Genomic DNA, 113,731 nt, shown 5'->3' with positions numbered 1-113,731 from the left:
GGCCGTACTTGAGCTCGAGGGTCAGGGTCTTACCGACCTTGGCGTCCTCGACCTTGTAATCAGCAATGTAGCCCTCCTGCTTGAGGATCTCGGCGATGTTCGCCTTGATCTTCGAGGACGGCATCGCGACGACATCATGGTGCGCATGGTTCGCGTTGCGAACTCGCGCCAGCATGTCGGCGATAGGATCTGTCATGGTCATTGGATGACCCTTGCCTTTCTCGCTGCGGTTCCCATTCCCACCTCAACGTTCTCCGGGTGCTTCTCGGGGGCCACTTCACGCTCCCCGGGTTCAGTAACCCGGGGCGCTCGCTGCCCACTCACCACCCGGTCCGCTATCAATGGCGGGGGGCCTACAACAAAGTTGGTTGTGAAATTCTTGGATCGGACGTAGGGCATGCCCGTATAACGGGCACAAGTCCGACCGGCTACGTTACGTCATGACCTCGCGAAACCCCAAATCTGCCCGGCGCTCCTACGATGGTGCCCATTCATCGTCACCCAAGGAGTTGCCCATGAGCATCAGTCACCAGTCCGTCCGGGCGATCCTCAGCGGCCTCGACGCCTCCCGCGAATCCCGGGAAGAGCTCTACCGGCACTTTCACCGCAACCCGGAACTGTCCCTGCAGGAGCACGAGACCAGCGCACGCATCAGAAAAGAGCTTGTCGACGCCGGCATCGACGTCACCGCCGTCGGGGACACCGGCCTGGTGGCGGTCATCGAGAACGGGGAGGGCCCGGTGGTGGCCATGCGCGCCGACATCGACGGCCTGCCCATCCGGGAGGATTCCGGCAAGGACTACTCCTCCACGGCGACCCAGACCGACCCACGCTCGGGCGAGCAGTCCCCCGTCTCCCATACCTGCGGCCACGACTTCCACATCATGAACCTCCTCGGTGCCCTGCAGGCCTTCTCCTCCCACCGCGATGCCTGGTCCGGCACCTACGTCGGGGTCTTCCAGCCCGCCGAGGAGACGGCCGAGGGCGCCCGCGACATGGTGGACAAGGGTGTCGATACGCTCATGCCGAAACCGGACGTCTATCTGGGCCAGCACGTGCTGGCGAGCCTGCCCGGCGGCGTGCTAGGCACCCGTGTCGGGCCGACGCTGAGCACCGCCGCGTCGATCCGCGTGGTGCTGCACGGCAACGGCAGCCACGGGTCGATGCCGCACCTGGGCGTGGACCCGGTGGTGCTCGCCTCCTCGATCGTCGTGCGGCTGCAGTCCATCGTCTCCCGCGAGATCGCCCCGGGCGAGACGGCCGTGGTCACGGTCGGCTCCATCAGGTCCGGCTCCAAGTCCAACGTCATCCCGTCCACGGCGGAGCTGCTCATCAATACCCGCGCTTTCGACGCGGACGTCTCCGAGCACCTGCACGAGGCCATCGAACGCATCATCCGCGCGGAGTGCGACGCCGCCCGCTGCCCGAAGGAACCCGAGTTCACCTACTACGACCGCTACCCGCTCACCGACAACGACGAGGAACCCACCCTCGCCGTGCGCGCGGCCTTCGAGGACTACTTCGGGGCGGACTGCGTCACCGACCTCGCCCAGGTTCCCGCCTCCGAGGACTTCTCCGTCATCCCCGATGAGCTCGGCGTCCCGTACACCTACTGGGGCCTCGGCGGTTTCGCAGACCGGGAGAACGCGCCCGGCAACCACAACCCCGGTTTCGCCCCGGACCTGCAGCCCACGCTCGACCGCGGCCTCGAGGGCGCCGTGGTGGCGGCGGCCGCATGGCTGGCGACGGAGAAGTAATGGCCACCGACGATCCCCGCGAAATGGAGACGGCCCACCAGTGGCTGACTTCGGTCGCCCGCGAGTTCGACCTCGACGAGCAGCTGGTGCGGCGCCTGGCCGGGCCACTCCTGGGACTCACCCGCGAGGTAGCCCACGGCCGCTCCCGCCCCGCGGCGCCGCTGACGGCCTTCCTCGTCGGGCTGGCCGCGGAGGGCCGGGGTGAGACGGATCAGGTGGTCAGGGACGTCGAGAAGCGTATCGACGCCCTGCTGGACCGAATCGCGGAGAGTGACAACCCATGAGCCGGATAACCCCCAGCGTGCGGGTCACCAAGGTCACCGTCGACGGCGGACGCGTGAGCACCGACACGCGCGGCGACAACGTCATCGCCGAGGAGCCGCTGGAGATCCGCGTGGGCGGGCCCACGCTGACCACGACCATGCGCACGCCCGGACACGACATTGAACTCGCCCACGGATTCCTCCACGGCGAGGGCCTGATCACCTCGGCGACGCAGGTCACCGAGGCACGCTACTGCGCCGGAGCCACGGGGCCCGACGGGCGGAACACCTACAACGTGCTGGAGCTGGATCTGCTGTCCAGCGTGCGCGCGCCCGGCCTGGAGAACATCCGGCTCACCACCACGTCCTCGGCGTGCGGGGTGTGCGGGTCGACGTCGATCGATCAGATCATGCGCAAGAGCAGCCACCCCATCACCCCGGTCGCCCTCAACCCCGAGGTGGTGGTCACGCTCCCCGACCGGCTGCGCGAGCACCAGAAGCAGTTCACCCGCACCGGCGGGGTGCACGCGGCGGGCGCCTTCACGCTCGACGGCGAGGCTATCGTCGTGCGCGAGGACATCGGACGGCACAATGCGGCGGACAAGGTGGTCGGCAACCTGCTCATGTCGGGCATGCTGCCCGCCGAGGAGATGCTGCTGGTGATGAGCTCACGCGCCTCCTTCGAGCTGGTGCAGAAGGCCGTGATGGCCGGATTCTCCGGGCTGATCGCCGTATCCGCGGCCTCCTCGCTGGCGGTGGAGCTGGCCAGGGAGTTCGGGTTGGCGCTCACCGGGTTCACCCGGCCGGGGCGATTCAACCTCTATTCGGGGGAGCTTCGCTAGTCTCAAGTGCGTGACTACGACGTGGACAGCATCCCGTGTAGAGGAGCTGGCGCCCGACGCCTCATCGTGGAAGGCCGCCCAGAAGCTGGTCTCCCCCGCCAGCCTGAAGTCCTGGTCTCCCGTGGGAACCGACGGGGTATCCGTGTGGAGCTCCTTCCAGGGCAGTGGCTCCAAACCCTACGAGGTGTCGGTGGACACCGCCGAGGTCCGTTACAAGTGCTCCTGCCCGTCCCGGAAGTTTCCCTGTAAACACGTTCTGGCGCTGCTCCTGCTGTGGGTCGACGACAAAGCCACCGAAGCCCCGCCCCCAGAGGCCGTGGCCGAGTGGGTGAGCAAGTCCCCCACCGCCCGTTCCGCGCAGAAGGACACCCCACAGACCCCGGAGCAGCGCGAGCAGGCCGCGAAGAGACTGGCAGAACGAGAAGCCCGGGTAGATGACGGCGTCGCCGAGCTTTTCCTGTGGCTGGATGACACCTTCCATTCCGGCCTGCGCGCCCTTGACTGCTCCGGCTACGGGCCCTTCCCTGATCTCTCCCGGCACATGGTCGACGCCCAGGCCCCCGGCCTCGCTCGTGGCCTCGACGAGTGTGGATCTATCCTCGCCGCCCGACGGCCCGACTGGGTGGAGCGGCTCTCCGCGCGCCTGGCCCAGCTGCATTCGCTGGCCCGGGCCTGGGAGGCGCGCGGGAGCCTCCCTTCCGAGCTCAACGACGCGGTGCGCAACCACCTCGGGTTCACACGCCGAAGCGCCGAGGTCACCACGTCCGGCGCAATCGGAGACTCATGGGCGGTGCTCGGCGTGGTGGAACAGCAGGAGGCCACCTCCGGGCGTCCCGTCCAGGCACGTCGCATCTGGACCTACGGCACGACCACCGGACGCCTGGTCGCCGTGCACCAGTACGACGGCGACAACCCCCTGCTCACGGACACGCTTATCGACGCGGATCTCCACCTCTACCCCGGCTCCGCCGAACTTCGCGCCGCGACAGGAACCGTCCGCGACTCCACGAGCCTGCGCGCGGTGGACACGCCGCCGGGACCACACACGGTGGCCGCGGCCATGGAGAGGTTCAGCGCCGTCCGCGCCCGGGATCCGTGGGCGGGCTACGCACCGGTTCTCCTCACGGGATCGATGCTGCACGCCGAGGGTGAGTGGTATCTCATCACCGAGGAGGCGGTCCTCACCGTCACCGGCCCGGACGATTACCTGTGGAACGAGTATCTGCTCAGCGGCGGGGAATCGGCCTGCTGGTGGGGAGAATGGTCCACGACGGGCTTCGCCCCCTTCTACCGGACGGAGGCCTGACCGCCATGAAACCCTTGGTGCCGACCCTCATCATGGGACACGACCGGGCCCCAGCCCCGCTGCCCTATCTGAGCGGGTTGCTGGACACCGATCTTGATCGACCCGCCGGCGCCAATGACCTCTGGACGGCAGTGCATGTCGCCGCCCAGGCCGGGGAACTGGGAGGGGCGGTCGTCGATAGGCAGCTCTCCCCGCGCCCCCTGAGCCTCGCGTCCGACCCTGAACCCGAGGCGAGCCCCGAGTGGGCGGAACAGTTTGATCTGGCTCTGCGTCTTGATCTGAGGTGGGTCGTTGCCGGGGCAATCAGGGACCTGGCCGACGCTGGCCAGCGGCTTCCCCATCGGTTGATCACCCGGACCCTGTCCTATCTACGGGCGCAGAGCGCTACCCGATCCGTCTCGGTCGCAGACGTGATCCGCCCTCCCTTGGCCCGGGTACTCGGTGGGCGTGGCAAGGCAGTTCTCGAGCAGCACAAGGACTGGCGCGACCACCTTTCTCTCCCCGAAGAGTTCGATGCAGCTGCTCTTGCTGCGCGCTGGGAACGGGCTTCGTCGTGGCAGTACAAACGTGACCTGCTCACCGCGCACCGGGCAGCGCATCCGGAATGGGCGCAGTCCCTGCTCCCCGAGATCGCCGCGCAGGGTTCTGCGGTGGCCAGGGAGGGCCTGCTGGGTGCCTACCAGGGAAGTTCCGACGCCACCGGGCTCGACGTCTTCCGCGAGGATCGTTCGGAGAAGGTCCGCAAGATGGCCGATTCTCTCCTTCGGCGAATACCGGGGACGCCGGAGAACGACCGGGCCGTCGAACTTCTCAAGAAGGATTACGCGCACGGTGACCTCACCGCGCTGGCTCGCCATCTGGAAATCGTGCACCCGCACCAGCTTCGGGACTTATTCGGGGAGAACGTGGCGGACCTGGCCCGGCGCGATCCGAGGTTGAAATGGGCGCTGTGGACCATGGCACGCAACCACGGTGATGTCGATCTGATGATTGACCTGGCGGGCATCGTCACGGGCAAGGAAGGCCTCGACTTCAACCTGGGGCTCACGGCCGCCGACCTGGGCCGGCTGCTCCCGGAATTGAGCGACCTCGCCCAGCTCCGAGCGTTGGCCGAGAACGTCGACTGGCCGGCCACCGCGGCGGAGCTTCTGAACCGCCGGCTACGCGAGTTCCAGAACGATCCCCGGGCGCAGAACGACCCCAGAATTGCCCCCTGAAAGATGCCGCCACCATGGCTGCCGCCCTGCTCGACGCGGAACTCCTGGGCAGCTTCGTCGACGAACTCGAATCCCTGGCCGACCAAGCCGATGACGCGATTCGTCCCGCCGTCGCCGACGGCATCCGGTCTACCCGTGCCCGGCATCTCCTACATCAACTACTCCACTGACTACTCCACTGACACACCCACAGATGAGGACACCTTCACCATGACTGACACCACCGCCGAGCAGCTGCTGCGCCCCCACGCGGAGCAGATCTACCGCTCGGAGCTCGATGCCCTCGCCGAGCACGACACCCGCACCCGGCCTCCCCACTGGAAGCTCTCGCCCTGGGCGGTGGTCGATTTCCTCATGGGCACGACTCTTCCCGATGGCACCGAGATCACGCCCAAGTACATCGGCAACCGCCGGCTCATCGAGATCGCCACGGCGACGCTGGCCACCGACCGAGCCCTCCTGCTCCTCGGCGTGCCCGGAACCGCCAAGTCCTGGGTGTCGGAGAACCTCGCGGCGGCGATCAGCGGAGACTCCACCCTTCTGGTCCAGGGCACCGCAGGAACCACCGAGGATGCGGTGCGTTACGGCTGGAACTACGCCCGACTGATCTCCGAGGGCCCCTCGCGGGAGGCCCTCGTCGCCTCCCCCGTCATGTCGGCCATGGAGGCGGGCACCATCGCGCGCATCGAGGAGCTCACCCGCGTTCCCTCGGAGGTCCAGGACGGGTTGATCACCACACTTTCCGAGAAGACATTGCCCGTGCCCGAGCTCAATACCGAGATCCAGGCCCAGCGCGGTTTCAACGTCATTGCCACCGCCAACGACCGGGACCGTGGGGTCAACGAGTTGTCCTCGGCCCTTCGCCGCTGGTTCAACACGGTCGTTCTGCCTCTGCCGGATTCCCTCGATCAGGAGGTGGAGATCGTCACCAGCCGGCTCGCCTCCCTCGGGGCCGCCCTCGAGCTGCCGGAGATCAACGCCGCCGACGAGATCACCCGGGTGGTCACCGTGTTCCGGGAGCTGCGCGCCGGCAAGAGCCTCGACGGCGAGCACACCCTGAAGTCGCCCTCGGGCACGCTCTCCACCGCGGAGGCGATCAGCGTTCTCGCCGGCGGCCTGGCACTAAGCGCCCACTTCTCCGATGGCCGGCTCACCCCGGCCGACGTGGCCGCAGGCATCACCGGCGCGGTGGTGATGAGACCGGTCGAGGACAAGGCGGTGTGGGCGGAGTATCTCGAAACCACCGTCCGGGAACGCGATGGCTGGCAGGAGTTCTACCGCGCCTGCCGCGAGGTTCTCTAGGTGCCCGCCGAGATCCGGTGTCTGGGCATCCGGCACCACGGCCCAGGTTCGGCCCTGGCGACGGTCCGTGCCCTCGACGCCTTCGACCCCGACCTCATCCTGCTCGAGGCACCTGCGGATGCTGACCCGCTGGTGGGTTTCGTCGCCGAGGAAGATTTTCGCCCGCCCGTCGCCCTGATCTCCTACGTCCAGGACGATCCCGCGGTCGCCACGTTCTACCCTTTCGCGGAGTTCTCCCCCGAACTGCAGACCATGCGTTGGGCCACCTCGCGTGGTGTCACCGTCACGGCGATGGATCTGCCGTCGACGCTGCGCCTCGCGCAGTCGAGAGACGAGTCGAATCTCCCCGGGGAGCGCATCGACCCCATCGGAGCGCTGGCTTCCGCTGCCGGTTACTCGGATCCCGAAAGCTGGTGGGAGGACCTGGTCGAACATAGCCGCAGTGGAGATCCCTTCGATGCGATCTCCGACGCGATGACTGCGGTGCGTGCCGACGCAACCGTTGACCACGTCGATGCCGTCCGCGAGGCACATATGCGCAAGGTGCTGCGAGCGGCACTCAAGTCCGACGCAGAGCGCATCGCCGTCGTCTGTGGTGCCTGGCATGTTCCGGCACTCATGGCTCCGCTGCCCAAGGTCAGCGAGGACAACGCCCTGCTCAAGGGCCTGCCCAAGGTGAAGACCGCCATGACGTGGGTGCCCTGGTCCAACGCGCGCCTCGCCTCCGGCACAGGCTACCGCGCCGGTATCACCGCCCCCGGCTGGTACGCCCATCTCTTCGCCACCCCGGACAACACCATCGCGTCCTGGTTCACCCGCGTGGCGCAGGAACTGCGCAAACATGGATTCCCCGCCTCCTCCGCGCAGGTCATTGACGCCACCCGGCTGACAGGCGCTCTCGCAGCCCTGCGCTCACGTCCCGCGCCAGGGATCTGGGAGGTCCGAGACGCCGCCGACACGAGCCTCTTCGAGTTCTCCGATGCTCGGAGGAAACTTATCGACGACGCCCTCTACCTTGGTGCCGAGCTCGGCTCAGTCCCCGCTGACGTGCCGACTCTCCCCCTCGAGAAGGACGTCCTCGCCACCGCAAAAAGCCTCCGTCTGAAGGTCGAGGGCACGCCGAAGGAGGTTACGCTCGATCTCCGCTCCGACAATGACCGCCAGAAGTCCGCCCTCTTTCACCGACTCCGCATCCTCGGGATTGCCTGGGCCGTCCCCCGTGCGGAGTCGGGCGCGGGATCTTTCAAAGAGGGGTGGACCCTGGCCTGGGAGCCGGACTTCGCCGTGAATCTCGCCGTCGCCAGCCTGTGGGGAACCACCGTCGCCTCCGCTGCCCACGCTCGTCTTCTCAGCGGGTTGGACTCTCTGGCCACCGTCACCGCGGCGTTGAACTCTGCGGTTCAGGCTGACCTTTCCGGGGCTCTGGACGATCTCCTCGCCGAGCTTGATCGGTTCGCGGCGCTGCAGCATGACGTATCCGCCCTGCTCGAGGCCGTACCCGCCATCATCGGTGCCGCACGCTACGGCACCGTTCGCGGCACCGACACCGCGATCTTCACCGGCATCGCCTCCGGGATGCTCACCCGCATCCGCACCGGCCTTCTTCCTGCAGTCCTCGGCCTGGGTTCAGAGCCCGCCCACGAGATCGGCGACCTCATTGACAGGGTCAATGACAGCATCTCCCTCACCCCGCACGAGGTGGACGCCTGGCGAACGGCCCTGGCCCGCATTGCTTCTCGACGGGACGTGGACGCCCGGCTACGCGGGCACCTCACCCGCCTACTCACCGACGCCGGGCACATCGATGACGAACAGTCACGCAGGGAGATCTCCGCAAACCTGTCCGCCGGCGTCGGGCCGATCGACCAGGCAGCGTGGATCGAGGGTTATCTCGGTGGCGGCGCGCTCATTCTGCTCAACGACCGCGACCTGCTCAGTGTCCTCAACACCTGGCTGATGTCGCTTTCCGACGATCACTTCGTCGAGATACTGCCCTTTGTCCGCCGGAGCTTCGGCGGATTCACCGACACCGAGCGGGAAGACGTCCACCGGCAGGTTCGTCACCTTGCTGAGGCTGGCGGGCAGGGAGAGGACCCGGCGGACTCCCTGCAGCTCGACGGCCCGGTTCTGCCTGCGCTGCAGACCATCCGGGCAATCTACCTTGCCACCCAGAAGGAGAGCTCAAGATGAGCGAGACGTCGAAACGCGACAGGCGTTGGGCGCTGGTCCTCGGCACCGAGGGCCGCGAATTGACCGCGGAAGAGAAGGGCATGAGCGACGCCCTCGGCAAGCTCTACGACCACGGGCGAGGCCAGCGAAAGCTCGGCGGCGGGAACGGGGCACCACGGGTGTCGACCTGGCTCAGCGATATTCGCACCTTCTTCCCTGCCTCCGTGGTCGAAGTGGTGCAGGCCGATGCCCTCAACAAGCTCGGCCTGCGGGCCATGCTCAACGAGCCGGGCATCCTGGACAACCTGGAACCCGACCTGGAACTGGTGACCACACTGGCGGAGATGTCCTCGCTGATCCCGGAGGATCTCAAGGCCAAGGCCAGACAGGTGGTGCAGACGGTCGTCGACGACATCGAAAAACGCATCCGCCAGTCCACAGAGGCCTCCGTCCGCGGCGCCCTCGACCGGGCCGCGCGGACCCGGCGCCCCCGGCACGTGTCCGACATCGATTTCGACCGCACCATCCGCGCCAACCTGGGTAACTACTCCCCAGAGCTCGGCACGGTGATCCCCGAGAAATTGGTGGGCTACCGGCGTCGAAACACGGGGATCGAAAAGGAGGTGGTCCTCGCCATCGACCAGTCGGGATCGATGGCGGAATCGATCATCTACTCCTCGGTTTTCGCCGCGGTGCTGGGCAGCATCCGGAGCCTGAAGACGTCACTCGTCGCCTTCGACACCGAGATCGCCGACCTCACAGACCGGCTCGCGGACCCCGTCGACGTCATCTTCGGCACCCAGCTGGGAGGAGGAACCGACATCAACCGGGCGGTCGCCTACTGCTCCGGGTTGATCACCTCGCCCACGGATTCCGTGTTCATCCTCATCAGCGACCTGTACGAGAACGGTGTCCGCAGCGAACTTCTCAGCCGGATGCACGAGCTGAAGGAACGGGGAGTTATCGCCATTGTCTTGCTCGCGCTCTCCGATTCCGGCGCACCCGCCTACGACAAGGACCTCGCCGCCGAGCTACGGGCCATGGATATACCCGCCTTCGCCTGCACGCCGGATCTCTTCCCGGAGCTCTTCGCTGCCGCCGTCGCCGGGGACGACCTGGCTGCCTTCGTGGATCACAGCCGGGAGGAGGACTAACACCGAAAATCGTCCAGACGTCTGGACTAGTCCCGGTAGACCTCGTCGCCCTTGTTCAGCCAGGCGTAGACGCCGCCGATGAGCAGGCCGCCGCCGATGACATTGCCGATCCACACCATCACCCAGTTGAGCGCGATCGCGCCGATGCTCCAGCTCTCCAGATAGACACCGCCATTGAACAGGCCGGCGAATCCGGTGATGGACATCAGCGAGAAGTTGGCGATGACGTGCTCGAGGCCGAGGCCGACAAAGATCGCGATGATGGGCACGATGACGAAGAACTTGGACACGAAGTCCTTGGCGAACAGCGCACCAACAATCGCCATGTTGACCACGAAGTTAGCGGCAATGCCCTCGATTAGCGCATCCCACCAGCTCTTGTTGAGCTTGCCCTCGGTCAGTGTCGCCGCCAGGTGAGTGGTGTCAAAACCGTGGAACTTGGCGGAGACGCCGATGATTGCGGCGATGAGCAGCGCGCCAACGAGGTTGAAGACGGTGGTGACAAACATGAACCACAGCGCCTTGCCCCAGCCGATCTGACCGGTCGCGGCGCCGTAGCTGCCGAACATCATGTTTCCCGTGGCCAGCTCGGAATTGAGAATGACAATGGAGAACAGGCCCAGGCCGAACAGGAACGCAAAGACGAGCGCCCCCAGGCCGTGCCCGGGTGCCGTTTTCTCCACGGCCTGGCCCGCGACGACGGCGAAAGCGGTGCCCAGCGTGAGATAGACACCGGCGAGAATGGACCGCACGGCAAACCTCGGGAGATCCTTCTCCATGAGGAAGAGCTTTTTGTTCACCGCGCCGTGGGCGATGTCATTGAGGGCCATGGGGCAGTCCTGCTTTCAAAGTGAAGATCGGGGCCGGGATTGAATTCCGAGGTCAAAAATACCCTGGCATTTCACCACAGGTGAATGTGATTGGCTAACTGGACAGCTTCTACTTCTGAATAGCTTCCGAATCGGCCTCAGGCCCGCTGCCCTCGGCGCTTTCCCCGCCTGCCTCAGGAGCGCCCGCGGGCACGTCCCAGCTGTCGTCGAACTCATCGATCGTCCATTCCTGCGCGCGGGCCACGGGCGCAGCCGAGGACACCACCCGCACCTCCCCGGGGAGCAGCTTGCGGTAGCGGGAGTCCGCCCAGACCCCCTCCCGGTCGATGTCGTCATCAACGTCGAGCTCCCCGATGCCGTAGTCGGTCACGTCATCCCGCAGGTCGTCCGCCGGCACGGACGCGTCACGCGCGACCTGGACCAGCTCCGCGTAGTCGTCCTGAGAGAACTCCTCCTCGGGGTCGAGCTTGCGGGAGACGAGCTCCTCCACCCGTGCGCGCCGGCGGGACTCCTCGTTGATCCTTCCGCGCCAGCGCAGGAGCCAGGTCGCCACCAGCACGAGGATGAGCAGCACGCCGAGCCAGCCCAGCACCGGGAAGACGTTGTTCACCAGGACCGCAAAGTCGAAGAACGACAGGGCAAATCCGGCGAGGGTGATCACCGTGAAGGTGATCCGGTATTTTTTGTTCGACGCGGGCTGCCCGTCGTCCGGGGCGAGGCGTTTGCCACTGGCGTAGAAGACACCGAGGGTGGTGGTGAAGATCGTGAGGTAGATGACCACCGCCGAGAAGGTGCCGAAGACCGGGTTGATCTCGTTGACCAGGGCGAGTGTCGGCAGATCGGCGGAGGCGACGTCCTCGACGCGGAACAGCAGACCTTACGGCCCAGCGCACAGGCCCGCAAAGCGAAGCGCCCGCATAACCCAGCCTCCGCACGCCCCCAGGAAGGTTACGGTGGGGCTCATGACGTTCTCCCTTCCAGACATCGGTTTCGGCACCTACAGCCTTGTGGGCTCGGACGGGGCAGAGTCCATCGCCTCCGCCATCGGAGCCGGCTACCGCCTCATCGACACTGCCTACAACTACGAAAACGAGGGCACGGTCGGCGAGGGTGTCCGCCGGGCCGTCGACAACGGCGTCGCCCGCGACTCCCTCATCATCACCAGCAAGTTGCCCGGCAGGTACCAGAAAAGCGGCCTGGCCCGCGAACGCATCGAGGAGAGCATCTTCCGCCTCGGTGTCGACTACATCGACCTGCTGCTCATTCACTGGCCCAACCCGCAGCAGGGCCATTACGTCGAGGCGTGGCAGCAGCTCATCGAGGCGCGTAACGACGGCCTCGTCCACCACATCGGTGTCTCCAACTTCCTTCCCGAGCACATCGAACGCCTCGAGACCGAGACCGGGGAACTTCCGGAGGTCAACCAGATCGAGCTGCACCCCTACTTCCCGCAGGTGGAACAGGTGGGCTATCACCGGGAGAAGGGGATCCTCACCGAGGCGTGGAGCCCCCTGGGCCGGGGCAAGGACATCCTCGAGGACCCGGTGATCACGAAGATCGCCGAGTCCCACGGCATCGGCGCCGGCGAGGTCGTCCTCTCCTGGCATCACGCGCGGGGCGTGACCCCCATCCCCCGCTCCGCCAACCCGCAGCGCCAGCGCAGCAATCTCGCCGCCGTCGGGCTAGAGCTTTCCGAGGATGAGATCCAGGCCATCACCGGGCTCGGTCGAGCGGACGGTCGGATCAACGACCAGGACCCCGCCACCTACGAGGAGTTCTAGGCCGGAAAACGCCAAAGGGCGCCCTCCCCGCTGTGGGGAAGGCGCCCTTTGAGTGGCAGTGCGCCACGCAGGTCAGACTGAAGCGGAGAGCTTAGTTGCTCTGCTCAGCCTGCTTGAACGGGAAGCCGAGCTCACGCAGGAGCGAGCGGCCCTCGTCGTTGTTCGTGGCGGTGGTGACCACGGTGATGTCCATACCGCGCGGACGGTCGATCTTGTCCACGTCGATCTCGTAGAACATCGTCTGCTCGGTGAGGCCGAAGGTGTAGTTGCCGTGGCCGTCGAACTGCTGGTCCGACAGGCCGCGGAAGTCGCGGATACGCGGCAGGGCCACGGTCAGCAGGCGGTCCAGGAACTCCCACATGCGGTCGCCACGGAGGGTGACCTTGGCGCCGATGGGCATGCCCTCGCGGAGCTTGAAGTTCGCGATGGAGGTCTTGGCGCGGCGGAGCTGCGGCTTCTGACCGGTGATCAGCGTGAGGTCCTCGATGGCACCGTTGATGATCTTGGAGTCACGGGCGGCGTCGCCGACACCCATGTTGACGACAACCTTGACCACGCCGGGGATCTGCATGACGTTGTCGTAATTGAACTCTTCGTTCAGGGAGGTGCGGATTTCCTCGCGGTAGCGCGTCTTCAGGCGCGGGGTGTAGTTCTCAGCCATGATTAGATGTCCTTCCCGTTGCGCTTGGAGACACGGACTTTCTTGCCGTTCTCATCGAAGCGGTAGCCAACGCGGGTGGCGTTGCCGTCCGCGTCCACGACCATCACGTTGGACACGTGGATCGGGGCTTCCTGGGTGACGATTCCGCCGGAAGAGGCGCCACGCTCACGAGCGGAGTCGGCGACGTGCTTCTTGATGCGGTTGACACCCTCGACGAGGACCTTGTCACGCGTCGGGTAGGCCTCGATGACCTTGCCCTGGGCTCCCTTGTCCGGGCCAGAGATGACGACGACAGTGTCGCCCTTATGGATCTTCATAAGTTAAATCACCTCCGGTGCGAGAGAAACGATCTTCATGAACTTCTTGTCGCGGAGCTCACGGGCAACGGGGCCGAAGATGCGCGTACCGCGCGGCTCGTTGTCGTTCTTGATGAGCACGGCTGCGTTCTCGTCGAAACGGATGTAGGAGCCGTCTGCACGACGGGTCTCCTTCTTCGTACGGACGATGACAGCCTTGACGACCTCACCGGACTTGACGTTGCCGCCCGGGGTCGCTTCCTTGACGGTGGCGACAATGGTGTCGCCGATACCGGCGAAGCGTCGAACAGATCCACCGAGAACGCGGATGCACAGGATTTCCCTGGCACCGGTGTTATCGGCGATCTTGAGACGCGATTCCTGCTGAATCACTGTGGGTCTCCTGACCTGGATTGATGCGAGCCAAATTTCCGTCCTGGACACGCGTGGTCTTTGTCTTTATTTGCCTGATGCTTATCGACGTCTCACCTCAAGGTGATCCGAAGGGTCTCGGGCGGTCGGCTCGGAAAACGCACCGAACGCACCCGACCAGCACAGGCAACCTGGATATTGAACCACAAGGGGCTGGTGGAGGCCAAATTCCTGGGTTAGTGTTTTTGGATGGGAACCTATAGCAGGCCGCTGTTCATCACCGCCGTGCTCGTGAACGTCCTCATGACGGTGGGGTTCTTTACCGGGGCCTTCCGTTTTGTCCCCCTCCCCGACCCCTGGATTGCCGTCGGCATCGTCGGCGTGGTCGTCTCGGTGGCCCAGCTCGCAGGTGCGGTAAGGGCCGGTAACACGGCAGCCGGATGGCTCGCCGGCATCGGCGCCGTCATCTCAGGCATCGGCTGGGGTAGCTGGCTGGTCGTCGGTCTCACCGCCGATCCGGGGGACCCTGTCATCAACGTTACGGGCCTGCTCATCGTCCCGGGCGCGCTGTTCAGCCTGATCGCGCTGGTGGTGCTGCTCGTCGGTACCCGGATGGACAGGTTCACCTCCACCGGCAGGACCTACGCCGGAGCTTTTGCCTCCGTCGCCGTACTGCTGCTGCTCGCCAAGGCTGCGGTCCGTCTTTACTCCATCCGAGCAATGGATCAGTTTGGCCCCCAGATCTACAGCGAAGAGGTCACCACCCCGGATCCCTTCGCCGTCCTCATGTGGGCGGGCCTTGGCCTGACTGTCATCGCTGTCGCCGTCGGGATCATCCAGATCATCACCGCGATACGCAGCGGAGCGCCAGAGCAGGCACGGATGACTTCCGGGATCGCGGGTGTCCTCGTCATTGTGGGCTCGTTGCTGCTGGCCATGTTCCTGTGGCCGCTCAGCGTTGTCCTCAGCGTGGCAGCCGTGGTGGTCGAGCGCCGCGCGGGAAAGACGCAGTGAGTGCCGCCCGTACGGATCTGACACAATGGCACCGTGAATCCTGTCACCGTACCCAGCGTCACCCGGCTGCGAGACGCCGTCGCCGACGCCCGCTTCGACTCCCACGCCGAGGCCCAGAACGAAGCCCGAGACATTGTCGCCCAGCTGGATGACTACATCCTCCCGCGGTTGAGCAACGTCGATGCTCCCCTGCTCGCGGTCGTGGGCGGGTCGACGGGCTCGGGCAAGTCGACCCTGGTCAACGCCATCGTCGGCCGCGAGGTCACCGTGCCCGGAGTCATCCGCCCCACCACGCGGCGGCCCGTATTGGTGACCCACCCGGATGACGAGGCCTGGTTCCGTTCCGACAACGTGCTCGCCGGGCTGACCAGCGACATCCAGGTCACCGCCACCGATGCCGTGCACCCGGGCCTCGCGCTGGTCGACGCCCCGGACTTCGACTCCATCGAGGAGCGCAACCGCGAGGTGGCCTCGCAGCTGCTGGCCGCCGCCGACCTGTGGGTCTTTGCCACCACCCCGACCCGCTACGCCGACCAGCTGGTGTGGAACTTCCTCCACGACGCCGCCGGCCGTGACCTCGAGGTAGTGGTGATCCTCAACCGCATGGACACCGACGCCGCCGCCTCGGTTCCTGACGATCTCCGCCGGATGATGGCCGAGGCCGGGCTCACCGATGCGACCCTGTTCACCGTCGCCGACGCCGGGCATATCGACGGCCGCCTCGCCACCGATGCCGTCTCCGACATCCGCGGCTACCTGGAGCACCTCGCCGTGGACGCGGCCTCCCGCCGGGAGGTCGCGGCACGCACGGTGGCGGGCGCCGTCGGCAAGCTGACGTCCCGTGTGGAGGCCCTGGCCGCCGAGCGCGACCGCCTGGAGGAGCTAGAATCCCAGCTCAGCGCCGGCCTGGACGCCATCTACGACGACGCCGCGCGCCATGTCATCGACGCCACGAGCGACGGCAAGCTGCTGCGCCACGAGGTGCTGCAGCGCTGGCAGGACATCGTGGGCACCTCGGACTTCTCCAAGACGATCGAATGTTGGTACGCCCAGGCCACGAGCCGGATCGGCAGTTTCCTCACCGGAAAGCCCGCCCCGATGCGCGAGGTGGAGGTGGAGATCGAGGACGGCCTGCACGCCGTGCTCATCGACTCCGCCGAGTCCGCCGCCGCCCGCTCCTGGTCCTACCTCGGCGGCAGTGCTCCCCTGCTGCGCGCCGCAGCCGACCCAACGCTCGCACAGGCCGCCCCAGGGGTGTCCGAGCGTGCGTCCCAGGTCGTGCGCGAGTGGCAGGCCCAGCTGGTGGAGACCATCCAGAACACCGCGGGCGACAAACGCAAACAGGCCCGGATCATCTCGCTCGGCCTCAACGTCGTCACCGTCGCGCTCATGCTCGTCGTCTTCGCCTCCACGGCCGGTCTCACCGGTGGTGAGCTCGCCATCGCCGGCGGCTCTGCCGTGCTCGCCCAGCGCCTGCTGGAGACCGTCTTCGGCGAGGAGAACGTGCGCCGCATGGCCGCACAGGCCCGGGAGGACCTCGCCGCCCGCACCGAGGCATTCCTGGAGTCCGAAAGGACACGTTTCGACGCCGTCACCGAACCCCTCGTCGCAGGCACCCGGGCCGCCGAGCTGCGCGACGCCGTGGAGTCGATCTGATGTCGCGCGCAGACACGTCGCTGTCCAAGCGGCTCAGCGCCCTGGGCCGGGCCGCTGACCTCGGGGAGCAGTACCTCTCCGAGGCGGAGATCGCACCGCTGCGCCGGGTCCTCGCGGACGCCTCCGAGCGCCGCCGCCTCTCCGCGGAACACACCGTGGTGGGATTCTTCGGTGCCACCGGCTCGGGCAAGACGTCCCTGTTCAACGCCGTCGTCGGCGAGGACCTCGGCGCCAGCTCCCCGCGCCGGCCTACCACCTCGTCCCCGTTGGCCGCGATCTGGAACGAGGCGGGCTCGGAGGAGCTGCTCGACTGGCTGCAGGTCGCCGATCGGCGCGTGCGCCCCGGCGAGTTCACCCGCAAGTCGGGGCCGCTCATTCTTCTCGATCTCCCCGACTTCGACTCCGTCGAGGCCTCCAACCGGGAGATCGCCACGCGGCTGGCCGGGCAGGTCGACGTGCTGGTCTGGGTCACTGATCCGGAGAAGTACGCCGACGCCGTCATTCATGAGCAGTTCATCCGCCCGCACGCCGGGCACGCCGCCGTGACCCTCGGTGTGCTCAACAAGTCCGACCGGCTCTCCGAGACGGAGCAGCGCACGGTCGCGGGCAACTTCGCAGACCTACTGCGCGCAGACGGTCTGTCCAACATCAAGGTCGTCCCCACCTCGGCGCGTACCGGAGCGGGCATCCCGGAGCTCCGCGACGCCATCGCCAGCGTCGCCGCCAAGAACAACGCGCAGCAGCGCCGGATCAGCGCCGACCTCGACGCCCTGGCAAGAAACTGGGCCGCGGCCCCTTCCCCGGAGTTGCCGCGCTCGGCGAAGAAGCAGCTCGATGCGCACCTGGCGGACGCCGCCGGTGCCCAGTCCCTCGCCGGCGCCACCGCAGCCGCCTACCGCAAGAGACTGCAGCAGCGCACCGGCTGGTTGCTGACCTCGTGGGTACTGCGCATGCGCACCGATCCCCTGCGCCGGCTCGGGCTCACCGAGAAGCGCGACGAGCTCGGCGTGCACCGCTCCTCCCTGCCCGAACTCGAGGCATCCGGTAAGGCCAAGGCCAACCGCGGCGTGCGTGATTACGCCCGGACTGCCGCAGAAGGCCTCCCTCCGGCCTGGTCCAACGAGATCGGCCTGCGCACGGAGGGCATCGTCGATACGCTCCCGGACGATCTCGACCGTGCGGCGGGCAGGACCCGCCTACCAGCCGAGCCCTCGCGGGCGTGGTCGCTGATGACCGTGGTCCAGTGGCTCGCACTGCTCACCGCCCTGGTCGGGGTGGCGTGGTTCCTGCTGGCGGCGTTCCTGCCCGGCGCCCTGACCCCGTTCCTGGACGACATCATCCCGGACATCGAGGGCTGGCCGCTGCCGACTCTGCTCATCATCGGCGGCCTGCTCCTGGGGCTGGTCCTCGGACTGGCCACGGCGGTCTTCGGCTCCGTTATCGGCTCGGGCGTGCGCCGACGCACCCGTCGGGCGCTGCAGCGGGAGATCGCGCAGATGTCGGCCGAGCGGGTCGAGCAACCACTCATCGACGTGCGCCGCGACTACCGCTCCTTCGCCGAGGCCATGCGCGGGGTAGCGGGCTAGGAGCAAAGAAAACACCCCGCCCACCATGTCTGGTGTGCGGGGGTGTTTAGCGTCGATACGCGATTAACTACTTCGCGCGCTCGACGATGTCGAGGAGACGGTGGTACTTGTCCTTGGAAAGCGGACGGGTCTCTTCGATGCGGACGCGGTCGCCGATGCCGGCGGTGCCGTTCTCGTCGTGTGCCTTGACCTTCTTGTTGCGGCGCATGATCTTGCCGTACAGCGCGTGCTGCTTGCGGTCCTCAACCTCGACGACGATGGTCTTGTCCATCTTGTCGGAGATGACGACGCCGGTGCGGATCTTGCGTGCGCCCTGCTCCTTGACGGTGCTTTCGTTCACGTTAGCCTCGCTCATTACTGATCAGCTCCCGGAACTGCGGACAGACCGAGCTCGCGCTCACGCAGAATCGTGAGGATGCGGGCGATGTCGCGCTTGACGGTGCCGATGCGGCGGTTGTTGGTCAGCTGTCCCGTGGCCAGCTGGAAGCGAAGGTTGAACAGCTCCTCCTTGGCATCTGCCAGGCGGGTGGTCAGCTCTTCGCTGCCGAGCTCGCGGAACTCAGCTGCGGGGGTACCGGTTGCCATTAGAACTGGTCCTCCTTCTTGACGATACGGACCTTGCACGGAAGCTTCTGGCCGGCGCGGCGCAGGGCTTCGAGTGCAGTGGCTTCGTTGGGGTAGGACATCTCGAAGAGGATGCGGCCGGGCTTGACGTTGGCCACCCACTTCTCGACCGGGCCCTTACCCGAACCCATACGCACGCCGAGCGGCTTCTGGGTCAGGGGACGGTCCGGGAAGATGTTGATCCAGACCTTGCCACCACGCTTGACGTGGCGGTTGATGGCAATACGTGCCGACTCGATCTGACGGTTGGTGATGTACGCGGGCTCGAGAGCCTGAAGGCCGTAATCACCGTAGGTGACGCGGTTGCCACCCTTGGAGATGCCGCTACGCTTCGGGCGGTGCTGGCGCCGGTACTTGACGCGCTTCGGGATAAGCATGTGTCTTAACCCTCCTGGTTCTGCTCAGTGCGCGGGCGACGCTGGCCACCAGCGGCACGGCGCGGACGCTTGTCGCGGTCGCCTCCGCGGCCGCCACGGCCACCTCGCTCGGACGGTGCGTTGAGGTCAGACTCGCGGACGCCGCCGACGACGTCGCCCTTGTAGATCCAGACCTTGATGCCGATACGACCAAAGGTCGTGGCGGCCTCAGCGGTGCCGTAGTCGATCTCCGCACGCAGGGTGTGCAGCGGGACGCGACCTTCGTGGTAACGCTCAACGCGGGACATGTCGGCGCCACCGAGGCGACCGGACGTGACGATCTTGATGCCCTTGACCTGCGGCTGGCGCATGGAGGACTGGATCGCCTTACGCATCGCGCGGCGGAAGGCCACGCGGTTGACGAGCTGCTCGGCGACGGACTGCGCCACGAGAGCGGCGTTGGCGTCGATGCTCTTGACCTCAAGGATGTTGAGGGCGACCATCTTGCCGGTCAGCTTCTCCAGGCCACGACGGATGCGATCAGCCTCGGCGCCGCGGCGACCGATGACGATGCCCGGACGGGCGGTGTGGATGTCGACACGAACGCGGTCGCGGGTGCGCTCGATGACCACGTCGGCGATGCCGGCGCGCTCGAGACCCTTGGACAGGTACTCGCGGATCTTGATGTCCTCAGCGACGTACTCCGCGTAGTTCTTGTCGGCGAACCAGTGGGTCTTCCAGTCGGCGGTGATGCCCAGTCGGAGACCGTGGGGATGGATTTTCTGGCCCATTACTTGGCCCCTTCCTTGGCTTCGACAACCACGGTGATGTGGCTCGTGCGCTTGCGGATCTGGAATGCACGACCCTGAGCACGGGGCTGGAAACGCTTCATCGTCGGGCCCTCGTTGGCGTATGCCTCGGAGATGACCAGCGTGCGGGGATCCAGGCCGTAGTTGTTCTCTGCGTTGGCCGCTGCGGAAGCGACGACCTTGGCGACCGGCTTGGCCGCACCCTGGGGTGCGTACTTGAGGATCGCGAGAGCCTCCGCGACGGTCTTGCCGCGGACGATGTCGATGACGCGGCGTGCCTTCATCGGGGTGACGCGGACGAAACGAGCCGTCGCGCTTGCGGAGGTGATGGTGTCACTCATCGCTTATCGACGTCCCTTCTGGTCCTTGATGTGACCCTTGAAGGTCTTGGTGGGTGCGAACTCGCCCAGCTTGTGACCGACCATGGCCTCATCGACGAACACCGGGACATGCTTACGACCGTCATGGACGGCGAAGGTGTGACCGATGAAATCGGGGAGAATGGTGGACCGGCGGGACCAAGTCTTGATGACCTGCTTGGTGTTGGCCTCGTTCTGAGCATCTACCTTGTTGAGGAGGTGCTCGTCAACGAACGGGCCCTTTTTCAGGCTGCGTGGCATAGTGTTACCTCCTCTTAGCGCTTCTTGTTCGGGCGACGACGGCGCACGACCATGTTGTTGGAGTAGCGGTTCGGGTTGCGGGTGCGGCCTTCCTTCTTGCCCCACGGCGAGACCGGGTGACGACCACCGGAGGTCTTGCCCTCGCCACCACCGTGCGGGTGGTCGACCGGGTTCATGACGACACCACGGACAGACGGGCGCCAGCCCTTCCAGCGCATACGGCCGGCCTTGCCCCAGCGGATGTTGATCTGGTCGGCGTTGCCGACCTCACCCACGGTGGCGCGGCAACGGATGTCCACGCGGCGGATCTCGGTGGAGGGCATACGCAGGACTGCGTAGGCGCCTTCCTTACCGAGGAGCTGGATGGACGAACCTGCGGAGCGGGCGAGCTTGGCGCCAGCGCCAGGCTTGAGCTCCACGTTGTGGATCGTCGTACCGGTCGGGATGTTGCGCAGCGGCAGGTTGTTACCCACCTTGATGTCGGCGTTGGGGCCGGACTCGACGACGGTGCCCTGGGTCAGGCCCTTCGGAGCTACGATGTAACGCTTTTCGCCGTCGTAGTAGTGAAGGAGCGCGATGTTGGCGGTGCGGTTGGGGTCGTACTCGATGTGAGCGACCTTGGCCAGCACTCCGTCTTTGTCGTTGCGCTTGAAATCGATGACGCGGTAACGACGCTTGTGTCCACCGCCGCGGTGACGGACGGTGATGTGACCGTGAACGTTACGGCCGCCGGACTTCGGCAGGGGACGCAGCAGGCTCTTCTCCGGAGTGGAGCGGGTGATCTCCGAGAATTCGGAGACAGAGCTGTTGCGGCGACCCGGAGTTGTCGGCTTGTACTTACGAATAGCCATAGTATTTCCTTACCTTTCGACGTCTTTGGTCGACCCTAAACGGCCGAGCCGCCGAAGATGTCGATGGAATCGCTGCCCTCGCGGAGCGTCACGTAGGCGCGCTTGGTGTCTTTCCGCTTGCCGTAACCGGTGCGGGTGCGCTTGCGCTTGCCCTCGCGGTTGGCGGTGTTCACGGAAGACACCTTGACGCCGAAGATCTGCTCGATGGCAATCTTGATCTGGGTCTTGTTGGAGTCCGGGGAGACGAAGAACGTGTACACGTTCTGCTCCATCAGCCCGTAGGACTTCTCAGAGACAACCGGCGCGATGATGATGTCGCGCGGGTTAGCGGTCTGTGCCATTAGTTCTCCTCCTGGGCTTCCGTGTCAGCCGAGCCGGTGACGCGGTTGACGAAGGTGTGCAGCGCGCCGACCGAGAACACGACGTCGTCGGAGTTGAGAACGTCATAGGCGTTCAGCTGCGACGAATCGATGACGTGAACGCCGGGCAGGTTGTTGGCGCTGCGGCGTGCGTTGACATCTGCGCGGTCGATGACCAGGAGCACGGACTTGCGCTCGGTCAGACGCTGGATGAAGGTGCGTGCGGACTTGGTGGAGGGCTGCTGGCCCGGCACCAGTTCGTCGATGACGTGGATACGCTCACCGGCTGCACGGTTGGTCAGTGCGCCGTAGAGGGCGGCACGGATCATCTTCTTGGGGGTCCGCTGGGAGTAGTCGCGCGGCTTGGGGCCGTGGACAACGCCGCCACCGGTGTAGTGCGGTGCGCGGATGGAGCCCTGGCGTGCGCGGCCGGTGCCCTTCTGACGAAACGGCTTGCGTCCACCACCGCGGACTTCGCCGCGGGTCTTGGTGGAGTGCGTGCCCTGACGGGCAGAGGCGAGCTGTGCGTTGACGACCTGGTGCATCAGAGCAACAGATGCCTCGCGCTCGAAGATTTCGCCCGGCAGTTCAACGGAACCGTTGGTCTTGCCGTCGGCGGTCTGGACGTCGAGTTTCAGACTCATGCGTGTGCACCGCCCTTCACTGCGGTCTTGACCGTGACGACTCCACCGTTGGCGCCGGGGACGGCACCCTTGATGAGCAGGATGTTGGAGTCGGCGTCGATCTTCTCGATCTTCAGGTTCTGCGTGGTCACGCGGTCGTGGCCCATGCGGCCAGCCATGCGCTGACCCTTGAACACACGACCCGGGGTCGAGGCGTTACCGATGGAACCGACGCGACGGTGCGACGCCTGGTTACCGTGGGAGGCGCCCTGGCCCTTGAAGCCGTGACGCTTCATGCCGCCGGCGAAGCCGTGGCCCTTGGTGATGCCGGTGACGTCGACGAAGGTCTCACCCTCGAAGATGTCAGCCTTGATCTCCTGGCCGAGCTCGTAGCCCGAGACGTCGTCCATACGGATTTCAGCCACGTGACGACGCGGCGTGGTGCCGGCCTTCTCGAAGTGGCCGGCGCGGGGCTTGTTGGCCTTGCGGGGATCAATTTCCCCGAAGGCGATCTGGATGGCGTTGTAGCCATCGATGTCTGTGGTGCGAATCTGGGTAACTACGCACGGCCCGGCTTCGACGACGGTGACCGGGACAACCCGGTTGTTCTCGTCGAAGACCTGGGTCATGCCGAGCTTGGTGCCCAGAATGCCCTTGATCTCGTTTTCACTCATGTCTTTTGTTCTCCGGTACGAAGCTTTACTGGATGTTCACGTCGACGCTGGCCGGAAGATCGATGCGCATCAGCGCGTCGACCGTCTTCGGCGTCGGATCGAGGATGTCAATGAGACGCTTATGCGTGCGCATCTCGAAGTGCTCGCGAGAATCCTTGTACTTGTGGGGAGAACGAATAACGGCGTACACGTTCTTCTCAGTGGGCAACGGCACCGGGCCGACAACACGCGCACCCGTACGGGTGACAGTTTCGACGATCTTCTTTGCAGAAGCGTCGATCGCTTCGTGGTCGTAGGCCTTGAGCCTGATGCGGATCTTTTGTCCCGCCACGCTAATCCTCTTCCTCGCTTCCCCACATCCACGAAGGGAGTGGTGGGGATCGCTTCTCGATGTTCTCTATAACGTTGTCCGGAGCTCGGGGCTGTTCGGCACAACGCCAGTGTCGTTGTCTTCTTTGTCCATGACTTCCCCAGGAGATGGCTCACGGCAAACAACCGTGCGCACAGTGCTTCCAGGACGGGGTACAAGACCCGAACGTCGTGGCGGAAGGGACCAGTAAATGGTGCGTGGCCCTACGTATACTGCCGCTGTTGATTTGCCATGCCCCTTCTCCGGCCTCCGCGCTCGGGCTGCCACTCTGATCCTGAACGAGTGACCTTCCCCGATAGCGGAGTCCTTCTGTGGTCGGTGGTCGAATCTGATTCGAAGCCGTCCACGCGAAGTTGTCATGTTCGCCTCACCATGGTCGCGTCCGTCCGGCCAAAGCCGGACCCCGCGCCGTGTTAAGGCAACCCGAGTATTTAATCACCTGCTCCCCTGCCTTGGCAAATTTCTTTCCCTCCCCACCAGCGCCGTCGCCCCGCCGCGGACGGGCTGCCCCGCGGTTATGCTGGTGTGTCACTAGCCCGCCGCACCATAGTTCCTGCCAAGGAAGAGGAGTCACCCGTGAGTGAGACCATCATCGACCCCGCCGTCTCGGCGTCGACCGCCGCCACCTCCGCCAGTACCGGCGGTTCCGGCGTTGGCATCGGCCGCACCGTGATCGAGAACGTCGTCGTGGGCAAGATCGCCGGCATCGCCGCCCGTGAGGTGTCCGGCGTCTACGCCCTCGGTGGCGGCGCGGCCCGTGTGATGGGTTCGATCCGGGACACCTTCGGCGGTTCCACCGTTCAGCAGGGCATCACGGTCGAGGTGGGCGAGCGTCAGGCCGCGGTGGATCTCTCGGTGGTCGCCGAGTACGGCGTGGCCATCCACGAGCTCGCCGAGGCCATCCGGCGCAACATCATCCGGGCCATCGAGGCGATGACCGGCCTGGAGGTCACCGAGGTCAACATCACGGTCTCCGACGTTCACCTCCCCATCGACGATCAGTCTCCCCGCGTGGAAGCCGCCGAAGGGGCCGTCGTGGACGCCTCGGAGCTGCAGACTCCCCGGGTGCAGTAATGCAGGACCCGGTCCCACTCTCCGTTGCGGACGCGGTGGCTGCGGCCGTCGTTTCCCTCCCCGGCGTATCGACGCTCCATGCCGGCCAGTACGGAGAGCTCGCGCTGCTCTATCCCGGTCGGCGGATCCCGGGCCTGCGCCTGGCCGACGGCCACCTCGAGGTTCACGTGGTGCTCGACCTCCATATCCTGGGCACCGACACCCCGCTCACTACCCTGGCCGAATCCATCCGCTCGGCCGCCCAGCCCCACTCGCCGTTCCCCGTCGACGTCATCTTCGCCGACGCGCTCAGTTCCCACCCCTTCCCCACCGACGAACCGAGGACCCACCCATGAAGAACTTCACTCTCATCGGCACTGCGCTGGGCCTGGCCTTCGCCTTCGCGGTCATCCTCGGCGGCCTCAGCGGTTTCCTCTGGGCCCTGTTCTTCTCCGTCCTCGGGGGCGTGCTCGGGGCGCAGCTTGACGGACGCATCGACCTCCGGGCCCTGAAAGACAACTTCTCCTCCGTCCGCGTCGGGCGAGGGGGCCGCGGGTGACCGGCAGCACCACCTTTTCCGAGCGGGCACTCACCCGACTCGCCGTGGCCGCGGCCTCGGAGGTTCCGGGGGTCGAGGTCGTATCCAGCTCGTGGGCCGGCCTGGGCGCGCGCAGTTACCCGCGCGCCGAGGTCACTCTCGACCGGCTCCAGCAGCGGGCCCAGTTCACCTGCGCGCTGGCGGTCTCCTGGCCGGCGGCCGTCACCGACATCGCCGCCCGGGTCCAGCACAACATCCGCACCTGGGTGCCCGCCATGACCGGGCTCGAGGTGGTCAAGGTCGACGTCTCCGTGGAACAGACACTCGCCGGTGCCCACCGGGTGTCCGCGGCCGAGGTCGCGGCCTCCACGGAGGCTCCGGAACTCGCCGCCGTGTCCGCCCCGGGCGGGATTCGGGTGCGCAGGCCGTCGATACGCGAGCCGCGACCGCTGCGGCCGATCCGGACCACGCCGCTGTTCGCGGAGGTGCGCCGTGTCCGCTAGCGCCCCCGCCCCCGCCGATTCGCCCCGCGCCCGCTGGCTCGCCGTTCTCGTCGGCGTCGCCCTCCTCGCCGCATCGGGGGTGGCCGTGCGTGAGTTTGTCGTCTGGTACTGGAAACCGGCGGGCTGGAACTCCTGGCTGGCCCCGCTTCCCGACCTCATCTCCCACGCCTCCCCCCAGGCCACGGCCATCGCCGGCATCGGCGCGGTGGCCCTCGGCCTGATCCTCATGGTGTCCGCGCTGCGGCCACGCAATCGCCGTTACGTGCGTATCGACGGCCCCGCAGCCGACATCTGGCTCCGACCCGTTGACCTCGCCCGCTTCTCCACCGCCTCGGCCAAGACGCTCCCCGGGGTGGTCACCGCCTCGACGCTGGCGAGGAAGGACCGGGTCATCGTCGACGTGGCCGGCCGGGAGTTGTCCCACGACGCCGTGTTCACCCACATCGAGTCCGCGGTCCACCGCGCGTTCGGTCCCGACATGCTCGTCAATGTCTCGCTCCGCGAGGCCACCGAGGAGGACGAACTATGAGCCACCTCCTCTCCGCCCTCGACCGGATCATCGTCTTTGTCACCGGGCTGGCGCTGCTCGCGGCCGGCGGCTGGGCACTCTCCTGGCTGTTTGAGGTAGAACAGGTCCGCGATCTTGCGCGCTACTACGACCCGCACATCTACCGCGACTTCCTCGCCTCGCAGTGGTACCCCGTCGCGCTCGTCGGTGCGGCCGCCGCGGCGCTGGTGTGCGGTCTGGGGCTGGCGAGCGCAAACCTCCGGCGGCGTCGCTTCGACCGTCTGCTCGCCGCGGAAACACCCGCCGTCGGGGGGATTTCGGTCTCCACCACCCGAATGGCCAGGGCCGTGGGCGAGACCCTCACCAGTGTGCCCGGGGTGGAGTCCGCCCCGAGTGTCGCGACGATCGACCGCGGACGCAAGGTCCTCCAGTGGGTCATCACCGCCCAGCCGGACGTGGACGTGCCCACGCTGACCTCCGCGATCGACGAGGCCAGGGACGACATCGAAATGGCCCTCCCCAGGGTTGACGTACACACCCGCTTCCTCGTGCACCTGCGCCCGGTCGACGGGGCCTAGGCGTCTAGCGGGAACAACTCCTCTACGACCCCGAGTTCCCGTCGCCGGCCACCGCGCTCGGTGACCGCCATTGCCTCACCCACCCGACAGGTGACAAGGCGTTCGAACCGGATCTTCTGCGTATCGACGGCCCGCAACCCCACCGTCTGGATCTCCAGGCTGTGTCCCACGACGATCAGATCCGGCCGCTCACCTCCGTCGCGGGAGACACTCGCGCCGTACAGCCGGTCGCCCAGGTCGCGGCGCTCCACGCCGCTGAGGTCGATGCTCTCCGGCCGCGGGTGCACGGTGATCTCACGAGTCACTCCGAGGCGGTGATCGATTCCCGAGGCGTCGCGCAGCACGAGCGGTGACCCCGCCACCAGCCGGACGATTTCGCCGCCGCACCAGGTGGTGGTCCTGATCTGGTCGCTCTGCGCGCGCACGGTGACCCGCCCTCCCACCGGGTCCAGGGTCACGATCCGGCGCGGCGATTCCGTCACCACCACGGCAAACGAATCACTCAGGTCCCCCGGGCGCACGGAAACGGGATGCCGGGCGGCTTCCTCCCGCAGCAGGCGCAAAAGGTCCTCGTCGCTGGTGGCCCACCCGAGGCCGCGATTCTCCAGCGATCCCCAGAGTTCGGCGAGTGCCCGGTCCGGCTGTGCCTCCCACGCTGTGTGCAGCGCGGCGATGATCTCGGGGATACGGGTGGGATCTTTCATGACGGCTGCCCAGTATAACGAGCAGCCCGAAACACAAAACTGCCCGCCCCGCCAGAAGGCGGAGCGGGCAGTCAGGTGCTGCGGGTCAGATCAACGAATTAGTCGAGGATCTTGGTGACGCGGCCAGCACCGACGGTGCGGGAGCCCTCGCGGATAGCGAAGCGCAGGCCCTCGTCCATGGCGACCGGCTGGATCAGCTCGACGGAGATGTCGACGTTGTCGCCGGGCATGACCATCTCGGTGCCTTCCGGCAGCTTGACGACGCCGGTGACGTCGGTGGTGCGGAAGTAGAACTGCGGGCGGTAGTTGTCAAAGAACGGCGTGTGGCGGCCGCCCTCGTCCTTGGACAGGACGTAGACGGAACCCTCGAAGTTCTTGTGGGGGGTGTAAGCGCCCGGCTTGACAACAACCTGGCCACGCTCGACGTCTTCACGGCCAATGCCGCGGAGCAGCAGGCCACAGTTGTCGCCAGCCTCGGTGTAGTCGAGCAGCTTGCGGAACATCTCGATACCGGTGACGGTGGTCTTCTGGGCCTTCTCCTGGATGCCGATGATCTCGACTTCCTCGTTGACCTTCAGCTGGCCACGCTCGACACGACCGGTGACGACGGTGCCACGGCCGGTGATGGTGAAGATGTCCTCGATGGGCATGAGGAACGGCTGATCGGTGGCGCGCTCCGGGTCCGGGATGGACTCGTCGCAGGCAGCCATGAGCTCGACGATGGAGTCGACCCACTTCTGCTCGCCGTTGAGGGCGCCCAGAGCGGAGATGTGGATGATCGGGGCATCCTCGTCGTAGTCCTGCTCAGCGAGAAGCTCGCGGACCTCCATCTCGACGAGCTCGATGATCTCTTCGTCGTCGACCATGTCGCACTTGTTCAGGGCGACGAGGATGTAGGGGACGCCAACCTGGCGAGCGAGGAGAACGTGCTCGCGGGTCTGGGGCATCGGGCCGTCGGTGGCGGCGACGACGAGGATCGCACCGTCCATCTGAGCGGCGCCGGTAATCATGTTCTTGATGTAGTCGGCGTGGCCCGGGGCGTCGACGTGCGCGTAGTGGCGCTTGGGGGTGTTGTACTCAACGTGGGAGATGTTGATCGTGATGCCACGCTCCTTCTCCTCCGGCGCCTTGTCGATGGCGTCGAATGCGAAGGCCTCGTTCTCATCCGGGTACTGGTCAGCCAGCACCTTGGTGATCGCGGCGGTGGTGGTGGTCTTGCCGTGGTCGACGTGACCGATGGTGCCGATGTTGACGTGCGGTTTGACGCGCTCGAATTTCGCCTTTGCCACTGTATGTCCTCCTGGACTTCATTGTGGCTACGTCTCTCGCAGCCACGGGTTTGACTTCATCCGTGTTCCAGCCCCGCCCTTGCGGACGAGACCCGGTATCACGGCCTCTTATTCATTATGTGCCAGTTACACGATCCTAGATTTACACCGGCCGATTTTCAAACCGCTTTAGCCTTGACCGTGCAAGGCGTGCGGGCGTGTCGGTCGGCTCGAATCGCGGACCTTCCTCACAGGGTAACGGCCAGCTCAGCATCACCGGAACTCGGGGTGATGTTCAGCAGGCCGCTACCCCGGTGAAGGAGTACTGCTGTGCGGTTCGGAACCCCAGCGGGCGTGACCGGGCACTCGGTCACGCCCGCGTGGAGAAGGGCTCCTACCCCGCGAGCGTCAGCGGCTGACGCTTAGGCGTTGCCGTTGCGCTCGTCGATGATCGTCTGCGACACGTTGGTGGGAACCTCGGCGTAGGAGTCGAAGATCATCGTGAAGTTCGCGCGGCCGGCAGTGCGCGAGCGCAGGTCACCGATGTAGCCAAACATCTCGGACAGCGGGACCTTGGCCTTGACGACCTTGGCGCCGGCGCGGTCGTCCATGGAGGACATCTGGCCACGGCGGGAGTTGATGTCGCCGATGACGTCGCCCATGTACTCCTCCGGGGTGGTCACCTCGACGGCCATGAGCGGCTCGAGCAGGACCGGCTTGGCCTTGCTCAGGGCCTCCTTGAGCGCCTGCGAACCGGCGAGCTTGAACGCCATCTCCGAGGAGTCGACGTCGTGGTACGCGCCGTCCTCGAGGGTGGCCTTGATGTTCACCAGCGGGTAGCCGGCGAGGTAGCCGTACTGCATCGCATCCTGCATACCGGCATCCACGGACGGGATGTACTCGCGCGGGATACGGCCGCCGGAGACGGCATTGACGAACTTGTAGTTCGCGTTCTCGCCCTCTTCCAGCTCCTCCGGGGTCGGTGCGTAGGGCTCGATGGAGATGATGACCTTTGCGAACTGGCCGGAACCACCGGTCTGCTTCTTGTGGGTGTAGCTGACGCTCTCCACAGCCTTGCGGATGGTCTCGCGGTAGGCGACCTGCGGGTTACCGATGTTCGCCTCGACCTTGTACTCGCGACGCATGCGGTCGACCAGGACGTCGAGGTGGAGCTCACCCATGCCGCCGATGACGGTCTGGCCGGACTCCTCGTCCAGGCGGACGGTGAAGGTCGGGTCCTCTTCGGAGAGCTTCTGGATAGCGGTACCCAGCTTCTCCTGGTCGGACTTCGTCTTCGGCTCGATGGCCACCTGGATAACCGGATCCGGGAAGTCCATGGACTCCAGGATGATCGGGTTGGCCGGGTCACACAGGGTGTCACCGGTGGAGGTGTCCTTCAGACCGATGAAGGCGTAAATGTTGCCGGCCACGGCCTCTTCGACCGGGTTCTCCTTGTTGGCGTGCATCTGGAACAGCTTGCCGATGCGCTCCTTCTTGCCCTTGGTCGAGTTCTGGACCTGCTGGCCCGGCTCGCAACGGCCCGAATAGACACGCACGTAGATCAGCTTGCCGAAGAACGGGTGAACGGCGATCTTGAACGCCAGGGCGGAGAAGGGCTCGTCGACGGAGGGCTTGCGGACCAGGTCCTCGTCCTCGCTGCCGACTGCGGTGCCGTGCACCTCGCCCACGTCGAGCGGGGTCGGGAGGTAATCGACCACGGCGTCGAGCAGCGGCTGGACACCCTTGTTGCGGTACGCGGTACCACAGAAGACGGGGTAGATCTCGGAGTTGACCGTCATCTTGCGCACGGCGGTCTTGATCTCCTCGATGGACAGCTCCTCGCCACCGAAGAACTTCTCCATGAGGGACTCGTCGGACTCGGCGACGGCCTCGAGCAGCTTCTCGCGGTACTCGGCAGCCTTCTCCTGGAGCTCGGCGGGGATCTCCTGGATCTGCGGCTCGGCTCCGACGTCGACCTTGCCCGGCCAGACGTAGGCCTTCATCTGGACGAGATCGACGACGCCGTCGAAGTCATCCTCAGCGCCGATGGGCAGCTGCATGACGAGGGGGCGGGCACCGAGGCGGTCCTCGATGGTGCCGACGGTGAAGTAGAAGTCCGCGCCGAGCTTGTCCATCTTGTTGACGAAGCAGATACGGGGGACGTCGTACTTGGCGGCCTGACGCCACACCTGCTCGGACTGGGGCTCAACGCCCTCCTTGCCGTCGAAGACGGCGACGGCGCCGTCGAGCACGCGAAGGGAGCGCTCGACCTCGACCGTGAAGTCCACGTGACCCGGGGTGTCGATGATGTTGATCTGGTTGCCCTCCCAGAAACAGGTGACGGCGGCGGAGGTGATGGTGATGCCACGCTCCTGCTCCTGCTCCATCCAGTCGGTGGTGGAGGCGCCGTCGTGGGTCTCGCCGACCTTGCGGTTGATACCCGTGTAGAACAGGATGCGCTCGGTGGTCGTCGTCTTACCGGCATCGATGTGGGCCATGATGCCGATGTTGCGAACCTTTTTCAGGTCCTTAAGCACTTCTTGTGCCACTGTGTTACCCCAACTTGTTTGTTGTTGCCGGTGTCGCGAATGCTTCTCGACGAACACCGTCTACGGACATTTCTGTTCAATTCTGCCACTAAATGCGTCTCACGGCAGCACTCGGATTTTCCAGCTACGTGGAAGGTGCCGTCGATACGCGCAAAGGGCCCGACCTGTGAACCTGGTCGCCCGGGTGGGCGACGCTGCTGCTCAGGTCGGGCCTGCGAGGTTCACATCTGTGAGGAACTACCAGCGGTAGTGGGCGAAGGCGCGGTTGGCCTCTGCCATCTTGTGGGTGTCCTCGCGACGCTTCACGGATGCGCCGAGGCCGTTGGAGGCATCGAGGATCTCGTTGGCGAGGCGGTCCATCATGGAGTTCTCACGACGCTGACGGGTGAAGGTCACCAGCCAACGCAGTGCGAGGGTGTTGGAACGCTCGGGGCGAACCTCGATGGGCACCTGGTAGGTGGCGCCACCGACACGGCGGGAGCGGACCTCGAGGTCGGGGCGGATGTTGCCCAGAGCCTTCTCCAGGGTGCCGACCGGTTCGGTGCCGGTCTTCTCGCGGCACTTCTCCAGCGCGCCGTAGACGATGCGCTCGGCGGTGGACTTCTTGCCGTCCAGGAGGATCTTGTTGACGAGCTGGGTGACCAGCTCAGACTGGTAGACTGGGTCCTTGACTACGGGACGCTTTGGTGCAGCATTCTTACGCATTGGTTATTACTGTCCCTTCTTCGCGCCGTAACGCGAACGAGCCTGCTTGCGGTCCTTGACACCCTGGGTGTCGAGTGCGCCACGGACGATCTTGTAACGGACACCCGGAAGGTCCTTCACACGACCACCGCGAACGAGCACCATGGAGTGCTCCTGCAGGTTGTGGCCCTCGCCCGGAATGTAGGCGGAAACCTCGATGCCGGAGGTCAGACGAACACGGGCGACCTTACGGAGCGCGGAGTTCGGCTTCTTCGGGGTGGTGGTGTACACGCGGGTGCAGACGCCACGACGCTGCGGGGAGCCCTTCAGGGCCGCGGTCGAGTCAAGGGACCTCTTGTCGTGGCGACCCTTGCGGACCAGCTGCTGGATAGTCGGCATGCTTCTCCTTCTTGATTGACGAATGTTCTTACTGGCGGGAATCAGCGGATTGTCCTGCAGACACAAAAATAACGGGGCTCTTTTCCAGGGCCCATCCGGTTGACGCCACAACACCATCTTGCGAAGGTGCGGGATTCCCACCAATAACGATGTGGGACTACCGTCGAGTCTAGCTGCCGCGCACGGTGCACACCAAATCACCTGCGGCGTCGCCGTCGCCGAGTTCCCACCCAGATACCGGCAACCTCCCAGCCTTTTGCGCTCCCCGCTCCGCGCGCGTGGACTTAATATTGCTCCATTCCGGCCCGGACAGTGGTCCGTGGAATCCACAGAATAGGACGAGCCATGAGTACTGCCCACGACAGCGTCACCAAGTATGTGCCCCACGCTGACCCGGAGGTGGTCGATGCGATGCCGCCACTGTCTCTGCATCCGACCCCGCCGAGCTGGTGACGGTCTAGGAGAACTTCCTCAAGAAGAAGCTGGGCCTCACGGATTCCGACGAGGTGCGGGACAAGGCGATCAAGGAAGTCCTCACGTCGATGAAGGACGGCTCATCGAATCCCCGCCTCGTCGTCTACTACCTTCTCGCGGAGAAGTTCAACAAGCTCGGCGTATTCCGCGGATGGGGTGCCGGGCGACGCTAATCGACGGCCGTCGCCCGCCCCAACCCACATCTCCCGGTCGCCTCGTTCCGCCGGGGAGAAACCCCCGCACCACCCGGGTGAGACCGCGTTTTGCCTGGTATATTTCCCGGAATGAAGCCCCTCTCGGAATCCGCAGGCACGCTGCGTTTCCTCGCATCCTCGGCCGGCCTGACCCCTCCCTCCGGCGGCGATCCTCTTGAGATCAGCTCCTCCGTACTCTCCCAGGTGTTCCCCGCGGGTCTGGGCAGTCCCACTCTCCCCCAGGAGATCCGTGACCTCGAGCTGACCGCTCACGCCGCCCAGCTGAAGGGCCGGGCCCTGCTGCACACCAGTGCGGACCCGTCCGAGGGACTCCGGTGGCTCGAGCTGGCCACGGAGGCCGCGTTCGTCTCTGGGGCGGACACGAACCGCGCCGAGGACCACCTCATCATGGCGGCGGCGCGTCATCGCCGCGGAGATTTCACCGGGGCCGCGCTGGATTTCTCGGCCGCGCACAGTGCTCTGCGCTCCCAGGGTCGTAGTTCCGTGTGGTCGGAGTACTCCGACAGTACGGACGACAACCATCGCAACGACCTGGCCTCTCGGGCGACCGATTTCCCCTTCTACACGTCGCGCCCGGAGGACAGCACTTCTACCCCGGCACGTGCTGAGACGCCCGCGGAGTCTCGGTCAAACACGAATGACCAGATGGGGTCCGCCTTCCGGGCCACCGTGAGCAAGGGCGCCCAGGCGATCAACGCCCTTCAGGAGAAGATCGACGAGTACAGCAGCGGTGAGCTCGGGCAGAACAACGTCGAGCGATTCAATCAGCGCTTCAACACTGCCCCGGAAGCCCCAGCGACCGATGCCACCGAAGCCACCGTCGATGACAAGCCCGCTCCGCTGAACGCGGCGATGAAATCTCTGCTGGAGCACCCCAACGAGTACCCCAGCGAAAAGGCGCGACGTTCTGTGTCGGAGATCCTCAACGACACCCCGCCCGACGATGCGCTCGCCACCGTGCAGGCCGCGCAGATCCTCCTCGAGGGAAACGGCCACTTCCCCCTGATGGCGCGCTACCTCGCCGGCCTCGAATACGAACTTGCTACGCGCCTCGACGACTCGTCGTCCATCGTGTCGGCACTATCGCGCATGGCACTGCTTTTGCGCAACGCGGCCCAGAGCAACGAAGAAAAGTCGGCCGCGTTTGAGATGGCCAGCTCCGCCAAGACCCAGGCCGCCGGGCTCCCCGTCTTCCCCGATCAAGCGCGCCCCGCGGCGGTCCTGTCACTGCTGTTCCTCACCGCCGGGATACTCGACGAGGCACTGGCTGAGCTCGCCCCGCCGATCGAAGCCGGCCAGATTGCACAGTCGAGCGATGCTCAGGAGCAGATTCTGCTGGGAGACCTCTATGCGGTTCTCTCCCGGATCCATCACGAAAGGTGGACAATCCAGAAGCAGGAGAGCGACCTGGAAGCAGTTTCCCGGAATCACCGGCAGGCGCTCGCGTTGTACAACGCCGCGGGCCAGCCCGATGGTTTCGAGCGCGCTCGGGTCCGTTATCAGCTCTAGCCCGCGCGGCCTATCGGTTCAGCGCACCGGTCTGGCCCGGCAGGGTGACGTCGACAAGCATCCGACCGAGCCGGCCAGTTCTCAGTAGTCGGTCCACCGTCGGCTCGCGGGGAGCCACGCGAGCACGGCTCCCATCGCGGCGATGATCGGCACGGGCCACAGGGTCGAGTGAAGCAGCAGGATCAGCGAGAGCACTGCCCACACCGTGAGCACGATCCGCCCGGCCGGGTAGGTGCGCAGAGAAAGGATCGCCCCGGTGACGGGGGCGAGGACGCCGAAGGCGAGAATCAGGAATTCGACGTTCTCGAAATACGGCGCGTTCAACCACCGGTCCGTGACGTAGAAGACCATGAACACGCTGGTGATGATCGCCGTCAGCGCCGCCCCCAGGAGTGGCCACGGGGCGCGGAAGATAGAGACCTCGAGCCCCCGGTTCGAGGGCCCGGCAGAAGACACGGGCGCTCCCACTCCGGTTGAGCCGCTCGGTGGCGCCGAGTGGTGGGCTGGCTGCGACCCGCCGCCGAAGGGGCTCGACGGTGACCCGAAGGGGCTGTTGTTTCCGCCGGTCACAGCCACTGCTCCCCTCGCTGCTGATGGTTCTCGGTCGTCGGCCAGAAGATGCCTGCGTCGTAGAGAAGCCACAGCACCGGATCCAGCACCCGGAAGGGCGCGATGCCGGTGCGATCCAACCGCGAACCCTGGGGCTGGCTGCCCAGCGAGGAGTTCACGAAGTACCTGACATCCATGCCGTAGATCTCGGCTTCCTGGCGGACGGTGTTGAGTAGAGTCCGGGCGTCCAGGCGCAGGAGCATTGACCGGATCTCCTCGTTGAGCAGCTCGGGGTCAGATCCCCAGTAAGACGGTTCGAGCTGCCTGTTGAAGGCCGCCCCGCGGTTTCCCATGATCTCCGCCCACCCCTCGTTGGCGCTGTTGGCCAGGCTGCGCAGGGTGTCGAACTTGGACAGGGCCACCGCGAGGCGCGGCCTCGGCCGCCCTTCCTGCGCGAGCGCGCCCGGCCGGATCACCTGCAGAAGGTTGTTGAGCACGTCGGTGGCATCGGCGCCGAGGGATTCCGCGGACACGGTGCCCTCCAGCAGCAGCCGGATCTCGCTGACCTTGAGCGGATCGAAGAGGTAGATCACCTCGTGGGCCCACTGGAAGAAGTCCAGCACGGACTGATCCTCGGGCAGTGATTCCAGGTCCTCGCCCGCCACATCGCGGAGCACGAGGAACACTTTTCGCTGCTCGCCCCCGTTGATGACGTGGAAGCCCAGGTCGTAGATGAGCGGGTCGCGCTGGTACGCCTCGGCAGATGAAACCGGCGGTGTCGAGGAGAGTAGGCCCATCTCCTCAAAGAACGGGTTTTCGTAATTGACGGCGTAGCTGTCCTTCGTCTGCCGGTTCGCGGGTTTCATCACCACGCCGTGCTCGTCCGCCAGCTGGCGGAGCAGCTTCACCAGCACGGCGACGTACAGGCTTTTTCCCGACGCACGGGCGCCCGCGAGCGCCACGCAGACCGTCAGCGAGCCAGGCCAGCCGTCGGGCAGTTCCCGGTTCGCCGACGGCGACATCGTGACTGTCGGGTCCATGGGCTGGAAGGTGTAGGGATCTCGCGTCAATCCGGGACTGTCGTCCATGGGCTGGTTCATCGGTAGATTCCTTCCCCGGTGCGGGCGTCTCCGGCACACGATTCGACGATGTGGGAGTAGACCTCATCCAGCCTCGGCGAGTTCTCCCGGATCTCCTGGGCCAGCTCTTCGGTGACACGCAGCACGCCAGGGGTGTCCGTCGCCGATCGCGAACCTTCCCGCGCACCCTTTCCGATGACGATGGTCAATCCGTGGGGTTCCACGCCGTAGGGTTCTTCGTCGCTGATGGCGAAGGAGGGCCGTCCAGGGACTCCCGCTTCTCGACGAACCCCCGAGCCAACCCGGTGAGCCCCCGCAGTGAGCGCGCGCAGGGCCGCGGCCTTCAGGTCCTCCCGGCTGTCAATCAGGTCAGGGCGGGAGGAATTTTCCGTGCTCACCTCGAATGGAGCGTCGGGGTTGAGGGCTCCGGCGATGCCGATGAGGATGTCGGCGGCCAGGGACATGTCTTCTTCGGTAGCCAGTGAAGAGAGGGAGGCGCTGGAGTCCAGAGCCAGGACGGTGGGAGTGCCGGGGGTGACGACGCCAGTGAGGTTCCGACGCCCGAGGTTCGCCCGCAGACCGGCCCGCAGGGTCGCGGCGGCTCCATCAAACGGGGTTTCCCCGCGGCCGGTGCCGGAGACGGACTCGATGACGAGCCTGTCCCCCTCATAGGAAAGGGTCCCGATCACCGTGTCGGAGCGCCCGTCCAGCGTCACGGGTTCAAACTCGACCCCCGTCGCCTGCGGGGTGCCCGGGCGGCCTCGCACCGCGGACACCCTGACCGTGGTCTCGGGCCCGAATTCGTCTCCTCGAAGCGGCTTGACTACGATCTTGATGAGCCCGGTCCCGGTCAACAGGCGGACTGCGGAGGCGCCGGCGTCGTTTGCCCGGGCGTCGCCCTGCAGTTCGAGGCGGACATTGGTCGAGTAACCCGGCGCGGGAGCTGCCTCGATGTGGATGGGGGAATGCGCCTCGACGGTCTCAGAGGCGTTCTCGGTGAGAGTGATGATCGGCATCGTGGTATCTCCTTAACGAATAGTCGGTCGTGGGTAGTCGGGCTGTCTCGGCTGGGTGCCCAGGGATTCCAGCAGGTCCCGCAGCGCCCGTTGCAGCGGCTGCTGCCGCAGCATCTCGAAGGCCTCGTTGAAGTTCCTGACCGGAACCTCCCACATCTCCTGTTGCGCCAGGCCCTTGGCTCCGGCGCGCAGTTCGAAGTCGTCCTCCAGCCGCCACCAGGGGAGCCAACCCACCTCGACCCACCTGTCCGGTGCCTGCACAAGGGCCACCACGGCGTATCCGAACGCCCGGACCTGCAGCCGCCTGAGCTCTCCCCGATTGTCGGTCGTGGCCAGCAGAACCTCGATGAGCCCCGGCCACCCGCGCTCTTCCGACTCTCGAACCCACATGGACCGCGAGCGGTGCCGATCCAGGAGAGCATGCAGGTAGGCGATGCGCTCGGGGCTAATCTCCCGGATCTCCGCCGCCTGCGTGCGCACCCGCGGCGGTAGGCTCTGCTTAAAGGGACGCTTTTCGACGACCGTCCCACCCTCCGCGGATTTATCGAAAGGATTCTTCCTCGGTTCCGCCACGGGCGGACCGGGCTGGGACTCCTGGGCCACGGCCGGCTGCTGCGCCGTCGGGGGCGTCACCCGCTCGGAGATCCTCGGACTGGTGGCCAGGGTCTCTGCTGCGCTCGGTGAGGTGACTTCCGAGACAAAGAGCTCCGACAGCTCGGTGACGGGGATCTCCTGCCCGGTCTCCACCACGAGGGAGGGGCGCTGCTCCTGCAGACTTCCCCGGGTGACACCCGAAAGAACATCAATGACATCGACGTTGCTGAAATTCTCGGCCACCTTGGCCGCGTCGTCGCGGGGAATCACCCAGATGCCGTACTTCGGGGGCCCTTCCCCGTCAATGGTGTGTGCGCGCTCGTACGTGGAGAACTGCACGTTCCGGGCGGTCCCTTCGTCGAGCGCCGACGTGATCAGCGTGAGCCACGCCCAGGCGTTTTTCGGATCATCCGCCAGGACCACCCTGGGTGCCTGCGTCTGAATCGTGTCCAGGACCGTGGCGGCGATACTGCGGACGTGATCCAGGCTGCGCCTGGTCTCCGCGATGAGGTGCTCCAGGGCCAGCCGCGGGGTCACAGAGGGATCAACCGCCAGCTCCCGTGACTCGATCCGCCTGTGGTTGACCTCCTTGTTGAAGGGCCTGAGCAGCGAGGGCGAATTCACCAGTGCCACCGGGTGGCAGTCGATCTGAGCCCCCTCGCCGAACACGTACACCGAGGTGAAGACATTGGAGGGACGCCCCGAGGCATCGGTGCCCGCCGGGGTCGAATGAATGAACAGCATCGTCTCCTGGTCAACCGGACTTCGACGCCACACCGCACGGTGGACGAGCTGTTTGAGCTCCTCCTCCCCCGCATAACGCGGCACCGGTGCCTCACCGGCCAGGTAGCTGGGTATCTGGCCCAGCAGCTGCTGCGCATCCTCCCGGGAGATCCCGTCGAGCTGCCCCACCCGCCAACCCGCAGGCTGACCATCCGCCGCGGCGAAGGCGGCGTACGTGAAAAACCCCGAGCATCTGGCGGACCCTGAATCCGTCATGGCTGCCTTCCTACCCTCTGCCGAAGAAGCCACGGCGCCTGGTGCCTGAGTTGTCTGGTTGCTGCGGTTCGACCTGCGGGCTGCGTCTCATCCAGTCGATCTGGTGCTGCCGGAGGATCCCACCGTTCGTGCACTCATCGGTGATGATCTGACGGATCTGGTCCCCGTACGGGTCCTCGTCCATGACCAGCAGAACGCGGAGAAAACCCTGCCCGGGGATCTGCTCCACGGGGATGAACCACCGCTGAGCCGTCTCTTCACTGCTGCCGATGTCACCGTTGGCAATGAGCACGGTGCCCGCGGGCGCGTCGAACGCCGGCCCTCCCAGGGCTGCACCGATGGTCCGGTCGCCATGGGACAGTGCCGTGCCCGCCAGCGGTTTCCTGGTGGGGTTGAAGACCACAGAGAAGTTGGGCGGGTTCATGATCTCCCGGCCGTCGCTCCAGATGCGCAGGCTGATCCCACCCGCCTGTGTAGCTGTCGGAACCTCGATGCACATGGAGTAGAGAAACTTCCACAGACCCGGATAGGAGACGATGGTCTCCTCCGCCCGGGTGGGCTTGTTTTCGTAGTACTTCTGCGGAGTAAGCACGACATCTTCGCCGCCGTTGTCGAGGAAAAGTTTCACCCCGCCCTGTTCCCGGTACTCCTCCTCGGTGAACTCCCGGACGATCTCCCGGTCCTCAGCGGTGGAGCCTTGAGGCTGCCGCTGCACCCTGACCAGGCTCGCGCCGCGTGGCCAACCGAATGTGACCAGCTGGTATCCGACAAACTCGCGGATCTCCGCGTCGTCGATGGTGTCCACGTGCTGCATGGCCACCGAGGGCCCCACCCGGGCGTAGTTGCCCAGCTTGACAACTGGGGTGACAAACACCTCGTCCCAGTCCTGGGGCCAGTAGACCTTCTGCGCGAGTTCCTCGTTGTGGCCGATGACGCCGAAGGGATGAGAAATGTTTCCTCCGTCGTCCATCCCCTCCTGCGACAGGGCCTCAGCTGGAATATCGTCCACCGTCAGATCAGGGCTGGGCCTGGTCTGCGTGAGGTACACGTGGAAGTCACCGACCGGCGGACCGTAGACGGAGAACGCGACCATCGGCCCGTTCTCGGTCTCGACGCGGTAGACGTCGTTGAACTCCACCTGCGCCAGTTCTCCCTTGATGTCGACCGTGTGCACGGGCGAAATCTGGCCGACAAGAACCGTGCCATCCGGGTGTTTGATCTCCGGCTGCAGCACAACCCGCTTGGTCACTCCCCGCTCGGGCGTGATGTATTCGAAGCGCATCGGCTGGACAAAATCCTCGCGCAGCTGGAACTCCGAGCTGTCGGGACGCGCGTTTGCCTTGACATCGGACACAAACACCCGCATGTGGTGATGACCCGGCAGGGCGGTCCATGTTCCCGCAATCACTCCCTCGCCCGCCGTCAGTTTGATCCCGCGCACAGGGAAGATCACCAGCACGCGCCCGACCAGCTCCGGCTGAGAGACCAGCGCTGAGGCATCGTCCGCACCCCGGTACACCCACACCTGATACTCGCGGAATGCCTCGTTCGACGGGACCGGGTCCTCGAAGTACACCCCCTCCGTGAACGCCAGCTGCTCGTTGATCTCCGGGTTCGGGGTGGCACCGATGTTCGTGGTGGCCACGATCCGGTAGAACACCACCGGGTCATCCGAGTACCTGCTCCAGGCCAGCTCGACACGCGGCGCCTGGTCGGTGTCTGTCCCGGCGAGGTTCAGGAACTGGTACTCCACGCCGGGGGCTTCGGCTTCGTCCGCTCCCCACTGGTACGGGGAAAGCAGGCTGGGGTCGAGTTCGAAGACCTGGTCCGGATTGAACCGTCTTTTCGCCGCAACAGTGGCAGCGAGCTTGAACCGCTCCCCCAAGTTCGACTTCGATGCGGGGGCCTGCTCCGGTTCGGGGGCGGCTTCCTCCCGGGGGGTCGGTTCAGGTGTCGGCTCTGATTCAGGCTCAGCAGTCAACAGCGATTCGTCCTCGAGAAGCAGATCGAGAATGGGTTGTGCCAGGTAGCGCAGATCCTCCGGAAGTAGGGCGTCCACCGAGTCGTACGTGAGGTGGGTGAGCCCCATGATGGAGCGAAGGACATCCCGGGGCACCTGAGCGATCTGCTCCCGTTGTTCAACGGTGACCATGTAGTCGTTTTCCTTGTCATTCTAGATCAAGCCGTCGAAGCCGGCTGGCGGCTGCGTCTGCGGATTCTCGGTCGCCGGGCTGAACGGGTTGAATGTGCCCTGCGGCGCAGGTGTCTCCGGCCGGGCGGGCTGGCCGAAGGTGGGCAGAGAGATGCCCGTCGGCTCGTTGTAGCCGCCCTGCGCAGCATCGGTACCGAAGCCGGTGATGCTCACGCTGCGCCCGTACTCGACTACGGTGAAGGCCTCGGACAGTGACTCTTCGGAGCGGTTTTCCTCCGCGTACCGGACTTCGTCGTCGACGTCGCCTGCCCCGGCATTCGTGCCCTGCGGCGTGAGCGCGCGGGTGGAGAAGGACTGGGACCCGGTGGAACCAGCATCGATGCGTTGCATCGCCGAGCGCAGATCGCCGACGGAGCTACCCCGGTCAATGATGTCGCCGGTGGTGCGGAGCGCCGCGAGGTTGTCGTCCCACAGCTGGTCCGCGTGATCAAAATTATCGAATTCCGTGCCGTCAAGGCACGCCCGAGAGATCTCGGCCAGCTGCGAGTTCTCGCCCGGCTGCCCATAGAGTTTGTGGAACTCATCGGGGCCGACCTGCTTCGCCTGCGCGACCTCCATGCCCCGCTCGAGGTGCCTCTCCAGGGCCTGACCCGCCCATCCCCGGCCGAAGATGCCCCTCCGCATCGCATCCGCCTGCGTGGCGAGCTGGTCGGCGGGGAAGTCCATGACGGTGACCACGGTGTTGCGCGGCAGCCCTTCCTCGGGATGCCTGCTCGTGGCGTCGTCCAGCGCGACTTTGCCGAAGGGGTGTGCGAGCGCTCTACCCAGAATCCTCGACCATGCGCTGAACTGCTGGTAAGCCACGGCACACTGCTGCACCTCATTCGAAGCGGCCTGGACATCCTTCACCAGAATCCCCAGGTTGGCCGTGAGGACCCGTCGCTTCTCCCCCACTTCATAGATCACACGATGCGCACGCGCGAAGATGACCATCTGCCAGATCAGGATCACCACTGAGATGACGATCCCCACGAACAGGGTGCGCTGCCAGGTGAAGAAGTCCCACTGCACCACGGACCAGTAACGATCCGGGTTAGCGAACGCCGCCCACAGGTAGACCAGTACCAGCATGAGGACGAACCAGAGGCCCATCAGCACCCGCATCTTTGCCACCATGGCGCGGCGCTGAGCCTCGGTGTCCGGCAATGCCCCCAGCTCGTCCTCGACCCGGTGGGCGTCGTTCCGGATGGCAGTCAACTTCTCCTGCGCTTCATTGAGTTTGTACTTGACGCGCTGGCCGACCTTCCATCCGAAGGTCGTCTGTGAATCCTCGGCCCAACTCATGAACCGGTCCTTCAGCTCATGGATCTGCTTGTTCGTCGTGTTCCTGGAGGCGCGTTCAATGTTGCGGTAGTAGTCCTCGGCACCGCTGGCATCCCACGCCTGGATCCGGGACTCGCTCATGTTTCGACCGACCAGCTCCCTCAGCCTGCGGTTCTCGCTGTCGAAGGCGGCGTCATCAGACGGGACGGAACGTTTCGTCGACGACACGATTGCGGGAGTGTTATCGATGTGCGGTCCGGCAACCTCGTCAGAGGCGACCCCGTGACGACCGCCGTCGACAAGCGTCATTGCCGCACCGCTGTACGCCTGCCAGAACAGCGAAAGTCGCTGCTGCTGCGCCATATTGAGGCTCTCACCGTAGACCTCGCGGTTGACCTGCTCCGCGGCCTGCGCAATCTGACGGATCGAGTGGGTCTCCTTGCCCGACTGCCCACCGAGCATCACCTCGATGTGGCTGTCTTCGCCGAACAACATCTTCTGGGCAGCACCCGCGAGGGATCGCCGACCCGCCACCGCAGCCTCGTTGAGAAGCTGACGGGGGGTGCCGAAGACATTGGTAAAGAAGAACACAAAGAAGCGTTTGACGGTCTCGAAGAAACCGACGTGGCGGGAAACAGTTCCCTCGAGCGGCCGCCGCGAAGAAACAAATTCGTTTCCGTAACGCTCCATGATCGCATCGGCGTAACGCGTGGTCGCGGCGTCATCGTCGCCGATGTCCAACACGCGACGTTCGCCCTCGAGGACCGGGTGCGGGAGCCTGGTCTCGATGTCAAACACCTGGCGGTAAAGCTCGGACTCGGCCTTTGATGCGTCGCGGTAATGGTGAAAGCTGCGCAGGAGGCGGCCGTACCCGCGGTTGCCCGTCATCTGGCGGCTGCTCATCGCGTCATAGAACGGGGACTCCGTGGACGTTCCCCACAGGCCGGTTGCGCTGGCCAGGGTCGATGCCGTGTGCTGGGCGGCGGGGTAGTTCACCGCAGCGCCGGGACTCAGCGGTGTAGCGGCGTCCTCGGGCGAGAGGATCAGGGTCTGGAAATCACCGTACTGCAGCGGCGTCGAGCTGGACTCGTTGGGGACGAAGAGGTGAACAACCTCGCTGGTGGTGCGCAGGCGCTGGCCCACCTCGTGGCTGAGATCCCGGAGCACGTCGTCGCGATAACGGCTGTCACCAGCCATGTCCAGGATCACCAGCAGGATCTTCTTGCCCTCGTCATGCAGGAACAGGTCCGACATCTGGCCGCGGGTGATATTCAACCCGGCCGTGCGGGTGAACTCGATGTTCTCGATCCTGGCGTCGTCGATCACGAAGGAATCCGAGACATCGGCCCAGAGGAACCGGTCAATCATTCCCAGCGCGGTGTAGTCCACCAGCGCGCTGCGGACCTGCCGGGCATCCGGGCCGTTGCCCACGACCAGGGTTAGTACGTTCGAGCTCAAATCAGGTCACCGCTTCCATTGTTGGAGCCGCCGAAGCCGGAGAGGTTGATGGTGGGCGGCGATTGCGGTGCGGACTGGTCCACCGCCCCGAACTGGGGAACCCCCGGGAGGGAACCGGAACCGTACCCGGTGTCTGCCAGGCGCTTGGACATCTCCAGTGCCTCGTCGAGTTTGTTGAGCAGCTCGGGCACCATCTTGACCACGTCCGGGGCGATGTCGCGGTAGAGCGGCATCATGGAAGCGTGCTCGCGGTTGGTCACGTCGGCGAACGGTTTCTCCTGGCCACTGCTTCCCGGCACATAACCCCGGGAGTCCGAGGGAACGAAGTCGCGAGCCAGGGTCAGGTGCTTCTGGAAATTGCTCTTGAGCAGCTCGTAGCGCTCCTCGGGCGTGTCGGGGGCTGCCGGTAAACCGTGTGCCTCCGGCTGCCAGCCGTCGCGAAGCCAGTTGGCCATCAGCGGGACCACCGAATGATTGATCTCACCCTTCGTCGGCCCGGACTGCCCGTCGTTCCACAGTCCACGCAGGGCCTGATAGGGCCGGAGCGAGGACGCGATGCCGCCGGCGGTGTTGTGGACGTTCGCATACGCGAGCAGCACGGACTCGATGACCGCGGGCATCCAGTCGTAGCTGGCCTTGAACTCCAACGGCGGGGTGAGCAGCTGCTTCGGGAAGGGAATCCACTGCCTCTCCCGGTCGCTGTAGATCAGCGCGCGCGCCTGCGGCGTGCCCTTGTTCTCGATGAAGATGCGGCCGATGACCGTGCCGATCAGCCAACCGGCCACATACGCCTGGCGTTCCTCCGTGGTCACCGGGAGGGCGGAGGCCAGCGGCCTGGCCCTGCGCAGGTTCCAGAAGGTGCCCTTGTCACCCGGAAGAGACGCCCAGTAGTCGGCGATCTCCGGAAGCAGAGAGCTGAACACGATCGGCGAGTAGTTGGGGTACGCGCCGAACACCTCAATGCGCTCGAGGCTGTCCGAATCCGTCAGAGTCGAGCTGCTGGAGAAGTTCTCCAACGTGGTGTTCTTGTCCAGGCTGTTGTCCCTGATGAGCACGGACTTGAGCTCGTCAAGCACATCCGACAGACCGAGGAAGGGGATCTCCGAGAAGCTGAGGCGGTAATCGACGGACGCGTCGCCGTTGTACGCCGCGCCGATGACCTGCGGGTTCACCGCGGCCAGCGGACGGGCGTTGGCCGTGGCGATGGTGAACGCATCCGCCAGTCGCTTGAGGCGGTCATGGTAGTCCGGGCCACCCTCGGTGATGTACGAGCGCAGGTCCACATCGATGAACTGCTGGAACGCCAGGCCCGGGCGAGCAACCCAGGAGCGGGCACGTCGCAGGAGGTCGTCGGGGCGGACCTTGATGTCGAACCTCGCCTGACCCACGCTGCGGCGCTCGGCGTTGCCGGACGGGTCGACGACCAGGCGGCTGCTCACCCACCCGACGCGGTTGCCCACCAGCTGATTCTCGTCCATCTGCCGGGCCAGGGTGTCCCTCGGTGCCTTCTCGGCGCCCTGGGTCTGCCAGACGCCGAGGATGATCTCGCGCACGGCGGAGGAAGCGGCCCCCTCCAGATCCGTGACGCTCCTCTCGAACGAGTGCTGGGTCGCGACAAGCTGCTGCTCGTAGTGGTTCTTGAAGTCCTCGATCCGCGAGACCACAACCTCGTTGTCGGAGCCCCGGAAGCGTGCGGGCACGTCCTCACGCTCGCGCGGCCACGCGGTGGGTTCGTTGGTAGTGACATCGGAGAGTTTGGTCTTCGACGGCGCGGTCTCCGCCGCGCGCGTCAGGTCGCGGTGGACGGCGGTCAGCTCACGCAGCAGCGGAGCCAGGACGTCCTTGTCGAAGTCCGACAGGACGGCACGCAGCTGGCCTGCCAGCGCCGACCGGAAGTAGACGGAGAACTGCGGGACATACGCCTCTTCGATGACGGAGATGATCTGCTGCGAACCGGAGACCTTGCCGCGGCCGTTGAGCGGCTGGAGCAGCTCGTGGACTCGGGCCGGCTTCCACATCGGGTCCGAGTTCAGCCCCTCGTTGTGGTAGTACTCCAGCACCGGCAGGAACCGGTCGCTGAAGGCAAGACGCAGCTTCTCCACCAGCGCCTCAACATAGGGGATTCCATACTTGCCCAGCTGTTTCTCCAGCTCGGCGATGAGCGAGTTGGCGAAGTCGTCGGCGAACCTGTGGGCGGCCCGGTAGCTGATTCCTCGGCCGCTGCTCTGTTGTTCCGGGGTGATCGGGCCGGAGCCGACGATGTCATTCATCGTCCAGGACAGTCGCGGGTCAGCCAGCGCGTTTTCGATCTCGCTGCGCCACTGGCCCAGCGGCTCCCCGTCGCCCGGGCGCAGGGAGCCCCGGAGCGAGGCACGCATCTGCTGCACCGAGTCCTCGAAGTAGGCGCGGAACTTGTCCTGGAACCAGGCGGCGTACTTGTGCTCGTCATTGTTCTCGGCCATCGTCATGGGCAGCCCGATGTCACCGATGAAGTAGCCGTGGTTGTCGGTGATGAGCACTTCCATCTGCTCCGCCGCGTTCTGGTGCGGTTTGGCCTTGTCCAGATGGCCCTCGAGCAGGCGGTCGAAGGCCTGCTTCGCCAGCCGCTGCGCCGCGTATTCGGCGTACCGGTCGCGGCCGAGCGAAAGCTGCGCGTATCCCATGGAACCCCACGGGATGTTGTCGTCCGCCGGGTTCTGCGGATCGCCCCAGCCATGCACGCTTCGGTCCGGGCTCTTGCCGCCGCGGTTGCCCATGGTGAAACGCTCGAAGGATTCAAGGGCCGACTTGGAGGTCATGAGGGAGGACAGTGCCTTGCCGATACCGCGGTAGATGGCCTTCGGGGTTCCCTCACCGAACTTCGCGCCGTTGGCGCCCATGCGCGCACCGATCGGGATGAGGCGTCCGACGGACACGTCCTGAACACCCTCGTTGATGCCCATGGCCTGGTAGAGACGCCGGTCGTGGTCGGGATCCGAACCGAACTGAGCAGCGACGGCCTCGCCGAACATCGCCAGCGAGTTGGGCCACTGTCCCACGCGGGAGTCCGGCGACAGGGATTCGAAAACCTCAGGGGTGAACATGAACGCCGCGATGTTCGCCGGGGAAATGCCGTTGATGGTGGTGAGCAGGCGGCAGACGTCGAGGAACATGGAGGCACCCGCGCCGCCCGCCATGGAGGAGATGACAAAGACGAGCGGGGCGGACTCGTCGCCGTGGGCGTCGTTGATCCGGTTGACCGCGTTCTCCAGCTCCGAACGGATCTTGCCCAGGTTCTGGATGGTGAGGATTCGGCCAATGCCACGGTACTGCCCAGCGCCCTTATCGATAGGCGTCTGCTCAGCCGAGGGGGTTCGACTGGCCCAGGTGGCAATTTCGCCGAGGGCCTTGTTGTTGCTCGACCCGAGCGTCTGCGACAGCCCACGATCAAAGGACGCGTACGTCTGCTTCTGGCCGGTGGAGACGTAGGCACCGTTCGATTCGCGGACGTTGGGCAAGCCGTCCGGCCCGGACTCGGGCGAAACCGGAACATCGATGGCGACGAACTGCCACTCCTGCGGCAGGCTCTCGGACCCGGTGACCTTCTTCTGGTGCGCTCGCAGCTGATCGAGCATGTAAGCCTGGGTCGCGGAGCCCGATCCTCCACAACCTACGACGAGGAATTTGCTCATTTTTGCTTGTCCTTTTCTGTGTGCGTGACTTCATTCATCTTCAGGCCTGTTCTGACCCCCCGCAATTGCTGCGGGGATTTATCTCCACTTCGGACCACGTCGCGCACTTCCCCCATCAACGGGGGCCGCCGAACGGGCTGTTTCCCCCGGTGCCGCCGAACGGGGAGTTGCCGGCGTCGGGGCCTCCAAAAGGACTGTCGCCTGCGGGTGCGCCGAACGGGCTGTCGGTCGGCGTTGCCGCTGCCGGCGCGGGGGCAACGCTTTCCGCGCCCTCTCCCCCGACTTCGCCCCGCTGCGACTGGAGCTGCGACTGGAGCTGCGAAATACGTTCGGGAGCGTATCGACGAATGTCTGCCACCATCTCGTCCAGTCGCGCAGACTGCGACATCACATCGGGCATGGCCACGATGGTGACATCCTCGGCATTCTGGGGATTCATCGTCACAAACCACTGGTTCTGGATCGCCAGCGGAAGTTTCGCCTTGGTGCCCGACTGATTGCCCGATCCCGCGACAGAGACCGGATTCTCCACGATCACCGCGGACGGGGCGAACGGGTTGATTCCGTGTTTCACCCTGATCTCATGCCCGGCCACGTTCATCCGCCGGGGGTTCATCGCCGCCGTTCCGTACTGGACCAGGTCCTCGCGGCTGAGGGTGAATTCCTTGTCTGTGGACTTGTTCACCAGGGAGGTGCCCTGCAGCCCGACCGGCACACGCACTCCCGCCACCTTGGGCGAGATGGGAATTCGCCCGGACAGGTACTTCATCAGGTAGAGAATTCCCAGGGGGATGGCCAGCGCCAGCAGCAGCACGGCGACCAGCGCTGCGGTGAAGGTGGCGACGTCGACAGGCGCGCTCATGGCACCGGTCACGGGAACCGTGGTCGACGACGGGTTGGATCCGTCGAGTTCCGCGAAATGGACGGTGAGCTCGCCCGAAATGGGGCCGTCCGCCAGGTCTGAAAGGGTGAACTCGAGGGGCAGGCTGCCGGTCTCACCACGCTGGAGCACGATCGCGTTCTCCTGCGAGTCTGCCGGGGAACTGACGGTCGCCGTCGTTCCCTCCGGAAGATTGGCGCCCTCCCACGTGCCGCTCTCAATCCAGAGAAGCCCGGGGCCCTCCGCCGGCGCATCCACCGAGACCGCCTCCTCGGAGATCGCCCCCAGGTTGATCGCGTTCGGCGGCTGCGGGAGGTTCTCCAGGGTCACGGAGAGGCCACGCTCGTAGACCACGGGATTGAGCGGGGTTCCCGGAGCTCCCTCGGGGCCGGCCGTGGTGATGTTGACCAGAGCCAGCAGCGTGCCCGAGGTCGGCTCAGTGACCTGGCTCAGGTCCAGATCCACGGGTTCCCCATGCCCGACGGGGATGTTTTCGCCCAGGGGGATCTCCCCTGCCGGTGTCCGGTAGAACGCGGACAGCGTTGCCTGCCCGTCGAGAGTGACGGGCACGCCAGCCTGATCGACAAGCGACACACGCAGGGGCTGCGTGTTGATCGCACGGAGTGCCCCCTCCTGCTCGCCGGCGCCGCTGTCCACGTGGATGTTCATGCCCGGACGGATGGAGAGCTGAGCGCGGTAGCTGGCGTCGGGGTTGGTCTCAGCGCGGTAACCGAAACGCCATTCTCCGGCCCATTCCTCGGCGCGCTCCATCTCAATGTCCACAGCGCCGGGCACCGTCTCGTTGAAGGTCGCGTTGACTCGCGCGCCGCCGATGGTCTGCTCGCCGGAAACGACGTCGACCGGCTCTCCACCAGGAGGGGTGAGCAGTGGAGTCAGGCCTTCAACGGTGTCCTCGGGCTGCGCGGAGAGAGAAACCGGGGTGACGGAGTTGTCCAGGAAGAACGGGAACGCGTCTCGGACGGAAATGTTGTTCTGGCCGGTTCCTCCCGGGTTGGGAACGGCCGACCGGAACGCCGCCAGGAGGCTGGCCGGGCTGTTACCCAGGAAGAACTGGCCGTTGGGCGGGGCGGGCGCACCACAGTCGGGCGAGTCGGCGATCCCCTTGAGCCGGGACATGTCCTGGTCCCCACGAGCGTCCAGGCCGATGGTGAAAATCTGGACTCCCGCGGCGCGCAACTGGGCAACCTCGCCGCTGGCGCTGCACAGCTGGGCCGCGGCGCCCTCAATGTCGCCGGATTCCATGGTCATCTCACCGTCGGAGAACAGCATGACGGCCTTGCACGGGGAATCGTTGGTCTGCATCGTCGCGAGTGAGCCACGGAGGGCATCCGGGTACTCGGTGTACTCGTCGTCGGTGCGGCCGCGGAACTTCTCCAGCTCTGCGTTGACGCCGGCTGCCCCGTCGGCGAGAGACTGCCAGGAACCGTACCCGGCTTCATCGCCGTAGTACGAGGTGCCGAACCCGGCGGTGCGCACCCGGATATCCACCCCGGCATTCTCGCCATAGCGGGCCAGTTCGCCAACGAAATCCTGCGCCGCACCGACCCTCAGCCCATCAGGGTCGGATTCTTTCAGGGACCCGGACTGGTCCAGGACGAGCAGCACATCGGCGGTCTTTTCACCCGCCATGCAGCCGGCGAAGTCATTGAGGGCGTTGTTCTCGGACGGAGGCGGGGCGGGCAGTTGTGCCTGCGCCTGGGGTACCCCGAACGCGGAGCCGGTTCCGAGGACGAGCAGCGCACCCACTGCGGCGAACAGTTTCTTGCCCGGCTGGCGTGTGAAGGTCATGGAGGCGTTCATCCTTTACAGCTTCGAAACGAATAGAGCGATTTCCACTGCGGCGAGAACGACGCCGAGCATGGCCAGGCCGAGGGTGATACCCCTGACGGCGGAGTGCGCGGGATTACTGACATAGAAAGATCCCGCACGAATCTTGTTGTCCTGGATGGAATAGATCCCCAGCAGTACAAGGGCGAACACACCGCAGAGCAGCCACCCGATGCCCGCGAGCGTGGCGTAGGTGGTGGAGGTGGCGGTCAGAGAACTGAACTGGGCGATCAGCGCGCACACCAGGCCGACGACCGCGCTCACTACAGCGGCGATGAGGGGAAGCCACGGGCCGGACGCCGGCTTCAGGGGCGCCGCAGCCGGGCTCGGGGAACTCTCGGCCGGCGCGGGAGCTGCTGGCTCACCTGAGAACGAGCTACTGGAGAACGGCCCATTACCTGCAAAGGGAGAGCTGCCGGACGGCTGCTGGGCTGAACTCGGCCCGGAAGGCCGACGATCAAACGGAGAAGTCACTCGTACATCGCTTTCTTAAAATATTCCTGTTCAGGAAACCAAAATGTTTAAATAGACATTAGTGCACATAACCGACCCGGGTAACTGTTTCCCACATGACCATTGGAGGAACAATCCGGGGTGCAGCCGAGGGTGTGATCAGAGGGCGGTCGTACTAGGCGTTACCGTCGGGACCGTCGGCGTTGTCGCCTCCGACTCCTCCGACTCCCCCGTCTGCTCGCGCGGCACGAATGGGACCGAGGTCACTTCACCGGTCTCGCCGGCGGTAGAGCCGCCCCGGGAGTTGTCCACAAACGCGGCACCCGCGCCGAGGACCACGGTGAGCATGGCCGTCGCCACGATCCAGGCCACCGTGACCCAGTTTGACGAGGCCCGAGGGGTCACCGCCGCGCTCGGCCGTTGCGGGGGCAGAGGCGAGGGGCCGGAAGCCATCGGTCCCGGCTGCGAGGGCGAGCCGAAGGGGCTGTTTCCTTTGAACGTCATGAAGTTTCCCGGTTCTTCCTGTTAGAGATTGAGGCGTCTGGTCAGTTCGGACAGCACCTGTTGCCCGCTGGCGTAGGACCCGTCGGCGGGGATGGTCGCAACCGCGATGGCTGTGTCTCCCGAGTACCCGAACTGACGGGTGAGGTAGGCACCATTGAGCTCGGGTCCCCAGCCACCTTTGAAGTGGGCGTCGCCAAGCTCCCCGAGGCCATAGGAATCAGAACTTGCCACCTGCGCCATGTAGTTTCGCACCTCTATCTCCGCCGCGCCTGTCGACGCAGAAAGGTGCCGGGCGAACGCCGCCTGATCCTCCAGCGCCCACCCGGTTTGGCCGAAGGCGCTGAACTCGGGGCGTGTCACCTGTTCGTTGACCTGGGTGTGGTCATCGCCGCTCTCCCGGAGAACTGCTTCTACGGCTTCCGCCGCGGCTGCTCCCCCTCCCAGGCTGCCCCACAGCTGTTGGGCGGCGGCGTTGTCGGACACCGTAATGGCGGAACCCGCGAGGTGGGACAACGATGGGTTCGCCCGCAGTGCCGCAATCGCCAGCGGAACCTTGATGGTCGACCACGCCGGTCCGGGTGTCAGCGAGCCCGCGGACTGTTCCCCTTCCGGCCCGAGCACGACGACTCCGATCTGCGCGTGCATCTCCTGCTCTAGGGCGGCGACCATGTGCTGAAGTTCGGCCGCTGCAGCAGAATCGGCGGGCGGAGCCACCGATTCCGCGGGCTGTGTTTCCGGTGCCTGTGCGCAACCACCGAGCAACAACGCGGCCCCCAGTGCTACGGCCGTTCTTGAGGCCATCACTGGATGTACACGTTTGCGTTGTCGCCGCCGGAGCAGTGCACGTACGACGAGTAGTTGGTGCACCACATGTTGTATGTACCACCCGTGACCGGGCTGTAGACGCTCAAACTGCCGTTCCCGCTGTAGTTGGAGCCGTAGGTGGACCGCCAGGCAGCGCCCACACGCAGGGCAAACGAGGTTGAGGTCGGGCCCGAGAGCGAGATGCCGTTTCCTACCGACTGCGCGTACGACGGGATTTGCGCCGCGGGAGTCGGAGCAGGTGCCGGAGCCGGAGCGGGGGCAGGAGCAGGTGCAGGGGCCGGGGCCGGAGCCGTTGAGCTTGACGCGACCTGGGCAGACGTCTGCCTGACCACAGTCGGATCTGCGGCGGAGGAGCTATCCGCCTTGTTCCCTCCCAGCATGAGCACCGCAGCCACCACCGCGATGACCACAGCCACCACCGCCGCGATAGCAACCCACACCGCGGGCCCCGGCCCCGATTTCCCCGCCTGCGGGCCACCCAGCCCCTGGGGGTACAGCTCCGACGCTGGGAAGGAGGTCGTGGGCGGGAAGTTGTTCCCCTGGTCGAAGGGGTTGTTGTTGAAGGACATGCGAAATACTCCTTGGTTTCCCGCATTCGAGCGGGTGAAAGTTGGATGATGGCTTAACGACGTCCCGCTGCAACAGAAACGTCAGAAATTTTAATCAGCAAATAACGGTGCAGTGTATGCGTTTCTTCACCCGAACGGGGAAGAACGGTATCCGTTTGGCGCTTGGCGCTGATACCCGAGGTTCTGCAGCGGGTTGCCGGCAGAGATCTGGGTCGAAGGCCCGCGGAAGCGGTCGAAGATTCCGGCCTGGTAAGAGAGGTGCGCCCAGATCAGCGCTGCGAAGAGGATCGGGATGCCCAGGCCGACGGCGAAGGCGAGTGAATAGCCAACAAATCCTGAGGCGAACATTGTGAGATCCCACCCAAGGTTGCTTCTATGCACAGCCTCCAGAAGATTGTCCTGCGCAGAATCCACTCCCCATTCGAGCAAGCGGTAGAGAACAAAGGCGACAACAGTTACGACCATGACTACAGCCTGCGTCGCCGCGGTCCAGCGATAGTTCCTCACCCCAAGTTGAAGTGCATTTGCCGCAGATCTTTTAAGGTTCCGGTCCTCGATCATTACGCCATAGATGAGGTAACCAACCAGTGGGACCACGACGCTAACCACTACCATCGCGATCATTTGATCCCTTGGCTCGACTACGTAATTGAAATTGTCGCCGCACCGTGTGTCGATGTCCCGAGACCAAGTATGGGTGTAACAGAAAGTTCTACGAGCTACCTCCGGAATGAGAACCGGGATAAGCGCCACCGTCAACACCACTGCAACCGAAAACGTGCACAACCAGCCAAAGCCTGTCACACGGGAAGCATGCGGCACCCGTGCGACGAGCCCGTCTCTTTTCAATTGCCTGGCCGCGGACTCGTGAATTCTTACTACCGCTAAGGAGATCATTGGAAGCAGCAACATCAGGAAGAGTAAGGCCACAATTAGACCAAGCTCTTCTGGCCACCCCTCTCCTTGGTCCGTCAAGTTTGAAAGCAAGACGTCCGCTCCCCAAGGCATCCGGAGCAAAAACGCCAACACAAACACCAGCCACAACCACTTCCCCGGCCGCTCCCGCAGCGCGAGTCCCGCCCATTTCACGGCGGCCTTCCAGTCCGGCTTTTCACCGGTCGACTGCGCAGGGGGAACGCCCGGTCTGGAGGGCGGTTTAAACGGAGTATCGAATGGAGAGGACACGGGTAGCGCTCCTGAATTTTGGGGAATCCGATTGTCAAGTACTCCGCTGAGCATAAAGCCGCTTACCCGCTTGTACTGGATAAACGGGGATTCTCCCCCAAAACGCAAGAACCCCCAGCCCCGACCACGAGGGTCGGAACTGGGGGTTCACTGCGTGCGCGAAGGTTAGCGCATGTCGAAGTGCTCATCCAGCGGCACGGATGCGCCGGTGAACTCTCCGTAGCCTTCGTCGCCGTAGATCGAATCACCGTAGGTCGGGATCGAGTATGCGGCGTTGCGGGCTGCTTCGGTGGGCTGGACCGTGATGTTGCGGTATCGGGAGATGCCGGTACCGGCCGGGATCAGCTTACCGATGATCACGTTCTCCTTGAGGCCGACGAGCTGATCGGAGCGCTTGTTGATCGCAGCGTCGGTGAGCACGCGGGTCGTCTCCTGGAAGGAGGCAGCCGAGAGCCAGGATTCCGTGGCCAGGGAGGCCTTCGTGATGCCCATGATCTCGGAACGCAGCTCTGCAGGCTGGGCGTTGTCGGCGATGGCCGACGCGTTGGCCTGCTTGGCCTCGGACAGGTCGACGAGGGTGCCCGGCAGGTATGCCGTGGAACCGGAGTCGATGACCGTGCCGCGGCGCAGCATCTGGCGGATGATGATCTCGATGTGCTTGTCGTGGATGGCCACACCCTGGGTGCGGTACACGGCCTGGACCTCGTCGATGAGGTGCTTTTCCACACCACGCCGACCGAGGACCTCGAGCACGTCGTGCGGATCGGCAGCGCCACGCAGGAGGCGGTCGCCCACCTCGACGTGGTCGCCGTCGGTCAGCGAACGCTCGATCATCGCCTGCGGGTTGGACTCCATCGGGCGACGGACCTGTGCCAGGCCCTGACGCTTCGACAGCTTCTCGTAGATGACGTCGTCTCCGCCGTCGTCGGGGGTGAGGTGCAGGGTCCAGAAGTTGCCCTGGTCCTCGAGCTGGACGGTACCTGCGACAGAGGCGATCGGGGCGCGGTTCTTGGGAACGCGGGCCTCGAACAGCTCCTGCACACGGGGCAGGCCGCCGGTGATATCGCCGCCGACACCACCCTGGTGGAAGGTACGCATGGTCAGCTGGGTGCCCGGCTCACCGATGGACTGCGCAGCCACGATGCCGACGGCTTCGCCGATGTCGACGAGGTGACCGGAGGCCATGGACTTGCCGTAGCACTTGGCGCAGACGCCGGTGGGCGTCTGGCAGGTGAGCACGGAACGCACCTTGACCTGCTCAATGCCCTTGGCCACGAGCTCGTCGATGAGCTCCTCGGTGACGTCGGTGCCCGTCTCGTAGAGGACGTTGCCGTCGTTGTCCTTGAGGTCGCCAGCGAGGACTCGGCCCGAGAGGGACGTCTCCACCAGCGAATCGCGGACGTAGCCGGAGGGCTTGCCCGAGGCGTCGAGAAGCGCCTCAGCGACGGGGACACGCACACCCTGGCGGGTGCCGCAGTCGAGCTCGCGGACGATGACGTCCTGCGCGACGTCGACCAGACGACGGGTGAGGTAGCCCGAGTCGGCGGTACGCAGTGCGGTATCGGCCAGGCCCTTGCGGGAACCGTGCGAGTTGTTGAAGTACTCCAGGACCGACAGGCCCTCGCGGAACGAGGTCTTGATCGGGCGGGTGATGTAGTCACCCTTGGAGTTCACGACCATGCCCTTCATGCCGGCCAGGGTCCAGATCTGACGCATGTTGCCGGCCGCACCGGACTTCACGATCATCGGGATCGGGTTGTCGTCCGGGTACAGGGCCTCGACGGCCTGACCCACCGTGTTGGTGGCGTCCTGCCAGAGCTCGACCAGGCGATCGTAACGCTCGCGCTCGGTGAGGGCACCCATGTCCCAGTACTTGCGCTCGATGTTCTCGGCTTCCTTCTCGTAAGACTCGAGGATCTCGGTCTTGTTCGGGAGAACCAGAACGTCGGACATGGTGATGGTCACGCCGGAGCGGGTCGCCCAGTAGAAACCGGCGTCCTTGAGCTTGTCCAGCGTCTGCGCGACGGTGATCATCGGGTACTTGTTGGTCAGCTCCGAGACGACGTCGCCGAGCAGCACGTTGCCCTTGCCGCCGCCCTTACGGACCATGACACCCTCGAGGTACGGGTAGTTCCACGGCAGCAGGTCGTTGAACATGATGCGGCCGAGAGTGGTCTGAGCAGTCCAGCTCTGACCCTTCTGCCAGCCGTCGGGGAACTGCTCCGCCTCGAGCTCCACCGGCGGGCGGAGGTGGTCGATGCGGACCTGAATCGGGGCCTGCAGGCCAAGGACACCACGGTCGCGGGCCATGATGGCCTCGGCGTAGGACGAGTACACGCCCTGGCCCAGATCATCCTTGCCTGCTGCGCGGTAGCCACCCTGGCCGCCGATCTCGTCCTCGTTCTTGTTCATGGTGAGGAAGTAGAGACCGGTGACCATGTCCAAGCGCGGCATGGCCAGCGGCTTGCCGGATGCCGGGGACAGGATGTTGTTCGAGGACAGCATGAGCACGCGGGCCTCGGCCTGCGCCTCGGCGGACAGCGGCAGGTGGACTGCCATCTGGTCACCGTCGAAGTCGGCGTTGAAGGCCTCACACGCGAGCGGGTGCAGCTGGATGGCCTTGCCCTCGACGAGCTTGGGCTCGAACGCCTGGATGCCCAGACGGTGCAGGGTCGGTGCACGGTTGAGCATGACCGGGTGCTCGGAGATGGCCTCCTCGAGCACGTCCCAGACCTCGGGACGCTGACGCTCGACCATGCGCTTGGCCGACTTGATGTTCTGCGCGTAGTCGTTCTCGACCAGGCGCTTCATCACGAAGGGCTTGAACAGCTCGAGAGCCATGAGCTTGGGCAGGCCGCACTCGTGGAGCTTGAGCTGCGGACCGACGATGATGACGGAACGGCCCGAGTAGTCCACGCGCTTGCCCAGCAGGTTCTGACGGAAACGTCCCTGCTTGCCCTTGAGGAGGTCGGACAGCGACTTCAGCGGACGGGAGCCGGGGCCCGTGACCGGGCGGCCGCGGCGGCCGTTGTCGAAGAGCGCGTCGACGGATTCCTGCAGCATGCGCTTCTCGTTGTTCACGATGATCTCGGGCGCGCCGAGTTCGATCATGCGCTTGAGGCGGTTGTTGCGGTTGATCACACGACGGTAGAGGTCGTTGAGGTCCGAGGTGGCGAAACGGCCACCGTCGAGCTGCACCATCGGGCGCAGCTCCGGCGGGATCACCGGGATGGCGTCGAGCACCATGGCGGCCGGGTCGTTGCCCGAGCGCTGGAATGCGGCGACGACCTTGAGGCGCTTGAGCGCGCGCATCTTCTTCTGGCCCTTGCCCTCGTTGATGACGCGGGTGAGCTCCTCGACCTCGGCGTCGAGGTCGAAGTTGCGCATGAGGGTCTGGAGCGACTCGGCGCCCATTCCGCCGGTGAAGTAGTCCTCGTAGCGATCGACGAGCTCTTCGTAGATGGTCTCGTCGATGATCATCTGCTTGACGGAGAGCTTGAGGAACGTCTGCCAGATCTCGTCGAGGCGGTCGATCTCGCGCTCGGCGCGCTCGCGGATGTGCTGCATCTCCTTGTCCGCGGCGTTCTGCACTTTACGACGGGCATCCGCCTTCGCGCCCTCGGCCTCGAGCTCAGCGAGGTCGGACTCGAGCGTGGCTGCACGCTCGGCGATCTCGGACTGCGCCTCGGACTCAACTTCCTTCTTCTCCAGGAGCATTTCTGCTTCGAGAGTGGACTGGTCGTTGTGCCGTGCTTCCTCGTCAACGGAGGTGATGATGTTGGCGGCGAAGTAGATGATGCGCTCGAGATCCTTGGGGGCAAGGTCGAGCAGGTAGCCCAGGCGGGACGGCACACCCTTGAAGTACCAGATGTGGGTGACGGGCGCGGCGAGCTCGATATGGCCCATGCGCTCGCGTCGAACCTTGGACTTGGTCACCTCGACGCCGCAGCGTTCACAGATGATGCCCTTGTAACGGACGCGCTTGTACTTGCCGCAGGCGCACTCCCAGTCCCGGGTGGGGCCGAAGATGCGCTCGCAGAAGAGCCCGTCCTTCTCCGGCTTGAGGGTGCGGTAGTTGATGGTCTCGGGCTTCTTGACCTCGCCCTTGGACCAACGACGGATATCGTCGGCGGTGGCCAGGCCGATGCGGAGCTCGTCGAAGAGGTTTACGTCGAACACGTAACTCCCTTTCACCCTCCTTCGTGGAGGGATCGAATGACTGTTATGAGAACTAGCTGTGGTGATGCGCTCCCCCCGGAGAAAGGGGGGAGCCGGAGAACTACCTAGGCGATGTCGGAGTCGGCGTCAGCGCGCTCGTCGCGGGACAGGTTGATGCCCAGCGAGGAGCCGGCTTCGTCCTCGTCGTCGTCGCCGGTGAGCTCCATCGGGGTGCCGTCAGTGGCCAGGACCTCGACGTTGAGGCACAGCGACTGCAGCTCCTTGAGCAGGACCTTGAACGACTCCGGGATGCCCGGGTCGGGGATGTTGTCGCCCTTGACGATGGCCTCGTAGACCTTCACGCGGCCGACCACGTCATCCGACTTGATGGTGAGCAGCTCCTGCAGGGTGTAGGCGGCGCCGTATGCCTGCATCGCCCACACCTCCATCTCGCCGAAACGCTGGCCACCGAACTGTGCCTTACCGCCCAGCGGCTGCTGGGTGATCATGGAGTACGGACCGGTGGAACGGGCGTGGATCTTCTCGTCGACCAGGTGGTGCAGCTTGAGCATGTACATGTAACCCACGGAGATGGGGTACTGGAACGGCTCGCCTGAACGACCGTCGAAAAGCCTGGTCTTGCCCGAGGCGTCGACCATGACGTCGCCGTCACGGTTGGGCTTCGAGTTGGCCAGCAGGCCGGTGAGCTCCTCGTTGGAGGCGCCGTCGAACACCGGGGTGGCGGTGAGCGACTCCGGCGGGACGTCGTAGAGCTCCTCCGGCAGCGTCTTGATGAGCTCGGCGTTCTTCGGGTCCTCGGGATCAACGGTCCAGCCCGCGTGGGCGAGCCAACCGAGGTGGATCTCCAGGACCTGGCCGATGTTCATACGACGCGGGACACCGTGGGTGTTGAGGATGATATCCACCGGGGTGCCGTCGGCCATGAAGGGCATGTCCTCGGGCGGCAGGATCTTGCCCACGACACCCTTGTTGCCGTGGCGGCCGGCCATCTTATCGCCGTCCTGGATCTTGCGCTTCTGGGCCACGTGCACGCGGATCATCTCGTTGACGCCCGGTGACAGGTCGTCGTCGTCCTCGCGGGAGAAGCGACGCACGCCGATGACCTTGCCGGTCTCGCCGTGGGGGACCTTGAGCGAGGTGTCGCGCACCTCACGGGCCTTCTCACCGAAGATGGCGCGCAGCAGGCGCTCCTCCGGGGTCAGCTCGGTCTCGCCCTTCGGCGTGACCTTGCCCACGAGGATGTCGCCGTCGCGCACGTCGGCGCCGAGGCGGACGATGCCGCGGTCGTCGAGGTCGCGCAGGACGTCCTCGGAGACGTTGGGGATCTCACGGGTGATTTCCTCGGCACCGAGCTTGGTGTCGCGGGCATCGATCTCGTGTTCCTCGATGTGGATGGAGGTGAGGATGTCGTCCTCGACCACACGCTGGTTGAGGATGATCGCATCCTCGTAGTTGTGGCCCTCCCACGGCATGAAGGCGACGAGAAGGTTGCGGCCGAGGGCCATCTCGCCGTTCTTCGTGCCCGGACCGTCGGCGATGACCTGACCGGCCTCGACGCGCTCGCCCAGGCTGACCAGCGGGGACTGGTTGTAGCTGGTGCCCTGGTTGGTCCGCTGGAACTTGCGCAGCATGTAGGAGTCACGCACGCCGTCGTCGTCCATGATGGTGATGACATCGGCGGAGACGTTCTCCACCACACCCGACTTCGGGGTGATGACGAGGTCGCCGGCGTCGTAGGCGGCGCGCTGCTCCATGCCGGTGCCCACGTAGGCGGCCTCGGCGCGGACCAGGGGAACGGCCTGCTTCTGCATGTTCGCACCCATGAGGGCACGGTTGGCGTCGTCGTGCTCGAGGAACGGAATCATCGCGGTACCGACGGAGACCATCTGGCGCGGGGACACGTCGATCCACTCGACACCCTGGGCGTCGGTGACGGCGATGTCGCCGTCCTTGATGCGGACCTCGATGCGCTCTTCGGTGATGTTGCCGTCGGCGTCCTGCTCGATCGAGGCCTGGGCGATGGCGTAGCGGTCCTCTTCGTCAGCGGTGAGGTACTTGACCTCGTCAGTGACACGGCCGTCGACGACGCGACGGTACGGGGTCTCGATGAAACCGAAGGAGTTGACGCGGGCGTAGGAAGCCAGCGAACCGATCAGGCCGATGTTCGGGCCCTCAGGGGTCTCGATCGGGCACATGCGGCCGTAGTGGGACGGGTGAACGTCTCGGACCTCGATGCCGGCGCGCTCACGGGACAGACCGCCCGGGCCGAGCGCCGACAGACGACGCTTGTGCGTCAGGCCGGACAGGGAGTTGTTCTGGTCCATGAACTGCGACAGCTGCGAGGTGCCGAAGAACTCGCGGATGGCCGCGGAGACCGGACGCACGTTGATGAGCGAGGTCGGGGTGATCGACTCCGCGTCCTGCGTGGTCATGCGCTCGCGCACGACACGCTCCATGCGGGACAGGCCCACACGGACCTGGTTCTGGATGAGCTCGCCGACGGTACGCAGACGACGGTTACCGAAGTGGTCGATGTCGTCCGTGTTCAGCGGGATGCTCTCCCCTGTCGGCGACGTCATCTGACGCTCACCCGCGTGCAGGCGCACGAGGTACTCGATGGTGGTGGCGATGTCCTCTTCGGTCAGCGTCATCAGACCGTCGTGGTCGCCGCCGAGGCCGAGCTTGCGGTTGACCTTGTAGCGGCCGACACGTGCGAGGTCGTAGCGCTTGGCGCGGAAGAAGGCGTTGTCGATGAGCGACTGCGCCAGGTCACGCGTGGGCTGCTCGCCCGGACGCTGCTTGCGGTAGATCTCCAGCAGGGCCTCGTCGGTGTTTGCGACACCGTCGGACTCGAGCGTGGACATCATGAGCTCGGAGAAACCGAAGCGGTCCTTGATCTGTTCCTCGGTCCAACCCAGCGCCTTGAGCAGCACGGTGACGGGCTGGCGGCGCTTACGGTCGATGCGCACACCGACGGTGTCGCGCTTGTCGACGTCGAACTCCAGCCATGCGCCGCGGGACGGGATGACCTTGACGGAGTGGAGCGGGCGCTCGGTCGACTTGTCGATCGACTGGTCGAAGTACACACCCGGGGAACGCACGAGCTGGGAGACGACGACACGCTCGGTGCCGTTGACGATGAAGGTTCCCATGTCGGTCATCAGCGGGAAATCGCCGATGAAGACGGTCTGGGACTTGATCTCCTGCGTCTCGTTGTTGATGAACTCCGCGGTGACGTACAGCTGCGCGGAGTAGTTCATGTCCTTGTCCTTGCACTCGTCCACCGTGTGCTTGACCGGCTCGAAGCGCGGCTCGGAGAGAGACAGGGACATGGTGCCCGAGTAATCCTGAATCGGGCTCAGCTCAAAAAGAATATCCTCGAGTCCGCTCGTCACGGTGGCATCTGCCCCGCGCTCTTCCTGCATGCGGGCGCGCCACTCGGGCGTGCCGATGAGCCATGAGAAGGAGTCGAGCTGAAGATCGAGAAGACCCGGGACTGCTACAGGCTCGGTGATCTTTGCGAACGAGTACCGAGTCGGAGCTCCGGGGATTTCGGCCACTGACTTGGTCTGGCGGGAGACTGCCAAGATGGGTCCTTCCAGCACCTCACGCGGTTGCCGATCCCTGTGCGGAAAGTGACAGGAATCCGGGATAACCGCTGGTAAAATTAGCATTTGGTCTGCTGTGGAATAACCGTCCCCGGAAAGCACAAAGTCACCTTGTCAAATCTCTTTCTGAGAAAGATCATCGACGAGGTCCATGTATAACCAGAGACGAATTCCAGCGCAAAGAAATACCCTATACCATTGTCGACCCCATGTAAAGGGGACAATCTACCCGCGCGTCGCCCTCCGGCTACTGCGGGATGCTACCACCGTTTCCGGCTCCCCCGGCAACTTTTCTTCCCGGCCCCGCCGGCCGGACAGGAACGCCCCGGCAGCTCCGGCCAGAGCGATCAACGCCCCGAGGATGATCGCGGCCCACCGCCACATCTGCGTGGTGGACTCGCCGCGGACCCCGGAGACGGCGTCGATGAGCTGCGACGTCTGCTCGTCACTCATCGAGCCGTCGAAGAGCAGGACATCGCCGGTGCGCTGGCCGGAGGTCGTTGCGTAGTAGTCCTCGACGCGCAGATCCACGTCAACCACCAGGCCGGTGATCTGGTCGACCCACAGCTCACGGGTCGCGGCGTGGTGCAGGTAGGACTGCTCCGTGCCGCCCTCTGCCGTCGGCGTGACCCGCGTGTTGAACATGTCGGCGTAGGAGGTGGCCACATTGGTGGGCGCGATCTCCTGGCGGAAGTGGTACACCTCGCGGCCGTCGATCTCCGACTGGTCTACGAACACGGCCGGGTAGGCACGCCGCAGCGTCTCGTCGAACACGTCGTAGGTGGTCTGCTCGACGTCGGCCGGAAACTTCAGCCAGTTGCCCTCCAGCGGAACCTCCGCCGGCGGCGTGCCGATGGTGTGTGTCAGCGCCGCCGGCGACTCCGCCAGGCCGCTGACCCGGTCCATGACGTAGCTCCACGTCTGCGCGGAGAGCAGCTGTTCGTTCACGGGGTACAGCCACGAGCTGCCGACCCGCACGGTGGCGGTGTCCTCGTTGGCCGGGTCCTGGATCTGCAGGTGCAGCTGATGGGAGACCGGCGCCTGCCGGGGACGTGCCTGGGCGTCATACTTCGGCGCGCTGGTGGCGTTCTCGTCGGTGATGGTCCACGTGGTGTCCTCGAGGTCGAGCGGCAGCCGTCCGTCCGTGGTCAGCACCATCGGCGCGATCAGCCCCGCGACCATCAGCGCGAGGCCGAGGCCGACGAGGAGCGCGGAGATGATGCGGGACTTCGGAAGCATGCGGGCGAGTCTAGCGTGAACGACGCGGGAAAAACGTATCGACGCCGCGCCCAGCGCCTCCCCGGCGTGGCCCGGCCACCGGTACCCGCCCCGCACCTACATTGGGCGACCATGACGCACGCCTCGGACATGACCTGGGAAGACTTCCGCGCAAGCACCGGCCGGGTGGCCATCCTGCCCGTGGGCTCCTGCGAACAGCACGGACCGCATCTGCCGTTGTCGACGGACACGGTGATCGCGGCGTCGATAGCTGAGGCCGTCGCCCGTGACATCGACGGAATCGCCCTGCCCGCACTGGCGTACGGATACCGCTCGGCCCCCTACAGCGGCGGGGGTTCGCTGTTCCCGGGCACCATCGACCTGTCCTTTGGGGCACTGACGGCGGCGATCGCGGACATCGTGGGCGAGCTCATCGCCGACGGCTTCCGGTGCATTCTCGTGCTCAACGCCCACTACGAGAACCAGGGGGCGATCGTCGATGCGCTGGGTTCCCTGCCTCCCACTGAAGGGCTGAAGGTGCTCGCATCCTCCTGGTGGGACCCCGTCCCGGGTGACGTGCTGCATAGCCTCTTCGACTCCGGGCGGTTCCCCGGCTGGGAGCTGGAACACGCGGCGCTCACCGAGACCTCGCTGATGATGCATCTGGCCCCGCACCTGGTCAGGGAAGAGCTGATACCCGGGGACTCCGGGTTCGCGGCGCCGGCGTACCTGCGTTTCCCCCTCGCCGAGGGAGACATCCCGGCCCACGGCGCACTCGCACCGTCAGCCGCCGCCACCGCGGAGAAGGGCCGGCTCCTCTTCGAGGCCTCCGTGTCGGAGATCGCCGCGATCTGCGCACGGGAGTTTGCCGGGTAGCGCCCCGGCAGGGCAGAAAAAATCCCCGCCCCACCACCGAAGTGGCGAGAGCGGGGAGTAAGTAAGCGGTGCTTACTTGAGTTCGACGGAAGCGCCGGCCTCTTCGAGCTTAGCCTTGGCAGCCTCAGCGTCGTCCTTGTTGGCACCCTCGAGGATAGCCTTGGGAGCGGACTCAACGAGCTCCTTGGCTTCCTTCAGGCCCAGGCCGGAGACGATCTCGCGGACAGCCTTGATTACGCCGATCTTCTTGGCGCCAGCGTCGGTGAGGACGACGTCGAAGTCGGTCTTCTCCTCGACAGCAGCGCCGGCATCGCCAGCTCCGCCTGCAGCGGCAACGGCGACCGGAGCGGCAGCCTCGACGTCGAAGACGTCCTCGAATTCCTTAACGAACTCGGAGAGCTCGATGAGGGTCATTTCCTTGAAAGCCTCGATGAGCTCGTCCTTGGAAAGCTTAGCCATGGTGGCATCCTTTCTTTGACGGCACCCGGTGCGGGTGCCGGTCGGTAGTTATGTGGTGGTTGCCGCGTGGTTACGCGGCGTCCTGCTTGTCCTGCAGTGCGACAGCGAGTCGCGCCATCTTGGTGGCCGGGGCGTTGAACGTTGCCGCGGCCTTCGCCAGGTTGCCCTTCATAGCGCCAGCCAGCTTCGCGAGGGTCGTCTCGCGGGAGTCCAGCTCGGCGATGGCCTTGACCTGGTCGGCAGAGAGTGCGTTGCCGTCCATGTAGCCGCCCTTGATCACGAGTGCGTCGTGACCGGTGGCGAACTTCTTGAACACCTTGGCAGCGTCAACCGCTTCGCCCTTGATAAAGGCGACGGCGGTCGGGCCGACGAGCTGCTCGTCAAGACCCTCAATACCCTGCTCGGAAGCAGCGATCTTGAGAAGGGTGTTCTTGGCGACGTGGTACTCAACGTCGAAGCCGAGCTGGCCGCGCAGATCCTGGATCTGTGCGACGGTCAGGCCACGGTAGTCCGTGAGGAAGACCGAGTCAGCTGCGCTGAACTTCTCCTTAAGAGCCGCGAGATCCGCAGTGTTCTTCGGGTTTGCCATGTACCAACGCCTCCTTTCCCTTGTATCTCGTATCTGTATGATCCGCCGGGACACAAAAATGCCCCGTGCAGCAGGCACGGGGCGAAACCGCCCTTTCGGGCGACCTCACAAGTGTCTCCTGCGTGGGCCGGTCCGCTGTACTTCGGACACCTTCGATCTCTCTTGACGAGAGATGGCCGACGGTCTTCGGTGAAACTTGAGTGAGACTGTTAGCCAGTCATTCAAACTTCGTGCATGACTCTAGCGGTGCGGGCTGAACAACCCAAATCGTTGGCGCTCTGCGGGCGACACACAAACCTATGCGTGATCCTCAATACTTCCGGAAGGTGTCTCCCCCATGAGCGGAACCCACGTACTTGCCCCCATAGACGGAAAGGTCATCGACCTCGGTGACGTCAACGATCCCGTCTTCGCCTCCCGGAAGATGGGCGACGGTTTCGCCATCGCCGGGACCAGCGGCGGCGATGTGCTGGCCCCCGTGAGCGGCACCGTCATCATGGTGGCCAAGACCGGCCACGCCATCGGCATCAGCACCGACGAGGGGCTGCAGTTCCTCGTCCACCTGGGCATCGACACCGTCGAGCTGGAGGGCCGCCCCTTTGAAGTTTCCGTGGCCAAGGGCGACACGGTCGAGGCCGGCGACAAGCTCGCCACCATGGATGTCGCGGCCATCACCGAGGCCGGCAAGGACACGACGACCGTGGTCATCGTGACCAACACCAAGAAGAAGCTGGACTCCCTCGAGGTCATTCCCGGCACCGTATCCGCGGGCGACCCGGTGGCCGTCGCGTTTCCCCGGGAAGCTCATCCTGTCGCGGCCGCGCCCGTAGAGCCTGTGCCCGCTCCCGTCGATACGCTCACCGGCCACGACGCCACCGCGCGGGACATCATCGCGGGCATCGGCGGCCCGGGCAACGTCCGCAGCGTCACCCACTGCATCACCCGCGTGCGCTTCTACCTCCAGGATGAGTCCCGGGCCGACGATGCGTTTGTCTCGGATCTCGACGGCGTCATCGACGTGGTCCGCGCCGGCGGCCAGTACCAGGTCGTCATCGGCGCGGACGTCGAGGACGTCTACGACGCGGTGACGGACCAACTCGGGACCGAGGTGGCCAGCGAAACTCAGCCGGACAAACCCCGCCCGACCAGCCCGTGGGGCTGGGTGAAGTACGGCTTCTCCGAGGTCATCGGCGTGATCACCGCGTCGATGATCCCCATCATCGGACTGCTGGCTGCCTCGGGAATCATCAAGGGGATCCTGTCGCTGCTGATGACCTTCGACGTCATCGACGACACGTCCGACACCTTCGTCATCATCAACGCGATGAGCGACGCGGTGTTCCTCTTCCTGCCCATCTTCGTCGGCTTCACCGCCGCCAAACGCCTGGGCGCGGACCCCGTCATCGTGGCGATCATCGGCGGCGTGCTCACGTACCCCTCCATGATGGAACTGGCCGAGTCCGGCGCGCCGAACGAGGTCCTGGGCATGCCGCTCAACGCCGACCTCTTCGGCCTGCCCTTCCACATGGCCAACTACTCGTACTCGATCTTCCCCATCATCGTGGCCGCCTGGGTCGCCTCGCGCATCGAACCCTGGCTCAAGCGAGTGGTGCCGAACATCCTGCGCATGATCTTCGTGCCCCTGCTCGAGGTGGTCATCGTCTCGCTGATCATCCTGCTGCTCCTCGGCCCGGTGGTCATGTTCATCTCCACCGGCATCGCGTCCGCCATCCAGGGTGTCTACGACCTGTCCCCCACCATCTCCGGGCTGCTCATCGGTGGTTTCTACCAGGCCCTGGTCATCTTCGGTCTGCACTGGGCGGTCATCCCGCTCGTCGCCCAGGACATCGCCTCCACCGGCCACTCCTACCTCAATGCCATCATCTCCGCGACGATGGTCGCGCAGGGCGGTGCGGTGCTCGCGGTGTTCATCAAGACGAAGGCGGAGAAGCTCAAGGGCCTCGCCGGCCCCGCCGCCATCTCTGCGTTGTGCGGTATCACCGAGCCGGCGATGTACGGCGTCAACCTCAAGTACGGCCGGGTGTTCATCACCGCCTCCATCGGCGGTGCGGTCGGCGGTCTGCTCACCGGCCTGCTCAACGTCAACATGTGGGGTTTCACGGGTTCGCTCATCGGATTCTCGTCGTTCGTCAACCCGGAGGGGCTCGACTCCAGCTTCTGGGGTTTCCTCATCGCCTCCGGCGCTGCCCTGGTCACCTCGTTCCTGCTCACCTACTTCTTCGGGTTCAAGGACTCGGATGCGGAGAAATCCCGCGAGGTGAAGAAGGTGCGGCTGGGCAGCCGGGAGCCGGTCCAGCGGTAGTTTCTATCGCCGTACAGTCCAGACGTCTGGACGATTCTGCGACGGGATCCTGCCTCGGCCGCGCCGCGCGGGACAGGTTTCTATCGCCCTGCAGTCCAGACGTCTGGACGATCCCCGGTTAGATCCTGACCGTCTAGCGGGATTCAGCGCTAGTTTCTATCGCCCTGCAGTCCAGACGTCTGGACGATCCCCGCGCCAAGATTCCCACCGAGACCTACTCCTCCAGGTCCCGGAGCACTGCTTTCGCCGCCCACATTCCCGGCATCCCGTGCACTCCGGCCCCCGGAGGAGTGGCGCCGGACGCGAGATACAGATCCGGGCCCAACCGGTAGGGCCGCGCGGTGAACCCGGGCCGCAGCAGCGCCCCGAGCCCCGCCATGGAGCCGCCCGCGATGTCCCCGCCGGCGAGGTTGGGGTCCCACTCCCCAAGCTGCGCCGGCGAGGAAACCCGCCGCCAGACGATCCGGTCCCGGAATCCCGGCGCAAACCTCTCGATCTGCGCCTCTATCAGCCCGGACACCTCCCCCGGCCGAGTTTCCACATATCCGCTGGGTACGTGCGCGTACGTCCACAACACCGGCCCGCGCGACGGATCAGCCACGCTCTGCTGACAGACCATGACAAACGGCCGCTCGGGAAGCTTTCCTGCCGCCGCCTCCCGCTCCGCTGCGTCGATCTCCTCGGCCGTTCCCCCGACGTGAACGGTGGTCGCGTGGCCGACCCGATCGTCGTTCCACGGCACCGGCCCGTCCAGCAGGTAGTCCACCTTGAACACGCCGGCCCCGGATTTCCACCGCGCTAATCGACGCCTCGTCGCACCAGGTACCTCCAAACCCTCTAGTCGCCTGACTTGGGAAGGAGTGAGGTTGAGGATGGTGGCGTCAGCACGGGGCAGCTCTCGGAGATCACTGACCTCCACCTCGGTATGGATCCGCACCCCGAGGCTCATCGCCAGGTACTCCAGCTGTGTCGAGATCACCCCGGTGCCGCCCTCGACGACTGGCCAACCCCGGGTCATCCCGAGAGCTCCGAAGAGCAGACCGAAGGCGGAGGTCAGCGGCGCCGAGGGCGGGGTGATGGCGTGGACCGCGCTGCCGGCCAGCAGCGCGCGAGCCTCCGGAGTGCGAAACAGTGCCGTCGACAGGGCATTGGCCGGGGGAAGCGCTGTAATACCGAACGCGGCCATCCGAAGCGGATGAGGGGGAAGGCGCAGCACCGGGCCGAGGAAGTTCTCCAGGTGCTCGTCGATCCCGCGGACGATGTGTCCGTGCACCGCTTTCCAGGCGGCGCCGTCCTTCCCAAGGCCCCGCGCGGTGGCCTCGAGATCCGGCGCGAGGACCGCCGCCTCCCCGTCGTCGAGCGGGTGTGCCATGGGATATGCCGAGCGCCGCCACGGAATGACCAGCCCCAACTCCCGGAAGGCGGGACTGGCCACGCCGAAGGGATGAGCCGCCGCACCGAAGTCGACGATGGTCCCCTCCCCCAGCGCCGGCCCGGATGTAGCGGCGCCGCCGACGACCGGGGCGCGCTCGAACACGTCCACCTGCCAGCCCTCCCGGGCGAGGAAACACGCCGCGGTCAGGCCGTTGTGGCCGCCGCCGACCACCACTGCGTTCCTGTTCATTCCTCCACGATAGAGCGGCGACGAGAACTACCTCAGTGTTCGGGCCGACGGGGAGCATGTCTGTTCGAATGGGTAGAAACGGTCGTCGAAAAGCGAAAATCCCCGAGCCCTTGTCGGGTTCGGGGATCAGGCCGGAGAAGAATTACGCCTGCTGGGTGTAGTTCTTCTGCACGGAGGGATCAACCTCGATGCCGGGGCCGTTCGTCGTGGAGACGGTGACCTTCTTGAGGTAGATGCCCTTGGAGGAGGACGGCTTGACGCGCTGGATCTCGTCGAGCAGTGCGCCGTAGTTCTCCGCCAGCTTCTCGGCGTCGAACGAGGCCTTGCCGATCATGGCGTGCAGGTTGGCAGCCTTGTCGACACGGAAGGTGATCTTGCCACCCTTGACCTCTTCGATGGCCTTGGCGACATCGTTGGTGACGGTGCCGGTCTTGGGGTTCGGCATGAGGCCGCGGGGGCCCAGGACGCGAGCGACGCGACCGACCTTGGCCATCTGATCCGGGGTCGCGATGGCGACGTCGAAGTCGATGGTGCCGGCGGTGATCTGCTCGACCAGGTTCTCGGTGCCGACGATGTCAGCGCCAGCGGCCTCGGCCTCGGTGGCCTTCTCGCCCTCGGCGAACACGGCGACGCGGACGGTCTTGCCGGTGCCGTTGGGCAGGGAGACGGTGCCGCGGACCAGCTGGTCAGCCTTGCGGGGGTCAACGCCGAGGCGCATGGCGACCTCAACGGTGGCGTCGTGGGTCTTGGAGGAGGTCTCCTTGGCCAGTGCGACGGCCTCAAGCGGGTGGTACTGCTTGTCGGCGTCGACCTTGGCCTTGGCTTCCTTGTATGCCTTGGACTGCTTGCTCATGTGAATCAATTCCTTCGTGAATTGTTGTGGTTAGCGGGCCGGAGCTGGCCCTTCCACGGTTTGGGGGTGTTACTAGTTTTCGACTTCGATGCCCATGGAGCGGGCGGTGCCGGCGATGATCTTCGCAGCGGCCTCGATGTCGCGGGCGTTGAGGTCTTCCTTCTTGGTCTCAGCGATCTCCTTGCACTGATCCCAGGTGACCTTGCCCACCTTGTCGGTGTGGGGAACGCCGGAGCCCTTCTGCAGGCCAGCGGCCTTGAGCAGGAGCTTGGCGGCCGGCGGGGACTTCAGCTTGAAGTCGAAGGAGCGGTCCTCGTAGACGGTGATCTCGACGGGGATGACGTTTCCGCGCATGGACTCGGTGGCGGCGTTGTAGGCCTTGCAGAATTCCATGATGTTGACGCCGTGCGCACCGAGCGCCGGGCCGACCGGCGGTGCCGGGTTAGCCTGGCCAGCCTGGATCTGGAGCTTGATCAGGCCGGTGACCTTTTTCTTTGCCATCGAATTACCTCTTTCCGTGGTACCGGGGCAGAAACCGTCACGATGATGACGGGCCCCGTCCGGATGCCCGCTTCACGCGGGCCACCGGGGATAGTGTCTGTAGCTGTGCCCGGGAGGGCACACGGGGATCCAGAGTACGGCAGCCCCGCTAGCTGGCCAAATCTAGTTGATCTTCTCGATCTGGTCCGGGGTCAGCTCGACCGGGGTCTCGCGGCCGAAGATGGACACGAGCGCCTGGATCTTGCCAGTCGACGGATCGATCTCCGAGATGTTCGCGGAGACGGACGCCAGCGCACCGGAGAGAATGGTGACGGCGTCGCCGACCTGGAAGTCGTGGGCGAACTTCGGAACGTCCGGCTGCTCCGGCATGGCGATGACCATCTCGCCTTCCTCGTTCGTGGTGGCGAGCTCACCCTCGGTGGTCGGGGCGGTCTTGGGCATGAGGAACTTGGCGACGTCGCGGTGCTTGACCACGGTGGCGTTGCCCTCGTTGCCGACGAAGCTGGTCACGCCCGGGGTGTCGCGGACGACGGACCAGGCGCGGTCGTTCATCTCCATGCGCACGAGCACGTAGCCGGGGAGCAGTTTGCGCTTGACCAGCTTCTTCTTGCCGTCCTTGAGCTCAACCACCTGCTCGATGGGCACGACAACCTCGTGGATGTACTCCTCGACCTCAAGGGTCTGCGAGCGCATGTCGATGTTGGTCTTCACCTTGTTCTCGTAGGACGAGTAGGTCTGGATGATGTACCACTGGCCGGGCTGCTTCTTCAGCTCGCGGGTGAACTCACGCAGGCGGCGGCGGTATTCGGAGTCCGCGTCGGTCTCCTCGGTGTCCCCGAGGGCTGCCGCGGCGTTGGCGACGGCGTCGCCGCCCTCGGCGTCGGCTTCGGCGCCCTCGGCGTCGGCTTCGGCGCCAGCTTCGGCGCCAGCCTCGGTATCAGCTGCTGCCTCAGCGTTCTCGACGATCTCGATGTCAGCCTCCTGCACGTGCTGCTCCTCGATCGGCTGGGCGTTCTCGGTGTTCTCGGTGTTCTCGGTGTTTTCTTCGCTCATTAGACACTCCCTCATCGGCAATAAATTATCCCGCCGTCCCTTGCGGGATCTGGCGGGATGTTCTGAAAGTGGAGTGTACTACGGCGTGAGCACGGCTTCAACTCCGAGGGAGGCGAGCTGGTCCACTCCCCACACGAGGGCGGTGAGAACGATGAGGAACGCGAAGACGACGGTGGTGTAGATGACCATCTCCCGGCCGGTGGGCCAGATGACCTTGCGAACCTCGGACACGACCTCGCCCGGGAATGCGGCCACGCCACCACCCGGGGTGTCATCGTCGCCGCTCGGGCGCTGAACCTGGCCGCGCTTGGCGGCGTAGGTGTCCGTCGAGACAGTGCTCTCTCCGGCCAGCTGACGCTTACCGGTGGGCCGGACTGCGCCGGGATCCTTCGGGCTGATGTCCTCGCTCAACGACACTCCTCGGATTAGAAAAACTGGCAGGGGCGACAGGACTCGAACCTGCAACCTACGGTTTTGGAGACCGTTGCGCTACCAATTGCGCCACGCCCCTCTGTGCTGCTCGATCGAACAGCACCTGGTTACCCTACCAGAGGTCGGATCCCTCCAGCCTCAACGACCGACGGGATCACGGTAGCGATGGAGAGATTCGAACTCTCGACCTCGCGATTATGAGTCGCGCGCTCTCACCAACTGAGCTACACCGCCATGATCGCCATCTTCCGCCCGAAACCTCGGGCAAAAAATAACAGAGCCCCCTAACAGAATCGAACTGTTGACCTTCTCCTTACCATGGAGACGCTCTACCGACTGAGCTAAGGGGGCGCGGCTTCTTTGATTGCTCGCTGAAGCCTTGAAAAGATTAACCCGACCACCTTGGGCTACACAAATCGGCAGGTTAACCCATAAAAACGACGCTTCTCGACGCCCTCCCCGCCCCGGCACAAAAACAAACCCGCCCGAATCTCTGGTGTGAGATTCGGGCGGGTGTGCAACTGTGCCAGGTAGAAGATTCGAACTTCTGAAGGCAATGCCGGCGGATTTACAGTCCGCTCCCTTTGGCCGCTCGGGCAACCTGGCGTGCGGTTGATTACTCTACTACGACAGCCACCTTGACCCGCAAATCCGCAGGCCAACGAGGTTTCTAGCCGACGCGGCTGACCGTAAACTCCCCGAGCTGACGCAGCGCCATGGTGGCAGGGATCTGGGGTAGGCGGTCAAACTGCTCATCGGCACGCGCGAGGTACTCGCGCACAACCTCCAGGGTGCGCTGACGCCCGGAGGACTCCTCCAGCAGGCGCAGGGCACGCTCAACGTCGGCCTCGTCCGTGAGCGGGCCGGTGAGCATCCCGGTGAGCTCGCGACCGACGTCGGAGTCCTCCTCCATGGCGAGGAGGACCGGGAGGGTGAACACTCCCTCACGCAGATCCGTGCCCGGGGTCTTGCCGGAGTCGTCCGGGTCGGAGTAGATGTCGATCATGTCATCCACTATCTGGAAGACCACCCCGATGATTCCGCCGAGCTTGTACAGGGCGTCGATACGCTCCTCACTGGCACCGGAGTGCAGGGCCCCGAGGAAACACGCGGAGGCGATGAGCACCCCGGTCTTCTCCTCAATGACCTTCATGTAGTGGTCGACCGCGCCGGTGCGGTCCCGCGAGCCGAGCGCCTCGCGCATCTGACCGGTGACGAGCTTTTCGAAGGTCTCCGCGAAGTGGGTGATGGTGCGGGTGTCCAGCTGGCCCATGACCCGGGACGCATGGGCGAGGAGGACGTCTCCGGCGAGGATCGCCACGGAGTTGCTCCACCGCTGGTTGGCGGACTCGACGCCGCGGCGCCGCTCCGCCTCGTCCATGACATCGTCGTGATACAGCGTGGCCAGGTGCACTATCTCGACGACGGTGCCCGCCTTGATGACATCCCCGCACCCGGGCCTTTCGCCGAACTCCGAGGCCAACAGCGCCATCATCGGGCGGAATCTCTTGCCGCCCGCCTCGGCGAGGTGCAGCACCTTGTCGCGGACAAATTCCTCACCGTTGGCCAGCTCGTGCCGGAGGAGTTTCTCGACCTCGTCCATCCCCACCGCTATGCGTTCATTGAGGTCCGCGTCGCCCAGATCCACGGAGCTGACGTGGCTGGACGACGGGTTATGGCCGGTGGTCATAGTTGGCGTACCTCAGAAGTGTTCAGGGACGGACAATATTTTCCTTAACCGTAGTCCAAAGATGCACCCCGGCGAACGCAAGGGTCGTGCCGTGGGACAATTATGGGATCATGTCGCCCATGAAGCAGTTCTACGATCTGGTGGTCATCGGCGCCGGCCCCGCCGGTTCCGCGGCCGCCATCCACGGCGTAGCCGCCGGACACGACGTCCTCCTCCTGGAATCGGGGGAGCTAGGGCGCGACAAGACCTGCGGCGACGGCCTCACCCCGCGGGCGATCCACGAGTTGGCCAAGCTGGGACTGGCCCACACGTTGACCTCGCACTACGCCAACCATGGCCTCAAACTGCACGGCTACGGGGGATCGGTGACGGCCCCCTGGCCCGACAGCGCCTACGGCCGGGTGGGATCAGCCATGCCCCGGACCCGCTTCGACGAGCTGCTCGCCCGCACGGCCGCCGAGCGCGGGGCGACCCTGATGACCTCCGCCACCGCACACTCCCCCGTGGTCACAGACGGCCGGCTCACCGAATTCACCGTCGAAGAGCGCCAGATCCGCGCGAAGTGGGTGATCGTCGCGGACGGGGTGCGTTCCACCTTCGGCAAAGCACTCGGTCGTAAGTGGCACCAGGGCGAGGTCTACGGCATTGCCGCCCGCTCCTACGTCGACTCGCCGCGCAGCACGGAGCCCTGGATGCATTCCCACGTGGAACTTCGCGACGCCGCCGGCACCCTCCAGCCCGGCTACGGCTGGGTCTTTCCGCTGGGCGACGGCCGCCTCAACCTCGGCTGCGGGGCACTCTCCACCACTGCCCGGCCGGCGAAGCTCAACACCAAGAAGCTGCTCACGCACTACACGGATACGCTGCGCGAGGAGTGGGGCCTCGGCCAGCCGCAGGCGGTGGCCTCCGCGTTGCTGCCCATGGGCGGCGCGGTGTCGAACGTCGCAGGTGAGAACTGGCTCATCATCGGCGACGCCGCGGCCGGGGTGAACCCGCTCAACGGCGAGGGAATCGACTACGGGCTGGAGATGGCCGACCTCGCCGTCAACCTACTGGGCTCGGGCGACGACCTGCGGTCGGCCTGGCCCGCGCTGTTGCGGGAGCAGTACGGGGAGGCGTTCCTCCTGGCCCGCACGGCCGCCCGGCTGCTCACCTACCCGAAATTCCTGCCGGCGGTCGGCCCGCTGGCGCTGCGCGGGCCCGTGGGCGCGGCACTCATGCCCGCGGCCGCCCGGTTGATGGCCAACCTGGTCACCGACGAGGACAGGGACCTCATGGCCCGACTGTGGCGCACCGGCGGACACGCAGTGTCGCTCGCCCGGCGAGGCAGCCCGCTCTGGAGCTAGGCCTTTAGCTTTAGGCCTTGAGCTTTAGGCCTTGACCGCCGAGTGCATGGCCACGATGCCGAGCGACAGGTTCTGCCAGCCCGCCTCGTCCCAGCCGTTCCGGTTGATCTCTGCAGCGAGTTCCTCCTGGCCAGGCCAGGCCCGGATCGACTCCGCGAGGTACTCGTAGGAGGCCGGGTTGGAGGAGACCACGCGCGCCATCTTCGGCAGCAGACGGGTGAGGTACTCCTTGTACACGGTGCCGAACACGGGCACGACCGGCGTGGAGAACTCGTTGATGTTCAGCCGCCCGCCGGGTTTGGTCACCCGGGCGAACTCCCGCAGGGCGGCGCGGTAGTCGTGCACGTTGCGCAGCCCGTAGGTGATGGTGACGGCATCGAAAGTCTCGTCCGCGAAGGGTAGGTGCATGGCATCGCTCACGACCTTGGGCACGTCGCGGTGTTTGCCGGCGGCGAGCATTCCCGGCGAGAAGTCGCAGGCCACACACCAGGCGCCGGACTTGGCCAGCTCCACGGTGGAGACAGCGGTGCCGGCCGCGACGTCGAGCACCTTTTCCCCGGGGCTCAGGTTCAGCCGTTCCCGGGTGCGACGCCGCCAACGCCGGTCCTGCCCGAAGGAGATGACGGTGTTGGTGAGGTCGTACTTCTCGCCGACGTCGTTGAACATCGACGCGACATCGAAGGGTTGTTTGTCCAGGTCTGCTCTTGCCACGCGGGCAAGTCTAAGCGACCCGCCCGTGGGAGGCGCGGGAGACCCAGGCCGGCAGTTCGACCCGGCGACCGAAGATGCTGCGCGGCGCGGTCCGGGCGGCCTCGATGGCCTGCTCGTAGTAGCCGACGATCTGCACGCCGAGCGCATGCCAGGACTTGCCGGCGACGGACTCCCGGGCACCGGCCTGGAGGGTGGCGTGGCGGGAGTCGTCGAGGATCCAGTCCACGGCCGCGGGCAGGTCCTCGGCGAAGGTGTCCACGTCGAGCAGCAGTCCGTTGATCCCCTCGTTGATGAGGTCGACGGGTCCGCCGGCGCGGGGGCCGATGGTGGGCACGCCCGAGGCCTGGGCCTCCTGGATGGCCTGGCAGAAGGTCTCGAACTCGCCCGCGTGCACAAACAGGTCCAGGGAGGCGTAGGCCTTGGCCAGTTCCTCCCCGCCGAGCGCACCGGTGAAGATCGCCCCCGGCATCCGGGACTGCAGTTCGGCGCGGGACGGGCCGTCACCCACGATGACCAGCTGGATGTCCGGGCGGCCGGCGACGGAGTAGAGGCGGTGGACGCCCTTCTCGGGGGCCAGGCGGCCGACGAAGCCGACGATCTTCTTGCGCCCGGAGGGATCCCAGGACTTGCGCAGCGCCCGGTCCCGCTTGGTGGGGTCGAAGCGCACGGTGTCCACGCCGCGCCCCCAGTGATGCACGTTCTGAATGCCGTGGCGCTCAAGGTCGGCGATGGTCTCCGACGACGGCGCGAGGGTGAGCTGGCACTGGTTGTGGATCGTCCGGGTCCACTCCCAGGCCGCGGTGGCGAGCGGGCCGAGGTGGTACTTGGTGGCGAATCCCGCGACGTCGGTCTGATAGAGCGCGACGGTCGGGATCTTCAGCTGCCGGGCCGCGAAGGAACCCGAGCCGCCGAGCACAAAGGGGCTGGCCAGGTGCACGACGTCGGGGCGGTACTCCACCAGGGTCTCGTACACCGCGGTGTTGGGGACGCCGATGGGGAGCGAGTCAATGAGCGGGACGCGGACGGTGGGAACGCGGACGATGGGGAATCCCAGGTAATCCGGGATCTCCTCCTGGTGGTCGCGTGCACCCGGGGCGATAACGACCGCGTCATGACCCTCGGACTTGAGGTGCTCCAGCACCCGGAGCACCGAATTGGTCACTCCGTTGACATTGGGAAGAAACGACTCCGCCACGATAGCTACACGCATAACCCTGATCCTCCCTCATCAAAGAAAACTCCGCGTTAAGCTCGGGTTTCCTCTCCGCTAAACCTGGGTGACCGATAGTTCCTCGTCGCTGCGGTAGCCCAGTTGACAAGCCCCCACAGTAGTACGGCGAGCACGACGGACACCACCACCACACTGAGCGCCGGAACGATGGACAACGTCCACCGTCTCCCCTCGACCTTCACCAGGTCGGGGTCCGACTTGGCGTACGTCACCCAGACATTCTGGCCGGGGCCGATCCCCGTGGGATAGAGCAGCCCGCCGGGTGGCGAGTGGTAGACCCCCTGGTCATCCTGGTAGTCCACCGTCGTCCGGAGCAGGCTCTCCCCGGTGACGGTCGCCATCGCCCGGCCGGGATTCGCGCTGATCGTGCGGTCGTTGATCGCGGATCCGGCCACCATGGCCACGGCCCCGAGCAGTGCGCACGCGAGCAGCGCCATGACCAGCTGGTGCAGCCGTCTCCGGACGGTCTCCCGCCGGACCCTCACAGGGACAGCGCCGCGTCCAGCGCCCTTCGTGTCCCCCGGGTGGTCACGGCCTCGATCACCTGGAAACCAGCGGGCTCTTCGACGGAGTCCTCCAACGTCATGATGAGCTCGGGAAGCGTATCGACGGCCCGGTGCCGCACTCCGTACGCGTCACACAGGGCAGCCAGGTCCATGCCGTGCGGCGTGCCGAAGGCCTGCTCGAATGAGTCCCGCAGGCCCTCCGCCCCGATCTCCAGGGACTCGAAGATGCCACAGCCGTCGTCGTTGGCCACCACGATGGTGAGGTTCTCGGGGGTCGGCTGCTCCGGCCCGATGAGCAGGCCGCCGACGTCGTGCAGGAACGTCACGTCCCCCAGCAGCGCCACCGTGCGGGGTGCGCGGACCGCCTCCGGGTCACGTGACTGCGTGGCCAGGGCAACTCCGACGGCCTGGGATACGGTGCCGTCGATACCCGCGGCGCCCCGGGGGGCGAAGGTGTCCAGGCCGCCGAACGGAAGCCCGGCGAGGGACGCGTCCCGCACGGGGTTGGACGCCCCGAGCACGACCGTGTCCCCCACGCCAAGACCGTCGGTCAGCGCCGCCGCGACGTGCAGGCCGGTGAAACCGTGGGACTCGTCGGCGAGCGCCTCCCGCACGGTGTCCGCGGCGAGCTGTGCCGCCTCCGCACACAGGCTCAGCCACTGCTTGCGTGGCTGGCCGGTGACCTTCACCCGCGATCCCACGTGGGCGGCGTTGCCGGCGGGGTCCGTAATCGTGGACGTGCGGGTGAGCACGGTGACCTCGATGTCCGGGTCAGCGAGCAGCTGCAGCACCGGGCGGTGGAGCGTGGGATGGCCGACGACCACGATCTGCTCGGGTTTGGTCCTGGCCACGTACTCCGCGTAGGTGCTGGACCCGGACGTGGAGATCTCGCCGCGCAGGAAGATCGCCGCGGCCAACGGATGCACCGGCCGAAACGGCGCCGGGGCGGTGGGCTCGGCGATCGTGGGCACGTCCTCCAGCCCCACGACCTCCCAGGCCTCGTCGCCGGCGATGACCAGGGTGTCCCGGGTGAGGTCGAGCTCGACCTCACCGTGGTCGACCCGGGGATTGAAGGGCGCGAGCCGCATGACCCGGGCGGTGTCACCCTCGGGCAGCTCCTCGCCGACAAGCGGCGTATCGAGGGCGACGTTGACGTGCACCGTCGTCTCCCTGGTCAGCGCCTGCGCGACCCGGGAGATGTCGGAGGTCTCCTCCACCTGGATCGTCTCCGCGACGGTCCCGAAGATTCCCACCTGCTCAATGGTCTGCGACGCGCCCGTGCCCACCAGTCGACGCGGGCGGTCCGCGCTGATCATCAGCAACGGCGTGTGGCTGTGTGCCGACTCGACCATCGCGGGGAGGCAGTTGGCGACCGCCGTGCCGGACGTGGTGACCACAGCGACATGCCGACCCTGGACCCGCGCCATGCCGAGGGCGAGGAAGGCGGCTGAACGCTCGTCGATACGCGTATGCACCCGTAGCCTCTGCTGCGCGATGAGCGCCAGGGACAGCGGAGAATTGCGGGAACCGGGGCAGAGCACCACGTCCGTGAGATGGCGGGACAACTGCGCCGCGAGGGCCTGGGCGAGAACGATCGAAGCAGGTTGGGACATGTATCCCAACCTTACTGGGCAGGCGCCGGAACCGGTTCGTTGCCGCCCAGCAAGTCATTGAGCCAGGCCTCGACATCCGCGCTGTCCGGCAGGGACTCCGTGGGCAGGTTGCTCGTGGGCAGGCTGAAACCGGGATCCTCCGTCACCGTCGTGGTCACCGGGGGCGCAGTGGTGACCACGGTCTCTGTGACCGGGGCCGGCGGCGGCTGATTGGCCTCCTCGGCCGCGGAGCGCCACATGAAGAACAGGACGGCGGCCGCGAGGATCGCCAGGCCCAGGAGAATCCCCAGGATGAGGGCCCAACCACCGGAGCGACGGGGCGCCTCGGCCTGGTACTGCGGTTCCTGATATTGAGGCTGCTGATATTGCGGCTCCTGGTACTGCGGCTGCTGATACTGGGGATCGTGTTCCCCCGGGAAATACTGGCGGGGCTCACTGCCGAAGATGCGGGTCTCGTCATCGTCTCTACGCTGATTCATAACCCAGACCATAAACGGAACTTCTGCGAATTTCCCCTAAGTTCTCTGGTTAATTGCTTGGCCCGTCGGGGTGTCCGCCGAAGCGAGGGCAGCCGGGGTGGCGTCCGCGACGATGCGCCCGCCGTCGAAACCGGCGCCCGGGCCCATCTCGATGACACGGTCGGCGCGGGCGATGGTGGCCAGGTCGTGTTCCACCAGAATGACCGTCTCACCTGCGTCAACGAGCCGCTCCAGCTCCGTGACCAGCAACGCGGCATCGGCGGGGTGCAGCCCGGTCGTGGGCTCATCCAGCAGGTAGACGGTGTGTCCGCGCCGGGAGCGCTGGAGCTCGGTGGCGAGTTTGATGCGCTGGGCCTCGCCGCCGGACAGCTCCGGCGCACCCTGCCCGAGGCGGAGGTACCCCAGCCCCACGGCCTGCAGCGCACGGATCGACCGGGCCACCGCATCCTCATCGGCGAAGACCTCGGCGGCCTCGTTGACAGTGAGGTTCAGTACGTCGGCGATGCTCAGGTCGTGCCAGGTCACCTCCAGGGTCTCGTCGTTGTAGCGTCTTCCCTCGCAGGTCGGGCAGGTGGAGTACGACCCCGGGAGGAACACCAGCTCGACCTCGATCTGCCCCTCGCCGCCGCAGGTGGGGCACTGCCCCTGCTTGACGTTGTAGGAGAACCGGCCGACTCCCCAGCCGCGCGACTTCGCCTCCGGGGTCGCCGCGAAGAGCTTGCGCACCCGGTCGAACAGGCCGGTGTAGGTGGCCAGACACGAGCGCGGCGTGCGCCCGATGGGTTTCTGCGTGATGCTCACGAGCCGGTCAACGGCATCCGCGCCGGAGTGATTCTCCACGCTCTGCCCGGTCGGCTCGGTGTCCTCGTCCATCCCGGCGTCGCGCGAGCTGAGTACCTCGGCCACCGCCCTGAGCAGGGTGGTTTTGCCCGAGCCGGAGACCCCGGCGATGGCCGTGAACTGCCCCAGCCCGAAGGCGACGTCCAACCCGTCGACGGTGTGGGAGCGCACCCCGCGCAGCTCCAGCTGGCCGGACGCCTTTCGCGGTGTGGCTTTCGGGTCGATCGTGCGCTTGGCCAGGGCCCGCATCGTCGGCGAATCCCCGCTTCGCTCGGCCATCGGTCCGGAGTAAATGATCTCGCCGCCACCCTCACCGGCGGCCGGCCCGACGTCCACGAGCCAGTCCGCCCCGGCGACCAGATCCATGTCGTGTTCGACGAGGATGACGCTGTTGCCCTGGTCGATGAACCGCCGGGCGATCCTCGTGACGGCCTCGCGCTCCACCGGGTGCAGCCCAGCGGACGGCTCGTCCAGCACGTAGAGCACGCCGAACAGCCCGGTGCGCAGCTGCGCGGCCAGGCGGATGCGCTGCAGTTCACCGGCCGACAGCGTCCGGGCCGGGCGATCCAGCGACAGGTGACCGAGGCCGAGTTCCAGGCTCGACTCGAGGATCGGGGCAAGGGACTGGAGCAACAGCCGCTCTGCTTCGTGCGATGTGTTGAGGCGGGCGTCGATAAGCTCCTTCAGCTGCGTGAGCGTGCGTGCGGAGAACTCGTCGATGGGCATGCCCAGGTACGTCACCGCCAGCGCTTCCGGGGTGAGGCGGCGGCCGCCGCACGTGGGACAGGTGGCGGCCTCCATGAACGAGACCGTGCGGCGGCGCAGCGTGTCCGACTCCGTCTCCGCGAACGTGCGGCGCAGGTACTTCGCCACCGAGCGCCACCGCCCCTGGTACTCCTTGGTCACCTGGTCGGAACCGCGCTCGGGCTTGACGGTGACCACGGGCTCCTCGTCGGTGAAGAGGATCCAGTCGCGGGTCTCACGGGGGATCTCCCGCCACGGCGTGTCCATGGGAATGCCCAGTACATCGAGGATGTCCCGGAAGTTCTTGCCCGCCCACGCGCCGGGCCAGGCCCGGATGGCGCCGTCATTGATGCTTATCGACGGATCGGGCACCATACTTTCTTCCGTCGGCTCATGAATGACCCCGGTTCCCTGACAGTCGGGGCACATGCCCGCCTGCGTGTTAGGGCTGAAACCGTCCGAATAGATGATGTCCTGGCCCGCCGGGTAGTCCCCCACCCGCGAGTACAGGAGCCGGACCGTGTTGGACATGGTGGAGACGGTGCCCACCGTGGAACGCGCGCCGCCGGCGCTGGTGTTCTGCTGGAGGGCCACCGACGGCGGCAGGCCCTCGATGGCCTCGACCTTGGGATCGGTCGCCGAGCCGATGAGTCGGCGGGCGAACGGGGCGACGGATTCGAAATATCGACGCTGGGCCTCGCCGTGGATGGTGCCGAACGCCAGGCTCGACTTGCCCGAGCCCGACACCCCCGTCACAGCGACCAGCTGGTTTCTCGGGAGTTCTACGCTGACGTGTCGGAGATTGTGCAGGTGGGCGTCGCGGACCTTGATCATTGCCGCGAGTGTAGGTGCCCGTGCGTCTCGCGCACGCGGTCGAACCACCAGTCCCGGCGCGCGGCAGGCGCGGCGAGCTCGGCCAGGCGGGCAGCGTCGGGTGTCTGCGGGGTGACATCGAAGAAGCCGTCGATGAGCTCGCGCGGCTCGGTGACGTCCTCGGCGAACAGGCGCTGGGTGGCCAGACCCGCGGCGTTCGGGGTGACGTCGATGCCCTCGTCGTCCTCGAAACCCGGGAGCGCGGCCACTGCGGCGAGGCCGGCGTTGATGCCCACGGCCGTGTCCAGGGCGGATGCGACCGTGATGTCCATCCATCGTTCGTGCAGGTCCGCGGCCAGATCAATGGTCCGGCGCACACCCCCGAGGGGGGCGACCTTGACCACCGCGACGTCCGCCGCCTGCTTCTCGGCCACGAGGTAGGGGTCGGATTCCTTGCGAATGGATTCGTCCGCGGCCACGCGGCAGAAGACGCCGGAGCGTTGGAGGGTCATGCGTACCTCGCGAAGCTCGTCGATGGTGGCGACGGGCTGCTCCATGTAGTCGAGCGGGCCCAGGGACTTCGCGGCCTCCACCGCCTGCGCCACACTCCAGTTGGTGTTGGCGTCGACGCGGATCTTCGCCCGGGGGACGATGTCCCGGACGGCCTGTACCCGGGCGATGTCGTCTGCGAGGCTCTGCCCCGGCTCCGCGGCCTTGACCTTGAACACCCGGCAGCCCGGGTAGCGGGCGATGACGTCCTCGACCTCACCGGGCCCGACGGCGGGGATGGTGGCGTTGACCTCTATTTTTGCGCGCTTGGGTTCCGGAAAACCCTGGTAGGCGGCCTCGATCCCGGCGCGCAGCCACGCGGAGGACTCCTGCGGGCCGTACTCGAGGAAGGGCGAGAACTCGCCCCAGCCGGCGGGGCCGTCGATGAGCAGCGCCTCGCGGGTGGTCACGCCGCGGAATTTCACGGCCATGGGCAGCGCCACCACGTGGGAGCGCTCGAGGATCTCTTCTACAGACGGTTTCACCGGGGCGAGTGTATCCGGAGTGGGCCGCGCCGCGTGTGTCACACCAGGCGGGTGCCGGTGTCGTCGATGAGCAGGGCCTGGCCGTCGCGAAGCAGCACCAGCGGCCATGCCTCTCCGTACTGGCGGACGGTCTCGGCGAACACCTCAATGGGGAAGGGCGGGGCGGTCCCGCCGGCGTGCGGGATGACCACGTGTTCGGTGAGTCCCAGCCCCGTGTAATCGGTCAGCTCGGGTGCCTTCGACGGCGAATCCAGCAGGCTCACCGGTTCGATACTCGGCCCGGCGATGACCGACCCGGCGCTGCAGCCGACGTACGTCAGCCCGGCACGGACGTGCCGGAGCAGCACCTCGTCGTTGCCCGTGGAGCGCAGCACCCACAGCAGGTCGAAGGTTTCCCCGCCGGCGACGTAGACGGCATCGACTTCGGAGAGGATACGGTCGGTCTCCTGGGGAGAGGTCTCAGCCAGCGGCAGCTCCACGATTTCCAGACCCGCCGCGCGCAGCATGTCACGTTCGACGTTGACCCACTCGGCGTGTTCCGGGAGATCCGCGAAGGATCGTGCCGCATCGGAGACGTACGCGATGCGGCCCGAGACCAGCTCTCCGACAAGTTCATGGCCCATGGAGGTGAGAAGAAGCTTCATGACATCGAATCCTATGCCCGCCGATCTAGACTCCCGGGGTATGACCTACAGCACCGAGCAACCGTTTGATCCCGAGCAGTGGCGTGTCGTCGAGGGCTTCGAGGGCCTCACCGACATCACCTATCACCGGCACGTGGGCGCCTCCCGCAAGGACGGCATCGTGCGCATTGCCTTCGACCGCCCCGAGGTGCGTAACGCCTTCCGCCCGCACAGCGTGGACGAGCTCTACCGGGCGCTGGACCACGCGCGTCGCGACGCGTCGGTCGGCGTGGTTCTCCTCACCGGCAACGGCCCCAGCGAGAAGGACGGCGGCTGGGCCTTCTGCTCGGGCGGCGACCAGCGCATCCGCGGCCGCTCGGGTTACCAGTACGCCGAGGGGGAGACCTCGGAGACGGTGGACGTCAACCGCGCGAAGGCCGAGGGTGGGCGGCTGCACATCCTCGAGGTGCAGCGGCTGATCCGCACCATGCCGAAGTTGGTCATCGCCGTGGTCAATGGCTGGGCCGCCGGCGGCGGGCATTCCCTGCATGTGGTCTGTGACCTCACCATCGCCTCCCGGCAGGAGGCGCGGTTCAAACAGACCGACGCTGACGTGGGATCCTTCGACGCCGGTTACGGCTCGGCCTACCTGGCCAAGATGGTCGGCCAGAAGAATGCCCGCGAGATCTTCTTCCTGGGCCGCACGTACTCGGCCGAGGACATGCACCGCATGGGCGCGGTCAACATCGTGGCCGATCACGGTCAGCTGGAGGAGGAGGCGATCCAGGCTGCGCGGGAGATCAACGGGAAGTCTCCGCAGGCCCAGCGCATGCTGAAGTTCGCCTTCAACCTCGCCGACGACGGGCTCATGGGCCAGCAGGTCTTCGCCGGAGAGGCGACCCGCCTGGCGTACATGACGGACGAGGCGGTGGAGGGCAAGGAGGCGTTCCTGGAGAAGCGCGAGCCCAACTGGGACGAGTTCCCGTTCTATTACTAGGTGTACTGACCGGAGACGTTGATCGAGTGGATGTGCCGGTCTCCTAGGTGAAGAGCGCCGCGACGGACTGACGGACTTCGTCCACTGGCGGCAGTTGCGGGTGCTTTCCGGGGCCTCCCCGTGTGCAGGTGCTGCCGGGGTAAGGGCGAGGGAACTTCGGCGACAATGACGAGCAGGTACCGAATCGTCATTGTCGGCAGGCACAAGCTCGTACAAAGGCGTGCATTTGGAGTATTCCGTAAGTTGAGGACTCTTCTTGAGTGTAGCTATGCGACCGGGGCGGCGATGTTTTGTCGGTATTGGCCTGCGAGTAGTCAGGAAGCCGGAGGGATACCGTGGATGGGGTCCGCTTCTTGACCGCTCAAGGCGGTGGCCCGTTGATGATGCTCGGCAGCGTAGAGCCAGCGGGGGTTGGCTGGCACTACGGGCGCAAGCACAACCGGGGGTCGCGTGAGGTCGGGACTACTTCTCGGCGGGAGGGTAGTGCCATCCCGGGACTGGAAACGACAGCATGCCAAGGTGAAATCGACCGTTGGCAGGCAATTGCCCATGGGAGTCGGTAGTTGGTATCGTCAACGGCATGTTGATTTTGGGAACCGCTTCGCTGCGGTTGCGTCGCAACCGCTAAAAGCGGTCGACCTTCGCGTAACGGTCGCCGCTCCGGCAATGAGCCGGGCGGTCTTTTTCCCATGCCCGGCTCCAGAACACTCATTCTCGGAGCATCCCTTGTCTGCATATTCCCACGGCCGTCATGAACACGGCCAGAATTTCCTTACCGATTCCCAGGTCATCGCCTCTGTATTGAGGCGCGTGGAGGCTACCACCGGCCCCATAGTTGAGATAGGGCCCGGCAGCGGCGCGCTAACTCGTCCACTACTCCGCACAGGACGGCCCCTCACTGCCGTGGAGATCGATCCCAAGCTGGCAAAGTCGCTGCGTCGCGTGCTTGACCCCACTGTCACCGTCATCAATGACGACTTCCTGCGATACCGCCTGCCTACGCACCCCCATGTGATCGTGGGCAACATCCCCTTTCACATCACAACCGCCATACTGCGGCGCCTCATGCGCGCTCCTGCCTGGACCGATGCCGTTCTCCTCATGCAATGGGAGGTTGCCCGCCGACGTGCCGGCGTCGGAGCTTCGACCATGATGACGGCCCAGTGGGCACCGTGGTTCACCTTTGAGCTTGGCGAACGAGTCCCCCGGGCGGCGTTCGAACCCCGCCCCAGTGTGGATGGCGGCATTCTGCACATCCGGCGCCGGTCAACACCTCTGGTGCCAACTGGAAAGCGCAAGTCGTTCCACGCCCTCGTACACGCCGTCTATACGGGGCGAGGTCGCGGTGTCGTGGAAATCGTGACACGAGCGAGAATCCTCCCCTCACGTCAGGCGGCGCGGGCGTGGGCTGAGAGATCTGGAGTTCGCCCCACCATGCTTCCTTCCGACCTGTCCGTGGCACAGATGGTCAGCCTCTTCGAGAGTGGGGGGTAACTCCGTCTTGGTATTGCAAATGGCAGAGGTCAGGACGAGTTACTGGTTCTCGGCCTGGATGCCGTAACGAGAAAGGTCCGCGACGCTACCTGGACGAGCCACCCCGCGAGTGCTCTCGGATGCACTGGTCCAAATAGGGGCGGACTGCTGACGTTCCAGATGGCTTCCTTCTTGTGTGCCCCGCTGAGCGGGGGGCGACACGGCATGCCCACGCCGCCGGCGTGCGCTGGTGACAGCCTGGACGGACTTGGGCCACCTGAATCACGTTAAGGCTGTAACCGGGGCATCAGGGAGTGAAGGACAAAAGTGCTAGCTGTCACCCTTGGGAGCCTGCGACTTAGTGGGCTGCTCGGCGTCTCGGGCGGTCGTCAGGTCACGTGCAGCCTGAATCAGAAGGGCTGTCGTCTCACGTAGTGCGTCCCGGTCGAGACGGCTTCCACCGTGTTTCCTTGTGGTTATCAGAGCCTGCCGACGGTCTTCGGCGGTAATGGTCACTGCGTGGGCCACGGCGTTGCGGACGTCGATTGCTTCCCCACCGATACCGTCAGCCCACTCGACGATCCTCGTGGCACCGGCGGAGGCGGCCAGTTTCCGGAGCGTCTTCTTGACTCCTCCCAGGGTTTCGTCGAAGGGAGCATCGGACGGTTCTCCGTGGAGGAGATTGAGGGTGTCGCGCATCGTGAAGTGCAGTCGTGCGGTGGCCCACTGCACCCGCCCGAGGTCTTCCAGCAACTCTTCATCGCACGGCATCCCGTTGATCAGTTGGGCATCGGCGTTGTTCATGGTTCTCCCATCTCGGGGTCTCGGTTACTCGTCAGCCGCTTGTGAGGCGGTGCCCCGCAGTGAATCACAGGGCGGTGACTTGCTCTTGTGGAGCGGGCTGGAGACCGCTAAAATGAAAACGTCGGAAGCGGCCCCCACGGGGGCTTGCCACGCACCAGGTGACCACCTCCCGGCACGAGTCTTACCAGCTCACAGCCCTCTCATTAGGGCTTTGTTGTTGACCGTGCCCTTTTGGGAGGTGGTTTTTGTGATTGAGATTCCCCCGAGCGGATTCGGGCCCAGCGCTTCGCGCTTCGTCGACGAGAGTCAGCGCTTGCGGCTGATGGTGCGCCTGCCCGCACCGATGGTCCGCGATCTGACGCTGGCCGCACGCAGCCGCGGCTGTTCGATCACGCGGGTGCTCACCGACATCCTCGACGCCACTGACATCGGCGCCTACGGCTTCACGCCGGACGGTGATGTCCCGGCGTAGCAGCGCACAGACAAAAAAGAAGCGGCACCGATTGGCGTCGGTACCGCTTCGGCCGAGACAGCCCTTGCCGGGGCCTCGTCGGCAATCGCTCCTAAAACCTGCAACAGTCTTCAAGGAGGAGACGTGTCTACTTTGACATGCCCAAACACCGATTGCAACCGCTTTCCCGCCGAGCCCAAGGCCCGGTGGTCGTGATGGGCCGCCACCGCGCCATGAGCGCCGCCACTCCTGACCTCGTGACCGAGACCACCGGGGCCGTCCATGACGCCGTGCCCGCGGTGCGCCGGCGGCTGGGGCCACGCACCATCCCCGACGTTGACCGCTGGCAGCGCCTGCGCGCCTTTGGCATCAACCGACCCGCAGGACCCCTTCGTGACGCCGCCATTGAGGCTGCTGCGCTGGTGTGGGCCCATACCCCACCCCGTACTGAGCGCGGCGACGAAACCGCGGTCCGCCACCTCGCCGCATGCCTCTACGACGAGGCCGTGCTGTACGGCGTCGTCGACGAAGAGAGAGCACTGACCAGGGAAAAGGTGGATGCGTGGCTCGATGGACAATGCCCGGGGAGCGTGTGGTCGAGGCGGACGTACCGCACTGACCTCTATGCCGCAGGCAGGGTGCTGTATCCGAGGGAATATCCGGCGGTGCAGGTACCGCTGGCCCCGCGTCCCCGCCCGGTGGCACCGGCTACGACCACAGCCGTCGCGGAGCTCTACGCCGCGACCACGCACCTTCCCGAGCCCCACCGGAAGCAGGCCGTGACGATCCTCGACATGGTCACCGGCGCTGGCCTGACATCGCCACAGGTCAAAGTCCTGTGCGGCAGCCATGTGCAGGGGGTGGACACTCCGGCGGGCCGTGTGGCCGTCGTCGATGTGTCCCACCGGGGCCAGATCATCAGGCGCACACCCGTGCTGTGCACGGTGCGCAGCACCCGGCTTCTGGAGCGGGCCAGGCAGGTCGGCGAGGGCCGGGTGTTACCTGGGGCGTCCGACCGCAACGCGGTGAACCGTGTTAATGGGTGGTTGTCGCAGCGTGGTCTGCCCACCATCGATGTCACCGCACTGCGGCACGCGTGGCTGGTATCGCTGTCTACCCACCCGCACATGACGATGACCGCATTCCTGGCGATCACCGGCACTACTGGTGTCCGCGCTATGGGGGACCTGGCAGAGCACCTGCCAGCCGTCGACATCGACGACCTGGCCGCGCGCCTGATGGCGGAGGGCCCGCGATGATCTCCAGCCGTGATGCCGCCTACCACCCCACTGACGACGCTCTTGCCGAGTGTGCGGCACTGATCCGCCGCGCCGACATCGGGCCCATCCTCGATGCGGCCCGTCGTCAGGCACGCGGACCCGGTGGCCGGCCCCCACAGTGCCGCTACACCCTCGACGCGGTGCTCACCGTGGCGCTATGGATCACCCACGCGGGGCGGGTGCCGTCGATGGCGGAGGTGCACCGGGCGGTGCGCGTACTGCGCCCGGATCAGCTCGCCCTGGTCGGCATGGCGGGCCAGAATCCCGCCGTCTACGACCCTGGCCCGGGGTATGCCGCGTTCATTGCGTGGCTGCACCGGCAGATGGCAATCATCGACCCCGGTGCCGATTTGCCCGCCCGCAGGATCAGCAACCGCGAGCACCGCAAAATGTTGGCGGCGCGCACGGCGGCGTAGCGCGGGGCCAGTCAGCGCGCTAGCTGTACTGACCGGACACGTTGATCGACTACATGCCGTGAGGTCACCTCCTGGTTGGTGCCACTTGTTATACTTGTGGCACCAACCAGGAGGTCAGCATGGACATGGATCAAACGCCCCCACCGGGCAAGTACGCCGCGACGGTCAAGGTCGGCCCCAAGGGACAGGTCGTCATCCCCAAGGGTGCGCGGGAGCTCTTCGATATTCACCCGGGCGACACCCTGCTCCTGCTCGCTGACGCGAACCAAGGGATCGCTTTGATGCGCCAGGAGACGCTCGATCAGATCGTCATGCAGGCGATGCCTAGCCATCAGGCCCCCGTGGACTCCGAGGGTGATGAGGGATGAAGAATGTCGTGAGCTGTGCGGCTGTCAGCCGCAACTTCGGCAGCTTCACTGCCCTCGAAGACGTCTCCTTCAAGGTCCGCGAAGGAGAGATCTTCGGGGTCGTGGGCCCGAATGGTGCTGGTAAGACGACCCTGTTGAACTGCCTGGAAGGACTGGACCGCCCCTCGTCTGGGCACGTCGAGGTGCTCGGCTGCGACCCCATCAAGGACCAGCACTCGTTGGCTCAGCAAATTGGGGTCCAGCTGCAAAGCGCGGCCCTGCCACCTCGCCTCACTGTGCAGGACGCCCTCGAGCTCTACTCCGCCCTCTACGAGCGTCCGCGGCCTTGGCGCGAACTGCTGAAGGATCTGGGGATCAAGGACAAGGCCAACGCCCGCGTTGACAGGCTCTCGGGTGGGGAGCGTCAACGAGTGTTCGTCGCCCTCGCCTTGATCAACCGTCCCCAGCTCGCCTTCTTGGACGAGCTCACCACCGCTCTCGATCCTCAGTCACGTCGAAACATGTGGGACACCGTCGAGCACGTCCGCGATAGCGGTGCAACGGTCGTTCTCACAACCCACTACATGGAGGAGGCCGAACGGCTATGCGACCGTGTAGCCATCATCGACCACGGCCGGTTGGTTGCTTTGGACACAGTGGCTTCCCTCATCCAGCAACACGCCGGCGAAACCACGGCGAAGCTCATCCTGTCGGCGTCGCCTAGCGCAGAGTTCGACCTCAACGGAGTTCCTGGCGTGACCAGCGCTCGAACAGAGGGACGGGAACTGACCATCCGCGGCACTGCGGACGGGCTGCAGGGCGTCCTTGCTGCACTGGCGGCACATTGCATCACCGTAACGAGCATGAGCACGACGACCCCCGGCCTTGAAGACGTCTTCCTGGCCCTCACCGGTCGACACATCACCACCGAGGAGCAGGCGGCATGAACGCATATCGAGCCCTTCTCAAAGCCCTATGGCGCTCCCAGCGCCGCGACCCTGTAGGCCTGTTCTTCTCTTTCGGTTTCGCGCCGGTTTTGGTGCTGGCCTTGGGTGTGATCTTCGGTAACGATCCGCGACCGGAGTTCGGTGGACGGGGATTCCTCGATGCGACCCTGCCCGCCTTCGCCTCTCTTGTTCTCGCCATGACCGGGGTCCTCCAGGTGCCCGTGGCGATGCTGACCCTTCGTGACACGGGCGCACTCCGACGCCTGAGTCTTACGCCGCTGCGTCGTTCCACCTTCATCGCAGCGAGCCTCACCGTGCACTTCGTCGTAGGTATTGCGGGCATGCTCACCGCTTTGGCGATTGGGATCGGGGTTTTCGGGGTGCCCATGCCTAGCCACGTCCCAGGTGTCCTGGCCGTGTGCCTCATCGGGCTCAGCACCTTCCTCGCAGTGGGTTGCGCGCTTGCTGCGCTCTATCCGTCCGCCACTGCCGCTACGGGCATAGGGAACGTGCTCATGATCCTGCTCATGCTCACATCCGGAGCCTTTACGCCATTGGCGGCGATGCCGTCGGCGATTCAGCAGATCGTTAAGTATTCACCCGTCCGTTGGTTCGTCGAAGCCGCTCAACACGCGTGGGACGGCGACCCACTAGCCGCCATGATCATGCCGGTGTTTCTTCTGTGCGTTGTACTCGCCGTCGCTGCTCTCGTTGGCCGGTGGCGCTTCCAGTGGGAGCCGGTCCGATGACGACGCACGCGAACGCCGCTCTCACACCTCGCCACCGACTCAAGGTCGCCCGCCTCGTCGTCGACGAAGGATGGCCGATCAGCGAAGTCGCTGCCCGCTTCCAGGTGTCGTGGCCAACCGTGAAGCGGTGGGTCGACCGCTACCTCGCTGGCGAGCCGATGCAAGACCGGTCGTCACGTCCGAAGTCCTCACCGAACAAGACGAGCAAGAAGACGACAAAACGGTGCGTGAGCCTACGAATGCGCCTGAGGGAAGGGCCTGTTCAACTTGCAGCCCGACTCGGCATCGCCCCGGCCACGGTCCACCGCATCCTCACGACCGCGCGCATGAATCGACTTTCCTACGTCGACCGTGCCACCGGCGATCCGATCCGCCGATACGAACACGACCACCCTGGCTCGCTCGTGCACGTGGACGTCAAGAAGCTCGGGAACATCCCCGACGGTGGGGGCTGGCGATACGTCGGGCGACGTCAAGGATCGAGGAATCGTGCCGTCACTCCCGGCAAGCCGAAGAACAAGTGGCGCAACCCCAAGCTCGGGTATGCGTTCGTGCACACAATCATCGATGACCACTCGCGCGTCGCCTACACCGAGGTTCACAACGACGAATCCGCTGCCACCGCCGTCGGAGTCCTGCATCGAGCGGTCGAGTGGTTCGCCGACCGAGGGGTCGCTATTGAGCGCATCTTGTCCGATAACGGTGGTGCGTACCGCTCTCACCTGTGGCGAGACACGTGCGAGGCTCTATCGATCACTCCGAAGCGAACGCGGCCATACCGCCCACAGACCAACGGCAAGGTCGAGCGATTCCACCGCACCATGGCCGACGGCTGGGCATATGCGCGCTGCTACACGAGCGAGAAAGAACGCCGCGATGCCCTCACCGACTGGCTCCACGAGTACAACCAGCACCGACCGCACACCGCCTGCGGAGGCCAGCCGCCCTTCTCACGATTGATCAACGTCCCCGGTCAGTACAACTAGGCACCCACTCCAGCGAGTAACTCCTCCAGCATCTGTTCCACAGGGCTGCTGAAATCGTCCAGACGTCTGGACGATTTTTCGCTGTCATCACCGTCATCGTCCGCGAACCCGAGGTCAGGGTTCTCGTCCCAGTCCCCGACTGCGACGACGGCGGGCTTTGCGGTGATCACGTCCTTGTCGGAGTCGTCCCTCACCGGCATCCCCCGGTTCAGCGACACAAACCGGGTCCCGTCGGTGAACAGAAACACCAGGCGGTGCGCATCGGTGGGATGCTCAATGATCTGGATCTGCCCGTCGGTGACCAGCGCGTGACAGGAGGAGCACAACGGGATCAGGTTCTCCATGTCTGTCAGTCCACCCTCCTGCCAGGGCTTGATGTGGTGGAACTCCAGGAATCTTGTGTGACAGCAGCCGGGCGTGGCGCACCGGAACTGCCAGGTCACCAGCAGCGCCGACTCCTGGGACCGCGAGGCCAGGCGCCTCTTGCGGCCCATCTTCAGCGCGACCCCCTTCGAGTCGAGCAGGTAGCCGCGTAGCTCACCGTCGTTGACCAGTCCGAGCAGCGATTCGGAGGGAGCCGCGGGGTTGAGCGGCATGAAGGCGTGCCCGTCCTCGGTGACCACCACGTGCACCTGGGCACCCGGCGCCCGCGCCGCGCTCGTCTTCGAGGAACGCGCGAGGTTCACCATCCCGATGAACCCCGGCAGTAGATCGGCCTTCATGGCGGGGCCAAAGCGCGTGACGGACCGCTCCTTTTCCGGGGCGTCTGCCTCGGCGAGGAGGTGGTCAAGCTCGTTGTCGTCGTCAAGCCTCTCCTCCTCGATCTCCGCCAGATCCCGGACGTTGGCGAGCTCACCGATCTTGATCGCCGCCAGGAACTGCGCGCCGAGCGCGGGCGAGAGCTCGCCACTGAACCGGTAGCGCCCGTGGTCGTCGATCCACACATCGAAGTGGTCCGTCCGCGGCCGCTCGCCGCCCTCCCCCTCCCCTCCCGGCGGGTGGCCGGCCAGCGCCATCTCCAGCTCACGCACGGACATCGACGTGGCCAGCGCCAGCAGCTCGAGTTCGTTGCTTTCCGTGAGATACCTGCACAGGAGCTGCACCTGGGAGTAGGTGAGCTCGCCTGCGAGAAACGCTGCGGCGACCGACGGGAAACCGACGACGGACTTGGACGTCTGCACGTATCCATAGGCCGCCGACCTGCCGATGTTCAGCCGCCTGCCCAGCCACGCGACCGTCGACGAGGCACCCTGTTCGCGGTAGAGCTCCCGACGGTCAAACTCCGCCAGGTGAAGCACAAACGCGGCCTGATTGACCGTCATGCCGCCGTGCGCGGTGGTGAGTTCGTGGACGAGTTCGCCGTCCGTGAGCCGATTCAAGAAAGGTGCAGTGACCTGCATTGTTATCCCCCCGGATGAGAAAATTTCTGTTACGCGGCACACGATAACAACCGGGGTGGACACGCCTCGTCGAGTTGTTCGAACACCACCTGTGAACCCGGCTAGAGTCTCCCCCATGAGCGAAAACCTGCCGCCGTGCCCGGAATGCGCCAGCGAGTACACCTACCAGGACGGCGCGCTGATCGTCTGCCCCATGTGCGGGCATGAGTTCGAGGAAACCACCGCGACCGCCGAAACGACCGACGCTGCCGAGGCCGCCCCCAAGTTCCTCGACGCGGTGGGCAACCAGCTCGTCGACGGGGACACCGTCACGGTCACCGAGAACCTCAACGTCAAAGGCGGGGCCCCGATCAAACGCGGCACGAAGGTCACCGGCATCAAACTTCTCGACGAACCCGTCAACGGTCACGACATCGCCGCCAAGATCCCCGGCGCGGGTCAGATGTATCTCAAGTGCTCCGTAGTGAAGAAGGCATGACCCGCACCCTCGACGTCCTCCCCGTCGACCCCCGTAACCCGGCGACGCTTCTCGACGCCCTGGAAGACGCCATCGCCGGACAGGCCACCTACCTCCCCGTCCCCGCGCATGACCGCGAGCGCACCGAGCTCCTGCGCCGCTCACAGCTGGCGGGCCAGCCGATCTCCGCGGACGTGGCCCTGGTCGTGGCCACCTCGGGTTCCACCGGCACCCCCAAGGGCGCGCAGCTCACGCCCGCCAACCTCGTGGCCAGCGCCGATGCCACCCACCACGTCCTCGGTGGGTCCGGGCAGTGGCTGCTCGCTATGCCCGCCCACCACATCGCCGGCATCCAGGTGCTGGTGCGTTCGCTCATCGCGGGTATCGACCCGTTGTGCCTGGACGTGTCGGCTGGATTCGACGTCGATAAGTTCGCCGCTGCCGCAGGTGAGCTTGCCGCCACCGGCGATCGCTCGTACACCTCCCTGGCTCCGATGCAGCTGGCAAAGGCCATGGACACCCTCGCCGGCATCGAGGCGCTGCGGGCCTTTGACGCGGTGCTGGTCGGCGGGGCCGCGACCAATCCACAGCTGCTGCGCGCGGCGGAGGACCTGCGCATCAACGTGGTGACCACCTACGGATCCTCGGAGACGGCCGGCGGATGCGTCTACGACGGCCGGCCGATTCCCGGCGCGAAGGTGCGGGTCACCGGCGGGCGCATCCACCTCGGCGGGCCGATGATCGCCGCCGGTTACCGGAACGCCCCGGGTCACGAGGCCTTCGCGGAGGACGGCTGGTTCGCCACCTCCGACGGCGGCGAGATCTCCGACGGCCGCCTCGTCGTGACGGGCCGACTCGACGCCGTCATCGACACCGGCGGACTCAAACTCCACCCCGAGGTCCTCGAGCGGGAACTGATGCTTGTCGACGGCGTCTCCCACGCCTGCGTCGTCGGCATCCCCCATCCACGCTTCGGGCAGGCCGTCGTCGCCGCCTACGAGGGAAGCGCCACGGTGTCGGAGGTGATGGAGAACCTCGATCACCTCCCGCGCTGGCAGATCCCCAAGGACCTGCGCAAGGTCGACGCGCTCCCGCTCATCGGCCCGGGCAAGGTGGATCGCCGGGCGGTGGCGGGGCTGTTCCAGCCTGTGTCGGACTAGTCCTCCGCCGCGGCGATCTCCACCAGCCGGGCCACGTCGTCGGCGGTGTAGGCCCGGGAGATCTGCACGTCGTTGCCACCCGAGAGGTTGCCCACGCGCAGCGCCTCCCGCTGCGCCGGCGGGTTGACGGCGAAGTTGCGCGGATGGGAGAAGACCTGCCGGACGGGATGGTTCGAGCGCAGTGCGCAGACGTGTAGCCAGACGTCGTCGGCACGCGGGGACACCTCCATGAAGGCCTCCCCCTGCGCCACCACGTAGGCCACGAAATCCGCCGGGTAGAACACCCCGGAGACGCCGGTGGCGAAGTGCAGGAGGGAGGCGTCCGAGGTGTTGGCGGCGCTCCACTTCTTGTAGGGCAGCAGGTGGCCGTCGCGAAGCTCGATCCTGTGCGCCCGGTACGCCACGACGCAGTCCGAACGCAGCTGGGCGATGAACAGGAGCCGTTCGAGGAACCATTCGGGGTAGATCATGTCGTCATCGACGGTGACCACGCGTGTGCCGGTCCCGGCGACCTCCTGGAACGTGCCCCAGTACTTCGTGTGCGGGCCGAAATGGCCCGGCGAACGGCGCACGTCGAGGCCGCGGGCGACCAGCCGACGCAGCGACGGCGGCCACTCGGCGTCGAAGTCCTCCGGGTCGAGCCACAGGATCACCGGGGCAGAAAGGTTGCCGCGCACGATGGACTCGATGGTCAGGTGGACGTGCCGAAGACGCTTTCCGTGGCTGGTCAGGGAGATGATCACGTTCTCCGCTGAGGTGGCGGGGATCCGTCGCCGGGACACCCGGTTGCCCACCATGAGCGGTACGGAGCGAAGGAAGTTCGGCACGGCCGTGGCGACCTGATGGGCGACATAGTCAATCCACAAGGTGACCCCTCCCTTCCGTACCGCCGCGGTGATAAATACCTCCCACACTGTAGCCGTGCCCCACCCGGAGATCCGCACGGTGCGATCGATGGGGAACAATGACGGTCATGTCTGACTTCTCCGGCACCTTCTCTGCCACGCCCCGGGACTGGTTCCAGGCGGCACGCCCGCACACGTGGGCCAACGCGTTCAGCCCCGTCATCGTCGGCACCGGCGCCGCCGCCTTCGCGGGCCAGTGGTCCTGGGTGCGGGCACTGCTCGCTCTCGTGGTCGCCTGGGCACTGATCATCGGCGTCAACTACGCCAACGACTACTCCGACGGCATCCGCGGAACCGACGAGGACCGCACCGGCCCGACCCGGTTGACCGGTGGTCGGCTGGCCCGTCCCGCGCACGTCAAACGCGCGGCGTTCATCGCGTTCGGCGTCGCCGGGGTCGCCGGGATCGTGCTGTCCCTGCTCAGCGCCTGGTGGTTCATCCTCGTCGGCGCGGTGTGCATCGCCGGCGCCTGGTTCTACACCGGAGGCAAGAACCCCTACGGTTACCGCGGGCTCGGCGAGATCGCCGTGTTTGTCTTCTTCGGGCTCGTCGCGGTTCTGGGAACGCAGTACACCCAGGCCAGCACGGTGACCTGGGTGGGCGTGGCCTGCGCCGTCGCCATCGGCTCCATCTCCGCCAGCGTCAACCTGGCCAACAACATCCGCGACATCCCCTCCGACACCGAGGCCGGGAAACGCACCATGGCGGTGACGCTTGGCGACGCCCGTTCCCGACGCCTCTTCATCTCCCTGACCTCCGTCCCCTTCCTCGTCTCCGCCCTGCTCACCCTCGCGTGGTGGCCGCTCGCCATCGGCGTGCTGGTCGCTCCCCTCGCCTACCCCGGCATCGCCCGGGTCGCCCGCGGGGCGCGGGGCGCCGAACTCATCCCCGTGCTGGGGGCCAACGGCCGGGCCATGCTCGTGTGGTCCCTGGTCACCGCCGCGCTGCTGTTTATCGGAGCCTGATCCGAGGTGTTTGATGTCTTCACCGCCTTCGCCATCATCTTCGCCGTCATCGGCACGGGGTGGCTGCTGGCGCGGCGCGGGATCATCGGACCGGGCGACGCCCGGCTGATGTTCAACCGGGTGGCCTTCTACGCGGCCACCCCCTCGCTGATCTTCTCCTCCGTCGCGGTGTCCGACCCGGGGCACTTCGCCTCCCCGGTGCTGGTGGTCGTCTCCCTGGCGACCGTGCTCACATCGCTCATCTACCTCGCCCTCTCCCGGCTGTTCTTCCGACAGGACCGGGCGACCACGACGATGGGCGCGGCCTCCTCCAGCTACTACAACTCCGTGAACATGGGCCTGCCCGTGTCCATTTATGTCCTGGGTGAGGCGACCCACGTCATTCCCACGCTGATGATCCAGATGGCGGTGTTCACGCCCGTCATCCTCGCGTTCCTCGGCTCCTCCGGGGTGGGCAGGTCGGTGCGGGACGCGCTGCTCTCGCCCGTCGTTCTCGCCTCGGTCGCGGGCCTGCTCGTGTCGATCTCGGACCTCACCATTCCGGACCCGGTCATGGAGCCGATCCGCATCCTCGGCGGCGCGTCCATCCCCATGATCCTCATGAGCTTCGGCGCCTCGCTCACCGCGGGCGGGGTGCTCTCTTCACGGCCCGACCGGGTGGGCACGCTGGCGGCCACCGCGCTGAAGATCGCGGGCATGCCTGTGGTTGCGTGGCTTATCTGCCTGGTCATCGGCGTGCGGGGCGACCTCATGTACGCCGCCGTGATCCTCTCCGCACTACCGACGGCGCAGAACGTGTACAACTACGCCGCGACCTACCGCAGGGGCGAAACCATCGCCCGGGACACCGTGTTCCTGACCACGTTCCTGTCCATGCCCGCGATGCTCGTCATCGCGTGGCTGTTCGGGCGCTGATGTTCAGCATCCGCAGGCGCTAGCGCGCGGACAGCTCGCTGCGGACCCATTCCTTGCGGTCCTTGCGCTGCTTGGACCACGCCGCCACCGCCTGCGTGGCCTCCCGCCGCATCCCGGAGAACACCAGCATGGAGAGGGGGAAGGCCAGTATCAGCGCAAATAGGGCCGACATCACCACCGGCACGGGCGCACCGATGAGCGTGGCCAGCAGCTGGATCACCACGGTCAGCACCACAAAGAGGCCGAGACGGGCCAGCCCGTACTTCACCGCAGCGCGGTTGGCCCGGCTCCGCACCTCGGGGTCGAGTTCGGGCTGGGCAGGCACGGGGTTCTCTGACACAGGGTTCTCTGACACAGGGTTCTCTGACACGGGGCTGCTACTCACCTGCCCCAGCGTACTCACCCGAAAGTATGATCCGACAACCACGTATCCTTGGCGCAAGGAGGTACATACCCATGGGAAGACTGCTACTGCTGGGGCTGGTCGTACTGGCCGTCTGGCTGCTGTGGAAGGCGTTCGGCCCGCCCAGCCGACGCACGGGCCCGACGAACCCGCCGCCCGCCGAGATCAAGGGGCCGGATGATGATCCGGACTTCCTCTGGAACATCGAGAAACAGCGTTTCAAGGAGCGGCGCGAGCGTGAGGCACGCGAGCAGGCTGAGCGCGATGAGGAGGAACGCCGGAGGCGGCGGGGTGAGGGCTAGTCTTTCGTCGTCAAGCTAAGTTGCAGCCCCAGCTCCTCGGCCACGGCCTTGACCTTCTCCCAGCGCACCCCGGTGCCGCCGTGCTCGATGGTGTGCAGGGTCGACCGGGACACCCCGGCGGCACCCGCCACATCCTGCTGCAACCGACCGAGCTCACGGCGACGCTCCGCCAGTTGAGCGCCGAGTTCCTGGAGCACGGGGTCGTCGCTAGCGGGTTTACCGCCCTTGTTCCGCGGGTTCGACTGGGTCATACCCCGGCACCTTACAGACCATGCCTGCGGTTGATCACCCGGTGCATCGTCTCTCGGGGCAGGATCCGCGACAGGGGAAAGACGACCGGCGCGAGGGAACCCGCCGCATAGAGGGGTTTCTGTCGCTTGTCCAGCACCGCCGCGAGGATCTCCTCGGCCACCCGCTCCGCCGAGACCCCGGAGGATTCGTTGGCGTCGAGCCTGCGCAGCATGGTGTCGAATTCCCGGCCGTAGGGGCCGTCCGCATCCACGTATTTTGTCCGACGCTGAGATAGCCCCGTGTTGATCGATCCGGGTTCCATCACCGCGATACCGATGCCGAAGGGGCGCACTTCTCGACGGGCCGCAAACCCGAATCCCTTTATCGCCGCTTTCGATGCCACATAGCTGGAGCGGAACGCCAGCGGGAAGCTTCCCAGCATGGAACCGACCATGACGATCCGGCCCTCGCCCGCCTCCCGCATGGCGGGGAGCAGACGCTGCGTCAGGTCGATGTGGCCGAGGACGTTGGTCTGGAACAGTCGCTCCAGCGCCTCGCGGGGCAGCTCCTCCAGCGGCCCAGCCTGGCTCTCCCCCGCGTTGTTGACCAGCACGGAGGGGACCCCGCGCTCGAGGATCTCGTGGGCGAAAGAGGCGATGGAACTGGGGTCGGTCAAGTCGAGGGCGAGGCACTCGACCCCCTCAATCGGGTTGGTGATGCTGGCCGGATCGCGGGTGGTGCCGATGACGCGGAAGCGGGTGCCCGGGAGGTTGACCAGCGCCTCAGCGACGGCGGCGCCGATCCCAGAGGAGGCGCCGGTGACCACAGCAATGCCATCGCGCGGGACGGGCAGGACGGGAGGAATCAACATGGCCCCTATTCTGCCGATGAAATCGTCCAGACGTCTGGACGATTTGGGGTGGGTTGGCCGCGCCAACCCAAAAACCGTCCAGACGTCTGGACGGTTTGGGTGCTTCGGCGGGCTTGCGCGAGCTAGTTCAGCCCGGCGTAGGAGTGCAGGCCCGAGACCACCATGTTGATGAAGAACAGGTTGAAGATCATCGTGGCCAGCGCCAGGATGTTGATGAACGCGGTGCCCCACACCTTCCAGCCGGCGGTGGCGCGGGCGTGCAGGTACGCGGCGTAGATGATCCACGTGACGAAGGCGACCGTCTCCTTGGGGTCCCAGCCCCAGAAACGTCCCCACGAGGACTCCGCCCAGATGGCCCCGAGAATGACACCCAGGCCGAACACCGGCAGGGTGACGATCGCCGACTTGTACGCCAGCGAATCCAGTGTCTTGGCCGACGGCAGCGGCTTGGCCAGAGCGCCGAAGATGCCCTTCTCCTGGCCCGGGGCCTGCCAGACGCGCAACAGGTAGAGCAGGGACGCGATGCCAGAGACGATGCCTATCGACGCGCCGACGGAGATGGTGGTGACGTGAATCGGCAGCCAGTTCGACTGCAGGGCCGGGACCACCGGGGCGGACTCGGCGTAGAGGTCGATCGCGCCGTAGGCCATGAGCGCCAGCATGGGAGTGAGTACCCAGGGCCACAGGGGTCGCCAAGATTTGCGGGTCAGCGCGACGGAGATGACGATCATGACACCCAGGGTGACCATGAGGACGTACTCCCACAGGTTGCCCAGGGGGAATCGGCCGGTGGCGAAACCACGCAGGATCACCGCGGCGGCGTGGAAGACGATGCCCAGCCAGACGAGGGCCTGGGTCATGCCGGCCAGTTTGTCGGCGCGTGCCTCGTGCCTGGACGGATCGGTGGCGACGGGCGTCGATACGCCGGTGTCGCCGTCATCGCCGGTGTCAGAGACGACGGTGGAACCGTCGGCGGCGACGAGTTCGCGCTCGGGGACGGCCGCGGCTCGTTCGCGGCGGGCGTCGATGACCGACTGCATGCGGACGTAGAAGAACACCGAGACGAACAGGGCCACGACGTAGACGACGAACGCCGTCTGGAACGCCATGTCCGAGTAGTTGGAGAGGGTCTGATCGACCTGCATAAAAATTCCGTCCTCTAACGTAAAACCGGTGAACAAAACCCGGATACCGGGTGTGACGCTACCCCACCTCAGGGGGCGGACTCAAACTTTCGGAGGATTGACCGCGATGATGTCGTCGTCGACGAGCGAATCCTCCTCGACCTCGTCCGGATCCTCCCGCTCGAGGATCTCCCGGGCGATGCGGTCGAACTCGTCGCCCCAGCCGGCGCGGTCGGTGCGGGCGAGGCCGCCCATCTCCACGACGGTGGAGGCTCCGTCGGCGGAGGGGGTGAGCCGCACCCAGATGCGGCGGCGTTTGATGAGCAGCGAACCGACCAGGCCGGCGAGCATGGCCAGCGCGGAGATGAGCACCCAGACCTGGAAGGGGTCGTGGGAGATCTGGTAGTTCGCGAACTCGGCGGCGCCGTCGAAGGTGATGACGGAGCCGTCGTCAAGCGTCACCGACTCCCCCTTCTGCAGGTTGACCCGCTCCACGCGCTGGAGCTGCCCGGAGTGGATGAGACCCGGATCGAGCTCCCAGATGGACTGCGCGGAGCCGGTGTCCAGGCCGGCATCGCCGCGGTAGACGTCCACGGCGACGGCCGGGTCGTTCATCGCGGGGAACGCGGACTGCAGGAGCTCGCCGTTCTCACCGCTCCACTCCGCAGTGGGGGCGAAGAGGCCCTGGATGGCGAGCTGGTTCTGGCGGCGCTCGAAGAGGTCGGGGAACATTCCGGCGGGCGGGTCGAAACGCATGATGCCCGAGGACAGGAAGAACGTCGGGTCCGAGGGCTCCCACTGGAGCATCTGGGTGCGAGACTCGCCGTTGGGCCAGGTGACGGTGAACTGCGGGGCGAAGCCGTGGCCCTGCAGGTAGATGCGGTCGCCCGCCACCCGCAGCGGGTGGTTGACCTGGACCTGGTAGTCCTGCCAGGTCTCCGGGTCGTCGAGGATCTGGTCCCCCACCGCATAGGAGATGTCGGAGGAGAACATCTCCGCCTGGCCGTTGGGGAGATAGTCCGCGAAGAAGTTGTGGGAGATGAAGCAGAACGGGGTCAGCTCCGTGCCGTCGATCGTGGGCCCGGCGCGGAAGGAGTCGAAGTTCGAGGTCGAGGTGTTGCAGAACTCCGTCGACTGCTCCACCGGAATGGCTGCCTCGGCCTGGGAATTGGTGACCATGATGCGCTGGCCCTCGTAATAGACCATGCGGCCGGCGGCCATGCAGACGAGCAGCGCCACGATGGCGATGTGGAAGATGAGGTTGGCGATCTCCCGGGCGTAACCCTTCTCCGCGGCGATGGAGTAAGTGCCGGCGCGGTCCTGCTCGGGAGTGGCCTCCGACATGTGCCAGCGGCGCAGCTGGCGTTTCGACGTGGCCACGACTTCGTCGAACGGTCGCTCCACCGTGCCGGTGGTATGCAGCGACAGCCTGCCCAGGTTCTTCGGCGCGCGGGTGGGGGGCGTCTTGTACGCACGCCAGTGATCCACCGTGCGCGGGAGGATGCAGCCGACCAGGGAGATCATCAGCAGCATGTAGATGGCGATGAACCAGGTGGAACTGAAGACGTCGAAAAGCTGGAGTTTGTCGTAGACCTCGGCGACCCGGCCGTTGTTGGCGAGGTACTCGTTGACGTTGGTCTCGTTGAGGCTGCGCTGCGGGAGCAGGGCTCCCGGGATGGCGGCCAGCGCCAGCAGGAACAGCAGCACGAGCGCGGTGCGCATGCTGGTGAGCCAGCGCCAGGCTCGCTTGATCCAGATCCAGATGGTCTGCACTGTGATTTAACTCCGAACTATCCGAACTATCCGAACTAGATGAGGGTGGTGCCGAACTGGACGGTCCACTGCCGGGTCCAGCCGATGAAGAGGTTCCACGCGCCGGACAGCAGCAGCACGCCGACGATGATCATGGCGACCCCGCCGATGATCTGGATCGTGCGGGAATGCCGGCGCAGGAAATCGATGGAGTTCATCGCCCGCGCCGAACCCAGGGCGACGAGGACAAACGGCAGGCCCAGACCCAGGCAGTAGCCGATGATGAGGATGATCCCCCGCACCGCGGTCATGCCCTCGGTGCCGACGGAGACGGAGATGATCGCGCCCAGCGTGGGGCCGAGGCACGGGGTCCAGCCGAGGGCGAACACCCCGCCGAGCAGCGGTGCGCCCAGCCAGTTGGTCCACTTTTTCGGGGCCATGCGGGTATCGCGCTGCAGCGCTGGCACCAGTCCCAGATACACCAGCCCCATGACGATGGTCACCACCCCGCCTACCCGCATGAGGGTGTCGGAGTTGAGGGTGAGCGCGCTCATCATGCCGAACACACTCACCGTGGCCAGGACAAACACCACCGTGAACCCGAGGACGAACAGCGCCGCGGCGCCGACGACCCGGCCCTGCCGGGTGCGGGTCACCACCGCGCCGTGTTTCTCATCCAGGCGGGTCTCCCCGCCGACCAGGCCGGCCAGGTAGGACATGTAGCCGGGAACCAGCGGGACCACACACGGGGAGGCGAAGGACACCAGACCCGCAAGCGCCGCGGCGAACACGCCGAGGGCCAGGGGCCCGGCCGCTGCGGCATCGGCGAACGCGCCACCGACGGAGGCCTGGGCTAGCAGTAGTTCCACTAGCCCTCCTGCTCCACTTGCCGGGTGACCTCAAGAATGTCGTCCGCCGTGACCTCGCGGAGGAAGACCGCGGCCGGGCGGTGCTGTTTATCGAGGATCACCGTGGTGGGGATGACCGAGCTGGGCACACCGCCGAGGGCGACGGCCGTGCGGAACGGCGGATCGTAGATCGACGGGTAACTCACCCCGTTGTCGGTGACAAAGTCCTGCGCCGCTTCGCGCTGGTAGTCGCGCACGTTGATGCCCAGCACCGTCCCGGAGCCGCTGGCCTGGAGCTCGGCGTGGGCGGCCTGCAGGTCGTCGACCTCCGCGCGGCACGGCGCGCACCACTGCCCCCAGGCGTTGAGCACGACGATCTGCCCGTCGAAGTCACTCAACGACGTCGTCTTGCCCTCCTCCATGAGATCCTCGCCGGAGAAGCCCGGCAGCGGCTGGCGGTCCCCGGGCTCGTAGAAGATCTGGGTCTCCCCGCCCGGCGAGTGGAACTCGAAGGTGCCGCCACCGCCGACGGCGACGGCGTTCTGGGCGGATTCCTCGGACTGGCCGCAGGCAACCAGCAGGCTGGCCGACACCACGAACAGGCCGAGCAACGTCCGACGCAGCATGTTAGATGTCCCTGGCGGGGGTCGCGTAGACGAGGTCGGTGATGTTCTCGTCCTGGAAGATCAGCGAGGTCACGCTGGCCAGGTCACACTCGCGCGCGGCCGGATTGTGGGCCAGCGACTGCCCGCGCACGGAACGCTGCACCATGACGATGGGCAGCTGGTGCGTGACGACGATCGCCTCATGCCCCTCCGCCATGAGCCGGGCGCGTTCGATGGCGTCCATCATGCGGGAGAGGATGTCCTTGTAGTGCTCGCCCCAGCTGGGCAGGGAGGGATCGACCATCAGTGGCCAGCGCACGGGGTTCCACAGCTGGGACCGCAGGCCCTTGGTGCGCAGGCCCTCGAAGCGGTTGCCCGCCTCGAGCACGTCCTCGTCGGTGATGATCTCCAGGCCGGTGAGCTCGGCGAAGGGCTCGGCGGTCTCCTGCACGCGGGTCAGCGGGCTGGCGATGAGCGCGGCGATGTCGTGCCCCTCGAAGGACTTCGCGGTGCGCGCGGCCTGGCTGCGGCCCCGGGAGGACAGGTGGTAGCCGGGCATGCGCCCGTAGAGGATCTTCTCCGGGTTGTGTACTTCACCGTGGCGGACCAGGTGGACGATGGTGGTGCTCATGATTCTTACCCCTCGTTGTCAGCCACAGCGGCGGCTGCAGCCTGGGCCGCCGGCTTGAGGGCGGCCTCGATCTTCTCGAAATCATCGTCCGTGAGCGCCGTCGAGACAAACCAGGTCTCGTAGGCGCTCGGCGGTCCGTAGACGCCGTGGTCGAGGAGCGCGTGGTAGAAGGCCGGGAAACGGAACGTGTCGGCGGCCTTCATGTCGGCGAAGTTGTGGCCCTCCCCCTCGGCGAAACGCACGGACAGCATCGTGGACGCGCGCTGCATGTGGTGCGCCACGCCCTCGCGGGTGAGCGCCTCGCTGATCAGCGCGGACAGGCGGTCGGCGTGGGCGTGCAGCACGGGGTAGACGGACTCGTCGGCGAGGCGGAGCGAGGCCAGGCCGGAGGCGACCGCGACGGGGTTACCCGAGAGCGTGCCGGCCTGGTAGACGGGGCCGGAGGGAGCGAGGTGCTCCATGATGTCGCGGCGGCCACCGAAGGCGGCGGCGGGAAGGCCTCCGGAGACCACCTTGCCGAACGTCGTCAAGTCTCCCGCCACGCCGTCGACGCCGTACCAGCCGCGGTAGGAGGTGCGGAAACCCGTCATGACCTCGTCGAGGATGAGCAGCGCGCCGTTTTCGTGGGCGATCTCCTTCAGCGCGGCGTTGAAACCCTCGCGCGGGGCGACGGTGCCCATGTTGCCCGCCGCGGCCTCGGTGATGACCGCGGCGATCTCGCCCGGGTGCTCGGCGAACGCGGCGCGCACGGCGTCGACGTCGTTGTAGGGCACGACGATGGTGTCGGCGGCGGAGGCGCCGGTCACTCCGGGGGAATCCGGAAGCGCGAAGGTGGCCACGCCCGAGCCCGCAGACGCCAGCAGCGCGTCGACATGGCCGTGGTAGCAGCCCTCAAACTTGATGATCTTCGGCCGACCCGTGAAACCACGCGCCAGGCGCACCGCGCTCATGGTCGCCTCGGTGCCGGAGTTGACCAGGCGGACCTGCTCGGCGGAGGTGCGGGAGACAATCTCCTCGGCGAGCTCGATCTCACCGAGGGTGGGCGCGCCGAAGGACAGACCGCGCGAGGCCGCGTCGACCACGGCCGCGGTGATCTCCTCGCGGGCGTTGCCGTTCAGCATCGGGCCCCAGGAGTTCACCAGGTCGACGTACTCGTTGCCGTCGACGTCGGTCAGGCGCGAACCCTTGGCCGAGGCGATGAATCGTGCCTGGCCGCCGACGGAGCCGAAGGCCCGGACGGGGGAATTCACGCCTCCGGGGGTGACGGTGCGGGCGCGGTCGAAGAGTTCTTTCGAGCGCCCGGTGTGTGCAGATGTCACGTCAGGCTGGGTCATAGCTGCCCATTGTAGGGCACGCCCCGGGGTAGTCCTAAGGTTGGATGCCGCCCAGTTGGTTGTCGCCCAGCAGCCGGGCCGCCGCCGCGCGCGCGTCGGCGATCACGGCCGGGACACCGACACCGTCGGCCCAGGCTCCGGTCGCCTCGACACCGGCCACGGCGGCAAGCTCGGAACGGAACTTCTCGACGGTGGCCACGTGGTCCGCGTCATAACACGGCAGCCCGCCGAACCAGCGCTGCGTGAGGATCTCGCTCAGCCCCGCCTCGCGGCCGTCGAAACCCGTGATCGCCTGGAGGTCATCGAGCGCCCAGTCGACCAGGGTGTCCTCGTCGGTGGTCAGCGCGATCTGGTCGCCGAACCGGCCGAAGCTCGCGCGCACCAGGGCTCCCCCGCGCTCGGCGAGGTGCGGCCATTTCTTTGACGAGAACGTGAACGCCTTGGCGTGCACATCCGGCTCGTCCGCGGCCACGAGCACGCCGGAGTAGTCCGGCAGGCCCTCGGCGGAGTCGAACTTCATGGCCACGACGACCGAGTTGGCCAGCTTGACCGACTTCAGCGTCTGCGAGGCGTCCGGGGCGAGGGACTTGAGCAGCAGGGCGGTCGTGGGCGCGGGAGTGGCCAGCAGAACCTTGTCGTAGGTGGCGTCCTCACCGCCGGTGACCCGGAACCCGTCGGGCGTGCGGGTCACGGCGGAGACGAAGGCGTCGAGGTAGATGTCCGCGCCCGACTCCTCGGCGAGCGCCTCGTAGAGCTCCGCGTAGCCGCCGCGGAAGGCGCCGAAGACGGGCTGCGGTTCGCCCACCGGGGCGGGCCGGGCGGACAGCATGATCTTGATCGCCGCGGAAAGAGTGGTGTGTTTGTTGCTCAGGACCAGCTGGTCCAGCGCCTCCGCCAGCGCGGGGATGGTCGCCCGCACGCCGAGGTCGTCGGCGCTGCAGGAGTAGACCCCGCCGAGCAGTGCGGAGACCGTGCGGTCCGCGATCTCGTCGCCGTAGCGCCGGCGCACGAGATCGCCGACGCTTCGGTCCTCCCCGACCACCCAGTTGAGCGGCTCGGCAGCCTCCTCGGCGTCGATGCGCATGCGGGTCTCGTCGCTGACCAGGTGCGCGACGGGTGCCGAAGTACCCGGGATGCCCATCACCGTGTTCTGCGGCAGGAGCTGGAGTTCCCCGCCCGAGTACAGGGCGGAGGCCAGCCCCGAGGGGTAGACGACGGACTCCGCGAGCCCGAGCGAGTCGAAGAACTCCCTGGCCTCCGAGTTGCGGGCGAGGAACGCCTCCGCCCCAACGTCGGTCGGGCCCGACTCGAAGGGCGCGGTGAACAGCTTGCCGCCGATGCGGTCGGCGGCCTCGTACACGTCGATCTGGGCATCGGGGTCGCGGCGGTGGATCTCCACGGCGGCGGTCAGCCCCGCCAGGCCCGCGCCGATGATGGCGTAACGCAAGGTCAGGACTCCTCGTGAATGATGGACACGGCCTCCGTGATGGCGTCCGCGTCGGTGTTGGGCAGGACGCCGTGACCCAGGTTGAAGATGTGGCCGGTGGCATGACCGGCGGCGATGGCCCGCGCGGCCTCCTCCTTGATCCGGCGCACCTCCGAGCGCACCACGTCGGTGCCGGCGAAGAGGAGGGCAGGGTCGAGGTTTCCCTGGAGGACGGTCGGGCCGGAGGCGGCGTCGATACGCTCTGCGGCAACATCCAGCGGCACGCGCCAGTCCACCCCCATGACCTCGGAGCCGGCGGTGGACATGGCGCCCAGGATCTCGCCGGTGCTCACGCCGAAGTGGATGCGCGGGATCACGCCCTCGACCTCGGCCAGGATGCGGGTGGAGTAGGGCAGCACAAACTCGCGGTAGTCCCGCTCGGTGAGGAACCCCGCCCAGGAGTCGAAGAGCTGCATGGCGTCGATGCCCGCGTCGACCTGGGTCTTCAGGAAGGACGTGATGGTGGGCACGAGGCGCTCCATGAGCGCGTGCCAGGTGCCCGGATCGCCGTGCATCATGGCCTTGGTGCGCTCGTGGTTCCTGCTCGGCCCGCCCTCGACCAGGTAGCTGGCCAGGGTGAACGGGGCGCCGACAAAGCCGATGAGGGCCTGGTCGTCGCGCAGCTCCGCGAGCACGCCGCGGATGCCGTCGGCGACCTCGGGGACCTCGGAATCGAGGACGGGCAGGTTGTCCACGTCTTCGCGCGTGCTCAGGGCTCGGTCCATGACGGGCCCGCGGCCGGGGACGATCTCCACGCCGATGCCGGCGGCCTTGAGGGGGACGACGATGTCGGAGAAGAGGATCGCAGCGTCGACGTCGTGCCGGCGCACCGGCTGCAGGGTGATCTCGGCGAGCAGCTCCGGCATGAAGCAGGAGTCGAGCATGGAGACTCCCTCGCGGGCCACCTTGTATTCCGGCAGCGAGCGCCCGGCCTGGCGCATGAACCACACCGGGGTGCGCTTCGGACTGCGCCCGGTGGCGGTGTCGAGGATGGGGGCGTCGACAAGCTCTCGTCTGCTCATACCCCGATTATGGGGTACGGACACACACTCACGCTAACCGCGGAAACGTCCTCGCCGAATTGGAGTGTTTCTCGATGATCCACGACGATCCGATCATGAGCAGCGTGGCCGCCATCGGGTTGAGCACGCCGGCCACGGCCGCCCCGATGGCGAGGATGTTGTAGGTCCAGCTGAGCACCATGTTGCGGTCGATGATCCGGCAGATCCGGCGGCTGTGTGCCAGCAGCCGGGCCACGGAGGTGACCGTGTCCGGCAGCACGACCACGTCGACGCCCTCGTGCCCGACCTCCTTGTTGAGGTCCAGCGCCTCCGTCTCACCCATGAGGATGCCCACGTCGGCGGCGCGCATCGCCTCGACCACGGTGAGGTCGCCGATCATCGCCACCGTCTTGCCCTGCGTGTGCACGCCGCGCACGGCCCGGACCTTGGCGTCCCGGGTGATGCCGGCGAGCACGTTGTCGATGCCCAGCCGGTCGGCGAACCGCCTGGCCACGGGGTAGGTGTCGCGGGAGAGCATGATCGTCTCCACGCCCTGCTCCTCCAGCAGCTCGATGCCCTTCTCCGCGTCCGGGCGGGTCGAGTCCAGCAGCGTGATCACGCCCCGGTCCACCCCCTGCCAGCGCACAACGAACGGGGTGCCGCCCGACACCGCGGCGGCCGCGAGCGTGCCGGTGAGATCGGACATCGTGCGCGGGCGCCACAGCATGGCCTCCACCTGACGCGGCACGTAGGTGCCGTCGCTGTCCGCGATGGGCAGCTCCACCAGGCCGGTGAAGGCACCGCCCGGGGTGAGCTCCACCCGGCTGACATCGATCCAGTGGGGGACGTTCGCGCTTGTCGACGCCTCGTCGTCCCGGTCCCTGGATGCCCGGGCCGCCTTCACCAGCGCCTGCGAGGCCGGATGGCCGGATTCCATGGCCAGGGCGGCGGCGACCCGGAGCACCAGTTCCGAGTGCTCGCCCCGCGCGGCGACGACATTCTCCACCCGCATCTCGTTGCTGGACAGCGTGCCCAGGCGGTTGAAGATCGCGGTGTCCACCTCGTTGAGCCGGCGCAGCGTGGAGCCGTCACGCACCATGACGCCGCTTCTCGCCGCGGCCTCGATGCCGTGGCGGATCGCCAGCGCGGGCGAGAGCGCCAGGGCCACCGGGGCCACCGAGGCCAGGACCGCCAGGGCGGTGGCCACGGCCGAGTTGATGTTGCCGGTCACGAGGTACCACAGCAGGAAGTCGGTGACGGCGATGGCGACGGCCGCGGGGATGAGCACGGAGGCGAACTTCGTGGACAGCATCGTGGCCTGGTTCTGCCGCCAGTTGGCCACCTCCACCCAGCGGTGGACCGCGGCCATCCGGGTCGCGTGGCCGGTGCGTTCGACGCGCACCTTGATCCGGCCGTCGCGGTTCTTTGTGCCGGCGTAGACGTACGAGCCGACCTTGACCTCCCGGCCCTCCTCGAACTCGGTGTCCACCAGGCCCGGGGACACGTGGCAGGAGCCGCCGATGATCGCCCCGTCGACCGGGATGATCTGCCCCGCGCCGACGACGACGTCGTCACCGACGTTGACCTCGCCGAGGGTGAGTTTCTCCGGCCGGGAGCTTCCCGAGCGATGGTGGGGTTTGGCCACCAGGGCGGGCTGCGTCGGCGACGGGCGACGGGCCTCCATCTGCTTGAGCAGGCTCGCGTGGCTGCGCATGGTCACCAGACGACCCGCGAGCAGCACGACGGTCATGACGCAGGCGACGTCGAGAAACAGCTCGCCCTCGGAGATTCCCCCGTGGTCGAAGGCGAACCACGTCGGGCTCGAGTGCCAGCCCAGCTCACCCACCCCGGTGAAGGCCAGGACGATGAGCGACCACAGGTAGGCCACGATGATGGCCACCGCGCTGGCGCCGTCGAGGGCCGAGATGCCACGGCGGATGCCGCCGACCAGGGCCCGGTGGAAGGGCAGCGCGCACCAGGTGACCACGGGGGTGGCCAGGCCCAGCGACCACCACTGCCAACCGTCGAACTGCAGGGCCTGCGAGTACATCATGGCCACGACGGGGACCGAGAGGACCAGGGCGACGAGGAACCTCGTCGGGGAGACCAGTTCCTTGGCCGTGTAGAGGACGTCGCCGTCGGAGTGGGTGTCCGGGTCGCCGTACTTGCTGCTGTGGTCGAGGAATCCGGCGGCGCGTGCGCGCTGGAGCTCTCTGGCCTCCTCCGCCAGGTGCCGACGGGTGCTGCCCGGCATCTTGCGGAGCCGCGCCGGATCGGACAACCGGGAATCCGGGCCGTGCAGCTGGCTCGGGGTCAACAGGCGACGGCGCAGGGATGAGTCCGTGAGGACCGCGTCCACGCCGAACTCCGCCAGCACCGCCACCAGCTTCTCCAGCGACACCGTCTCGGGCGCGGTGAGGTAGGCGGTCGCCGAGGGATAGACGATCCGGGCGCGCACGCCGGGCAGGCGACCGAGGGCGGCCTCTATCTCCCCGAGATCGGCCGCGGAGCGCAGACCCGTGAGTTCGAAGGCGTAGGAGATGTTGCGGGAGGAATCGAGCTCGCGGTCGGTGTCATCGCCGGAGAACAGACCGGCGGCACGTGCGGCGTTCCGCGCGTCGTCGATGGCGCAGGTGACGTCGTCGCTGACCCGGAGATCATCTGTGGACATGCTCCGGAATGCTACTCCCTACCGCCGGACGAAGCGGTTGCATGCCGGTCGGTAGGCGAACACCGCGGCGAAGGCCAGCAGCGCGATGATCACCAGCGACGCCGGGCCGGACACCCGGACGAAGAGGCCGAGCGCGTTGACCACGATGGATGCGACGAGGAATCCCGCCCACCACCCGCGGTAGCGGCCCTTCAGCAGCTGCGGCGACAGCGCCGCCAGCGCCAGCCCGCCCACGAGGTTGCCCCACGCGACGATGCGCTGATTCATGATGTAGGTGTCCACCACCTCGTCCGGCACCTCGGTGCGGGAGGTGCCCACCGAGCTGAGCAGGACCATGCCGGTCACCAGCATGACCACGGCGGCCAGGACCGCGAGCCCGAATCCCCAGCGCATCGGCCGCGGGGTGGGGCCACCGGACTCCCCGGTGCTGTGGCCCGGGTTGTACTCGCGCCCGAGGGGGCTGGGGAACATCGACATGGTGGTCTCTCCTCTATTTCCGGGCGGGTGTGTCGGCGTCGGTGGGGGCGGTCGAAGCGAGGTAGTCCACCGACTCCTTGCGGCCGGAGAACACCAGGCCGAGGACTGCGGCGACGGCGACGATGAGCTGGAGGGAGCCGTCGAGAAGCATGAGCCAGACGGGGACCCCCGGGCTTATCGTGCCGCCGGCGAAGACCAGCAGGCCGCGGAGCCCGAAGTACAACGAGAACACCATGAGCAGGCGGCGCGAGCCGTCGGCCAGCCGATGGCGCGAGGCGTAGAACCGCAGCGCGACCGCCAACCCGACGAGGACCAGCAGGCTGATCAGGCCCATGAGGGCGATGGAGCCGTAGACCGTGAGTTCGATCAGCGTGTCGCTGGCGCCCTCGACGCTCGTTCCCGCAGACTCCGCGGATTCCCGCGCCGCGGCGGTGAGCTCGGCCGGATCGAGGACCGACATGGTGATCTGGGTGATCTGGTGGACCAGCTCCACGGCCAGGGCCACGGCCCACGTGGTGATGGCCAGCCGGACGGCCTCGGGGCGTTTTGTGCCGAGGTCTGCTGCGGTGCTCACGATTCCTGCCGCAGTTTCTTGGCCGCGTCGACGGCGAAGTAGGTGAGGATCTGGTTCGCACCCGCACGTTTGATGGAGGTCAGGGACTCCATCATCACGGCGTCGCGGTCGATCCACCCGTTGCGCCCGGCCGCCTCGATCATCGCGTATTCGCCGGAGACCTGGTAGGCCGCCACGGGGACCGGGGACATCTCGGCGACCCCGGCGAGCACGTCGAGATACGGCAGGGCGGGTTTGACCATGACGAAGTCCGCGCCCTCGTCGATGTCCAGCTGGGTCTCGAGCATGGATTCCCGGTAGTTCGCGGGATCCTGCTGGTAGGTGCGTCGATCTCCCCGCAGGGAGGAACCGACGGCCTCGCGGAACGGGCCGAAGAAGGCGGAGGCGTACTTGGCGGAGTAGGCCATGATGGCCACGTCCTGATGGCCGGCGTCGTCGAGAGCCTCGCGGATGGCCAGGACCTGCCCGTCCATCATGCCGCTGGGGCTGACCAGGTGGGCGCCCGCGTCCGCCTGGGCCACGGCCATCTTCTGGTAGAGCTCCAGTGTGCGGTCGTTGTCCACGACGCCGTCGACGACCACGCCGCAGTGACCGTGGTCGGTGAACTCGTCCAGGCAGGTGTCGGCCATGACGAGGAGGTCGTCGCCGAACTCCTCGCGCAGCGCGCGGACCGCGACGTTGAGCACGCCGTCCGGGTTCCACGACTCGCTGCCCTCGGCGTCCTTGTCGCTGTCCAGCGGGACCCCGAACAGATCCACGCAGCGCACGCCCACCTCGAGTGCCTCGGAGACCGCACTCTTGAGCGAGTCCAGCGTGTGCTGGTGGACCCCGGGCATCGAGGAGATCTCCCGCGCCTCGGTGATGCCGTCGGCGACGAACATCGGGAGGATGAGGTCAGCGGGGTGCAGCCTCGTCTCCGACGTCAGTCTCCGCATCGCCGGGGTGGTGCGCAGGCGGCGGGGGCGACGGAGCGGGGTGGAGACAGGGAGTTGCGGGGGGTGTGAAGCGTTAATGGCCGTTCAGATCCTTCAGGAGTCAGGGGCGATCGGAAATCAGTTGCCGCCCCATCCTAACGGAACCGCTCAGGCGCTCCGGGAGCCGTCCGAGCCTTCCGGCTCGAGCTCGGTCTCTCCGGCCGCACCCTCGTCGGTCGCTTTTCGACGCGCGCGTCGTTTCTTCCGCGCCGGCGGCAGCTGCCCGGCAGAGCGCAGCTCGGCGACGTGCTCGGCCAGCGCATCGACAAGGTGCTCCATGTCCGCGACATCGGGGACGACGTCGACCCGCAGGCCGAGCTCTCTGGCCGTGGCCGCGGCCATCGGGCCGATGGCCGCGATGATCGTGCGCTGGTGCGGCTTGCCGGCGATGCCGACGAGGTTCTTCGCCGTGGAGGAGGAGGTGAAACAGACGGCATCGAAGCCGCCGGACTTGATCATGTCGCGCACCTCCACCGACGGGGGCGAGGCCCGGACGGTGCGGTAGGCGACGATGTCCTCCACCTCCCAGTCCAGGTCCGACAGGCCGTCGACAAGCGTGTCCGTGGCGATGTCCGCGCGGGGCAGCAGCACCCGGGAGACCGGGTCGATCTCCTCAACGTAGGTCGGGAACACGTCGACGAGGCCGGCAGCGTTCTGCTTCGTCTTCGGTGGCAGCAGCTCGGGGGTCAGGCCGCGATCGAGCACCGCCTGGGCCGTCTTCTCCCCCACCGCGGCGAGATGCACACCGGCGAAGGAACGGGAATCCAGCCCGAGCTCGGTGATCTTGTCCCACACCGAGGTCACCGCGTTGACCGAGGTGAACACAATCCACTGGTAACGCCCCTCGATGATGCCCCGGATCGCCCGGTCCATCTGCGCGGGGTTGCGCGGCGGCTCGACCGAGATGGTCGGCACCGACTGCGGGATCGCGCCGTAGGTGGCCAGGCGGGCGCTCATCGCGGCGGCCTGGTCCTTGGCGCGGGGAACGAGCACCCGCCAGCCGTACAGCGGGCGGTTCTCCCACCAGGAGTACTTCGTGCGTTCGTCGACACCCGTGCCGAACGTGACCACGAGCTGGCCCGGCAGGTCGGCGTTGAGCTTGGGCAGCAGGCCCAGCGTGGTGTCGTAGGTGCGCTGCAGTCGGGTCGTGCCGTTGACGGTGACCGACGCCGGGGTCTGGGGGTCAAAACCCTGCGCGAGCAGCTCCGTGGCGATCACGGGGAGATCGTCCGCGGTGGCCTGCAGCACCAGCGGCTGGGGGGCCGCTGCGA

111 protein-coding genes and 4 tRNA genes (2 of these 115 cut by a window edge) are annotated in these 113,731 nt (G+C 66.1%); 38 read left to right on the top strand and 77 right to left on the bottom strand.

All coding sequences use genetic code 11. The features are described from left to right. A protein-coding gene (gene rpsH, locus CDOO_RS02835) for a 30S ribosomal protein S8 (RefSeq protein ID WP_018021266.1) crosses the window boundary here: on the bottom strand, positions 1-202 show its 5' portion. The gene continues 197 nt to the left of window position 1, outside the view; only the first 202 of its 399 coding nucleotides appear in the window; it begins with the start codon at positions 200-202; its stop codon lies off the left edge, out of view. Positions 203-515: 313 nt separating this feature from the next. Between rpsH and CDOO_RS02830 the strand changes: the two genes are divergently transcribed. From CDOO_RS02830 to CDOO_RS02795, 9 genes are read left to right on the top strand one after another with little or no spacing between them, the layout of a single operon-like run. Beyond that, entirely contained in the window at positions 516-1,757 is a 1,242-nt protein-coding gene (locus CDOO_RS02830) for an amidohydrolase (RefSeq protein ID WP_018021267.1), read from the top strand. Continuing rightward, positions 1,736-2,041 (top strand): DUF6457 domain-containing protein, encoded by a 306-nt coding sequence (locus CDOO_RS14170; RefSeq protein WP_218916335.1) that lies wholly within the window; start codon positions 1,736-1,738, stop codon positions 2,039-2,041. Before CDOO_RS02830 ends, CDOO_RS14170 begins: the two co-directional genes overlap by 22 nt. Next, entirely contained in the window at positions 2,038-2,862 is an 825-nt protein-coding gene (gene fdhD, locus CDOO_RS02820) for a formate dehydrogenase accessory sulfurtransferase FdhD (RefSeq protein WP_026159267.1), read from the top strand. The genes CDOO_RS14170 and fdhD overlap by 4 nt, the downstream gene beginning before the upstream one ends. 10 nt (positions 2,863-2,872) lie before the next feature. Then, positions 2,873-4,168 (top strand): SWIM zinc finger family protein, encoded by a 1,296-nt coding sequence (locus CDOO_RS02815; protein ID WP_162138660.1) that lies wholly within the window; start codon positions 2,873-2,875, stop codon positions 4,166-4,168. A gap of 5 nt (positions 4,169-4,173) precedes the next feature. After that, the gene (locus tag CDOO_RS02810) at positions 4,174-5,385 is read left to right on the top strand and encodes a DUF5691 domain-containing protein (RefSeq protein WP_039746408.1); all 1,212 of its coding nucleotides are present in this window, start codon (positions 4,174-4,176) and stop codon (positions 5,383-5,385) included. Between the two features lie 14 nt (positions 5,386-5,399). Further along, on the top strand, positions 5,400-5,555 hold the full coding sequence (locus tag CDOO_RS13870; RefSeq protein WP_018021272.1) for a hypothetical protein: 156 nt from the start codon (positions 5,400-5,402) through the stop codon (positions 5,553-5,555). Between the two features lie 40 nt (positions 5,556-5,595). Beyond that, complete coding sequence (locus CDOO_RS02805; protein ID WP_026159268.1) at positions 5,596-6,687, top strand: ATP-binding protein; 1,092 nt, start codon at positions 5,596-5,598, stop codon at positions 6,685-6,687. Then, on the top strand, positions 6,688-8,877 hold the full coding sequence (locus CDOO_RS02800; protein WP_018021274.1) for a DUF5682 family protein: 2,190 nt from the start codon (positions 6,688-6,690) through the stop codon (positions 8,875-8,877). Beyond that, positions 8,874-10,010: a VWA domain-containing protein gene (locus CDOO_RS02795; RefSeq protein WP_018021275.1), complete on the top strand. Its 1,137-nt coding sequence runs from the start codon at positions 8,874-8,876 to the stop codon at positions 10,008-10,010. The genes CDOO_RS02800 and CDOO_RS02795 overlap by 4 nt, the downstream gene beginning before the upstream one ends. A 26-nt stretch (positions 10,011-10,036) precedes the next feature. On the opposite strand, the gene CDOO_RS02790 is transcribed toward CDOO_RS02795, so the two are convergent. Next, positions 10,037-10,840 carry a formate/nitrite transporter family protein gene (locus CDOO_RS02790; protein WP_018021276.1) on the bottom strand — a complete coding sequence of 268 codons (804 nt, stop codon included), beginning with the start codon at positions 10,838-10,840 and terminating at the stop codon, positions 10,037-10,039. Between the two features lie 109 nt (positions 10,841-10,949). After that, a complete protein-coding gene (locus tag CDOO_RS02785; RefSeq protein ID WP_018021277.1) occupies positions 10,950-11,621 on the bottom strand; it encodes a hypothetical protein in 672 nt (223 codons plus the stop codon). Between the two features lie 181 nt (positions 11,622-11,802). Between CDOO_RS02785 and CDOO_RS02780 the strand changes: the two genes are divergently transcribed. Then, positions 11,803-12,621: an aldo/keto reductase gene (locus tag CDOO_RS02780; RefSeq protein ID WP_018021278.1), complete on the top strand. Its 819-nt coding sequence runs from the start codon at positions 11,803-11,805 to the stop codon at positions 12,619-12,621. A gap of 91 nt (positions 12,622-12,712) precedes the next feature. On the opposite strand, the gene rplE is transcribed toward CDOO_RS02780, so the two are convergent. The 3 genes from rplE to rplN are packed head-to-tail and all read right to left on the bottom strand — an operon-like array spanning position 12,713 to position 13,971. After that, complete coding sequence (gene rplE / locus CDOO_RS02775) at positions 12,713-13,282, bottom strand: 50S ribosomal protein L5 (protein WP_018021279.1); 570 nt, start codon at positions 13,280-13,282, stop codon at positions 12,713-12,715. A gap of 2 nt (positions 13,283-13,284) precedes the next feature. Beyond that, entirely contained in the window at positions 13,285-13,599 is a 315-nt protein-coding gene (gene rplX, locus CDOO_RS02770) for a 50S ribosomal protein L24 (protein WP_018021280.1), read from the bottom strand. Positions 13,600-13,602: 3 nt separating this feature from the next. Continuing rightward, positions 13,603-13,971, bottom strand: a complete 369-nt coding sequence (gene rplN / locus CDOO_RS02765) for a 50S ribosomal protein L14 (protein ID WP_018021281.1) — start codon at positions 13,969-13,971, stop codon at positions 13,603-13,605. 228 nt (positions 13,972-14,199) lie between these two features. On the opposite strand from rplN, the gene CDOO_RS02760 reads away from it, so the two are divergent. Genes CDOO_RS02760 through CDOO_RS02750 form a run of 3 tightly spaced genes read left to right on the top strand, consistent with a single transcriptional unit; the run spans position 14,200 to position 18,206 of the window. Further along, complete coding sequence (locus CDOO_RS02760) at positions 14,200-14,964, top strand: hypothetical protein (protein WP_018021282.1); 765 nt, start codon at positions 14,200-14,202, stop codon at positions 14,962-14,964. Positions 14,965-14,997: 33 nt separating this feature from the next. Beyond that, positions 14,998-16,620, top strand: coding sequence for a GTPase domain-containing protein (locus tag CDOO_RS02755; protein WP_018021283.1), 1,623 nt, complete (start codon positions 14,998-15,000; stop codon positions 16,618-16,620). Next, complete coding sequence (locus CDOO_RS02750) at positions 16,620-18,206, top strand: GTPase family protein (protein WP_018021284.1); 1,587 nt, start codon at positions 16,620-16,622, stop codon at positions 18,204-18,206. The genes CDOO_RS02755 and CDOO_RS02750 overlap by 1 nt, the downstream gene beginning before the upstream one ends. A 67-nt stretch (positions 18,207-18,273) precedes the next feature. Here CDOO_RS02750 and rpsQ read toward each other — a convergent pair whose 3' ends face one another. The 11 genes from rpsQ to rpsJ are packed head-to-tail and all read right to left on the bottom strand — an operon-like array spanning position 18,274 to position 23,453. After that, positions 18,274-18,561, bottom strand: a complete 288-nt coding sequence (gene rpsQ / locus CDOO_RS02745; RefSeq protein ID WP_018021285.1) for a 30S ribosomal protein S17 — start codon at positions 18,559-18,561, stop codon at positions 18,274-18,276. Further along, positions 18,561-18,791, bottom strand: coding sequence for a 50S ribosomal protein L29 (gene rpmC, locus CDOO_RS02740; RefSeq protein ID WP_018021286.1), 231 nt, complete (start codon positions 18,789-18,791; stop codon positions 18,561-18,563). The genes rpsQ and rpmC overlap by 1 nt, the downstream gene beginning before the upstream one ends. Further along, positions 18,791-19,207, bottom strand: coding sequence for a 50S ribosomal protein L16 (rplP, locus tag CDOO_RS02735; RefSeq protein ID WP_018021287.1), 417 nt, complete (start codon positions 19,205-19,207; stop codon positions 18,791-18,793). The genes rpmC and rplP overlap by 1 nt, the downstream gene beginning before the upstream one ends. Before the next feature lie 5 nt (positions 19,208-19,212). Then, positions 19,213-19,977, bottom strand: coding sequence for a 30S ribosomal protein S3 (gene rpsC, locus CDOO_RS02730; protein WP_018021288.1), 765 nt, complete (start codon positions 19,975-19,977; stop codon positions 19,213-19,215). Continuing rightward, the gene (gene rplV, locus CDOO_RS02725; protein WP_018021289.1) at positions 19,977-20,336 is read right to left on the bottom strand and encodes a 50S ribosomal protein L22; all 360 of its coding nucleotides are present in this window, start codon (positions 20,334-20,336) and stop codon (positions 19,977-19,979) included. The genes rpsC and rplV overlap by 1 nt, the downstream gene beginning before the upstream one ends. A 3-nt stretch (positions 20,337-20,339) precedes the next feature. Further along, positions 20,340-20,615, bottom strand: coding sequence for a 30S ribosomal protein S19 (gene rpsS, locus CDOO_RS02720; protein ID WP_018021290.1), 276 nt, complete (start codon positions 20,613-20,615; stop codon positions 20,340-20,342). Between the two features lie 14 nt (positions 20,616-20,629). Continuing rightward, positions 20,630-21,466: a 50S ribosomal protein L2 gene (rplB, locus tag CDOO_RS02715; RefSeq protein WP_018021291.1), complete on the bottom strand. Its 837-nt coding sequence runs from the start codon at positions 21,464-21,466 to the stop codon at positions 20,630-20,632. Positions 21,467-21,501: 35 nt separating this feature from the next. Beyond that, entirely contained in the window at positions 21,502-21,807 is a 306-nt protein-coding gene (rplW, locus tag CDOO_RS02710) for a 50S ribosomal protein L23 (protein ID WP_018021292.1), read from the bottom strand. Beyond that, complete coding sequence (gene rplD / locus CDOO_RS02705; protein WP_018021293.1) at positions 21,807-22,469, bottom strand: 50S ribosomal protein L4; 663 nt, start codon at positions 22,467-22,469, stop codon at positions 21,807-21,809. The genes rplW and rplD overlap by 1 nt, the downstream gene beginning before the upstream one ends. Then, complete coding sequence (gene rplC, locus CDOO_RS02700; protein ID WP_018021294.1) at positions 22,466-23,122, bottom strand: 50S ribosomal protein L3; 657 nt, start codon at positions 23,120-23,122, stop codon at positions 22,466-22,468. Before rplC ends, rplD begins: the two co-directional genes overlap by 4 nt. Before the next feature lie 25 nt (positions 23,123-23,147). After that, entirely contained in the window at positions 23,148-23,453 is a 306-nt protein-coding gene (gene rpsJ / locus CDOO_RS02695; RefSeq protein WP_003848085.1) for a 30S ribosomal protein S10, read from the bottom strand. A gap of 696 nt (positions 23,454-24,149) precedes the next feature. Here rpsJ and CDOO_RS02690 point away from each other — a divergent pair. Genes CDOO_RS02690 through CDOO_RS02665 form a run of 6 tightly spaced genes read left to right on the top strand, consistent with a single transcriptional unit; the run spans position 24,150 to position 26,672 of the window. Continuing rightward, entirely contained in the window at positions 24,150-24,566 is a 417-nt protein-coding gene (locus CDOO_RS02690) for an Asp23/Gls24 family envelope stress response protein (protein ID WP_425389147.1), read from the top strand. Next, positions 24,566-24,901 carry a hypothetical protein gene (locus CDOO_RS02685; protein ID WP_018021296.1) on the top strand — a complete coding sequence of 112 codons (336 nt, stop codon included), beginning with the start codon at positions 24,566-24,568 and terminating at the stop codon, positions 24,899-24,901. Before CDOO_RS02690 ends, CDOO_RS02685 begins: the two co-directional genes overlap by 1 nt. Continuing rightward, entirely contained in the window at positions 24,898-25,104 is a 207-nt protein-coding gene (locus CDOO_RS02680) for a hypothetical protein (protein ID WP_018021297.1), read from the top strand. The genes CDOO_RS02685 and CDOO_RS02680 overlap by 4 nt, the downstream gene beginning before the upstream one ends. Beyond that, complete coding sequence (locus CDOO_RS02675; RefSeq protein ID WP_018021298.1) at positions 25,101-25,586, top strand: Asp23/Gls24 family envelope stress response protein; 486 nt, start codon at positions 25,101-25,103, stop codon at positions 25,584-25,586. Before CDOO_RS02680 ends, CDOO_RS02675 begins: the two co-directional genes overlap by 4 nt. After that, positions 25,576-26,115: an Asp23/Gls24 family envelope stress response protein gene (locus CDOO_RS02670; RefSeq protein ID WP_018021299.1), complete on the top strand. Its 540-nt coding sequence runs from the start codon at positions 25,576-25,578 to the stop codon at positions 26,113-26,115. Before CDOO_RS02675 ends, CDOO_RS02670 begins: the two co-directional genes overlap by 11 nt. Then, the gene (locus CDOO_RS02665) at positions 26,112-26,672 is read left to right on the top strand and encodes a hypothetical protein (RefSeq protein ID WP_018021300.1); all 561 of its coding nucleotides are present in this window, start codon (positions 26,112-26,114) and stop codon (positions 26,670-26,672) included. Before CDOO_RS02670 ends, CDOO_RS02665 begins: the two co-directional genes overlap by 4 nt. Here the strand turns inward: CDOO_RS02665 and CDOO_RS02660 are convergent. From CDOO_RS02660 to rpsL, 5 genes are all read right to left on the bottom strand, one after another. Continuing rightward, the gene (locus CDOO_RS02660) at positions 26,669-27,376 is read right to left on the bottom strand and encodes a hypothetical protein (protein ID WP_018021301.1); all 708 of its coding nucleotides are present in this window, start codon (positions 27,374-27,376) and stop codon (positions 26,669-26,671) included. The genes CDOO_RS02665 and CDOO_RS02660 overlap by 4 nt on opposite strands. 98 nt (positions 27,377-27,474) lie before the next feature. After that, complete coding sequence (tuf, locus tag CDOO_RS02655) at positions 27,475-28,665, bottom strand: elongation factor Tu (protein ID WP_018021302.1); 1,191 nt, start codon at positions 28,663-28,665, stop codon at positions 27,475-27,477. A gap of 401 nt (positions 28,666-29,066) precedes the next feature. Continuing rightward, on the bottom strand, positions 29,067-31,193 hold the full coding sequence (fusA, locus tag CDOO_RS02650) for an elongation factor G (protein ID WP_026159269.1): 2,127 nt from the start codon (positions 31,191-31,193) through the stop codon (positions 29,067-29,069). A gap of 237 nt (positions 31,194-31,430) precedes the next feature. Beyond that, positions 31,431-31,898, bottom strand: coding sequence for a 30S ribosomal protein S7 (gene rpsG, locus CDOO_RS02645; RefSeq protein WP_018021304.1), 468 nt, complete (start codon positions 31,896-31,898; stop codon positions 31,431-31,433). 6 nt (positions 31,899-31,904) lie between these two features. Continuing rightward, the gene (gene rpsL, locus CDOO_RS02640) at positions 31,905-32,276 is read right to left on the bottom strand and encodes a 30S ribosomal protein S12 (protein WP_018021305.1); all 372 of its coding nucleotides are present in this window, start codon (positions 32,274-32,276) and stop codon (positions 31,905-31,907) included. A gap of 506 nt (positions 32,277-32,782) precedes the next feature. On the opposite strand from rpsL, the gene CDOO_RS14250 reads away from it, so the two are divergent. Together CDOO_RS14250 and CDOO_RS02630 are read left to right on the top strand one after the other, a co-directional pair. Beyond that, a complete protein-coding gene (locus CDOO_RS14250) occupies positions 32,783-32,923 on the top strand; it encodes a DUF2853 family protein (RefSeq protein ID WP_018021306.1) in 141 nt (46 codons plus the stop codon). 111 nt (positions 32,924-33,034) lie between these two features. After that, positions 33,035-34,474 carry a hypothetical protein gene (locus CDOO_RS02630; RefSeq protein WP_018021307.1) on the top strand — a complete coding sequence of 480 codons (1,440 nt, stop codon included), beginning with the start codon at positions 33,035-33,037 and terminating at the stop codon, positions 34,472-34,474. A gap of 81 nt (positions 34,475-34,555) precedes the next feature. Here the strand turns inward: CDOO_RS02630 and CDOO_RS02625 are convergent, their stop codons facing one another. The 16 genes from CDOO_RS02625 to pgfA all read right to left on the bottom strand — a co-directional run bounded on the left by CDOO_RS02625 (position 34,556) and on the right by pgfA (position 62,605). Further along, entirely contained in the window at positions 34,556-34,930 is a 375-nt protein-coding gene (locus CDOO_RS02625) for a hypothetical protein (protein ID WP_018021308.1), read from the bottom strand. Positions 34,931-35,040: 110 nt separating this feature from the next. Further along, a complete protein-coding gene (locus CDOO_RS02620) occupies positions 35,041-36,123 on the bottom strand; it encodes a TRAFAC clade GTPase domain-containing protein (protein ID WP_018021309.1) in 1,083 nt (360 codons plus the stop codon). Next, positions 36,120-37,118, bottom strand: coding sequence for a hypothetical protein (locus tag CDOO_RS02615; protein ID WP_018021310.1), 999 nt, complete (start codon positions 37,116-37,118; stop codon positions 36,120-36,122). Before CDOO_RS02615 ends, CDOO_RS02620 begins: the two co-directional genes overlap by 4 nt. Before the next feature lie 12 nt (positions 37,119-37,130). Then, entirely contained in the window at positions 37,131-38,711 is a 1,581-nt protein-coding gene (locus CDOO_RS02610) for a GAP1-N2 domain-containing protein (protein ID WP_020384555.1), read from the bottom strand. A 10-nt stretch (positions 38,712-38,721) separates the two neighbouring features. After that, on the bottom strand, positions 38,722-40,863 hold the full coding sequence (locus CDOO_RS02605; protein ID WP_018021311.1) for a SaeA-related protein: 2,142 nt from the start codon (positions 40,861-40,863) through the stop codon (positions 38,722-38,724). A gap of 21 nt (positions 40,864-40,884) precedes the next feature. Continuing rightward, positions 40,885-43,644, bottom strand: coding sequence for a hypothetical protein (locus CDOO_RS02600; protein WP_020384556.1), 2,760 nt, complete (start codon positions 43,642-43,644; stop codon positions 40,885-40,887). Next, a complete protein-coding gene (locus CDOO_RS02595; RefSeq protein WP_081610318.1) occupies positions 43,641-47,315 on the bottom strand; it encodes a tubulin-like doman-containing protein in 3,675 nt (1,224 codons plus the stop codon). The genes CDOO_RS02600 and CDOO_RS02595 overlap by 4 nt, the downstream gene beginning before the upstream one ends. Positions 47,316-47,430: 115 nt before the next feature. Then, complete coding sequence (locus tag CDOO_RS02590; RefSeq protein ID WP_020384557.1) at positions 47,431-50,004, bottom strand: vWA domain-containing protein; 2,574 nt, start codon at positions 50,002-50,004, stop codon at positions 47,431-47,433. Between the two features lie 15 nt (positions 50,005-50,019). After that, positions 50,020-50,307, bottom strand: coding sequence for a Sec62 family protein translocation protein (locus tag CDOO_RS02585; protein WP_018021315.1), 288 nt, complete (start codon positions 50,305-50,307; stop codon positions 50,020-50,022). 348 nt (positions 50,308-50,655) lie between these two features. Then, the gene (locus CDOO_RS13865; RefSeq protein ID WP_155861286.1) at positions 50,656-51,000 is read right to left on the bottom strand and encodes a hypothetical protein; all 345 of its coding nucleotides are present in this window, start codon (positions 50,998-51,000) and stop codon (positions 50,656-50,658) included. Between the two features lie 21 nt (positions 51,001-51,021). Then, positions 51,022-51,669: a serine hydrolase gene (locus CDOO_RS02570; protein ID WP_018021318.1), complete on the bottom strand. Its 648-nt coding sequence runs from the start codon at positions 51,667-51,669 to the stop codon at positions 51,022-51,024. A gap of 131 nt (positions 51,670-51,800) precedes the next feature. Next, positions 51,801-52,394 (bottom strand): hypothetical protein, encoded by a 594-nt coding sequence (locus tag CDOO_RS14135; RefSeq protein ID WP_018021319.1) that lies wholly within the window; start codon positions 52,392-52,394, stop codon positions 51,801-51,803. Between the two features lie 126 nt (positions 52,395-52,520). After that, positions 52,521-53,579: a hypothetical protein gene (locus CDOO_RS02560; RefSeq protein WP_155861287.1), complete on the bottom strand. Its 1,059-nt coding sequence runs from the start codon at positions 53,577-53,579 to the stop codon at positions 52,521-52,523. 165 nt (positions 53,580-53,744) lie between these two features. Then, positions 53,745-57,758, bottom strand: coding sequence for a DNA-directed RNA polymerase subunit beta' (locus CDOO_RS02555; protein WP_018021321.1), 4,014 nt, complete (start codon positions 57,756-57,758; stop codon positions 53,745-53,747). A 104-nt stretch (positions 57,759-57,862) separates the two neighbouring features. Continuing rightward, a complete protein-coding gene (gene rpoB, locus CDOO_RS02550; protein WP_026159272.1) occupies positions 57,863-61,363 on the bottom strand; it encodes a DNA-directed RNA polymerase subunit beta in 3,501 nt (1,166 codons plus the stop codon). A gap of 228 nt (positions 61,364-61,591) precedes the next feature. After that, positions 61,592-62,605 (bottom strand): cell envelope lipid trafficking protein PgfA, encoded by a 1,014-nt coding sequence (gene pgfA, locus CDOO_RS02545; protein WP_018021323.1) that lies wholly within the window; start codon positions 62,603-62,605, stop codon positions 61,592-61,594. Between the two features lie 111 nt (positions 62,606-62,716). Here pgfA and CDOO_RS02540 point away from each other — a divergent pair, with 111 nt between their 5' ends. Beyond that, positions 62,717-63,460, top strand: a complete 744-nt coding sequence (locus CDOO_RS02540; protein WP_018021324.1) for a creatininase — start codon at positions 62,717-62,719, stop codon at positions 63,458-63,460. 72 nt (positions 63,461-63,532) lie between these two features. Here the strand turns inward: CDOO_RS02540 and rplL are convergent, their stop codons facing one another. Together rplL and rplJ are read right to left on the bottom strand one after the other, a co-directional pair. Further along, positions 63,533-63,919 carry a 50S ribosomal protein L7/L12 gene (gene rplL / locus CDOO_RS02535; protein ID WP_018021325.1) on the bottom strand — a complete coding sequence of 129 codons (387 nt, stop codon included), beginning with the start codon at positions 63,917-63,919 and terminating at the stop codon, positions 63,533-63,535. 70 nt (positions 63,920-63,989) lie between these two features. Beyond that, positions 63,990-64,508 carry a 50S ribosomal protein L10 gene (gene rplJ, locus CDOO_RS02530; RefSeq protein WP_018021326.1) on the bottom strand — a complete coding sequence of 173 codons (519 nt, stop codon included), beginning with the start codon at positions 64,506-64,508 and terminating at the stop codon, positions 63,990-63,992. Between the two features lie 337 nt (positions 64,509-64,845). Here rplJ and CDOO_RS02525 point away from each other — a divergent pair, with 337 nt between their 5' ends. Beyond that, positions 64,846-66,831 carry a PTS sugar transporter subunit IIABC gene (locus CDOO_RS02525; protein WP_018021327.1) on the top strand — a complete coding sequence of 662 codons (1,986 nt, stop codon included), beginning with the start codon at positions 64,846-64,848 and terminating at the stop codon, positions 66,829-66,831. Between the two features lie 214 nt (positions 66,832-67,045). Here the strand turns inward: CDOO_RS02525 and CDOO_RS02520 are convergent, their stop codons facing one another. The 10 genes from CDOO_RS02520 to CDOO_RS02475 all read right to left on the bottom strand — a co-directional run bounded on the left by CDOO_RS02520 (position 67,046) and on the right by CDOO_RS02475 (position 72,984). Continuing rightward, positions 67,046-68,455 carry a phytoene desaturase family protein gene (locus CDOO_RS02520; RefSeq protein ID WP_018021328.1) on the bottom strand — a complete coding sequence of 470 codons (1,410 nt, stop codon included), beginning with the start codon at positions 68,453-68,455 and terminating at the stop codon, positions 67,046-67,048. Positions 68,456-68,597: 142 nt separating this feature from the next. Beyond that, entirely contained in the window at positions 68,598-69,308 is a 711-nt protein-coding gene (gene rplA, locus CDOO_RS02515) for a 50S ribosomal protein L1 (protein WP_018021329.1), read from the bottom strand. 72 nt (positions 69,309-69,380) lie between these two features. Then, a complete protein-coding gene (rplK, locus tag CDOO_RS02510) occupies positions 69,381-69,809 on the bottom strand; it encodes a 50S ribosomal protein L11 (protein WP_018021330.1) in 429 nt (142 codons plus the stop codon). Positions 69,810-69,971: 162 nt separating this feature from the next. Next, positions 69,972-70,862, bottom strand: coding sequence for a transcription termination/antitermination protein NusG (gene nusG / locus CDOO_RS02505; protein WP_018021331.1), 891 nt, complete (start codon positions 70,860-70,862; stop codon positions 69,972-69,974). Positions 70,863-70,940: 78 nt separating this feature from the next. After that, a complete protein-coding gene (gene secE, locus CDOO_RS02500) occupies positions 70,941-71,273 on the bottom strand; it encodes a preprotein translocase subunit SecE (protein ID WP_018021332.1) in 333 nt (110 codons plus the stop codon). Positions 71,274-71,297: 24 nt separating this feature from the next. Next, a tRNA-Trp gene (locus CDOO_RS02495) sits at positions 71,298-71,373 on the bottom strand. 81 nt (positions 71,374-71,454) lie between these two features. Further along, positions 71,455-71,528, bottom strand: a tRNA-Met gene (locus CDOO_RS02490). Positions 71,529-71,572: 44 nt separating this feature from the next. Next, a tRNA-Thr gene (locus tag CDOO_RS02485) sits at positions 71,573-71,645 on the bottom strand. 173 nt (positions 71,646-71,818) lie between these two features. Then, positions 71,819-71,900, bottom strand: a tRNA-Tyr gene (locus tag CDOO_RS02480). 64 nt (positions 71,901-71,964) lie between these two features. Continuing rightward, positions 71,965-72,984: a polyprenyl synthetase family protein gene (locus CDOO_RS02475; RefSeq protein WP_018021333.1), complete on the bottom strand. Its 1,020-nt coding sequence runs from the start codon at positions 72,982-72,984 to the stop codon at positions 71,965-71,967. Positions 72,985-73,103: 119 nt separating this feature from the next. Here CDOO_RS02475 and CDOO_RS02470 point away from each other — a divergent pair, with 119 nt between their 5' ends. Then, entirely contained in the window at positions 73,104-74,330 is a 1,227-nt protein-coding gene (locus tag CDOO_RS02470) for a geranylgeranyl reductase family protein (RefSeq protein ID WP_018021334.1), read from the top strand. Between the two features lie 24 nt (positions 74,331-74,354). Here the strand turns inward: CDOO_RS02470 and CDOO_RS02465 are convergent, their stop codons facing one another. The 8 genes from CDOO_RS02465 to CDOO_RS02430 all read right to left on the bottom strand — a co-directional run bounded on the left by CDOO_RS02465 (position 74,355) and on the right by CDOO_RS02430 (position 82,945). Then, positions 74,355-75,041 carry a demethylmenaquinone methyltransferase gene (locus tag CDOO_RS02465; protein WP_026159273.1) on the bottom strand — a complete coding sequence of 229 codons (687 nt, stop codon included), beginning with the start codon at positions 75,039-75,041 and terminating at the stop codon, positions 74,355-74,357. Between the two features lie 10 nt (positions 75,042-75,051). Continuing rightward, a complete protein-coding gene (locus CDOO_RS02460; RefSeq protein WP_018021336.1) occupies positions 75,052-76,251 on the bottom strand; it encodes a glycosyltransferase family 4 protein in 1,200 nt (399 codons plus the stop codon). Between the two features lie 35 nt (positions 76,252-76,286). Continuing rightward, entirely contained in the window at positions 76,287-76,757 is a 471-nt protein-coding gene (locus CDOO_RS02455; protein WP_018021337.1) for a DUF3592 domain-containing protein, read from the bottom strand. Next, positions 76,754-78,391 carry a 2-succinyl-5-enolpyruvyl-6-hydroxy-3-cyclohexene-1-carboxylic-acid synthase gene (gene menD / locus CDOO_RS02450; RefSeq protein WP_018021338.1) on the bottom strand — a complete coding sequence of 546 codons (1,638 nt, stop codon included), beginning with the start codon at positions 78,389-78,391 and terminating at the stop codon, positions 76,754-76,756. The genes CDOO_RS02455 and menD overlap by 4 nt, the downstream gene beginning before the upstream one ends. Positions 78,392-78,402: 11 nt before the next feature. After that, positions 78,403-78,870, bottom strand: a complete 468-nt coding sequence (locus tag CDOO_RS02445; RefSeq protein ID WP_081610328.1) for a hypothetical protein — start codon at positions 78,868-78,870, stop codon at positions 78,403-78,405. Between the two features lie 36 nt (positions 78,871-78,906). After that, complete coding sequence (locus tag CDOO_RS02440; RefSeq protein ID WP_018021340.1) at positions 78,907-81,288, bottom strand: excinuclease ABC subunit UvrA; 2,382 nt, start codon at positions 81,286-81,288, stop codon at positions 78,907-78,909. Continuing rightward, the gene (locus tag CDOO_RS02435; protein WP_051064017.1) at positions 81,285-82,247 is read right to left on the bottom strand and encodes an o-succinylbenzoate synthase; all 963 of its coding nucleotides are present in this window, start codon (positions 82,245-82,247) and stop codon (positions 81,285-81,287) included. Before CDOO_RS02435 ends, CDOO_RS02440 begins: the two co-directional genes overlap by 4 nt. A gap of 92 nt (positions 82,248-82,339) precedes the next feature. Beyond that, on the bottom strand, positions 82,340-82,945 hold the full coding sequence (locus tag CDOO_RS02430) for a Type 1 glutamine amidotransferase-like domain-containing protein (protein WP_018021342.1): 606 nt from the start codon (positions 82,943-82,945) through the stop codon (positions 82,340-82,342). Positions 82,946-82,985: 40 nt separating this feature from the next. Here CDOO_RS02430 and CDOO_RS02425 point away from each other — a divergent pair, with 40 nt between their 5' ends. Together CDOO_RS02425 and erm are read left to right on the top strand one after the other, a co-directional pair. After that, the gene (locus tag CDOO_RS02425; RefSeq protein WP_026159274.1) at positions 82,986-83,921 is read left to right on the top strand and encodes a 1,4-dihydroxy-2-naphthoyl-CoA synthase; all 936 of its coding nucleotides are present in this window, start codon (positions 82,986-82,988) and stop codon (positions 83,919-83,921) included. Positions 83,922-84,647: 726 nt separating this feature from the next. Then, on the top strand, positions 84,648-85,415 hold the full coding sequence (erm, locus tag CDOO_RS02420; protein ID WP_038573210.1) for a 23S ribosomal RNA methyltransferase Erm: 768 nt from the start codon (positions 84,648-84,650) through the stop codon (positions 85,413-85,415). Positions 85,416-85,724: 309 nt separating this feature from the next. On the opposite strand, the gene CDOO_RS02415 is transcribed toward erm, so the two are convergent. Beyond that, positions 85,725-86,198: a hypothetical protein gene (locus CDOO_RS02415; RefSeq protein WP_018021345.1), complete on the bottom strand. Its 474-nt coding sequence runs from the start codon at positions 86,196-86,198 to the stop codon at positions 85,725-85,727. 247 nt (positions 86,199-86,445) lie between these two features. On the opposite strand from CDOO_RS02415, the gene CDOO_RS02410 reads away from it, so the two are divergent. The 7 genes from CDOO_RS02410 (at position 86,446) to CDOO_RS02380 (ending at position 91,374) form a co-directional block, all read left to right on the top strand. Beyond that, positions 86,446-86,670, top strand: a complete 225-nt coding sequence (locus tag CDOO_RS02410; protein WP_020384559.1) for a hypothetical protein — start codon at positions 86,446-86,448, stop codon at positions 86,668-86,670. Positions 86,671-86,882: 212 nt separating this feature from the next. Further along, positions 86,883-87,908 (top strand): hypothetical protein, encoded by a 1,026-nt coding sequence (locus tag CDOO_RS02405; protein WP_052098071.1) that lies wholly within the window; start codon positions 86,883-86,885, stop codon positions 87,906-87,908. After that, a complete protein-coding gene (locus tag CDOO_RS02400) occupies positions 87,905-88,345 on the top strand; it encodes a hypothetical protein (protein WP_018021348.1) in 441 nt (146 codons plus the stop codon). Before CDOO_RS02405 ends, CDOO_RS02400 begins: the two co-directional genes overlap by 4 nt. A 119-nt stretch (positions 88,346-88,464) precedes the next feature. Then, a complete protein-coding gene (locus CDOO_RS02395; RefSeq protein ID WP_018021349.1) occupies positions 88,465-88,713 on the top strand; it encodes an AbrB/MazE/SpoVT family DNA-binding domain-containing protein in 249 nt (82 codons plus the stop codon). Beyond that, a complete protein-coding gene (locus CDOO_RS02390; RefSeq protein ID WP_018021350.1) occupies positions 88,710-89,639 on the top strand; it encodes an ABC transporter ATP-binding protein in 930 nt (309 codons plus the stop codon). Before CDOO_RS02395 ends, CDOO_RS02390 begins: the two co-directional genes overlap by 4 nt. Continuing rightward, a complete protein-coding gene (locus CDOO_RS02385; RefSeq protein ID WP_018021351.1) occupies positions 89,636-90,388 on the top strand; it encodes an ABC transporter permease in 753 nt (250 codons plus the stop codon). The genes CDOO_RS02390 and CDOO_RS02385 overlap by 4 nt, the downstream gene beginning before the upstream one ends. After that, positions 90,385-91,374, top strand: coding sequence for an IS481 family transposase (locus tag CDOO_RS02380; protein ID WP_026159276.1), 990 nt, complete (start codon positions 90,385-90,387; stop codon positions 91,372-91,374). The genes CDOO_RS02385 and CDOO_RS02380 overlap by 4 nt, the downstream gene beginning before the upstream one ends. On the opposite strand, the gene CDOO_RS02375 is transcribed toward CDOO_RS02380, so the two are convergent. Beyond that, positions 91,371-92,753 carry an HNH endonuclease gene (locus tag CDOO_RS02375; protein WP_245616236.1) on the bottom strand — a complete coding sequence of 461 codons (1,383 nt, stop codon included), beginning with the start codon at positions 92,751-92,753 and terminating at the stop codon, positions 91,371-91,373. The genes CDOO_RS02380 and CDOO_RS02375 overlap by 4 nt on opposite strands. 136 nt (positions 92,754-92,889) lie before the next feature. Between CDOO_RS02375 and CDOO_RS02370 the strand changes: the two genes are divergently transcribed. Both CDOO_RS02370 and menE read left to right on the top strand, forming a co-directional pair. Next, entirely contained in the window at positions 92,890-93,252 is a 363-nt protein-coding gene (locus CDOO_RS02370) for a zinc ribbon domain-containing protein YjdM (protein ID WP_018021354.1), read from the top strand. Then, complete coding sequence (menE, locus tag CDOO_RS02365) at positions 93,249-94,391, top strand: o-succinylbenzoate--CoA ligase (RefSeq protein WP_018021355.1); 1,143 nt, start codon at positions 93,249-93,251, stop codon at positions 94,389-94,391. Before CDOO_RS02370 ends, menE begins: the two co-directional genes overlap by 4 nt. Here menE and CDOO_RS02360 read toward each other — a convergent pair. Next, positions 94,388-95,257, bottom strand: coding sequence for a hypothetical protein (locus tag CDOO_RS02360; RefSeq protein WP_026159277.1), 870 nt, complete (start codon positions 95,255-95,257; stop codon positions 94,388-94,390). The genes menE and CDOO_RS02360 overlap by 4 nt on opposite strands. A gap of 98 nt (positions 95,258-95,355) precedes the next feature. On the opposite strand from CDOO_RS02360, the gene CDOO_RS02355 reads away from it, so the two are divergent. Together CDOO_RS02355 and CDOO_RS02350 are read left to right on the top strand one after the other, a co-directional pair. Next, positions 95,356-96,261: a 1,4-dihydroxy-2-naphthoate polyprenyltransferase gene (locus tag CDOO_RS02355; RefSeq protein ID WP_018021357.1), complete on the top strand. Its 906-nt coding sequence runs from the start codon at positions 95,356-95,358 to the stop codon at positions 96,259-96,261. Positions 96,262-96,267: 6 nt separating this feature from the next. Beyond that, positions 96,268-97,176, top strand: coding sequence for an AEC family transporter (locus CDOO_RS02350; protein WP_018021358.1), 909 nt, complete (start codon positions 96,268-96,270; stop codon positions 97,174-97,176). A gap of 19 nt (positions 97,177-97,195) precedes the next feature. On the opposite strand, the gene CDOO_RS02345 is transcribed toward CDOO_RS02350, so the two are convergent. Then, positions 97,196-97,516: a DUF4229 domain-containing protein gene (locus CDOO_RS02345; RefSeq protein ID WP_018021359.1), complete on the bottom strand. Its 321-nt coding sequence runs from the start codon at positions 97,514-97,516 to the stop codon at positions 97,196-97,198. Positions 97,517-97,632: 116 nt separating this feature from the next. Between CDOO_RS02345 and CDOO_RS02340 the strand changes: the two genes are divergently transcribed. Continuing rightward, positions 97,633-97,881, top strand: coding sequence for a hypothetical protein (locus tag CDOO_RS02340; RefSeq protein ID WP_018021360.1), 249 nt, complete (start codon positions 97,633-97,635; stop codon positions 97,879-97,881). Here the strand turns inward: CDOO_RS02340 and CDOO_RS02335 are convergent. The 15 genes from CDOO_RS02335 to CDOO_RS02265 all read right to left on the bottom strand — a co-directional run. Continuing rightward, on the bottom strand, positions 97,878-98,132 hold the full coding sequence (locus tag CDOO_RS02335; protein WP_018021361.1) for a helix-turn-helix domain-containing protein: 255 nt from the start codon (positions 98,130-98,132) through the stop codon (positions 97,878-97,880). The genes CDOO_RS02340 and CDOO_RS02335 overlap by 4 nt on opposite strands. A gap of 11 nt (positions 98,133-98,143) precedes the next feature. Then, a complete protein-coding gene (locus CDOO_RS02330) occupies positions 98,144-98,983 on the bottom strand; it encodes an SDR family oxidoreductase (RefSeq protein WP_018021362.1) in 840 nt (279 codons plus the stop codon). A gap of 122 nt (positions 98,984-99,105) precedes the next feature. After that, on the bottom strand, positions 99,106-100,128 hold the full coding sequence (ccsB, locus tag CDOO_RS02325) for a c-type cytochrome biogenesis protein CcsB (protein ID WP_018021363.1): 1,023 nt from the start codon (positions 100,126-100,128) through the stop codon (positions 99,106-99,108). 81 nt (positions 100,129-100,209) lie between these two features. Next, entirely contained in the window at positions 100,210-101,880 is a 1,671-nt protein-coding gene (locus tag CDOO_RS02320) for a cytochrome c biogenesis protein ResB (RefSeq protein WP_018021364.1), read from the bottom strand. A 35-nt stretch (positions 101,881-101,915) separates the two neighbouring features. Continuing rightward, positions 101,916-102,728, bottom strand: coding sequence for a cytochrome c biogenesis CcdA family protein (locus CDOO_RS02315; RefSeq protein WP_018021365.1), 813 nt, complete (start codon positions 102,726-102,728; stop codon positions 101,916-101,918). Next, entirely contained in the window at positions 102,728-103,333 is a 606-nt protein-coding gene (locus CDOO_RS02310) for a TlpA family protein disulfide reductase (RefSeq protein WP_018021366.1), read from the bottom strand. Before CDOO_RS02310 ends, CDOO_RS02315 begins: the two co-directional genes overlap by 1 nt. Before the next feature lies 1 nt (position 103,334). After that, positions 103,335-103,943: a histidine phosphatase family protein gene (locus CDOO_RS02305; RefSeq protein WP_018021367.1), complete on the bottom strand. Its 609-nt coding sequence runs from the start codon at positions 103,941-103,943 to the stop codon at positions 103,335-103,337. Between the two features lie 5 nt (positions 103,944-103,948). Continuing rightward, positions 103,949-105,277: a glutamate-1-semialdehyde 2,1-aminomutase gene (hemL, locus tag CDOO_RS02300; protein ID WP_018021368.1), complete on the bottom strand. Its 1,329-nt coding sequence runs from the start codon at positions 105,275-105,277 to the stop codon at positions 103,949-103,951. 34 nt (positions 105,278-105,311) lie between these two features. Then, entirely contained in the window at positions 105,312-106,724 is a 1,413-nt protein-coding gene (locus tag CDOO_RS02295) for a protoporphyrinogen oxidase (protein ID WP_018021369.1), read from the bottom strand. 2 nt (positions 106,725-106,726) lie between these two features. Continuing rightward, positions 106,727-107,785, bottom strand: coding sequence for a uroporphyrinogen decarboxylase (hemE, locus tag CDOO_RS02290; RefSeq protein ID WP_018021370.1), 1,059 nt, complete (start codon positions 107,783-107,785; stop codon positions 106,727-106,729). A gap of 28 nt (positions 107,786-107,813) precedes the next feature. Beyond that, positions 107,814-110,435: a heavy metal translocating P-type ATPase gene (locus CDOO_RS02285; RefSeq protein WP_018021371.1), complete on the bottom strand. Its 2,622-nt coding sequence runs from the start codon at positions 110,433-110,435 to the stop codon at positions 107,814-107,816. Positions 110,436-110,453: 18 nt separating this feature from the next. Beyond that, positions 110,454-110,912 (bottom strand): hypothetical protein, encoded by a 459-nt coding sequence (locus tag CDOO_RS02280; protein WP_018021372.1) that lies wholly within the window; start codon positions 110,910-110,912, stop codon positions 110,454-110,456. 13 nt (positions 110,913-110,925) lie between these two features. Further along, complete coding sequence (locus tag CDOO_RS02275; protein ID WP_018021373.1) at positions 110,926-111,486, bottom strand: hypothetical protein; 561 nt, start codon at positions 111,484-111,486, stop codon at positions 110,926-110,928. Next, positions 111,483-112,421 carry a porphobilinogen synthase gene (gene hemB, locus CDOO_RS02270; RefSeq protein WP_051063995.1) on the bottom strand — a complete coding sequence of 313 codons (939 nt, stop codon included), beginning with the start codon at positions 112,419-112,421 and terminating at the stop codon, positions 111,483-111,485. The genes CDOO_RS02275 and hemB overlap by 4 nt, the downstream gene beginning before the upstream one ends. A gap of 147 nt (positions 112,422-112,568) precedes the next feature. Then, positions 112,569-113,731, bottom strand: the 3' portion of a protein-coding gene (locus tag CDOO_RS02265) for a bifunctional uroporphyrinogen-III C-methyltransferase/uroporphyrinogen-III synthase (RefSeq protein WP_018021375.1). It continues 601 nt past the right edge of the window; only the last 1,163 of its 1,764 coding nucleotides appear in the window; its start codon lies off the right edge, out of view — the gene reads right to left on this strand; it ends in the stop codon at positions 112,569-112,571.

Origin of the sequence: Corynebacterium doosanense CAU 212 = DSM 45436, from assembly GCF_000767055.1 — a bacterium.
GTDB lineage: Bacteria > Actinomycetota > Actinomycetes > Mycobacteriales > Mycobacteriaceae > Corynebacterium > Corynebacterium doosanense.
This window is presented reverse-complemented; position numbering and strand designations above follow the sequence as displayed.

Bases quoted from the DNA above. Each gene is read 5' to 3' on its own strand.
- CDOO_RS02830 (WP_018021267.1), top strand. From the start codon at position 516: ATGAGCATCAGTCACCAGTCCGTCCGGGCGATCCTCAGCGGCCTCGAC.
- CDOO_RS14170 (WP_218916335.1), top strand. From the start codon at position 1,736: ATGGCTGGCGACGGAGAAGTAATGGCCACCGACGATCCCCGCGAAATG.
- fdhD (WP_026159267.1), top strand. From the start codon at position 2,038: ATGAGCCGGATAACCCCCAGCGTGCGGGTCACCAAGGTCACCGTCGAC.
- CDOO_RS02810 (WP_039746408.1), top strand. From the start codon at position 4,174: ATGAAACCCTTGGTGCCGACCCTCATCATGGGACACGACCGGGCCCCA.
- CDOO_RS13870 (WP_018021272.1), top strand. From the start codon at position 5,400: ATGGCTGCCGCCCTGCTCGACGCGGAACTCCTGGGCAGCTTCGTCGAC.
- CDOO_RS02805 (WP_026159268.1), top strand. From the start codon at position 5,596: ATGACTGACACCACCGCCGAGCAGCTGCTGCGCCCCCACGCGGAGCAG.
- CDOO_RS02795 (WP_018021275.1), top strand. From the start codon at position 8,874: ATGAGCGAGACGTCGAAACGCGACAGGCGTTGGGCGCTGGTCCTCGGC.
- CDOO_RS02790 (WP_018021276.1), bottom strand. From the start codon at position 10,840: ATGGCCCTCAATGACATCGCCCACGGCGCGGTGAACAAAAAGCTCTTC.
- CDOO_RS02780 (WP_018021278.1), top strand. From the start codon at position 11,803: ATGACGTTCTCCCTTCCAGACATCGGTTTCGGCACCTACAGCCTTGTG.
- rplE (WP_018021279.1), bottom strand. From the start codon at position 13,282: ATGGCTGAGAACTACACCCCGCGCCTGAAGACGCGCTACCGCGAGGAA.
- rplX (WP_018021280.1), bottom strand. From the start codon at position 13,599: ATGAAGATCCATAAGGGCGACACTGTCGTCGTCATCTCTGGCCCGGAC.
- CDOO_RS02760 (WP_018021282.1), top strand. From the start codon at position 14,200: ATGGGAACCTATAGCAGGCCGCTGTTCATCACCGCCGTGCTCGTGAAC.
- CDOO_RS02750 (WP_018021284.1), top strand. From the start codon at position 16,620: ATGTCGCGCGCAGACACGTCGCTGTCCAAGCGGCTCAGCGCCCTGGGC.
- rpsQ (WP_018021285.1), bottom strand. From the start codon at position 18,561: ATGAGCGAGGCTAACGTGAACGAAAGCACCGTCAAGGAGCAGGGCGCA.
- rpmC (WP_018021286.1), bottom strand. From the start codon at position 18,791: ATGGCAACCGGTACCCCCGCAGCTGAGTTCCGCGAGCTCGGCAGCGAA.
- rplP (WP_018021287.1), bottom strand. From the start codon at position 19,207: ATGCTTATCCCGAAGCGCGTCAAGTACCGGCGCCAGCACCGCCCGAAG.
- rpsC (WP_018021288.1), bottom strand. From the start codon at position 19,977: ATGGGCCAGAAAATCCATCCCCACGGTCTCCGACTGGGCATCACCGCC.
- rplV (WP_018021289.1), bottom strand. From the start codon at position 20,336: ATGAGTGACACCATCACCTCCGCAAGCGCGACGGCTCGTTTCGTCCGC.
- rpsS (WP_018021290.1), bottom strand. From the start codon at position 20,615: ATGCCACGCAGCCTGAAAAAGGGCCCGTTCGTTGACGAGCACCTCCTC.
- rplB (WP_018021291.1), bottom strand. From the start codon at position 21,466: ATGGCTATTCGTAAGTACAAGCCGACAACTCCGGGTCGCCGCAACAGC.
- rplW (WP_018021292.1), bottom strand. From the start codon at position 21,807: ATGGCACAGACCGCTAACCCGCGCGACATCATCATCGCGCCGGTTGTC.
- rplD (WP_018021293.1), bottom strand. From the start codon at position 22,469: ATGAGTCTGAAACTCGACGTCCAGACCGCCGACGGCAAGACCAACGGT.
- rplC (WP_018021294.1), bottom strand. From the start codon at position 23,122: ATGAGTGAAAACGAGATCAAGGGCATTCTGGGCACCAAGCTCGGCATG.
- CDOO_RS02685 (WP_018021296.1), top strand. From the start codon at position 24,566: ATGCAGGACCCGGTCCCACTCTCCGTTGCGGACGCGGTGGCTGCGGCC.
- CDOO_RS02680 (WP_018021297.1), top strand. From the start codon at position 24,898: ATGAAGAACTTCACTCTCATCGGCACTGCGCTGGGCCTGGCCTTCGCC.
- CDOO_RS02665 (WP_018021300.1), top strand. From the start codon at position 26,112: ATGAGCCACCTCCTCTCCGCCCTCGACCGGATCATCGTCTTTGTCACC.
- CDOO_RS02660 (WP_018021301.1), bottom strand. From the start codon at position 27,376: ATGAAAGATCCCACCCGTATCCCCGAGATCATCGCCGCGCTGCACACA.
- rpsG (WP_018021304.1), bottom strand. From the start codon at position 31,898: ATGCGTAAGAATGCTGCACCAAAGCGTCCCGTAGTCAAGGACCCAGTC.
- rpsL (WP_018021305.1), bottom strand. From the start codon at position 32,276: ATGCCGACTATCCAGCAGCTGGTCCGCAAGGGTCGCCACGACAAGAGG.
- CDOO_RS02630 (WP_018021307.1), top strand. From the start codon at position 33,035: ATGAAGCCCCTCTCGGAATCCGCAGGCACGCTGCGTTTCCTCGCATCC.
- CDOO_RS02620 (WP_018021309.1), bottom strand. From the start codon at position 36,123: ATGAACCAGCCCATGGACGACAGTCCCGGATTGACGCGAGATCCCTAC.
- CDOO_RS02615 (WP_018021310.1), bottom strand. From the start codon at position 37,118: ATGCCGATCATCACTCTCACCGAGAACGCCTCTGAGACCGTCGAGGCG.
- CDOO_RS02610 (WP_020384555.1), bottom strand. From the start codon at position 38,711: ATGACGGATTCAGGGTCCGCCAGATGCTCGGGGTTTTTCACGTACGCC.
- CDOO_RS02605 (WP_018021311.1), bottom strand. From the start codon at position 40,863: ATGGTCACCGTTGAACAACGGGAGCAGATCGCTCAGGTGCCCCGGGAT.
- CDOO_RS02595 (WP_081610318.1), bottom strand. From the start codon at position 47,315: ATGAGCAAATTCCTCGTCGTAGGTTGTGGAGGATCGGGCTCCGCGACC.
- CDOO_RS02590 (WP_020384557.1), bottom strand. From the start codon at position 50,004: ATGACCTTCACACGCCAGCCGGGCAAGAAACTGTTCGCCGCAGTGGGT.
- CDOO_RS13865 (WP_155861286.1), bottom strand. From the start codon at position 51,000: ATGACGTTCAAAGGAAACAGCCCCTTCGGCTCGCCCTCGCAGCCGGGA.
- CDOO_RS02570 (WP_018021318.1), bottom strand. From the start codon at position 51,669: ATGGTCGCCGCCCTAGAGCAGGAGATGCACGCGCAGATCGGAGTCGTC.
- CDOO_RS14135 (WP_018021319.1), bottom strand. From the start codon at position 52,394: ATGTCCTTCAACAACAACCCCTTCGACCAGGGGAACAACTTCCCGCCC.
- pgfA (WP_018021323.1), bottom strand. From the start codon at position 62,605: ATGCTTCCGAAGTCCCGCATCATCTCCGCGCTCCTCGTCGGCCTCGGC.
- CDOO_RS02540 (WP_018021324.1), top strand. From the start codon at position 62,717: ATGACGCACGCCTCGGACATGACCTGGGAAGACTTCCGCGCAAGCACC.
- rplL (WP_018021325.1), bottom strand. From the start codon at position 63,919: ATGGCTAAGCTTTCCAAGGACGAGCTCATCGAGGCTTTCAAGGAAATG.
- rplJ (WP_018021326.1), bottom strand. From the start codon at position 64,508: ATGGCAAACCCGAAGAACACTGCGGATCTCGCGGCTCTTAAGGAGAAG.
- CDOO_RS02525 (WP_018021327.1), top strand. From the start codon at position 64,846: ATGAGCGGAACCCACGTACTTGCCCCCATAGACGGAAAGGTCATCGAC.
- CDOO_RS02520 (WP_018021328.1), bottom strand. From the start codon at position 68,455: ATGAACAGGAACGCAGTGGTGGTCGGCGGCGGCCACAACGGCCTGACC.
- rplA (WP_018021329.1), bottom strand. From the start codon at position 69,308: ATGAGCAAGCAGTCCAAGGCATACAAGGAAGCCAAGGCCAAGGTCGAC.
- rplK (WP_018021330.1), bottom strand. From the start codon at position 69,809: ATGGCAAAGAAAAAGGTCACCGGCCTGATCAAGCTCCAGATCCAGGCT.
- nusG (WP_018021331.1), bottom strand. From the start codon at position 70,862: ATGAGCGAAGAAAACACCGAGAACACCGAGAACACCGAGAACGCCCAG.
- CDOO_RS02475 (WP_018021333.1), bottom strand. From the start codon at position 72,984: ATGACCACCGGCCATAACCCGTCGTCCAGCCACGTCAGCTCCGTGGAT.
- CDOO_RS02470 (WP_018021334.1), top strand. From the start codon at position 73,104: ATGAAGCAGTTCTACGATCTGGTGGTCATCGGCGCCGGCCCCGCCGGT.
- CDOO_RS02460 (WP_018021336.1), bottom strand. From the start codon at position 76,251: ATGCGTGTAGCTATCGTGGCGGAGTCGTTTCTTCCCAATGTCAACGGA.
- menD (WP_018021338.1), bottom strand. From the start codon at position 78,391: ATGTCCCAACCTGCTTCGATCGTTCTCGCCCAGGCCCTCGCGGCGCAG.
- CDOO_RS02445 (WP_081610328.1), bottom strand. From the start codon at position 78,870: ATGAATCAGCGTAGAGACGATGACGAGACCCGCATCTTCGGCAGTGAG.
- CDOO_RS02440 (WP_018021340.1), bottom strand. From the start codon at position 81,288: ATGATCAAGGTCCGCGACGCCCACCTGCACAATCTCCGACACGTCAGC.
- CDOO_RS02435 (WP_051064017.1), bottom strand. From the start codon at position 82,247: ATGGCCGTGAAATTCCGCGGCGTGACCACCCGCGAGGCGCTGCTCATC.
- CDOO_RS02430 (WP_018021342.1), bottom strand. From the start codon at position 82,945: ATGAAGCTTCTTCTCACCTCCATGGGCCATGAACTTGTCGGAGAGCTG.
- CDOO_RS02425 (WP_026159274.1), top strand. From the start codon at position 82,986: ATGACCTACAGCACCGAGCAACCGTTTGATCCCGAGCAGTGGCGTGTC.
- CDOO_RS02415 (WP_018021345.1), bottom strand. From the start codon at position 86,198: ATGAACAACGCCGATGCCCAACTGATCAACGGGATGCCGTGCGATGAA.
- CDOO_RS02405 (WP_052098071.1), top strand. From the start codon at position 86,883: ATGAGCGCCGCCACTCCTGACCTCGTGACCGAGACCACCGGGGCCGTC.
- CDOO_RS02400 (WP_018021348.1), top strand. From the start codon at position 87,905: ATGATCTCCAGCCGTGATGCCGCCTACCACCCCACTGACGACGCTCTT.
- CDOO_RS02395 (WP_018021349.1), top strand. From the start codon at position 88,465: ATGGACATGGATCAAACGCCCCCACCGGGCAAGTACGCCGCGACGGTC.
- CDOO_RS02390 (WP_018021350.1), top strand. From the start codon at position 88,710: ATGAAGAATGTCGTGAGCTGTGCGGCTGTCAGCCGCAACTTCGGCAGC.
- CDOO_RS02385 (WP_018021351.1), top strand. From the start codon at position 89,636: ATGAACGCATATCGAGCCCTTCTCAAAGCCCTATGGCGCTCCCAGCGC.
- CDOO_RS02380 (WP_026159276.1), top strand. From the start codon at position 90,385: ATGACGACGCACGCGAACGCCGCTCTCACACCTCGCCACCGACTCAAG.
- CDOO_RS02370 (WP_018021354.1), top strand. From the start codon at position 92,890: ATGAGCGAAAACCTGCCGCCGTGCCCGGAATGCGCCAGCGAGTACACC.
- menE (WP_018021355.1), top strand. From the start codon at position 93,249: ATGACCCGCACCCTCGACGTCCTCCCCGTCGACCCCCGTAACCCGGCG.
- CDOO_RS02355 (WP_018021357.1), top strand. From the start codon at position 95,356: ATGACGGTCATGTCTGACTTCTCCGGCACCTTCTCTGCCACGCCCCGG.
- CDOO_RS02340 (WP_018021360.1), top strand. From the start codon at position 97,633: ATGGGAAGACTGCTACTGCTGGGGCTGGTCGTACTGGCCGTCTGGCTG.
- CDOO_RS02335 (WP_018021361.1), bottom strand. From the start codon at position 98,132: ATGACCCAGTCGAACCCGCGGAACAAGGGCGGTAAACCCGCTAGCGAC.
- CDOO_RS02330 (WP_018021362.1), bottom strand. From the start codon at position 98,983: ATGTTGATTCCTCCCGTCCTGCCCGTCCCGCGCGATGGCATTGCTGTG.
- ccsB (WP_018021363.1), bottom strand. From the start codon at position 100,128: ATGCAGGTCGATCAGACCCTCTCCAACTACTCGGACATGGCGTTCCAG.
- CDOO_RS02310 (WP_018021366.1), bottom strand. From the start codon at position 103,333: ATGCTGCGTCGGACGTTGCTCGGCCTGTTCGTGGTGTCGGCCAGCCTG.
- CDOO_RS02305 (WP_018021367.1), bottom strand. From the start codon at position 103,943: ATGAGCACCACCATCGTCCACCTGGTCCGCCACGGTGAAGTACACAAC.
- hemL (WP_018021368.1), bottom strand. From the start codon at position 105,277: ATGACCCAGCCTGACGTGACATCTGCACACACCGGGCGCTCGAAAGAA.
- hemE (WP_018021370.1), bottom strand. From the start codon at position 107,785: ATGAGCAGACGAGAGCTTGTCGACGCCCCCATCCTCGACACCGCCACC.
- CDOO_RS02285 (WP_018021371.1), bottom strand. From the start codon at position 110,435: ATGTCCACAGATGATCTCCGGGTCAGCGACGACGTCACCTGCGCCATC.
- CDOO_RS02280 (WP_018021372.1), bottom strand. From the start codon at position 110,912: ATGTCGATGTTCCCCAGCCCCCTCGGGCGCGAGTACAACCCGGGCCAC.
- hemB (WP_051063995.1), bottom strand. From the start codon at position 112,421: ATGCGGAGACTGACGTCGGAGACGAGGCTGCACCCCGCTGACCTCATC.